The sequence below is a fragment of the Nocardia sp. NPDC047648 genome (assembly GCF_040642815.1).
GTDB classification, from domain to species: domain Bacteria; phylum Actinomycetota; class Actinomycetes; order Mycobacteriales; family Mycobacteriaceae; genus Nocardia; species Nocardia gamkensis.
In genome coordinates this window covers 337,231-422,379 of sequence record NZ_JBEYSX010000004.1, presented here as the reverse complement: position 1 = coordinate 422,379, position 85,149 = coordinate 337,231, and the positions used below count along the sequence as shown (strand labels likewise).

Annotated in this window: 87 protein-coding genes and 1 pseudogene; 39 read left to right on the top strand and 49 right to left on the bottom strand. The window is 68.3% G+C overall.

Annotated elements, in window-relative coordinates:
- From ABZ803_RS13040 to ABZ803_RS13010, 7 genes are all read left to right on the top strand, one after another.
- Positions 1-994: lytic murein transglycosylase (locus tag ABZ803_RS13040; RefSeq protein ID WP_357036312.1), on the top strand; the 994-nt coding region annotated here is incomplete at its 5' end.
- A 113-nt stretch (positions 995-1,107) separates the two neighbouring features.
- Complete coding sequence (locus ABZ803_RS13035; RefSeq protein ID WP_357036309.1) at positions 1,108-1,971, top strand: lytic murein transglycosylase; 864 nt, start codon at positions 1,108-1,110, stop codon at positions 1,969-1,971.
- A 19-nt stretch (positions 1,972-1,990) separates the two neighbouring features.
- Positions 1,991-3,127: an Mrp/NBP35 family ATP-binding protein gene (locus ABZ803_RS13030; RefSeq protein ID WP_062974595.1), complete on the top strand. Its 1,137-nt coding sequence runs from the start codon at positions 1,991-1,993 to the stop codon at positions 3,125-3,127.
- 51 nt (positions 3,128-3,178) lie between these two features.
- Entirely contained in the window at positions 3,179-3,499 is a 321-nt protein-coding gene (locus ABZ803_RS13025) for a DivIVA domain-containing protein (RefSeq protein ID WP_357036306.1), read from the top strand.
- Positions 3,496-4,089, top strand: a complete 594-nt coding sequence (locus tag ABZ803_RS13020) for a DNA-3-methyladenine glycosylase I (RefSeq protein ID WP_357036303.1) — start codon at positions 3,496-3,498, stop codon at positions 4,087-4,089. Before ABZ803_RS13025 ends, ABZ803_RS13020 begins: the two co-directional genes overlap by 4 nt.
- 141 nt (positions 4,090-4,230) lie before the next feature.
- Positions 4,231-4,398 (top strand): DUF3117 domain-containing protein, encoded by a 168-nt coding sequence (locus ABZ803_RS13015; protein ID WP_011211259.1) that lies wholly within the window; start codon positions 4,231-4,233, stop codon positions 4,396-4,398.
- Positions 4,399-5,274 carry a putative RNA methyltransferase gene (locus tag ABZ803_RS13010; protein WP_357036300.1) on the top strand — a complete coding sequence of 292 codons (876 nt, stop codon included), beginning with the start codon at positions 4,399-4,401 and terminating at the stop codon, positions 5,272-5,274.
- Between the two features lie 9 nt (positions 5,275-5,283).
- On the opposite strand, the gene glgA is transcribed toward ABZ803_RS13010, so the two are convergent.
- Positions 5,284-6,438 (bottom strand): glycogen synthase, encoded by a 1,155-nt coding sequence (gene glgA, locus ABZ803_RS13005; RefSeq protein ID WP_357036379.1) that lies wholly within the window; start codon positions 6,436-6,438, stop codon positions 5,284-5,286.
- Positions 6,439-6,575: 137 nt separating this feature from the next.
- Between glgA and glgC the strand changes: the two genes are divergently transcribed.
- Positions 6,576-7,790 (top strand): glucose-1-phosphate adenylyltransferase, encoded by a 1,215-nt coding sequence (glgC, locus tag ABZ803_RS13000; protein WP_357036297.1) that lies wholly within the window; start codon positions 6,576-6,578, stop codon positions 7,788-7,790.
- A 15-nt stretch (positions 7,791-7,805) separates the two neighbouring features.
- Here glgC and ABZ803_RS12995 read toward each other — a convergent pair whose 3' ends face one another.
- The 3 genes from ABZ803_RS12995 to ABZ803_RS12985 all read right to left on the bottom strand — a co-directional run bounded on the left by ABZ803_RS12995 (position 7,806) and on the right by ABZ803_RS12985 (position 9,220).
- Positions 7,806-8,030 (bottom strand): hypothetical protein, encoded by a 225-nt coding sequence (locus ABZ803_RS12995; RefSeq protein ID WP_357036294.1) that lies wholly within the window; start codon positions 8,028-8,030, stop codon positions 7,806-7,808.
- A 242-nt stretch (positions 8,031-8,272) separates the two neighbouring features.
- Positions 8,273-8,506: a hypothetical protein gene (locus tag ABZ803_RS12990; protein ID WP_157172873.1), complete on the bottom strand. Its 234-nt coding sequence runs from the start codon at positions 8,504-8,506 to the stop codon at positions 8,273-8,275.
- Between the two features lie 75 nt (positions 8,507-8,581).
- Positions 8,582-9,220: an O-methyltransferase gene (locus ABZ803_RS12985; protein ID WP_040869678.1), complete on the bottom strand. Its 639-nt coding sequence runs from the start codon at positions 9,218-9,220 to the stop codon at positions 8,582-8,584.
- A gap of 271 nt (positions 9,221-9,491) precedes the next feature.
- Here ABZ803_RS12985 and sigE point away from each other — a divergent pair, with 271 nt between their 5' ends.
- The 9 genes from sigE (at position 9,492) to ABZ803_RS12940 (ending at position 16,515) form a co-directional block, all read left to right on the top strand.
- Positions 9,492-10,151 carry an RNA polymerase sigma factor SigE gene (gene sigE, locus ABZ803_RS12980; RefSeq protein ID WP_357036291.1) on the top strand — a complete coding sequence of 220 codons (660 nt, stop codon included), beginning with the start codon at positions 9,492-9,494 and terminating at the stop codon, positions 10,149-10,151.
- Positions 10,152-10,212: 61 nt separating this feature from the next.
- Positions 10,213-10,605, top strand: coding sequence for a hypothetical protein (locus ABZ803_RS12975; RefSeq protein ID WP_357036288.1), 393 nt, complete (start codon positions 10,213-10,215; stop codon positions 10,603-10,605).
- 10 nt (positions 10,606-10,615) lie between these two features.
- Entirely contained in the window at positions 10,616-12,154 is a 1,539-nt protein-coding gene (locus ABZ803_RS12970; RefSeq protein WP_357036285.1) for a trypsin-like peptidase domain-containing protein, read from the top strand.
- A 33-nt stretch (positions 12,155-12,187) separates the two neighbouring features.
- Positions 12,188-12,604, top strand: a complete 417-nt coding sequence (gene tatB / locus ABZ803_RS12965) for a Sec-independent protein translocase protein TatB (protein WP_040869494.1) — start codon at positions 12,188-12,190, stop codon at positions 12,602-12,604.
- Between the two features lie 52 nt (positions 12,605-12,656).
- Positions 12,657-13,514, top strand: a complete 858-nt coding sequence (locus tag ABZ803_RS12960) for a hypothetical protein (protein WP_040869495.1) — start codon at positions 12,657-12,659, stop codon at positions 13,512-13,514.
- Positions 13,515-13,859: 345 nt separating this feature from the next.
- Positions 13,860-14,426, top strand: a complete 567-nt coding sequence (locus ABZ803_RS12955) for a hypothetical protein (RefSeq protein WP_357036281.1) — start codon at positions 13,860-13,862, stop codon at positions 14,424-14,426.
- Between the two features lie 21 nt (positions 14,427-14,447).
- The gene (locus ABZ803_RS12950) at positions 14,448-14,783 is read left to right on the top strand and encodes a hypothetical protein (RefSeq protein ID WP_357036278.1); all 336 of its coding nucleotides are present in this window, start codon (positions 14,448-14,450) and stop codon (positions 14,781-14,783) included.
- A 93-nt stretch (positions 14,784-14,876) separates the two neighbouring features.
- On the top strand, positions 14,877-15,953 hold the full coding sequence (locus ABZ803_RS12945; protein WP_357036275.1) for an XdhC/CoxI family protein: 1,077 nt from the start codon (positions 14,877-14,879) through the stop codon (positions 15,951-15,953).
- Positions 15,954-16,179: 226 nt separating this feature from the next.
- On the top strand, positions 16,180-16,515 hold the full coding sequence (locus tag ABZ803_RS12940; protein ID WP_357036272.1) for a hypothetical protein: 336 nt from the start codon (positions 16,180-16,182) through the stop codon (positions 16,513-16,515).
- Between the two features lie 34 nt (positions 16,516-16,549).
- Here ABZ803_RS12940 and ABZ803_RS12935 read toward each other — a convergent pair whose 3' ends face one another.
- The 7 genes from ABZ803_RS12935 to dapE all read right to left on the bottom strand — a co-directional run bounded on the left by ABZ803_RS12935 (position 16,550) and on the right by dapE (position 23,853).
- Positions 16,550-17,488 (bottom strand): glucosyl-3-phosphoglycerate synthase, encoded by a 939-nt coding sequence (locus ABZ803_RS12935; protein WP_357036269.1) that lies wholly within the window; start codon positions 17,486-17,488, stop codon positions 16,550-16,552.
- On the bottom strand, positions 17,485-18,369 hold the full coding sequence (folP, locus tag ABZ803_RS12930; RefSeq protein ID WP_357036266.1) for a dihydropteroate synthase: 885 nt from the start codon (positions 18,367-18,369) through the stop codon (positions 17,485-17,487). Before folP ends, ABZ803_RS12935 begins: the two co-directional genes overlap by 4 nt.
- Positions 18,370-18,427: 58 nt before the next feature.
- Complete coding sequence (locus ABZ803_RS12925; RefSeq protein ID WP_357036263.1) at positions 18,428-20,197, bottom strand: long-chain-acyl-CoA synthetase; 1,770 nt, start codon at positions 20,195-20,197, stop codon at positions 18,428-18,430.
- A 14-nt stretch (positions 20,198-20,211) separates the two neighbouring features.
- A complete protein-coding gene (locus tag ABZ803_RS12920; protein WP_357036260.1) occupies positions 20,212-20,775 on the bottom strand; it encodes a TIGR00730 family Rossman fold protein in 564 nt (187 codons plus the stop codon).
- Positions 20,769-21,578, bottom strand: a complete 810-nt coding sequence (locus tag ABZ803_RS12915; RefSeq protein WP_357036257.1) for a TIGR00730 family Rossman fold protein — start codon at positions 21,576-21,578, stop codon at positions 20,769-20,771. Before ABZ803_RS12915 ends, ABZ803_RS12920 begins: the two co-directional genes overlap by 7 nt.
- Positions 21,579-21,890: 312 nt before the next feature.
- The gene (locus ABZ803_RS12910; RefSeq protein ID WP_357036255.1) at positions 21,891-22,670 is read right to left on the bottom strand and encodes an enoyl-CoA hydratase-related protein; all 780 of its coding nucleotides are present in this window, start codon (positions 22,668-22,670) and stop codon (positions 21,891-21,893) included.
- Between the two features lie 79 nt (positions 22,671-22,749).
- Positions 22,750-23,853, bottom strand: coding sequence for a succinyl-diaminopimelate desuccinylase (dapE, locus tag ABZ803_RS12905; RefSeq protein WP_357036252.1), 1,104 nt, complete (start codon positions 23,851-23,853; stop codon positions 22,750-22,752).
- Between the two features lie 146 nt (positions 23,854-23,999).
- Here dapE and dapD point away from each other — a divergent pair, with 146 nt between their 5' ends.
- Positions 24,000-24,947, top strand: a complete 948-nt coding sequence (dapD, locus tag ABZ803_RS12900) for a 2,3,4,5-tetrahydropyridine-2,6-dicarboxylate N-succinyltransferase (protein ID WP_357036249.1) — start codon at positions 24,000-24,002, stop codon at positions 24,945-24,947.
- Positions 24,948-24,997: 50 nt separating this feature from the next.
- Here the strand turns inward: dapD and ABZ803_RS12895 are convergent, their stop codons facing one another.
- Both ABZ803_RS12895 and ABZ803_RS12890 read right to left on the bottom strand, forming a co-directional pair.
- Positions 24,998-25,390: a PPOX class F420-dependent oxidoreductase gene (locus tag ABZ803_RS12895; RefSeq protein WP_357036246.1), complete on the bottom strand. Its 393-nt coding sequence runs from the start codon at positions 25,388-25,390 to the stop codon at positions 24,998-25,000.
- 33 nt (positions 25,391-25,423) lie between these two features.
- Complete coding sequence (locus tag ABZ803_RS12890) at positions 25,424-26,842, bottom strand: acyl-CoA synthetase (RefSeq protein WP_357036243.1); 1,419 nt, start codon at positions 26,840-26,842, stop codon at positions 25,424-25,426.
- A gap of 126 nt (positions 26,843-26,968) precedes the next feature.
- Between ABZ803_RS12890 and ABZ803_RS12885 the strand changes: the two genes are divergently transcribed.
- Both ABZ803_RS12885 and ABZ803_RS12880 read left to right on the top strand, forming a co-directional pair.
- On the top strand, positions 26,969-27,820 hold the full coding sequence (locus ABZ803_RS12885; RefSeq protein WP_357036241.1) for an oxygenase MpaB family protein: 852 nt from the start codon (positions 26,969-26,971) through the stop codon (positions 27,818-27,820).
- 105 nt (positions 27,821-27,925) lie between these two features.
- Positions 27,926-28,645 carry a hypothetical protein gene (locus ABZ803_RS12880; protein ID WP_357036238.1) on the top strand — a complete coding sequence of 240 codons (720 nt, stop codon included), beginning with the start codon at positions 27,926-27,928 and terminating at the stop codon, positions 28,643-28,645.
- Between the two features lie 5 nt (positions 28,646-28,650).
- Here ABZ803_RS12880 and ABZ803_RS12875 read toward each other — a convergent pair whose 3' ends face one another.
- Entirely contained in the window at positions 28,651-29,283 is a 633-nt protein-coding gene (locus ABZ803_RS12875) for a TetR/AcrR family transcriptional regulator (RefSeq protein ID WP_062974559.1), read from the bottom strand.
- 169 nt (positions 29,284-29,452) lie between these two features.
- Between ABZ803_RS12875 and ABZ803_RS12870 the strand changes: the two genes are divergently transcribed.
- The gene (locus ABZ803_RS12870; protein ID WP_357036236.1) at positions 29,453-30,316 is read left to right on the top strand and encodes an oxygenase MpaB family protein; all 864 of its coding nucleotides are present in this window, start codon (positions 29,453-29,455) and stop codon (positions 30,314-30,316) included.
- Between the two features lie 7 nt (positions 30,317-30,323).
- On the opposite strand, the gene pruA is transcribed toward ABZ803_RS12870, so the two are convergent.
- The 4 genes from pruA to ABZ803_RS12850 all read right to left on the bottom strand — a co-directional run bounded on the left by pruA (position 30,324) and on the right by ABZ803_RS12850 (position 36,295).
- Entirely contained in the window at positions 30,324-31,958 is a 1,635-nt protein-coding gene (pruA, locus tag ABZ803_RS12865) for an L-glutamate gamma-semialdehyde dehydrogenase (RefSeq protein WP_357036234.1), read from the bottom strand.
- Positions 31,959-32,069: 111 nt separating this feature from the next.
- Positions 32,070-33,179, bottom strand: coding sequence for a succinyldiaminopimelate transaminase (gene dapC / locus ABZ803_RS12860; RefSeq protein WP_040869518.1), 1,110 nt, complete (start codon positions 33,177-33,179; stop codon positions 32,070-32,072).
- Positions 33,180-33,187: 8 nt separating this feature from the next.
- The gene (gene fdxA / locus ABZ803_RS12855) at positions 33,188-33,511 is read right to left on the bottom strand and encodes a ferredoxin (RefSeq protein ID WP_014987978.1); all 324 of its coding nucleotides are present in this window, start codon (positions 33,509-33,511) and stop codon (positions 33,188-33,190) included.
- A gap of 183 nt (positions 33,512-33,694) precedes the next feature.
- The gene (locus ABZ803_RS12850; RefSeq protein ID WP_357036231.1) at positions 33,695-36,295 is read right to left on the bottom strand and encodes a bifunctional FO biosynthesis protein CofGH; all 2,601 of its coding nucleotides are present in this window, start codon (positions 36,293-36,295) and stop codon (positions 33,695-33,697) included.
- Positions 36,296-36,802: 507 nt separating this feature from the next.
- Here ABZ803_RS12850 and ABZ803_RS12845 point away from each other — a divergent pair.
- Both ABZ803_RS12845 and ABZ803_RS12840 read left to right on the top strand, forming a co-directional pair.
- A complete protein-coding gene (locus ABZ803_RS12845; protein WP_357036228.1) occupies positions 36,803-37,300 on the top strand; it encodes a PH domain-containing protein in 498 nt (165 codons plus the stop codon).
- A complete protein-coding gene (locus tag ABZ803_RS12840; protein WP_357036225.1) occupies positions 37,297-38,904 on the top strand; it encodes a PH domain-containing protein in 1,608 nt (535 codons plus the stop codon). Before ABZ803_RS12845 ends, ABZ803_RS12840 begins: the two co-directional genes overlap by 4 nt.
- A gap of 99 nt (positions 38,905-39,003) precedes the next feature.
- Here ABZ803_RS12840 and ABZ803_RS12835 read toward each other — a convergent pair whose 3' ends face one another.
- The 6 genes from ABZ803_RS12835 to typA form a co-directional block, all read right to left on the bottom strand.
- Positions 39,004-39,441 carry a hypothetical protein gene (locus ABZ803_RS12835; RefSeq protein ID WP_062974548.1) on the bottom strand — a complete coding sequence of 146 codons (438 nt, stop codon included), beginning with the start codon at positions 39,439-39,441 and terminating at the stop codon, positions 39,004-39,006.
- Positions 39,438-39,596 (bottom strand): hypothetical protein, encoded by a 159-nt coding sequence (locus ABZ803_RS12830; RefSeq protein WP_168434053.1) that lies wholly within the window; start codon positions 39,594-39,596, stop codon positions 39,438-39,440. Before ABZ803_RS12830 ends, ABZ803_RS12835 begins: the two co-directional genes overlap by 4 nt.
- 36 nt (positions 39,597-39,632) lie before the next feature.
- A complete protein-coding gene (locus tag ABZ803_RS12825; RefSeq protein WP_357036221.1) occupies positions 39,633-41,102 on the bottom strand; it encodes an amino acid permease in 1,470 nt (489 codons plus the stop codon).
- Between the two features lie 108 nt (positions 41,103-41,210).
- Complete coding sequence (gene mshB, locus ABZ803_RS12820) at positions 41,211-42,095, bottom strand: N-acetyl-1-D-myo-inositol-2-amino-2-deoxy-alpha-D-glucopyranoside deacetylase (protein ID WP_357036218.1); 885 nt, start codon at positions 42,093-42,095, stop codon at positions 41,211-41,213.
- Positions 42,092-43,864 carry an ABC transporter family substrate-binding protein gene (locus ABZ803_RS12815; protein WP_357036375.1) on the bottom strand — a complete coding sequence of 591 codons (1,773 nt, stop codon included), beginning with the start codon at positions 43,862-43,864 and terminating at the stop codon, positions 42,092-42,094. Before ABZ803_RS12815 ends, mshB begins: the two co-directional genes overlap by 4 nt.
- Before the next feature lie 897 nt (positions 43,865-44,761).
- Positions 44,762-46,660, bottom strand: coding sequence for a translational GTPase TypA (gene typA, locus ABZ803_RS12810; RefSeq protein WP_357036216.1), 1,899 nt, complete (start codon positions 46,658-46,660; stop codon positions 44,762-44,764).
- 232 nt (positions 46,661-46,892) lie between these two features.
- On the opposite strand from typA, the gene ABZ803_RS12805 reads away from it, so the two are divergent.
- Positions 46,893-47,069 carry a hypothetical protein gene (locus ABZ803_RS12805; protein ID WP_085994939.1) on the top strand — a complete coding sequence of 59 codons (177 nt, stop codon included), beginning with the start codon at positions 46,893-46,895 and terminating at the stop codon, positions 47,067-47,069.
- A gap of 51 nt (positions 47,070-47,120) precedes the next feature.
- Positions 47,121-47,408, top strand: coding sequence for a 4a-hydroxytetrahydrobiopterin dehydratase (locus ABZ803_RS12800; protein WP_040869527.1), 288 nt, complete (start codon positions 47,121-47,123; stop codon positions 47,406-47,408).
- 256 nt (positions 47,409-47,664) lie between these two features.
- On the opposite strand, the gene ABZ803_RS12795 is transcribed toward ABZ803_RS12800, so the two are convergent.
- On the bottom strand, positions 47,665-48,936 hold the full coding sequence (locus ABZ803_RS12795) for a mannosyltransferase (RefSeq protein ID WP_357036212.1): 1,272 nt from the start codon (positions 48,934-48,936) through the stop codon (positions 47,665-47,667).
- 279 nt (positions 48,937-49,215) lie between these two features.
- Between ABZ803_RS12795 and ABZ803_RS12790 the strand changes: the two genes are divergently transcribed.
- Positions 49,216-50,016, top strand: a complete 801-nt coding sequence (locus ABZ803_RS12790) for a hypothetical protein (RefSeq protein WP_357036209.1) — start codon at positions 49,216-49,218, stop codon at positions 50,014-50,016.
- Positions 50,017-50,145: 129 nt separating this feature from the next.
- Positions 50,146-50,505 (top strand): hypothetical protein, encoded by a 360-nt coding sequence (locus ABZ803_RS12785; RefSeq protein WP_062974541.1) that lies wholly within the window; start codon positions 50,146-50,148, stop codon positions 50,503-50,505.
- A 15-nt stretch (positions 50,506-50,520) separates the two neighbouring features.
- Here the strand turns inward: ABZ803_RS12785 and ABZ803_RS12780 are convergent, their stop codons facing one another.
- The 3 genes from ABZ803_RS12780 to ABZ803_RS12770 form a co-directional block, all read right to left on the bottom strand.
- The gene (locus ABZ803_RS12780; protein WP_357036205.1) at positions 50,521-51,234 is read right to left on the bottom strand and encodes a DUF1906 domain-containing protein; all 714 of its coding nucleotides are present in this window, start codon (positions 51,232-51,234) and stop codon (positions 50,521-50,523) included.
- A 176-nt stretch (positions 51,235-51,410) separates the two neighbouring features.
- Complete coding sequence (locus tag ABZ803_RS12775) at positions 51,411-52,538, bottom strand: hypothetical protein (RefSeq protein WP_357036202.1); 1,128 nt, start codon at positions 52,536-52,538, stop codon at positions 51,411-51,413.
- Between the two features lie 230 nt (positions 52,539-52,768).
- Positions 52,769-53,386 carry a CHAP domain-containing protein gene (locus tag ABZ803_RS12770; protein ID WP_357036199.1) on the bottom strand — a complete coding sequence of 206 codons (618 nt, stop codon included), beginning with the start codon at positions 53,384-53,386 and terminating at the stop codon, positions 52,769-52,771.
- A gap of 182 nt (positions 53,387-53,568) precedes the next feature.
- Here ABZ803_RS12770 and ABZ803_RS12765 point away from each other — a divergent pair, with 182 nt between their 5' ends.
- Genes ABZ803_RS12765 through ABZ803_RS12750 form a run of 4 tightly spaced genes read left to right on the top strand, consistent with a single transcriptional unit; the run spans position 53,569 to position 57,143 of the window.
- On the top strand, positions 53,569-54,219 hold the full coding sequence (locus tag ABZ803_RS12765) for an ABC transporter permease subunit (protein ID WP_357036372.1): 651 nt from the start codon (positions 53,569-53,571) through the stop codon (positions 54,217-54,219).
- Positions 54,212-55,411 (top strand): ABC transporter ATP-binding protein, encoded by a 1,200-nt coding sequence (locus ABZ803_RS12760; RefSeq protein WP_357036196.1) that lies wholly within the window; start codon positions 54,212-54,214, stop codon positions 55,409-55,411. The genes ABZ803_RS12765 and ABZ803_RS12760 overlap by 8 nt, the downstream gene beginning before the upstream one ends.
- Positions 55,408-56,172: an ABC transporter permease subunit gene (locus tag ABZ803_RS12755; protein ID WP_357036193.1), complete on the top strand. Its 765-nt coding sequence runs from the start codon at positions 55,408-55,410 to the stop codon at positions 56,170-56,172. Before ABZ803_RS12760 ends, ABZ803_RS12755 begins: the two co-directional genes overlap by 4 nt.
- A complete protein-coding gene (locus ABZ803_RS12750; RefSeq protein WP_357036190.1) occupies positions 56,169-57,143 on the top strand; it encodes a glycine betaine ABC transporter substrate-binding protein in 975 nt (324 codons plus the stop codon). Before ABZ803_RS12755 ends, ABZ803_RS12750 begins: the two co-directional genes overlap by 4 nt.
- Positions 57,144-57,599: 456 nt before the next feature.
- On the opposite strand, the gene ABZ803_RS12745 is transcribed toward ABZ803_RS12750, so the two are convergent.
- Entirely contained in the window at positions 57,600-58,241 is a 642-nt protein-coding gene (locus ABZ803_RS12745) for a TIGR03086 family metal-binding protein (RefSeq protein WP_357036187.1), read from the bottom strand.
- A gap of 89 nt (positions 58,242-58,330) precedes the next feature.
- Here ABZ803_RS12745 and ABZ803_RS12740 point away from each other — a divergent pair, with 89 nt between their 5' ends.
- Positions 58,331-59,302: a WYL domain-containing protein gene (locus ABZ803_RS12740; protein ID WP_357036184.1), complete on the top strand. Its 972-nt coding sequence runs from the start codon at positions 58,331-58,333 to the stop codon at positions 59,300-59,302.
- A 281-nt stretch (positions 59,303-59,583) separates the two neighbouring features.
- Here ABZ803_RS12740 and ABZ803_RS12735 read toward each other — a convergent pair whose 3' ends face one another.
- On the bottom strand, positions 59,584-61,038 hold the full coding sequence (locus tag ABZ803_RS12735) for an MFS transporter (protein ID WP_357036181.1): 1,455 nt from the start codon (positions 61,036-61,038) through the stop codon (positions 59,584-59,586).
- Positions 61,039-61,109: 71 nt separating this feature from the next.
- Between ABZ803_RS12735 and ABZ803_RS12730 the strand changes: the two genes are divergently transcribed.
- Entirely contained in the window at positions 61,110-61,592 is a 483-nt protein-coding gene (locus ABZ803_RS12730; protein WP_062974522.1) for a MarR family winged helix-turn-helix transcriptional regulator, read from the top strand.
- 53 nt (positions 61,593-61,645) lie between these two features.
- Here the strand turns inward: ABZ803_RS12730 and ABZ803_RS12725 are convergent, their stop codons facing one another.
- The 10 genes from ABZ803_RS12725 to ABZ803_RS12680 all read right to left on the bottom strand — a co-directional run bounded on the left by ABZ803_RS12725 (position 61,646) and on the right by ABZ803_RS12680 (position 72,057).
- The gene (locus ABZ803_RS12725) at positions 61,646-62,230 is read right to left on the bottom strand and encodes an NAD(P)H-dependent oxidoreductase (protein ID WP_357036178.1); all 585 of its coding nucleotides are present in this window, start codon (positions 62,228-62,230) and stop codon (positions 61,646-61,648) included.
- 80 nt (positions 62,231-62,310) lie between these two features.
- The gene (locus ABZ803_RS12720) at positions 62,311-62,682 is read right to left on the bottom strand and encodes a hypothetical protein (protein ID WP_357036175.1); all 372 of its coding nucleotides are present in this window, start codon (positions 62,680-62,682) and stop codon (positions 62,311-62,313) included.
- Between the two features lie 11 nt (positions 62,683-62,693).
- Positions 62,694-63,170, bottom strand: a complete 477-nt coding sequence (locus ABZ803_RS12715; protein WP_245549078.1) for a roadblock/LC7 domain-containing protein — start codon at positions 63,168-63,170, stop codon at positions 62,694-62,696.
- Positions 63,167-63,997 carry a hypothetical protein gene (locus tag ABZ803_RS12710; protein ID WP_357036172.1) on the bottom strand — a complete coding sequence of 277 codons (831 nt, stop codon included), beginning with the start codon at positions 63,995-63,997 and terminating at the stop codon, positions 63,167-63,169. The genes ABZ803_RS12715 and ABZ803_RS12710 overlap by 4 nt, the downstream gene beginning before the upstream one ends.
- Positions 63,987-64,346: a hypothetical protein gene (locus ABZ803_RS12705; protein WP_357036169.1), complete on the bottom strand. Its 360-nt coding sequence runs from the start codon at positions 64,344-64,346 to the stop codon at positions 63,987-63,989. Before ABZ803_RS12705 ends, ABZ803_RS12710 begins: the two co-directional genes overlap by 11 nt.
- Before the next feature lie 518 nt (positions 64,347-64,864).
- A complete protein-coding gene (locus ABZ803_RS12700) occupies positions 64,865-66,814 on the bottom strand; it encodes a VWA domain-containing protein (protein ID WP_357036166.1) in 1,950 nt (649 codons plus the stop codon).
- A 25-nt stretch (positions 66,815-66,839) separates the two neighbouring features.
- On the bottom strand, positions 66,840-68,234 hold the full coding sequence (locus tag ABZ803_RS12695) for an ATP-binding protein (RefSeq protein ID WP_357036163.1): 1,395 nt from the start codon (positions 68,232-68,234) through the stop codon (positions 66,840-66,842).
- Positions 68,235-68,296: 62 nt separating this feature from the next.
- Positions 68,297-69,910: a hypothetical protein gene (locus ABZ803_RS12690; RefSeq protein ID WP_357036160.1), complete on the bottom strand. Its 1,614-nt coding sequence runs from the start codon at positions 69,908-69,910 to the stop codon at positions 68,297-68,299.
- A gap of 243 nt (positions 69,911-70,153) precedes the next feature.
- Positions 70,154-71,197: a transglycosylase SLT domain-containing protein gene (locus ABZ803_RS12685; RefSeq protein WP_357036157.1), complete on the bottom strand. Its 1,044-nt coding sequence runs from the start codon at positions 71,195-71,197 to the stop codon at positions 70,154-70,156.
- Between the two features lie 221 nt (positions 71,198-71,418).
- A complete protein-coding gene (locus tag ABZ803_RS12680; protein WP_357036154.1) occupies positions 71,419-72,057 on the bottom strand; it encodes a TetR/AcrR family transcriptional regulator in 639 nt (212 codons plus the stop codon).
- Positions 72,058-72,170: 113 nt separating this feature from the next.
- Here ABZ803_RS12680 and ABZ803_RS12675 point away from each other — a divergent pair, with 113 nt between their 5' ends.
- Complete coding sequence (locus ABZ803_RS12675; RefSeq protein WP_357036151.1) at positions 72,171-73,610, top strand: cytochrome P450; 1,440 nt, start codon at positions 72,171-72,173, stop codon at positions 73,608-73,610.
- A gap of 168 nt (positions 73,611-73,778) precedes the next feature.
- Positions 73,779-74,396, top strand: a complete 618-nt coding sequence (locus ABZ803_RS12670; RefSeq protein ID WP_357036148.1) for a hypothetical protein — start codon at positions 73,779-73,781, stop codon at positions 74,394-74,396.
- On the opposite strand, the gene ABZ803_RS12665 is transcribed toward ABZ803_RS12670, so the two are convergent.
- Complete coding sequence (locus ABZ803_RS12665; RefSeq protein WP_357036145.1) at positions 74,393-75,049, bottom strand: HAD family hydrolase; 657 nt, start codon at positions 75,047-75,049, stop codon at positions 74,393-74,395. The genes ABZ803_RS12670 and ABZ803_RS12665 overlap by 4 nt on opposite strands.
- Positions 75,050-75,183: 134 nt before the next feature.
- Complete coding sequence (locus ABZ803_RS12660) at positions 75,184-75,840, bottom strand: AAA family ATPase (protein WP_357036142.1); 657 nt, start codon at positions 75,838-75,840, stop codon at positions 75,184-75,186.
- Between the two features lie 123 nt (positions 75,841-75,963).
- Here ABZ803_RS12660 and ABZ803_RS12655 point away from each other — a divergent pair, with 123 nt between their 5' ends.
- On the top strand, positions 75,964-76,827 hold the full coding sequence (locus ABZ803_RS12655) for an alpha/beta hydrolase (RefSeq protein WP_357036139.1): 864 nt from the start codon (positions 75,964-75,966) through the stop codon (positions 76,825-76,827).
- 306 nt (positions 76,828-77,133) lie between these two features.
- Here the strand turns inward: ABZ803_RS12655 and ABZ803_RS12650 are convergent, their stop codons facing one another.
- Both ABZ803_RS12650 and ABZ803_RS12645 read right to left on the bottom strand, forming a co-directional pair.
- Positions 77,134-78,057 carry an NADP-dependent oxidoreductase gene (locus ABZ803_RS12650; RefSeq protein WP_357036136.1) on the bottom strand — a complete coding sequence of 308 codons (924 nt, stop codon included), beginning with the start codon at positions 78,055-78,057 and terminating at the stop codon, positions 77,134-77,136.
- 73 nt (positions 78,058-78,130) lie between these two features.
- Entirely contained in the window at positions 78,131-78,868 is a 738-nt protein-coding gene (locus tag ABZ803_RS12645) for an SDR family oxidoreductase (protein WP_357036133.1), read from the bottom strand.
- 151 nt (positions 78,869-79,019) lie between these two features.
- Here ABZ803_RS12645 and ABZ803_RS12640 point away from each other — a divergent pair.
- Together ABZ803_RS12640 and ABZ803_RS12635 are read left to right on the top strand one after the other, a co-directional pair.
- Positions 79,020-79,169: pseudogene (locus ABZ803_RS12640) on the top strand (LysR family transcriptional regulator); the annotation flags it as partial.
- A 97-nt stretch (positions 79,170-79,266) separates the two neighbouring features.
- Positions 79,267-80,040, top strand: coding sequence for a DUF5984 family protein (locus tag ABZ803_RS12635; protein ID WP_357036130.1), 774 nt, complete (start codon positions 79,267-79,269; stop codon positions 80,038-80,040).
- A 173-nt stretch (positions 80,041-80,213) separates the two neighbouring features.
- On the opposite strand, the gene ABZ803_RS12630 is transcribed toward ABZ803_RS12635, so the two are convergent.
- Positions 80,214-80,711 carry a hypothetical protein gene (locus ABZ803_RS12630; protein ID WP_357036127.1) on the bottom strand — a complete coding sequence of 166 codons (498 nt, stop codon included), beginning with the start codon at positions 80,709-80,711 and terminating at the stop codon, positions 80,214-80,216.
- A gap of 15 nt (positions 80,712-80,726) precedes the next feature.
- Positions 80,727-81,125 carry a VOC family protein gene (locus ABZ803_RS12625; protein WP_357036369.1) on the bottom strand — a complete coding sequence of 133 codons (399 nt, stop codon included), beginning with the start codon at positions 81,123-81,125 and terminating at the stop codon, positions 80,727-80,729.
- A gap of 103 nt (positions 81,126-81,228) precedes the next feature.
- Between ABZ803_RS12625 and ABZ803_RS12620 the strand changes: the two genes are divergently transcribed.
- Positions 81,229-82,242 carry a YafY family protein gene (locus ABZ803_RS12620; protein WP_357036124.1) on the top strand — a complete coding sequence of 338 codons (1,014 nt, stop codon included), beginning with the start codon at positions 81,229-81,231 and terminating at the stop codon, positions 82,240-82,242.
- A gap of 180 nt (positions 82,243-82,422) precedes the next feature.
- Here ABZ803_RS12620 and ABZ803_RS12615 read toward each other — a convergent pair whose 3' ends face one another.
- From ABZ803_RS12615 to ABZ803_RS12605, 3 genes are all read right to left on the bottom strand, one after another.
- Entirely contained in the window at positions 82,423-82,821 is a 399-nt protein-coding gene (locus tag ABZ803_RS12615; RefSeq protein WP_357036121.1) for a hypothetical protein, read from the bottom strand.
- Positions 82,821-83,663, bottom strand: a complete 843-nt coding sequence (locus ABZ803_RS12610; RefSeq protein ID WP_357036118.1) for a MerR family transcriptional regulator — start codon at positions 83,661-83,663, stop codon at positions 82,821-82,823. The genes ABZ803_RS12615 and ABZ803_RS12610 overlap by 1 nt, the downstream gene beginning before the upstream one ends.
- A gap of 339 nt (positions 83,664-84,002) precedes the next feature.
- Positions 84,003-84,773 carry a GIY-YIG nuclease family protein gene (locus ABZ803_RS12605; protein ID WP_357036115.1) on the bottom strand — a complete coding sequence of 257 codons (771 nt, stop codon included), beginning with the start codon at positions 84,771-84,773 and terminating at the stop codon, positions 84,003-84,005.
- Positions 84,774-85,149 lie beyond the last annotated feature (376 nt).

Below are 85,149 nucleotides of genomic sequence, written 5' to 3'. Positions count from 1 at the left end.
TTTGCCGGGTAATGAGGTGATCAAGGCCGCGGATGGGGGGTTTGTGCGGGCGTTGGGTCCGATGCAGTTCTTGCCGGGGACGTGGGGGGCGTATGCCGCGGACGGTAATGGGGACGGGGTGGCCGATCCGCATAATGTGTTCGACGCGGCGTTGGCGGCGGGGAAGTATTTGTGTTCGGGGGGTTTGGATCTGCGTGATCCGTCGCAGGAGTTGCGCGCGGTGTTGCGGTACAACAACTCGATGGCGTATGCGGCGAATGTGCTGAGTTGGGCGGCGGCGTATCGGACCGGGGGTTCGCCTACGCAGGTGCGTATCTCGCCGGACCTGATACCGCCGGGAGCATTGTCGCCGGGTTCGGAGATGTCCGCGGTGCGCACGACCACTCCGACCACCGATCCGGCCGAACAGGCCCGGGCGGCGGGCCAGGCGCCCGCCCCGCGGCCGCGACAGCAGCCGACCCAGGTGATGATCACGATCCCGGGTCTGCCGCCTATTCCCTGCGGGATCTTCTGCCCGCCGCCGCCGGTGAATCCGTGTGCGGGACAATCAGTGCCCGCCCCGATGCCGTTCCCGGACCTACCCGGGACCGCACGCGTACCGCTCGCGCCGCAGCAGCCCTACGGCGGCGCGGCGACCGCACCCCACGACCCCGCCGCCCCCGCCGGCCCGGCCGATCCCGCCGTGGCGGGCAGGCCCGCCGACGCCGGAGCCCTCGGGCAGCCCGGCGCCACGGACCGGGCAGCCGCCGGGTGCGTTCAGCCCGATACCACGCTGGCCACCACCGAATCCGCGCCCATCCCCGGTGACCTGCCCGTCCCCGGCAACGCACCGCACGGCGACACCGAACCCGCTACCACCACCCCGCCCGCCCCGGCGCCCGAAGCCGAAGCGGCGCCCAGCGCCGAATCCGCACCTACGCCGCCGCCGGGAATCACCCTGCCGTTCGGCATCGTCATCCCCCTGCCCGCGCCATTGGTCGCGCCCCCGCAGTGATTCAAACTTCGTCTCAGATCACGAAGCAGTAACAAAAAGATCTCGGATGCGGTAGCCTCTCCCTCGGTCCGTAACAAAGGGCTCACAGCGAGTCATGGGAGGGTCACCACACCGTGGGGCGTCATCGAAAACAACCGCCTGCCACCGTCAGACGCGGTTCCGTCATCGCGTTGACCGGATTGGTTCCCGCTGGGCTCGTCTCCGTCACCGCCGCCTCCGAGGTCGGCGACGCCGTCCCGCTCGCGACCGCGGTGCAGACGCCGGATGATCAGGACGTGCAGGGCGCCCGGCCGCAGTCGGCCGTCGAGCCCGTCGCGGGCACCGAATTCCTCGCGCACGCAATGGCCAAGGCCGCGCCCACCGCGACGCCCGTGGTGAAAACCGTTGCGCTGCCGAGTGGGCGGCAACCAGCCGCGATGCCCGCCGGGCCGCTGGGCGTCCCCGGCGTGGCCGTGGCGGCATATCAGAACGCGGAACGAGTGCTGGCCGCCGAGAACCCCGTGTGCGGCATGCCGTGGTCGCTGCTGGCCGGCATCGGCCGGGTCGAGTCCACCCACGCCTTCGGCGGCAAGGCCGATGCCGACGGCAACCCGCTCAGCCCCGTCTACGGCCCCGTGCTGGACGGCTCGCTCACCGGCAACCACGTCGTTCGCGACTCCGACAACGGCGCACTGGACGGCCTGGACGGCTACGACCGGGCGATCGGTCCGATGCAGTTCCTGCCCGACACCTGGAAGCGTTACGCGGGCGACGGCAACGGCGACGGCATCGCCGATCCGCAGAATTTGTTCGACGCCGCCCTGACCGCCGGGAAGTACCTGTGCGAAGGCGGCCTGAACATGCGTGACCTGGCACAACAGTCCAAAGCGATCCTGCGCTACAACCACTCCATGGCCTATGTCGCGAACGTCATGGCCTGGGAGACCTCCTACAGCACGGGGGTCGCACCCCGGCCCGCGGATCTGCCGAAAATTTGACACGCCTAAAATTCCTGCCATGCCAGTAGTTACGGAATCGGACGTGCGGGGTGCCCTCGCAAAGGTCGACGACCCGGAGATCCGCAAGCCGATCACCGAACTGGGCATGGTGAAAAGCGTCGTCATCGGCGCCGGCAGCGATGTCCACGTGGAGATCTACCTGACGACGGCGGGCTGCCCCCTGCGTACGGAGATCCAGCAGCGGGTGACCAAGGCCATCGCCGACGTGCCCGGTGTGGGCGCCATCTCCGTCGAGCTCGACGTGATGGACGACGAGCAGCGCACCGCACTGCGCAAACAGTTGCGCGGCGACTCGGCCGATCCGGTCATCCCGTTCGCCCAGCCCGGCTCGATGACCCGCGTCTACGCGGTCGCCTCCGGGAAGGGCGGCGTCGGTAAGTCCAGCGTCACGGTGAACCTGGCCGCCGCCATGGCCGCGCGCGGTCTGTCGGTCGGCGTGCTGGACGCGGACATCTACGGTCATTCCGTCCCGCGCATGCTCGGCACCGATGCCAGGCCCACTCAGGTCGAGCGGATGATCATGCCGCCGGTCGCGCACGACGTGAAAATGATCTCGATCGCCCAGTTCACGCAGGGCAACACGCCCGTGGTGTGGCGCGGCCCGATGCTGCACCGGGCGTTGCAGCAGTTCCTCGCCGACGTGTTCTGGGGTGACCTCGACATCCTGCTGCTCGACCTGCCGCCCGGCACGGGCGACGTCGCCATCTCCATCGCGCAGCTGATCCCGGGGGCCGAGATCCTGGTCGTCACCACTCCGCAGCCTGCCGCCGCCGAGGTGGCCGAGCGGGCGGGCGCGATCGCGCTGCAAACACGCCAGCGCATCGCGGGCGTGGTGGAGAACATGTCCTGGCTGGACCTGCCGGACGGCACCCGGATGGACCTGTACGGTTCCGGCGGCGGCCAGGCCGTCGCCGACCGGCTCACCCGCGCGGTGGGCGCGACCGTGCCGCTGCTCGGTCAGATCCCCATCGAACAGGCGCTGCGGGAAGCGGGCGACGAAGGCACCCCGATCGTGCTGCGCGATCCGGAGAACCCCGCCGCCAAGGCTCTGCTGGAGGTTGCGGACAAGCTCGCCGTCCGCCGCCGCGGCCTCGCGGGCATGTCCCTCGGCATCGACACCACCCGGCATCTGTAGCGAGCACGACGCGCGAGACCGCCTGTCGGTGTGCCCTAATAAGCTCACCTCATGCTCACCATGCTGTTGTACGTGCTGATCGTCGGCTTGGTCGCCGCGGTGCTGTTCTTACTTGCCAGTGCGGTGTTCGGGCGGTCGGAGGAGCTGGGGCCGCTGCCGGAGGGGACGACGGCCACCGTGCTGCCGGTGGAAGGGATCACCGGGGCGGACGTGCGCGCGTTGCGCTTCCAGCAGGTGGTGCGCGGCTACAAAGCCGGCGAGGTGGATTGGGCGCTGACCCGGCTGGCCGCGCGGATCGATGAGCTCCAGCACCAGCTGGCCGAAGCGCAGGCCGCGCGGTGGCAGGCGCCGATCGCGCCGGAGTCGAAGTGAGCGCCCTGGCCGACGACGGCCTGGTTCGCTGTGCCTGGCCGCTGGAGTCCCAGCTCTATCGGGACTATCACGACCACGAGTGGGGCAAGCCCCTGCACGGCGACGACGCCTTGTTCGAGCGGCTCTGCCTGGAGGCGTTTCAATCCGGCCTGTCCTGGCTGACCATCCTGCGCAAACGCCCGGCCTTTCGTGCGGCGTTCGCCGGGTTCGCCATCGAGCGCGTCGCGGAGTTCGGCGACGACGACGTCGCCCGGCTGATGGCCGACGCGGGCATCGTCCGCAACCGCAGCAAGATCGACGCGGCCGTCGCCAACGCCCGGGTGGCCCGCGACCTCGACATCGGCCTGGACGAGTTGCTCTGGTCGTTCGCCCCACCGCCGCGCCCGCGCCCGCGCCGCGGCGCCGACGTGCCCGCGACCACACCCGAATCCATCGCGCTGGCAAAAGAATTGAAACGGCGCGGATTCCGGTTCGTCGGACCGACCACGGCGTACGCCCTGATGCAGGCGACCGGGATGGTGGATGACCACCTGGCCGATTGCTGGGTGGGCAACGACCGGTCCGGCACGGGCCGACCGGTCACTTTTTGAACTCAGCTATCCGTCCACATCCGCGATAGGGAAGAATGGGACGGGTGTAGCTCGCCAAACGCCGGCGAGCTCACTGGTTGGTGACAACTGGAGTTCCAAGAAAGTGCGCAGCAGACCGCGCAGATCTGGAGGGAGCAGAGGATGGCGGCCATGAAGCCCCGCACCGGGGACGGTCCCCTCGAGGCAACCAAAGAAGGGCGTGGAATCGTTATGCGGGTTCCACTCGAGGGTGGCGGGCGTCTGGTCGTCGAACTCACGCCGGACGAGGCAGCGGCGCTCGGTGACGAACTGAAGAGCGTCACGAGCTGAGTGGGCCCGGCTGAGCACTCGGCCCTCGCCGACGCGGCCGGCGTCCTGGCCTGCCCGGAATGCATTCGGGCGTACCAGGACGCCGCGCCGCTCGCATTCGAACCGCGGGATCGAGCACTGCGCTGCGGTCGTGGCCACAGCTTCGACGTCGCCAGACAGGGCTACGTCAGTTTGCTGACCGGTGCGTCGACCAAGATGACCGGGGACACCGCGGCCATGCTCGACGCTCGTGCCGCTTTCCAGAGCGGAGGGCACTTCGCGCCGATCGCCGACGCGGTGACGCACGCCGTCACGACGCGCCGGACAAACGGCCCGGTACTGGAGATCGGCGCGGGCACCGGCTACTACCTCGCCCGGGCGCTCGACGCCGCTCCCCCGGCCGTCGGCATCGGACTGGACGTGGCGAAACCCGCCGTCCGGCGCTGCGCCCGCGCCCACCCACGCGCCGCGGCGGTGCTGGCCGACGCCTGGCGTGGGTTGCCGATCCGCGACGGTGCGCTGGCCTGCGTACTCTCCGTCTTCGCCCCGCGCAATCCCGGCGAGATCGCCCGGGTGCTCGCCGAGGACGGCCGCTTCGTCGTCGCCACACCCACCGAGCGTCATCTTCGCGAGCTGATCGAGCCACTGGACATGGTCCGGGTCGACCCCGACAAGGACCGCAGGCTCGACGCCGCCATGGCGGGACATTTCGAACCGGTCGACCGGACGCTGGTGGAGTACCCGATGACGCTCGCCAGAGCCGATGTCGCGCACGTGGTGGGAATGGGTCCATCCGCGCACCACGCCGCCGCGGCAGCGGCGGATCCGGCGCGGCTGCCGGAGTCCGTCGAGGTGACCGCTTCGGTCGTCGTGGGCACCTACCGCCCGGCGGCCTGACCGCCCGGCTCAGCCCTTCCTGATCTCGTCGTACACCGCCACCGTGCGCGCCGCGATGCGCGACCAGTCGAATTCGGAGATCGCCCGCTCCCGCCCGGCGGCCCCCAGCCGGACAGCCAGCTCTCGATCGCCCGCCACCTCGTTCACGGCGGCGGCGAGCCCGTGCTCGTAGTCCGCGGCCGCACCCGCGTCGTAGTGCACCAGCCGTCCGTTGCGGCTGTCGACCACCTCGGGGATGCCGCCGACGTCCGAGGCGACCACCGCGGTCGCGCAGGCCATCGCCTCCAGGTTGACGATGCCGAGCGGCTCGTACACCGACGGGCACACGAACAGCGACGCGGCGGCGAGAATCTGCCGGATCTGCTCGGTCGGCAACATCTCGCGAACCCAGAACACGTTGCCGCGGCGCTGCCGCAGCTCGTGTACCGCCGCGGTGACCTCTTGCGCCAGCTCGGGGGTGTCCGGCGCGCCCGCGCACAGCACGAGCTGGATGTCGGGATCGAAGTCGCGGGCGGCGGCCAGCAGGTGGCCGACACCCTTCTGGCGCGTGATGCGGCCGACGAAGGCGACGATGGGAAGGTCGGTACGCACGCCGAGTTCGGCGAGCACCGACGGCTCGTCACCGGTCGCCGGACCGGGATGCCAGACGGTCCCGTCGATGCCGTTGTGCACCACGTGGACCCGGGCCGGGTCGACGGCGGGGTAGGCGTCGAGCACGTCGCGGCGCATGCCCTCGCTCACCGCGATGACGGCGTCGGCGTGCTCGACGGCGTTGCGCTCCGACCAGGAGGACAGTCGGTAGCCGCCACCGAGCTGCTCGGCCTTCCACGGCCTGCGCGGCTCCAGCGAATGCGCGGTCAGCACGTGCGGGATGCCGTAGAGGGTCGCGGCCAGATGCCCGGCCAAGCCGCTGTACCAGGTGTGCGAGTGCACCACGTCCACCTCGCCCACGGCGTCGGCCATCCGCAGCTGGGCGGACATCATCCGCAGCGCGGCGTTGGCGGCGTGTAGCGACGGATCCGGTTGATGGACCACGGCATCCGGGCGCTCGACGCCCATACAGTGCACGGTCACCTCGCACAGGTGACGCAAATGCGCCGTCAGCTGGGTGACGTGCACCCCCGCCCCGCCGTACACCTCGGGTGGATATTCGCGGGTCAGCATCGCGACGCGAAGCCGGTCCCGCTCGTCGGAATCCACCGCCGAACGTCCGCCATCCGTGCCGAAACTCACCGATCCAAAGTAGACGTTCGGGTCCGCGGCGGCCACTCACGGGCGTTCCACCCGGTAGTTTGGCAGGTGTGAGGAGCCAGCCGCACGTACTCGGGATCGTGCTCGCCGGTGGCGAGGGCAAGCGACTCTTTCCACTCACGGCCGACCGCGCCAAGCCAGCCGTCCCGTTCGGCGGCGCCTACCGACTCATCGACTTCGTCCTCAGCAATCTGGTCAACGCGGGTTTCCTGCGGCTGTGCGTACTCACCCAGTACAAGTCGCACTCGCTCGACCGGCACATCTCGCAGACCTGGCGGCTGTCCGGTTTCGCGGGCGAGTACATCACCCCGGTGCCCGCGCAGCAGCGGCTGGGACCACGCTGGTACACCGGCAGCGCGGACGCGATCCTCCAGTCGCTGAACCTGATCTACGACGAGGACCCGGAATACATCGCGGTTTTCGGCGCCGATCACGTCTACCGGATGGATCCGGAGCAGATGGTGCGCCACCACATCGATTCCGGCGCCGGCGTGACCGTGGCGGGTATCCGGGTGCCGCGCAGCGAGGCGAGCGCGTTCGGCTGCATCGACAGTGACGACGCAGGCCGCATCACGCAGTTCCTGGAGAAACCCGCGCATCCGCCCGGTACCCCGGACGATCCGAACGTCACGTTCGCGTCCATGGGCAACTACGTCTTCACCACCAAGGTGCTGGTCGACTCGATCCGGGCGGACGCGGACAACGCCGACTCCGACCACGACATGGGCGGCGACATCATTCCCGCCCTCGTCGCGGCCGGACAGGCGAGCGTCTACGACTTCGCCGACAACGACGTGCCCGGCGCCACCGACCGGGACCGCGGCTACTGGCGGGATGTAGGCACCATCGACGCGTTCTACGACGCGCACATGGACCTGGTGTCGGTGCACCCGGTGTTCAACCTCTACAACCGCCACTGGCCCATTCGCGGGGCGGCCGAGAACCTGCCGCCGGCCAAGTTCGCCCAGGGCGGCCTGGCGCAGGAATGCATCGTTGGCGCGGGCAGCATCCTGTCCGCCGCCACCGTGCGCAACTCGGTGCTCAGCGCCAATGTCATGGTCGACGACGGCGCCACCGTCGAAGGGTGTGTGCTCATGCCCGGCGTGCGGATCGGACGCGGTGCGGTGGTGCGGCACGCCATTCTGGACAAGAACGTGGTCGTCGGCGAGGGCGAGATCATCGGAGTGGACCTGGCGCGCGATCGCAGCCGTTTCGCCGTGAGCAACGGCGGGGTGGTCACGGTCGGCAAAGGCGTGTGGGTGTAGCCGCGGCGAGCGGTCCTAGGGTCCGCCCGGCTCGGGCGCCTGCGGGCCGAGACAGAACGGCGCGCACGGTCCCGGTGTGCGCGGCACGGTCGATTTCGAGGCGTCACCGAAATCGGCGGTGCACACCAAATAGACCATCAGCACGGCGAACAAAAGCACCGCGCCGAAAGCGATCATGGTCCGGCCCCAATGGATCGATTTGGGACGACGCTCGTCTTCGTCCCAAAGGAACATCATCATCACCACGGCGCACCTCTTCCGGATCCGTTCGGAACCTGACCTCCACCAGTATCGGTCGGTCAGTGGCGTCGCGCTGCGGCTCGAGCCGAATCGTGGCGATGCGGTCGCTTTTTCGCGAGTTCCGCCGATCACCTGTGGGTGGCGCGTTCGCCAGGAGAAGAGGGCGCGTCGGCCCGAAATTCCGGAAAAACTTCGGCGGCAAGCCTATTCGGCCGGAGCGAGAGCCGCCGTCGACGGAGGTATTACTGTGCGGGCGGGGCGACGTTCTGGGTGCAGAACGGCTCGCAGGGTCCCGGGGGCGGAGTGGTTTTCTCGGGGCCGGTGTCGAAATCGGTGTTGCTCACCACCACCATCACGAGCACGGCTCCCAGAATCACGAACAGCAGGGCCAACAGAGTCGGCCGCAGCCAACTCGTTCGCCGTTCGGTCACGACATCCCCCATGACCGCTACTTCGATGGGAGTTAGTTCACGCATAACTGTTTTCCTCACTGGGTTCTTTCTCAGCGCATACCCCGGATTCCGGGAAGGAATCAGACCGCGCGCGAATCACTAACCCCGTGAGGCACAGAGCAATCCGTCTCCGACCGGAATCAGTACACAGGTGAGTTCCGGGTTCTCCGCGATGGCGCGGGTGGCGGCGCGCACCGCCTGAGTGGCCGGATCTCGTTGCGCCGGATCGGGTACGCGCCCGCCCAGCAGCGCGTTGTGCAGCAGGATGGCGCCGCCCTCGCGCAGCAGACGCACCGCTTGGGCGACGTACTCCGGGTGCTCGAGCGGCGCCGCGTCGATGAAGACCAGGTCGTAGGCGCCGTCGGCCAGCCGGGGCAGCACATCCAGCGCCCGTCCGTTGATCAGCCGGGTGCGCGCCGGGGGGATGTCGGCGGCGCGGAACGCCTCCTTGGCCGCGCGCTGATGTTCCGGCTCCGAATCGATGGTGGTCAGCGTGCCGTCCTCGCGCATGCCGTCGAGCAGCCACAATCCGCTGATGCCCGCGCCGGTACCGACCTCGACCACCGCGCGCGCTCCGAGCAGCTGCGCGTACATGCTCAGCAGCGCCCCCACCGAGGGCGGCACGGGGACAGCGCCGAGTTCGGTGGCCCGTTCGCGCGCGCTGATGAGGATTTCGTCCTCTACGACGGATTCCTCCACGTAGGCGAGATTCCGCTCCAGATTCGATGCCACGGGTATGAGGCTAACGCCGGGCGGGTGATCTCGGCGTTCCGGACAACACGCGCCGCCCGCCATTTCCGCCGCCGGTTTTCTCAGGTGACCCTCAGGATCTCCATATCCCGGCCATATCAGGACCAGAAAGAGTATGAGCAACCGACCGTGTATTAACACGGGACGCGGGAACAACGACATACCGGTTGTCTGTTGTATCCGTACGTGACGGTCCGAAGACCCGGACCGTGGCGAGTCCCCACGTTTGCGGTCCCTAGTAGGAGGTAGCCCCATCCACATGGTCGATGCGGCGCGCGAATACGCCACCCTGCCCGAGCAGATCCTGCCGGTCGAAGCCGACTCCGTCGAGGACGCGGTCGAGCTGAGCGGGACTGCTGCCTTCGATGCCACCGGTGACCGGTCGGCGATGCCGACATGGGACGAACTGGTCCGGGAGCACGCCGACCGGGTCTACCGGTTGGCGTATCGCCTCTCCGGCGACGCCCAAGACGCGGAGGACCTCACCCAGGAGACGTTCATCCGGGTGTTCCGTTCGCTGTCGAACTACCAGCCGGGCACCTTCGAGGGGTGGCTACACCGCATCACCACCAACCTGTTCCTGGACATGGTGCGCCGCCGCAACCGGATCAGGATGGAAGCGCTGCCCGAGGACTACGACCGGGTGCCCGCCGAGGGCCCGGGGCCGGAGCAGGCATATCACGACGCCCGGCTGGATCCCGACCTGCAATCGGCCCTGGATTCGCTCGCGCCGGAGTTCCGCGCGGCCGTGGTGCTGTGTGACATCGAGGGGCTGTCCTACGAGGAGATCGGCGCTACGCTCGGCGTGAAACTGGGCACTGTGCGCAGTCGGATCCATCGTGGACGTCAAGCCCTGCGCGACTACCTTGCGCATAATGGAAGTGAGCAGCGGTTCGCCGCTGAAGCGAACATAGGGTGATTCGTCGGACGCCGGCATCGCCCGAACCTCGGTCGATGTCGGTTGAAAGGGTGAGCACCGAATGAGTGGCGACTCCAGCACGTCCGGTCCGCCCCGTTTCCGCCCCACCGAGCATCTGGCGAGTGAGGCGGTCGCGGCGTACGTGGACGGGGAGCTACGGATGAACGCCTACCTGCGTGCCGCTCAACACCTGTCGCTGTGTCCCGAGTGCGCGGCGGAGGTCGATGCCCAGCAGCAGGCGCGCATCGCGTTGCGGCACGCGGGCCAGGTCGCGATTCCGACCGGCCTGCACGACAGCTTGACCAGGATTCCGCTCGCGGAGCTGCCGGGCGGCGCGTCCAGCGGCCGGACGCCCTCGTCGGCTTCCGGCCAGTCCGGGCGCAACGAGGCGGTTTTCGGCTTTCTGGCCGATTCGTTCACCGCGACCCGGTGGACCACGTGGTGGCGCAAGTAGAGTTTCCCGAGTGACCACCGAATCGACGAATTCCGGATCGGCCGACACCTCGGATTCGGCGGCCGACCGCGGGAATCTCCGTCCGCCGGACGCACCCGTTCTCGGTCCGCGCCCGGTCTACCGGCCCCATGTCGACACGCACACCGCACGTGCCTTCCGCAGGCCGTCCGGCCTATCCGGTTCGTTCGCCGACCCCCTGCCGCTGCGCAAGGCGGGTTCGGCGCCGCAATCCGGTCCCGAACTGCAGAACCGTCCGCCCGACGCGGTGCTGGCCGAGGCGTTCGGGCGCCCGGAAGGCTCCACCGAGATCCTGCAGCGCGACCCCGACGCCGCCGACGGCCCGTCGGCCGTGGCCGGACCGGCCGATCCGTGGCGTGATCCCGAAGCGGTCGCACGCCTGGGCGCCCCCGCGGTGCCCACCCCCAAGCCGCAGACGCTGCCGCAGGCCGAGAAGCTCAGCGCCCGCGAAGTCCTGTTCGGTTCCCGGGTCGCGCCCAAGGCGCTGGCCGTGCTCGCGCTCGTCGCGGTCGTCATCGGCCTGGTCGGTGGGCTGGTCGGACGGCTGACCGCGGAGACCGCCTCCACGCTCACCTCACGGAAGGTGACCCTCGAACAGACCGGTGACGGCACCCGCCCGCACGGCATGATCGCCCAGGTCGCCAACGCCGTGCTGCCCTCGGTCGTCTCCATCCGGGTGACCGTCGGCGACAACGGCGCCACCGGCTCCGGCGTGGTGATCGACGGCGGCGGCTACGTGGTCACCAACAACCACGTCGTCTCGATGGCCGCGCAGGACAAGTCCAACCGGTCCGCGATCCAGGTGCAGTTCTCCGACGGCACCCGGGTGCCCGCCCAGATCGTCGGCCGCGACCCCAAGACCGACCTGGCCGTGCTGAAGGTCGATGTGAAGAATCTCACCGTCGCCCAGCTCGGCAAATCCGGCAACGTCCAGGTCGGTGACGATGTGCTGGCCATCGGTTCGCCGCTCGGCCTGAGCAAGACGGTGACCTCCGGCATCGTCAGCGCCCTGCACCGCCCGGTGAAGCTGGAGGGCGAGGGCAGCGACACGAAGGCCGTGATCGACGCCGTGCAGACCGACGCCTCGATCAACCCGGGTAACTCCGGCGGCGCGCTGGTGGACATGGACGGCCGGGTGATCGGCATCAACACCGCCATCCGCAGCGAGACCGGCGGCTCGGTCGGCCTCGGCTTCGCGATCCCGGTGGACAAGGTGATCGAGGTCGCCCAGACCTTGATCCGCGACGGCGTCGTGCACCACCCGACGATCGGCTTGAGCGCGCGCACCAAGCAGGTGGCCAACGAGGTCATGAGCGGTGCGGCGGTGGCGGACGTCGTGGCGGGCGGTCCCGCGGCGAAGGCCGGGATCGTGGAGGGTGACGTGATCGTGAAGGTCGGCGATCGCGAGGTCACCGGTCCGGACGAACTGGTCGTCGCGGTGCAGTCGCGCAAGATCGGCGAAACGGTGAACGTGCAGTTGATCCGCGACGGCAGGCAGGTGGACGTGCCGGTGACGCTGGAATCCGACTGACCCGGCGGCCGGATCGCCGGGTAGCCTGGTTACGTGTTCAGCAACATCGGCTGGAGCGAGATGGTCATCCTGCTCGTCGCCGCCCTCGTCATCCTCGGCCCGGAGCGCTTGCCCGGTGCCGTGCGCTGGACCACGCGCAGCCTGCGGCAGGTGCGCGATTACGCGAGCGGCGCCACGTCCCAGTTGCGACAGGAACTCGGGCCGGAGTTCGACGATTTACGCAAGCCGCTGGCCGACCTGAACGAACTGCGCGGTATGACTCCGCGGGCGATGGTGACCAAACACCTTCTCAACGGCGACGATTCGCTGTTCAAGGATTTCGACAGCGCGCTGCCCGATCCGAAGGACCTGTACAGCACGAACAGCGGGATGCCGGACTACCCGATGCCCAAGTTGGCTAAGCCGTTGGAGCGCAACGAACGTCCGCCGATCGACACCGACGCCACCTGATTCGTCAAGCAGACTAGACGCATAGCGCTGTTCAGCTGTCTAGACTTCGCACATGTCGGCCGATGACGTGGCGCGCGTGTTCGCGATCGAGGACAAGGTCGAGCGACTGAAAGCGGCCACCGACGGGGTGGCGGCAGCCCAGCAGACCATCAACGAACTGACCAGGATTCGGCGTGCCGTGATCCGGGAGCTCCATGCCGAAGGCTGGACCTTCGCCAGAATCGGTGCGGCGGCGGGCCTTTCCCGGGCCCGCATCCACCAGGTGAGTACCCAGGGCCCCGCGCCGGAAGGGCTGTTCTTCGGGCACGGTTCGCTCACCGTCCTCGTCCCCGAGGTGCGCGCCGGGCGCGTGATCGGCGCGCCCGATCCCGCCGCACCGCAGCGACTCGCCGAGCTCCTGCGCGAACTCGGCTTCAGCGTAGCGGTCGAGCATTTCCTACCGGGCCGCCCGATCGACCTGCGGCGTGACGGCCTGATCGTGTTGGGCGGTCCGGAACTGTCCCCGAGCCTGCGCCAGTTGGTGGCCGCCGATCCGCGTTTGCGCCGCGCGGTGGCGAGAGTGGGGGACGCGCGCCGGGGGATCGAGGACCGGGCGGCTCGGCGGGTGTACCGGCCGGGCGGGCCGGAACCGCACGACATCGCCTACCTGGGTAGGCTTCCCCGGCCCGACGGGCGGGGCAGTGTATTGATGATCGACGGCATGCATCCCCCCGGCTCGCTCGGCGCCATCCGGTTGCTCGCCACCCGGCTGGCCACGCTGCACGAACGAGCGAGCAATCACCTGTTCTCGGTGCTGATCGCCTGTCGCTTCGACCGTGCCACGGGTGAACCCCTGGAAGCCGACCTGCTCACTCCGGTCTACCGCCACGACCCCGAAAACAGGTCGCCCGCAACGGGTGTGCGCCGCTGACTCACCTGCCTCGCTCGACCTCCGTTGCCGGAGACCGGCGTCGGACCCGCCCTACCGGCGGTGGTGATCACCCTCGCGTCGGCTCCACGCGCCCAACGACATTCAGCAAATATGTGGACATCGTGGTTGAGCGCATCCACGGCTGGAAATCCGGACAGTGGACATCGAGCGGACGCTCCAGCATGCCGCGAACCATTCCACCTATCACCTGGTCGTAACGACTCAGGAGCATCACGCCGGCCACCCTTCTCTCGTGTGGCACACGTCACCGGCCCTCGTCGGAGCGCATTCATACAGAGATGATTGAATAGCTGGACGATAACCGCATGTGATAGGTGAACTCTGATGCGTGATCGAAAGTCGATGTCTGCGAGTTCGGTGTCCCTCCTCTCCGTGCTGCGGCGCCCGCGGCACGGCGCCGCGGCCCCCGCCCGGACGGGCGATCCGGCGGTGACCACCCACCGGGTGACCTACAGCGACCGGTTGCGAGTCTTCCTCCGCCCGGATGAGCCCATCGACAGCTTTCTGCGCCCGCTGGACAGACTGGACGGCTTCCACCGCTACTCGGTGAACATGACCCGGCTCGCCGAGCCGATGCGGCCCGCGGATATCGACCCGGCGATCAGTTCCGCTCCCGGCCGGGAGTACCTGCAATGCACCGGCTCGGCGGACGCGCTCACCCTCGAGGTGCGTACCACCGTCGAGGGCACGCCGCATCGCTTCACCGTGGGCTTACCCGGTCAGCGGCTCGGACTGCCTCGGCTGGACGTGCCGGTCCCGGCCTGCGTGCCCACGCCGCGGGTCTATCCGGACGAGTTGTTCACCGCCGAGCAGGCGGCCGAGATCTTCACGGCGTATTTCGAGACCGGCGCCGTCCCGTCCCAGCTACAGCTCCGCGAAACGGACGCCTGAGGTGTCCGGCAAGGAGGAATCGTGAATCCGTTACTGCTGATCGGCGGCGCCGTCCTGGCGGTGGGCCTGCTCGGCCTGATCCTCAGTGTCCTGCTGCGGCCCGCGGGGGCGAAGGCCCACGTGACCGTCGCCGACCTTCAGGCCAGGCTGGCGAACGAGTCGGCCACCTCGCCCGAAGCGGACGGCCCCGCGGGCGAGGAACCGCGAGCCGATCGGCCCGACACCGAGCGCACGGAACAAGAGCGACCCCGCCCCGACGACGATTCCCGGAACGGGGCCGCGGATCAGGACCAGGACCGCCCCGAAGCACGCGCGGACCACGTGCTGCTACCGCATCGTCGTCGCCGCGACGGATAGGTCTCCGGTAACTAGGCTTACGGTACGGCGGATATTCGCCGGCTGTCTCGGGCCCGATGCGCTGGACCCGCTCGCCGAAAGGACCGGATTCCGGTGCGCGCGATACTCGGGCACTTGCTCACCCTGCTGCCGCTCGGGCCGGTCGCGCTGGCCCGTGTGGTGGACACGACCGGCGCCGGGCCTCGCGAACTCGGAGCGGCGATGATCGTCACCGGCTCCGGCGACGTACACGGCTCGCTGTCCGGTGGCTGCGTCGAGGCCGCCGTCCTCGCGTCGGCGCAGGAGGTCCTGACCAGCGGCCATGCGGTGACCGACCGGTTCGGCTATGCCGACTCCGACGGACCGGCGGTGGGCTTGAGCTGCGGCGGCGAGATCGAGGTGTTCGTCGAGCGCGTGGCACCCGAACGGCTCCCGCTGCTCACCGCGTTACGACAGCGGATCGAGAACGGCTCCCCCGTCGCCGTGGCGACCACCATGGACGCCGCACCGGAATGGAAGCTGCTGACGGCCGCCGATACCGAACCGTGGCACGACGTCGACCGCGACGCGCGGGCGCTGCTGGCCGCGGGCCGCTGCGGGGTGGTGGGCGCCGACGAGTGCGCGGCACACGGCGCACCACGGCCCCGGACGTTCGTCCAGGTCTTCGCGGCTCCGGCGCGGATGATCCTGGCGGGCGCCAACGACTTCGTGCGCGCGCTCAGCCGCACCGGCCGTCAACTCGGCTACCGCGTGACGGTGGTGGACGCCCGCGAGACCTTCGCCACCGCCGCCAGGTTTCCCGCCGCCCACGAGGTCGTCGTGGATTGGCCGCACCGGTATCTGGGCGAGGAACAGGAGGCGGGGCGGATCGACCAGCGCACCGTCGTCTGCGTGCTCACCCACGACGCCAAATTCGATGTCCCGATGCTGGTGACGGCGCTGTCGTGCCCGCGCATCGGCTTCGTCGGCGCACTCGGATCCCGCCGCACGCACGCCGAGCGCGTCGAGCGCCTGCGGGCCGCGGGCGTCACCGATGACCAGCTCGGCCGGCTGCGCAGTCCGGTCGGGCTCGACCTCGGCGCGCGAACACCGGACGAGACGGCCGTCTCGATCGCCGCCCAGATCCTGGCCGAACGTGGTGGGGCCTCCGCTCTGCCGCTGGACCGCATCGACGGGCCCATCCACCGCTGATTGCTCAAAGTTGTCTCCAGGGCGGTTGGACAACTGGCCAGCGGGCATACCCGACCATAAAGCCGCACACCACGTCGGTTGCGCGTCCTACTTTCCCTCTTGCACGGCGCGCCGCCTCGGCTCACACTTAATTTGCTAAAAGTTAACTACGAGTAGGTGACGGTGCGTTAGCGCTTCGGCCCCGCCACGCTCTGCCCGGCCCGCCCCACCGAGAGGAGAAAGCGCCGTGACCGCCACCCAGATCGCCGTCCTCTGCTCGCTCGCCGGCGCCGCCGGCCTGGTCGCCACCATCGGACTGATGTACGGACCGGCGAACCGGCGGCGCCGGGTCGGCGTCGCCCAGCATGTGATCGCGGAACAACTGCCCGCGCGCCTGCTACCGACCTGCCCGATCGGCAGGCCGCAGCAGATGCCCGTCGAGCCGTTGACCGTGGCGGAGGCGCACGAACTCATGCAACGCCACCGGATCTGTGAACCGGCCGAGTGCGTCTACAAACTCGCGGCCTTCCGCACCCTGATCGAGGCGGGATACATGCGGGACCCACACGCCGAAGGGGCCTGACCGCATCCCGGCGCCGCCACGGTGGTGGAGCGGTTCAGGCCGCCGCCCACGCGGGCCGCAGGGTGTTCATCGGCGGGCGGTCCACCAGGGAGACCTCGGTGCGGTGCGCCGTGAACTCGTCGCCGATCAGCGGGAACTGGGTCAGCGCCGCACCCGAGTCCTGGATGCCGCTGCGCCCGAGCACGGTGCCGAGAATCTGGCGGCTCATCACCCCCAGGTCGGCCAGCGGCCGGTTGCGGTGCGTGCGCACACCCAAATTGACCTGGCCGATCGCGGACATGCCGAGCCGGTCGTAGGTGTCCAGCAGCAGCCCGATCTCGACGCCGTAGCCCGGCGCGAACGGCACCGAGGTGAGCAGTTCGCGGGTGCCCGCGTATTCACCGCCGAGCGGCTGCAGAACCTGGGAGAGTTCCGGTCGCAGGGCGGCCAGCAGCGGCCGGGCTACCAGTTCGGTGACACGGCCACCGCCGGCCGCGTCCACCGCGCCGCCTTGCCGCAGCGGCCTGCGGTAATAGGCCTTGGCCAGATGCATGTCGTCGACCGTGAGCAACGGACCGAGCAACTTCGGGACGAAGGCGGGATCCGGGTCGATCAGGTCGGAGTCGACGAAAGCGATGAGATCACCGCTGGTCACCGCCAGGGAGCGCCACAGCACCTCGCCCTTGCCCGGGACCGGCTCGAGCTCCGGCACCGCCTGCTCGCGGCTGATCACCTCGGCGCCCGCCGCACGGGCGCGCTCCGCGGTGGCGTCGGTCGACCCGGAGTCCAGCACGATCAGCTCGTCGACCAGCCTGCCGAGCAGCGGCCGGATGCTGGCCACCACGTCGGCCACGGTCCGTTCTTCGTTCAGCGCGGGCAGCACCACCGACACGGTGCGCCCGGCTTTGGCGCGGACGAGTTCGTCCACTCGCCAGTTCGGGGTGTCCCAGGTATGGGTCGTCGCCCAGGCGGGCTCACGGTGTTGAAATGTCATGCCAGACCTCGCAAGGTTCGTGCGGGGGGCCGGATGCCCTGGATCGCGGCGATCATGTCCACGACCCGCCGGGTCGCGGCGACTTCGTGGACACGGAAGACTCGGGCGCCGGCCGCCGCCGACCATGCTGTTGCCGCCAATGTGCCCTCCAGCCGTTCGGAAAGACCGACACCTAAAGTCTCCCCGATGAAATCCTTGTTGCTCAGCGCCATCAAGACTGGCCATCCGGTTTTTACAAGAACGTCGACTCGGCGCAACAGTTCGAGCCCGTGATAGGTGTTCTTGCCGAAATCGTGCGTCGGATCGATCAGAATCGAATCCCGGCGCACCCCGGCCGCGAGCGCGTTCTCCGCGGCCCGCACCACGGTTTCGGTGACCTCACCCACCACGTCGGCGTAGCGGACCCGATGCGGCCGGGTGCGCGGCACCGCGCCACCGGTGTGGCTACACACCACACCGGCGCCGTGCGCGGCGGCCACCGGAACGAGATCGGGATCGGCGCCGGCCCAGGTGTCGTTGATCAGATCCGCCCCCTCGCCCACCGCCGCCAGCGCCACCTCGGACCGCCAGGTGTCGACGCTGATCAGTAGCCGCGGGTACTTCGCGCGGATGGCCGCGACGAACGGCACCACCCGGCGCGTCTCCTCGGCCGCGTCCACCGAATCGCCCGGCCCGGCTTTCACCCCGCCGATGTCGACGAGGTCGGCGCCCTCGTCCACCGCGCGCGCCACGGCCTCCATCGCCGCCGCGTCGGTGAACGTGGCGCCGCGGTCGTAGAACGAGTCCGGCGTGCGATTCACGATCGCCATCACCAGCGCTCGATCCGTCGCCACCGGCCTGCCGCACAGCGTGGGAAGCGGCGCCGCGGTCGAGCTGAACATGTCAACGACTGTAGCCAGTCCGTCACTCCGGGTCTTCAGGCCGTGCTGATCTTGCCCGTCAGCTCTTGGGCGCCCGTCCCGCCGCTACCTCGGCGGCGTAGTCGTCGTAGGCGGGGACATAGCCCTCGGTGCGGCCCGCGAGGACGTACAGGGTGCTGTCGGGGTCCGGGGTGTACCCCTGCTTGCGCAGTTCGACCTTGCGGCTTTTGAACGTGGAGGTCTGCTCCAGTTCGTGGACGATACGAATGAACAAGGGCACCGCATACCCCGGCAATTGCTGGTAGACCAGCTTCGCCACCGCCGCCCCGTCGAATTCCGCACCGGGACGCAGCGTGACCGCGGCCATGCCCGCCTTGCCGTCCGTCCCGGGGATGTCCACGCCGTAGACCACCGCTTGGGCGATCGGCTCCGCCTTGCTCAGCGCGCCCTCCACCTCGGTGGTCGCCACGTTCTCGCCCTTCCAGCGGAACGTGTCGCCGAGCCGGTCGACGAACGCGATGTGATGCCAGCCCTGCTCCCGGACCAGGTCGCCGGTGTCGAACCAGACGTCCCCGGACTGGAAGCCGTCGCGCACCAGCTTGGCCTCGGTGGCGTCCTTGTCGGTGTAACCGTCGAACGGCGAGCGGTCGGTCACCTTGGCCAGCAGCAGCCCGACCTCGCCCGTGCCGACCCGGCGCAAACGGCCCTTGTTGTCGCGCTTCGCTTTTCCGGTCTCCTCGTCGTACGCCACGACGGCGTACGGCAGCGGGCCGAAACCGGCCGTGCGATCCACGCCGAAGGCGTTGACGAACGCGATGTTCGCCTCGCTCGCGCCGTAGAACTCCACGATCCGCTCGATGCCGAACCGGGATTTGAACTCGTCCCACAGTTCCGGACGCAGCCCGTTGCCGACCGCGAGCCGGACCAAGTGCTGCCGATCGGTCGGCTTGGCGGGCTGGTTGACCAGGTAGCGGCACAGCTCGCCGATGTAGATGAACGCCGTGGCCTGCTCGCGGATGACCTCGTCCCAGAACCGGGACGCGGAGAAACCACGGCCGAGCGCGAGTGTGCCGCCCGAAGCCAGCACCGCGGACAACGCGACGGTGAGCGCGTTGTTGTGGTAGAGCGGCAGGCAGCAGTACAGCGTGTCGTTGCCGCGCAGGCGAATTCCCAGTCCGCCCAGTCCCGCCATGCTCTTGGTCCAGCGCAGATGGGTCATCACGCTGGCCTTCGGCAGTCCGGTGGTGCCGGAGGTGAAGATGAGGAACGCCCGTTCCCGCGCGGTGATCTCCGCACAGCTCGGTGGATCGGCGTCGTCGGCGTCGCGGGCCGCCTCGTGGAGTTCGTCGGCGGCGAGGATGTCGGCGGGCGGCTCGGGCAGCGAGTCGATCGCGTCGGCGCATTCCGCGCCCACCACGTTCAGCACGCTGTCGAGCAGGCCGAAGCTGTGCGCCAGCACGTTGTCGCGCTGATGGTGGTTGAGCAACCCCACGGTGGCACCGAGCTTGACCGTGGCCAGCGCGACGAACAGTGTCTCCGGCCGGTTGGTCATCAGCACGCCGACCACGTCGCCCCGCCGCACCCCCCGGTCCGCGAGCACGCTGGCATATCGGTTCACCTGTGCGTTGGCCTGACCGTAGGTGAAGGTCGCCCCCTCGAACCGCAGGAACAATCGATCCGGATGCCGGTGGGCATTGCGCTGGAAATACAGCCCCACCGAGGACTTGGAATCCGCCGTCACCAGCATGCTCAGCGCGTTGCGGAGCATGCCCGGCGCGTCGAGGGCCATTCCCGGAAGATTGCGGGCGAGGTCGAACAAACTCACCGTCGAGCGGGTGTCGGTGCTCACGTCTTCAGCTCTCCTCACTGGGTCCGCGCCGCCGCCTCCAGTGCCGCGAACGCGGACGGGAGATCGGTCACCACGGTAATCCGGTCCAATGCCGTCTGGGGCACGAACTTCCGCTCGTACAACTCGTCCAGCCAGGAGAACAACCCGCGGAAGAAGCCATTGGGATCCAGCACAACAACGGGCTTCTCGTGCTGTCCCAGATACCCGCCGGTCCAGGCCTCGAAGAACTCCTCCAGCGTGCCGATGCCGCCGGGCAGGGTGAGGAAGGCGTCGGCGCGGTCCTCCATCACCTGCTTGCGCTGGCGCATGGTGTCGGTGACCACCAGCTCGTCGGCGTCGACGTCGGCGACCTCCCGGTGCACCAGGTGTTTCGGGATCACGCCGATGGTGTTCGCGCCGCCCGCGCGCGCCGCGGTGGCGACCGCGCCCATCATCGAGACGTGCCCGCCGCCGGACACCAGTTGCCAACCGTGCCGGGCGATCTCGGTGCCCACCCGGGCGGCCAGCGTGAGGTAGTCCTGGTCGGTGGTGCTCGCCGAGCAGTAGACACAGACGGCGAAAGCCCGATCGCTCACCACTGATCCTCCGTCCCGATCGCGTCCTCGGCGCCACCCGCCTCCGCGGCGGCCTGGATGATGTGCACGACCTCCTCGACGCTGTCGGTCACGTGCAGCAGACCGAGGTCGCCGGGAGAGATCTTGCCCGAACCGCCGAGCGAATCGCGCAGCCAATCGACCAGCCCCGCCCAGTACCTGGTGCCGAACAGGATGATGGGAAACCGGGTGATCTTGTGCGTCTGCACCAGCGTCAGCGCCTCGAACAACTCGTCGAGCGTGCCGAAACCGCCGGGCAGGCAGATGAACGCCTGCGAGTACTTCACGAACATCGTCTTGCGGACGAAGAAGTACCGGAAATTGATGCCCAGGTCGACCCAGTCGTTGAGGCTCTGCTCGAACGGCAGCTCGATGCCGAGGCCGATCGAGTAGCCGCCCGCCTCGCAGGCGCCCCGGTTCGCCGCCTCCATCGCGCCCGGGCCGCCGCCGGTGATCACCGCGAAACCGGCCCGCGCCAGCGCGGCGCCGATGGCCCGCCCGGCCTGGTATTCCGGGTGGTCTGCGGACGTGCGCGCGGAACCGAAGACGGTCACCGCCCGCGGCACCTCGGCGAGCGCGCCGAAGCCCTCGACGAACTCGGCTTGAATGCGCAGCACGCGCCATGGATCGGTATGTACCCAGTCCGTGTCGCCACGCTTGTCCAGCAGGTGCCGGTCGGCGGTGCCCACGCCGTCGGCCCGCTCGCGGCGAAACATGATCGGGCCGCGGAATTTCGGTGTCGACTTGGGTTTGGGAGCGACCTCACGGTCCGCGGCGTCGGTGGACATGCGTTCCACGCTACCGCCCGGCAAGGCGGACCCAGGGGCTGGACGGGAGAAGTCGTCCGGCGTTCAGCCGGGCGAAGGCCGGCCGAGACGCGGCCGCGATCTCGGCGCTCGGCGCGCACGTCACGGTACGGATCACGCCGGGTCGGGCAATGACGATCGCGGCGTTCGACGCGGACGCGACCCCGGAGGAGTCGGCCACTCCATGAACCGTCGCCGCCCCGCCTCGCCCGAGTCACTCTCCGTCCGGCCTCGGTGGCTACATGATGACGGCGGCGCCCGCGATTCCGCCCCCGGGGAAAGGGCCTCCCTGCGCTAATCGGGCCAGGCGGGCGGGCGCTTCGCCAGGAAGGCCGCCATTCCCTCACGGGCGCCGGGAAGTTGAGCGGCGGCGGCCATGACTTCCAGGGCGAGGGCGTAGGCGTCTGCTTCGGGACGGTCGAGCTGGCTGTAGAGAGTGCGTTTGCCGAGTGCCTTGCTGGCCCGGCTGCCCCGGGTGGCGCGGGCTTGCAACGCAGCCACGGCAGTGTCCAGCTCGGCGTCCGGCACCGCTCGGTTGATCAGGCCCCACTGTTCGGCGGTGCGGGCCTCGATCGGGTCGCCGGTGAGGGCCATTTCCATCAGGCGTTTACGTCCGACGGCGCGGGCCACCGGCACCGCCGGGGTGTGGCAGAACCAGCCACCCTTGCCGCCGGGGAGCGCGAAACCGGCGGATTCGGCGGCGACGGCCAGATCGCAGGAGGCCACCAGCTGGCAGCCCGCGGCCGTGGCCAGACCGTGCACCCGGGCGATCACCACCTGCGGCACCGACTGGATGGTCGACATGAGCTCGGTGCAGAGCGTGAGCAGTTCCCGCACGCCGAGCAAGTCGCGCGCGGCGACGTCGGCGAAATCGTGGCCCGCGCAGAACACCGGGCCGCGCGCCCCGAGCACTATCCCGGTGGCGTCGGTCTCCCCTGCGGCCCGGAACGAGGCGAGCAGTTCGGCCAGATGCTCACCCGACAGCGCGTTGCGCCGCTCCGGCCGGTTCATGGTGATGCGCACCGTGTCGCCGTCCCGCACGACCAGCAGATGCCGATACTCCAAGGCGGTCATATCTCCACCGTAGATCTCTGCGGACAGCGACACGACAGGTCCGAAAACCCGATTTCAGCGAACGACCCGCGCGCAGCGTTCAGTCCGGTGCGCTGCTCAGGTAGCTGCGCAACATGGCGGTGACGGCGGTGATCTGGTCGACGGGGACGTGCTCGTCGCGCTTGTGCGCGAGGTTGGGATCGCCGGGACCGAAGTTGACCGCGGGGATGCCGCGGGCCGCGAAACGCGAGACGTCGGTCCAGCCGTACTTCGCGCGGACACCGCCGCCGCCGTGGCGCTGCACCGAGTCGATCAGGTCCTTGGCCGCCGGCGCCGTCAGGCCGGGCAGCGCGCCCGGAGCCGCGTCGATCACCTCGAAGGACAGCTCGAGTCCGGCGAAGACCTCGCGCACGTGCTCGACGGCTTGGTCGATCGTACGGTCGGGAGCGAAACGGAAGTTGACCTCCAGCTCGGCGGCGTCCGGCACGACATTGCCCGCCACTCCGGCCTCGACCTGCACGGCGGACAGGCCCTCGCGATAGACGCAGCCGTCGATGTCCACTTCCCGCGCGCGATAGTCGGCCAGCCGCTGCAGTATCGGGGCCAGCCGGTGAATCGCGTTGTCGCCCAGCCACGCCCGCGCCGCGTGCGCGCGCACGCCGGAGGTGCGCAGCCGAGCGCGCAGCGCGCCCTGGCAACCGGCCTCGATCCAGCCGCCGGACGGTTCGCCGAGGACGGCGAGGTCGCCGGTGAGCCAGTCGGGCAGATCGCGCTCGATGTGCCCGAGCCCGTTGAACTCGGCGGCGATCTCCTCCCCGTCGTAGAAGATCAGGGTCAGGTCGTGCACCAGGTCGGCGACGGTCGCGGCGAGGTGCAGAAAGACCGCGTCGCCCGACTTCATGTCCACCGAGCCGCAGCCGTAGAGGACCCGCTCACCCACCGGGCTCACCTCGAACCGCCCGGGCACGTTGTCGGCGATCGGCACGGTGTCCAGGTGCCCGGCCAGGATCACCCGGGTGGGCAGTCCGCGCTGGGTGCGGGCCAGCACCACGTTTCCGTGCCGGAGGATCTCGAACCCCGTCGTCTGCTCACGCAACGCCCGCTCCACCACGTCGGTGATGGCCGCCTCGTCGCGCGAGACGCTCGGGATGTCGACGAGTGCGGCGGTCAGTGCGATCGGGTCGGCATGCAGGTCGATGGTCACGCGCTTCACCCTACGACCCGCCCATCCGCCACGGCCCGCACGCCGCCTCGGGTCGCGGCCGTCTCTTCCGGGAGCGGTCGCGGCGGGAATGGCGGTCGCCGGAGCAGCCGCACCGTTGTCCGGCGCGGGTCGGTAACCTCTAGGCCGTGAGCATCCAGGGAGCAGCAGCAGTCGGTATCGCCAATGTGACCGCGGACGGGACCGTACTGGACACGTGGTACCCGGCCCCGCAGCTGGGCGAGTTCGCCGAGACCGGCACCAAGCGGCTGGACGAGGCGCCCGCGGAGTACGCGGCGCTGCTCGGCTTCGACGACGCGCGCGGGGTCGACGTGATCGCGGTGCGCAGCACGATCGCCGACCTGTCCGCCGCCCCGGTCGACGCGCACGACGTCTACCTGCGCTTGCACCTGCTCTCGCACCGCTTGGTCAAGCCGCACGAGGTGAGTCTGGACGGCCAGTTCGGCCTGCTGACCAACGTGGTGTGGACCAACCACGGCCCCGCCGCGGTGGAGGGCTTCGAGGCCACCCGCGCCAAGCTGCGCGCCCGCGGTCCGGTCACCGTGTACAGCGTGGACAAGTTCCCGCGCATGGTCGACTACGTGCTGCCCTCCGGCGTCCGCATCGGCGACGCCGACCGCGTCCGCCTCGGCGCGCACCTGGCCTCCGGCACCACCGTCATGCACGAAGGCTTCGTGAACTTCAACGCGGGCACCCTCGGCGCGTCGATGATCGAGGGCCGCATCTCCGCGGGCGTCGTGGTCGGCGACGGCTCCGACATCGGCGGCGGCGCGTCCACCATGGGCACGCTCTCCGGCGGTGGCACCACGGTCATCTCCATCGGCGAGCGCTCGCTGCTCGGCGCGAACTCCGGCCTCGGTATCCCGCTCGGCAACGACTGCGTGGTCGAGGCGGGCCTCTATCTGACCGCGGGCACCAAGGTCAGCACCCCCGACGGCACCCTCGTCAAGGCGGCCGACCTGGCCGGCCGCGACAACCTGCTGTTCCGCCGCAACTCCACCACCGGCGCCGTCGAGGTAGTCCCCCGCAAGGGCACCGGCATCGAACTCAACGCCGACCTCCACGCCAACGACTAGAACTGCCACGAGTGGCGCAACCATGTGCCACTCGTGCAGCCTCGGCCGGATCAGGCGAGGTCGGGAGACTCGCCCGAGAGCCCGAATGCGATGACGCGTCGGGGATGGATGCGAATCATCTCGCGGGAGACCCCGGAGATGTACGGGTCGACGTCGGTGAGCGCTTCGGCGGTGCCGCGGATTTCGAGGCAGCGCACCCGCCACGGCTGGACCGACGCGACGTCGTCGACGACGAATGCGACGTGGTCGTTGGTGGCGAGGTTGCGGAATTTCCACGAGGCGCCCATGTTCCAGCCCGCGATGTCGATGGTGCCCAGGTCGGCGTTGTAGCGGAAGCCGACGGGATTGTTCTGGGGTGTGCCGTCGGGCCGGACGGTGGCCAGCCGGCCCAAGCGCTGGGTGTGCAGGTAGTCGATCTGTTCGGGGGTCAGGGTCGAAGTCATGGGCCGACCGTAGAACCTCTACCGGACTCGAGGTCAACCCAGCTTGTTCTTCTGCACCTTGCCCATCGCGTTGCGCGGCAGTGCGTCGACCACGCGGATCTCGCGCGGACGCTTGTGCACCGAGAGTTCACCGGCGACATGGTCGATCAGTTCGCGTTCGGTCGCGGCATCGCGCAGCACGACGAAGGCGGTGATGCGCTGACCGAGGTCGTCGTCGGGCAGGCCGACCACCGCGGCCTCCGCGACCGCCGGATGGCCGAGCAGCACCGTCTCGACCTCCCCGGCGCCGACCCGGTAGCCACCGGATTTGATGAGGTCCACCGATTCCCGGCCGACGATGCGGTGGAAACCTTCCGCGTCGATCGCGGCGACGTCGCCGGTCCGGAACCATCCGTCCTCGGTCCAGCTCTGCGCGGTCGCCTCCGGTCGGTTCAGATAACCGTCGAAGAGCATGGGCCCGGAGACCTGGAGGCCGCCGATGCTCTCGCCGTCGTGCGGAACCGAGGAGCCGGACTCGTCCCGCAGCCGGGTGCGCACGCCGCGCACCGGCGTACCGACCCAGCCCGGCCTGCGCTCGCCGTCGGCCCGGGTGGACAGCGTGATCATGGTCTCGCTCATGCCGTAGCGTTCGACCGGCGCGTGCCCGGTCAGCTCGCGCAGTCGCTCGAACACCGGCACGGGCAGTGGCGCACTACCGGAGACCAGCAGCCGGGCGCCGGACAATCGCTTCGCCGAGTCGGGGTCCTCGACCACCCGCGACCACACGGTCGGCACGCCGAAGTACAGCGAACCTCCGGCCTCCGCGTACGCCTGCGGCGTCGGCTTGCCGGTGTGGATCAGCGGACTGCCCACGCGCAGCGGGCCGAGCAGGCCGAGAATCAGCCCGTGCACGTGGAACAGCGGAAGCCCGTGCACCAGCGTGTCGCTCGCGGTCCAGGCCCACGCGTCGGCGAGGGCGTCCAGACCGGCGGCGATCGCGCCCCTGCTGAGCATCACGCCTTTGGGCAACCCGGTGGTTCCCGAGGTGTACAGCACGAATGCCGTAGCGGCCGGGTCGGGTTCGGAATAGGTGTGCCATGACCTGGCGTGCCGCCGAACCGGCACCACGGGCAGTTCCGCGTCCTGCGGCGCTTTCCCCAGCCACGCCTGAGCACCCGAATCGGCCAGGATGTGCGCGCGCTCCGCGGTTCCGGAGTCCGGTGGCACGGGCACCACGGTGACACCCGCGATGAGGCAGCCGACCACCGCGAGCACGGTCTCCACCGTGGGGCCTGCCAGCACCGCCACCCGCTCGGCGCGCGCGACGCGTTCGGCCACCGAAGTAGCCGCGCCCAGCAGGTCACTGCGGGACAGGGTGGTTCCGTCGATGGTGACGGCGTCGGGGATGTCCGCTCCGCCTGCGACGGCGAGCGGGTTCAGCGAACTGAGCAGCAGCGGCGGACCGAACGACATCCGCCCACGCTACTTCGCCGGGTCCACCACGGCGCGTGGCGACCGGTGCGGGCTGTGACGGTTGACACTCCCACTGACGTGGTGAGAACGTTATTGCATAGCTTTCTCAGCACTGCGAGGTCGACGATGACCAGGCCACTTCCCGCCACGCGTTCCCCCGAATCGGCGGATTCCTTCGACGTCGGGCGATACATCGACGGCGTAGCCGGCTTGTTCGGCGGCGTCGCGAACGTCATCATGCAGCTGAGCACTCCGCCGGTCGGCTACGGCGTGCTGGAGAGCACCGTGCACAGCGGCAACGTGATGTTGCATCCGATCAAACGGCTGCGCACCACCCTGACCTACCTCTCGGTGGCGATGCTCGGCACCGACGAGGAACGCACCGCCTATCGCGAGGCGGTGGACGTCTCACACCGCCCGGTCCACTCGACCGCCTCGAGCCCGGTGCGCTACAACGCCTTCGACCCCGCGCTGCAACTCTGGGTCGCGGCCTGCCTGCATTGGGGAGCGCAGGATCTGTACGAGCGCATGCACGGCCCGATGGACGAGGCGACGGCCGACGCGTTCTACCATCTGGCCGCCCGGCTCGGCACCACCCTTCAGATGCCCGAATCGATGTGGCCGGCCGACCGGCGCGCCTTCGCGGAGTACTGGGCCACGAATCTCGCGAAGACCAGCATCGACCCGGTCATCCGCGCCTATTTCGACGACCTCGTCGACCTGCGCATGCTGCCCCGGCCCGCGCAGCTGGCGTTCGGCCGCCTGCATCGCTTCTTCGTGACCGGCCTGCTGCCCGAGCGGCTGCGCGCCGAGATGGGCATGACCTGGACCGACCGCGACGAGCGCGCACTCGCCCACATCTTGCGCGCGGTCGGGGCCACGCAATCCCGGCTCCCGCGACCGATCCGCCTGTTTCCCCTGAACGCCTATCTCCTCGATATGCGCGTCCGGCGTCGGCTCGGCCTGCGCCTGGTCTGACGGCGAACTCCGTTTCGTGTAGCTACTTCTGGGCAATCGCAATGCGTACGTCCCGATCGCGTTGTCCCCGATCGGCGGTCCGATGCCGCGAGCCAGGAGGAGAAGATGGGCTACCGATTGACCGCGACCGCGCTCGTCGCCGGCGCGCTCCTAGCGCTGTCCGCCCCGGTAGCCTGCGCCGACGAGACCGCGGAGACCGAGGTGGTCGCGGTACCGCCGCGCACAGCGATTTCCGTGCGCACCTCGGTGGGCATCGGCTGGGGCACGGCGAACGAACACGAGTCGCGCTCCAGCCTGTCGCTGTCCAAACTCTTCTTGGCCGACTACGCCCTGCGCCACGGCGACGGCTCGGCCGAGGATCGCTTCCTAGGCGAGCAAATGATCCGCTATTCAGATGACGGCGCGGCGAGCGTGATGGAGGCCAAGTATCCCCAGGCCATCGCCGCCGTCGCCGCCGAATACGGGCTCGCCGAGACGACGCCCGGACCCAATTGGGGCGCGGGGACGACCAGCGCCGCCGACGTCTCCGACTTCCTGGCCACGAAACTGCGCACCGATCCCGGATCACCGATCTTCGAATGGATGGCGGCGGCGGGATCGACGGCCCAAGACGGCACCGAACAGGACTGGGGCACCGCACGATGGCCGTTCGTGCTCGGCACCAAATGGGGCTGGTCGGATCTCGGCGAGCCGGAGGTCGCCTCGGCCTCCTACGGCCCCGGTTTCGCGGTGACCGCGCACACTCGCGGTACCTCGGCCGAGCAGACCGCGGACGTGACGGCCGCGCTCTGGGCGATGATCACCGGGGTTCCGCTGCACCGCTGAGCCGGTCAGCGCACCCGGAACGACACCACCACGTGGTCGCGCGCGAACTGCCGGATCGACGCGTCGTCACCGAGCGGGATGACAGTCTGCGGCGTCAGCGCCAGTGACAGCGCGGTACGGGCGATCATCTCAGCCAACGGCTCCGGATCGTATTCCGGCAGCTTGCCTTCGCGCTGCAAGCGGGTGATGAATTCGGCCAGGTAATCCCGCCCGAGTTCGATGACCGGAGCGCCCTGGGTGGTCAGGTAGGGCAGCACGAGTTCGGGTTCGGTGGCCAGCAGCCGGTGGATCAGCTGATTTCCGCGCAGGCCGTTGATGAACGCGGCGAACAGTTCGACGATCTGATCTTCCGCGCTCGCGTTCCGGTCCACCTGGCGCTGGAGCGCGGCGTCGACCTCCTCGATGAAATCGCGCGTCTGCCGCAGCCCGACGGCCCTGATCAGATCGGTTTTGCTCGCGAAGCGACGATAGAGCGTGGCCAGCGACAGTCCGCCGCGGCGCGCGACTTCGACCATGCTGGTCCGCTTGATACCGAAGTCGAGGAACGCCAGCAGCGCCGCGTCCAGCACTCGCGCCTGGTTGCGATCCTCGGGGGCAGCGCTGCGCACCAGCGGCAGCAGCCTGGTCAACCTGGCCATACCTCAACCCTATCCGCGAGACCGAAACGATGACACTTTCAGCATCGCACACCGTCACCGCCTTCCCGCATGATTGACACCAGCCGCGAGTCGATGAGAAAGTTGGGGCATAATCTTCTCATCGACCGATGCTTCCTGGATCGGGCCGACACGAAAGACGAGGTCGACGATGACCGCGCCGCTGCGCACCGCCGAGCACGAGCCCGATCCCAGCCGAGTCCTCACGCCGGAGACGGTCGAAGAGTATGTGGACGGCATCGCCGCCTTTCTCGGCGGCGCGGCCAATGTCATCATGCAGCTGAGTTTGCGCCCGGTCGGCCGCGGCGTCCTGGAGAGCACCGTCGACAGCGGCAAGGTCACGCTGCATCCGATCAAGCGGCTGCGCACCACACTCACCTATATCGCCGTCGCGCTGCTCGGGTCGGATGCCGAGCGCGAGGCGTACCGCGAGGCCGTCAACGTGTCGCACCGGTCGGTGCGCTCCACCGCGGCGAGCCCGGTGAAGTACAACGCATTCGATCCGAACCTGCAGCTGTGGGTCGCGGCCTGCCTGTACTGGGGCATCGATGACCTCTACACCCGGATGCACGGCCCCATGGACGATGCCACCGCCGACGCCTTCTACGACTACGCCGCGCGCCTGGGCACCACGTTGCAGATGCGGCCGGAGATGTGGCCGGTGAATCGCGCGGCATTCCAGCGGTACTGGGACGAGAACTTGAAGAAACACGGCATCGAGCCCGAGCTGCGGGACTACTTCGACGGCCTGATCGACCTGAAGATGATGCCGCGACCGGTGCAGGTGGTCTTCGCCGGGCTGCAACGCTTCATCGTCACCGGCCTGCTCCCGCAGCACCTGCGCGACGAGATGGGCATGACCTGGACCCACCGCGACCAGCGCCGCCTGGACCGGCTGCTGCGGGCCATCGGGGCCGTGCACCGGCGACTGCCGAAATCCGCACGGATGTTCCCGCTCAACGCCTACCACTACGACCTGCGCAGGCGGCTGCGGCAGGGGAAGCCGCTGGTGTGACCGCGCGTCAGCTTCCCATGTGCGGATAGCGGTAATCCACGGCGGGCACGAACGTCTCCTTGATCGTCCGTGGCGCGACCCAGCGCAGCAGGTTCAACGGCGAGCCCGCCTTGTCGTCGGTGCCGGAGGCGCGCGCCCCGCCGAACGGCTGCTGACCCACCACCGCGCCGGTGGGCTTGTCGTTGACGTAGAAGTTGCCCGCCGCGAAGCGCAGCGCGGCGTCGGCCTCTTCGATCGCGTACCGGTCCTGCGCGAACACCGCGCCGGTGAGCGCGTAGGGCGCCGCCGACTCCACTTCGGCCAGTATCGCGCTGTAGGCGCCGGGTTCGGTGTCGTCGTAGACGTACACCGACAGGATCGGTCCGAAGTACTCGGTGGCGAACGATTCGTCGTGCGGGTTGTCCGCCAGGAACACGGTGGGCCGGACGAACCAGCCTTCGCTGTCGTCGTAGGTTCCGCCGACCGGGATGGCGACGCCCGCTTCCGCGGCGCGGCGGATGGCCGTCACGTTCTTGTCGTAGGCTCGCCGATCGATCAACGCCCCACCGAAATTCGACAGATCCGTGACGTCGCCGTAGCTCAGCTCGCCGGTCTCGTGCAGGAATTCGTCGCCCATCGCGCGCCAGACCGACCGCGCGATGTAGGCGCGCGATGCCGCCGAGCACTTCTGGCCCTGATACTCGAACGCTCCGCGAATGAGGGCGGTGCGCAGCGCGTCCGGGTCGGCCGAGGAGTGCGCGACGATGAAGTCCTTGCCACCCGTCTCCCCCACCAGGCGCGGATAGCCGTGGTAGCGGTCGACATTCGCGCCCACCTGCTGCCACAGATACCGAAATGTCTTGGTGGAACCGGTGAAGTGGATTCCCGCCAGCCGCGGATCGGCCAGCGCCACCTCCGAGAGTTGCACGCCGTTTCCGGTGACCATGTTGATCACGCCGGGCGGCAGGCCCGCCGCCTCCAGCAGCCGCATCGTGTGGAACGCCGCCAGCGTCTGCGTCGGCGAGGGCTTCCACACCACCGTGTTGCCCATCAGCGCGGGCGCGGTCGGCAGGTTCCCGGCGATCGCGGTGAAGTTGAACGGCGTGATGGCGTAGACGAACCCTTCCAGCGGCCGATAGTCCATCCGGTTCCACACCCCGGCACTGGACCCGGGCTGTTGCGCCAGGATGTCGCGCGCGAACGCGACGTTGAAACGCCAGAAGTCGACCAGCTCGCACGGCGCGTCGATTTCGGCCTGCTGAGCCGATTTCGACTGCCCGAGCATGGTGGCCGCCGCGAGGGTCTCCCGCCACGGCCCGGCCAGCAGGTCGGCGGCGCGCAGTAGCACCGCGGCGCGGTCCTCGAAGGGCAGTGCCCGCCACCCCGGGGCGGCCGCCATCGCGGCATCGATGGCTCCGTGCGCTTCCGACTGGGTGATGGCGGTGTAGGTCCCCAGCACTTGCCGGTGCCGGTGCGGTGCGACGATGTCGTGCCGTTCACCGATACCGGGGCGGTGCTTGCCGCCGATCACCAGCGGCACGTCGACGGGCGCGGCGGACAGCTCGGCGAGTTTGCCGAGCAATAGCTCACGTTCGGGGCTACCGGGCGCGTAGGAGTGCACCGGCTCGTTTGCGGGCGTGGGGACAACCGTGACAGCGTCCATACCTCAGGCTAGCTCGCCTTGCCCCGCGCGCGTGGACGCCGACACACCGGGATTGACACGGCCCCTATCGACATTGCTGCGCTCGCACGGAGCAGGAAAACGCTTCCGGCGTCAGCCCGCGGCCAGTCGTTCGGCCGCCGCGGCGATCCGCTCGTCGGTCGCGGTCAGCGCGATCCGCACGTGCTCACTCGCGCCGGGCCCGTAGAAGTCGCCGGGCGCGGCGAGGATGCCGCGATCGGCGAGCCAGTCCAAGGTGGTCCGGCATGGCTCGCCGCGCGTGGACCACAGATACAGGCCCGCCTCGGAGTGATCGATCCGGAAACCCGCTGCTTCCAGCGCTTTTCGCAGCACGTCACGGCGGGCGCGGTACCGCTCGCGCTGACGCGCCTCGTGCGCGTCGTCGCTGAGCGCGGCCGTCATCGCGGCCTGGATCGGGAACGGCACCATCATGCCCGCGTGCTTGCGCACTTCGAGCAGCTCCGCGACCAGCGCCGGATCGCCCGCCACGAACCCGGCGCGGTAACTGGCCAGGTTGGAGGTCTTCGACAGCGAATGCACGGCCAGCAGGTTGGTGTGGTCGCCGTCGCACACCTCGGGGTCGAGCAAGGAGAGGGCGCGGCCCTCCCAGGTCAGTCCCAGGTAGCACTCGTCGGAGGCGACGATCGCGCCGCGTTCCCTGGCGAAAGCGACCACCTTGCGCAGATGCTCGACGCCGAGTACCCGGCCGGTCGGGTTGGACGGCGAGTTCACGTAGATCAGCGCGGGCGTCTGCGGACCGAGCCGGGTGAGTCCGTCGGCGCGCAGCACCTGCGCGCCCGCCAGCAGCGCGCCCACCTCGTAGGTGGGATACGCGACCTCCGGGATGACGACCAGGTCGCCCGCGCCGAGGCCGAGCAGCCGGGGCAGCCCCGCGATCAGCTCTTTGGTGCCGATGGCGGGCAGCACGGCCGCCGGCTCGAGTCCGGTGATCCCGTAGCGCCGCTTCAGCGCGTCGACCGCGGCCGCACGGAGTTCGGGGGTGCCGTGCGTGGTCGGGTAGCCGGGCACCGCGGCGACGGAGTTCAGCGCGGTCCGGATCAGCGGGTCGACCGGGTCGACCGGAGTGCCGACGGACAGGTCGACGATTCCGCCTGGATGGGCGGCCGCCCGCACCTTCACCGAAGCGATGGTGTCCCAGGGAAAATCGGGCAGCAGACTGCTGACCCGGCCACGCGGCGACACGTCAGCTCTCACTCACTCGCCATCGGGGGCAGTTCCTTGATGAACGGCGGGTCGTAGTCGACCTTGCCGACCTTGGTGGCGCCGCCGGGCGAGCCCAGCTCATCGAAGAAATCGACGTTGGCGTTCACGTATCCGCTCCACTGGTCCGGGGTGTCGTCTTCGTAGAAGATCGCCTCCACCGGGCACACCGGCTCACATGCACCACAGTCCACGCACTCGTCGGGATGGATGTACAGCATGCGGCCACCCTCGTAGATGCAGTCCACGGGGCATTCCTCGATGCATGCCTTGTCCTTCACGTCAACGCACGGTTCAGCGATGATGTACGGCACTGCCGCTCTCCTAGTCTGTCCTCGCCTGCGGGATAGTCCGCCCGGCGAAACCCTATCCCGGCACCCCACGTTACTACTGGTCAGCCTGCCCTAACTTCGGGTGGTATGTCCCGCCCACGCGGCCCTCGGTGACCGGGAGACCTTCTCACCGAAGACCGATTACCGCGAGGTGCGGCCGATTCCCTACCCCACCGTCAGCGGCAACGCCGAGACCTTGCGTTCCGGCACACCGTAGGTGGTCGTCCGCTCCCTGGCCGGTCGCCCGATGCCCGCGGCGATCTCCACGAGCTCGGCGACGGTCTTCGCCGAGCCGTGCTGCGAGCCCGCCATCCGGGAGATGGTCTCCTCCATCAACGTGCCGCCGAGATCGTTGGCGCCGCTGTTGAGCATCACCCGGGTGCCGGTGGTGCCGAGTTTGACCCAGCTGGTCTGGATGTTGTGGATCCGGCCGTGCAGCATGATCCTGGCCAGCGCGTGCGCGGCGCGGTTGTCCCGGTTGGTCGGCCCCGGTCGCGCGGCGCCCGCGAGGTACAGCGGCGCGCTCTGGTGTACGAACGGCAGCAGCACGAATTCGGTGAAACCGCCGGTCTCGTCCTGGATACCGCGCAGCACGCGCAGATGCCCGACCCAGTGCTTCGGATTGTCCACGTGGCCGTACATCATGGTCGAGCTGGACCGGATGCCCACCTGATGGGCCGTGGTGATCACCTCGATCCACGCCGAGGTGGGCAGTTTGCCCTTGGTGAGCACCCAGCGCACCTCGTCGTCCAGGATCTCCGCGGCGGTCCCCGGAATGGTGTCCAGGCCCGCTTCCTTGAGCGCGACCAGCCAGTCCCGGATGCTCTGTCCGCCGCGCGAGGCGCCGTTCACGATCTCCATCGGGCTGAACGCGTGCACGTGCAGCGACGGCACCCGCCGCTTGACCGCCCGCACCAGGTCGGCGTACCCGGTGACCGGCAGGTCGGGGTCGATGCCGCCCTGCATGCACACCTCGGTGGCGCCGTCGACATGCGCCTCCCAGGCCCGGTCTGCGACCTCGTCCATGCTCAGCGTGAACGCGTCCGCGTCCCCCTTGCGCTGGGCGAACGCGCAGAAGCGGCACCCGGTGTAGCAGATATTGGTGAAGTTGATGTTCCGGTTCACGACGTAGGTGACGTCGTCGCCGACGGTGTCGCGGCGCAACTGATCGGCCAGCGCGGCGACCGCCTCCAGGTCCGCGCCGTCCGCCGTGGCCAGCGCGAGATACTCGGCGTCGCTGAGCCCGGCCGGATCGCGCTCGGCGGCGCGCAGCGCGGCGAGCACGTCGGCATCCAGCCGCTGCGGCGTGCTGACGGCGAGGTCGCGCGCCTGTTCACGAATGGTTTCCCAGTCGCCGAAAGCGCCGACGAGATCCTGCCCGAGCGCGGCGTCGCTGCGGGCCTCGGTGTTGCGGCCCTCGGTGTCGATGGCGGTGTTGAGGTCGACGCGCCCGGCCGATTCCCACGACTCCTCGGGTTCCTGCCAGGGCAGGCCGACCGGGATCGCGTCCGGCTCGGCCAGCCCCGTGGCCGGGTCGGTGAGCGCCGCGACGTGCGCGCCGATGCGCGGATCGACCCACGGATTGCCCGCGCGCACGTACTTCGGGTGCGCGGAGGTCCGCTCGACCAACTGGTAGCCCGCCGCCTCGGTGATCTCCCGCAAGGTGTCCAGGTTCGGCCACGGCCGCTCCGGGTTCACGTGGTCGGGCGTCACGGGCGAGACGCCGCCCCAGTCATCGATGCCCGCCTCGATCAGCGCGCGGCACTCCTCGTGCGACACCAGGTTCGGCGGCGCTTGCACCGGCACGTCGGGCCCGAGCAGCACGCGGGTGACGGCGATGGTGGCGAGGAATTCCTCCAGGCCCGCGTCCGGCACGTCCCGCATCGCGGTGTCGTCCTTGGCGCGAAAATTCTGGATGATGACTTCCTGGATATGCCCGAAAGCCTTGTGCTGCTTGCGAATCGCCATGATCGACTCGGCGCGCTCCGCCATCGTCTCGCCGATGCCGACCAGGATGCCGGTGGTGTAGGGCACCGAGAGCCGGCCCGCGTCGGTGATGGCCCGCAGCCGCACGGCCGGGTCCTTGTCCGGACTGCCGTAATGGCAGTTCCCCTTTTCGGTGAACAGCCGGGTGGAGGTGGTCTCCAACATCATGCCCATGGACTGCGCCACCGGCTTGAGCCGCGCGATCTCCGCCCAGGACATCACGCCGGGGTTCAGGTGCGGCAGCAGCCCGGTCTCCTCCAGCACCATGATCGACACGGCGCGCAGGTAGTCCAGCGTGGAGTCGTAGCCGCGTTCGTCCAGCCACTGCGCGGCTTCGGGCCAGCGATCCTCGGGCCGGTCGCCCAGCGTGAACAGCGCCTCCTTGCAGCCCAGCGCCGCACCTCGACGGGCGATGTCGAGCACTTCGTCGGGTTCGAGGAACATGCCCTCGCCCTCGGCGCGCAGCTTGCCGGGCACCGTGACGAAGGTGCAGTAATGGCACTTGTCCCGGCACAGGCGGGTCAGCGGGATGAAGACGTTGCGGGAATAACTGATCGTCTTCGGCCGCCCGGCCGATGCCAGCCCGGCGTCGCGCACCCGCGCGGCGCTGCGACACAGGTCGGCGAGGTCGTCACCGGTCGCGTGCAGCAGCACCGCGGCCTCGTCCACGTTCAACGTGACGCCGTCACGGGCCCTGCGCAACGCCCGGCGCATGGCCGATGGACTGGGCGGCGCGGACGGGACGCTCGGGTTCGGTAGGTCGGTCACGCCCTCGATCATGCGCTACACATCCGGAACTGTCTCCCTCCAGTGCTGGTTGCGGCGGAGCGGACAAGCCACCCGGGGCTACGGCTCCACCCGCCACAGCGCCCACGCGGGAACGTGGAGCGCCGTCGAGCGTTGACAACTGTGGGGTGCCCGAGGCTATTCCAGGGCACTGCCCAGCACCGGACTCGCGTTCACCCTTCGACGGTGGCCTTCGGGTCGTTCCGCCGGACGAGGCCTTCGCAGTGCGGGCCGTGCGCGCGCGAACTCCTCGGAGAGCGCCCACGTCGGCGCCGCGCCGGGAACGATCACCGCTGTCGCGGCTACGCCGGGGCCGAGCCCGTGACGACACACGAGGCCGACCGCCGGTCGCGTATCTGATCCGCGTCCGAATTGTCTGCGGCACAGATGAATTCGTGCACCCATCGACATTGCGCAGGCCCGCGCCCACCCGCCTGCCCGATCGGCACCGCCGACGCTCGCCGACGACAGCGCGCACCTGGTCGTGCAAACATTGGCAGCATGTCGCAGCCGCGCACGATCATGGCCGATCCGGCCTGGCGCCCCAGTCCCAAGGCGAGGCTCCTGTGGACCGCGCAGGCAGCGCTGGGCTGGGTGATTCCGTTCGCGGCTCTGCTGGTGTGGTCGCTGCTCGACTCCGCGCATCGTGGATGGCAGCTCGGCTTCTTCCTGGTCGCGCTGGTGCCCGCCGCGCTGAACATCGCGGTGGCCCCGTGGTGGCGCTACGCCGTGCACCGCTGGGAGGTCACCGACGAGGCGGTCTACACCCGGGTCGGCTGGCTCACCCAGGAGAGCCGGGTCGCGCCGATCTCGCGCGTACAGACCGTCGACACCGAACGCGGGCCGCTGGAGCGCCTGCTCGGACTGGCCACGGTCACCGTGACCACCGCGTCCTCCGCGGGGGCGGTCCAGATCAGCGCGCTCGATCTGCCGGTCGCCGAGGAAACCGTGACGCGGCTGACCAGCATCGCCGCCCAGCATCGCGGCGACGCGACATGAGTGGCGCACCGGCGGTGGACGCCGCGCGGGCCGAACAGCCGTGGCAGCGGCTGGACAAGCGGATGCTGCTGGTCCACCCCATCACAGAGGTGGTGAAGTTCATCCCGGTGCTGATCGGTTCGGTGATCCTCGGCACCAGCAGCGGCAACCACGTGTGGAGCATCATTCCGCTCGCGCTGATCGTGGGCTTCGCGCTGACCCGCTGGTTCACCACGACGTATCGGGTCGGGCCGACGCACGTCGAGTTGCGCACCGGCCTGCTGCAACGCAAGAAGCTGTCGGTGCCGCGCTCACGCATCCGCTCGGTGGACATCGAAGCCGACCTGCTGCACCGGGCTCTCGGACTCGCGGTGCTGGCGATCGGCACCGGCCAGCAGGCCGATTCGGGTGAGCAGTTCAAGCTCGACGCCCTGGACACGCGGGTCGTGCCGCCGTTACGGGCCGCGCTGCTCGCCCACACGGCCACGCGGGCTGAGCAGTCCGAAGACCGGAAAGAGCCGGGGCAGAACGAATCCGGTGGCTTCGCCGCGCCGCGCACGCGGGCACGCGAGATCGGGCACTGGAGTCCGGCGTGGGTGCGTTACGCCCCGCTGTCGCTGACCGGGTTCGCGATCATCGCCCCGATCGTCGGCTTCGCGCTGCAATACGGGCTCGGCGAGATCGTGTTCCGGTCGGACGCGGTACACGACGTGGAAGACGGCGGCGTGCTCGTTCTCGCGCTCGCCGCGGGGGCGCTGCTGTGCGCCATCGTCCTCGTGGTCAGCGCTGCCGCGTGCGCGCACTATCTGACCACTTATTTCGGACTGCGCGTGCGCGACGACGGCAAAACCTTGCAGCTGCGCCACGGCCTGTTCACCACCCGTCAGATCACGCTCGACCGGGCGCGGCTGCGCGGGGCGACGGTCAACGAACCCTTGCTGCTGCGCCTTGCCGGCGGCGCCGAACTCGAAGCGATCATGACCGGGGAGAACCCGCGCCAGAAGATCCTGCCGCAGGCCCCGCGCGAGGCCGTCGAACACACCCTCGGCCATCTCCTGGCCCCGCAGGAGGTGCACGACAACGATATTGCGCTCCGTCCGGACGCGAGGCCCACCGGCGCGGGGGCGTCGGACTCGCACACCGTGCCGGAGCCGGGAAGCGCTCCGCTTATCGCACATGGGCCCGCCGCGCGGCGCCGCAGGCATACCCGTGCGCTCGCGCCGGTCGTCCTGATCGCCGCGGTACCGGTCTTCTTCTCCCTTGCCGGAGAGCACTATTCACCGTGGTGGTGGCTGGTGCCCGGCCTCGCGCTACCGATCGCGCTCGCGCTCGCGGAGGACCGCTATCGCGGCCTCGGCCACGCGGTACTGCCCCGCACGCCCACCGGCCCGGCCTGGCTGATCACCCGGTCCGGGTCGCTGGACCGGGACCGCGACTGCCTGGAGGCCCCCGGCGTGATCGGCTGGACGGTGCGCCGGACCTTCTTCCAGCGGCGTGCGGGAGTCGCCACGGTGGTCGCGGCCACCGCGGCGGGCAAGAAGCGCTACGCGGTGGTCGACCTGCCCGCGGGCGAGGCGTGGGGTCTCATCGAAGCGGTCACACCGGGGCTACCGGGTGCGCGCTGACCCACCGGGCGGATGTCGCTGATCGGTTGCCGAGCAACGGCATCGGACGTCCGCGGCACGTACACCCGCAACGCGACCTCGGCGGTCCGGCCGCCGAGATCAGTGATGGCGGAAGAGGCTCGCGTTCGCCTGGATGTAGAGGTACCCCAACGGCGGCAGCAGCCCGCCGAACAACAACAGCGCCGTCCGCCAATCGCTGCCCAGCAGAATGTCACCGCCCGGACCGGCGCTCGCGCAGACCAGGAAGCCGAACGCCCAGGCCACCACCGGCAGACCCAGCACGGCGGGACGCCGGGTCACCGATCGCGCCCCCGCGACGAGCAGGACGTTCACCACCCCCGCCACCACGGCGGACGCCGGGAAGGCGACGGAGCCCAGGTAGGTCGGCAAGTACAGCGCCTCGAGCGCCAGGGTGAGCAGGGCGTTCAGGACCAGGAGCACCAGGATCACCGAGCCGACGACGCCCATGGGACGGCGGGCATCCGCTGCTGCCACAGGAGCCCGATCGCCCGCGTGGTCATCGAGCTTCGTCGTCACGGCACCGGCGGGTAGCCGAGGAGGGTCAGCAGGTGGCTCTGCATATCGGCGAACGCGTACAGCACCGTCATATACATGTCGTGCTGTTCGGGCCAGTGCGGCCGCATGCTTTCGACGAACGCCGCGATCGCGTTCTGGAGCTCCCAGTTGTACATACTGCCGAGTCTATTCCGGCGCTACGAGATGCATGATCAGTTCTCCCGGTCGGCAGGCAGCGCCGCGACCGCCGGGAACTCGCCGGTTGGACCGCCACGCTCCGCCGCGATGGCCAGCACCCGCTTACGCGCGGCAAACCAGCCGACGATCAGCGCGGGGACGATCAGGGCCAGGGTCGCGACGGTCCAGGTTCCCACCGGATAGTCGAACCCGGTGAGCACGACGACGAAGAACAGGAACACCAGCGTGAGCAGGCCGGTGTAGGGCGCGCCGAACATGCGGAACGCGGGCCGCTCGATGCGTCCCCGAGTGGACCAGCGCCACAATTGCAGCTGGCACAGCACGATGGTGGCCCACGAGGCCACGATGCCCAGCGACGCCATGTTCAGCACGATCTCGAACGCCCGATTCGGGACGATGCCGTTGAGCGCGATACCGACCAGCGCGATCAGGCTGGTGAGCAGGATGCCGCCGTAGGGGACGCCGTTGCCGCCCATCACCCCGGTGAATTTCGGCGCGCTGCCGTTCATCGACATCGAGCGCAGGATGCGGCCGGTCGAGTACAGGCCGGCGTTCAAGCTGGAGAACGCCGCGGTGAGCACCACGAGATTCATCACGCTGCCGATCCCGGGGACGCCGAGCATGGTGAAGAACGTGACGAAGGGGCTCTCGTCGGCGGTGTACCGCGTGTACGGCAGCAACAACCCGAGCAGCACCAGCGAACCGACGTAGAAGACGGCGATCCGGGCGATCACCGAATTGATCGCCCGCGGCATGATCTTCTCCGGGTGCTCCGTCTCGCCCGCCGCGGTGCCGACCAATTCGACCGCGGCGTAGGCGAAGACGACACCGGATACCACCACGACCAGCGGCATGATGCCGGTCGGGAACAGGCCGCCGTGATCGGCGACCACGCTCGGGCCGGTCGCTTCACCGTGCACGGTGAAGCGACCGAGCAGGAAGATCGTGCCGACGATCAGGAACGCGCTGAGCGCGAACACCTTCACCAGCGCGGCCCAGAATTCCATCTCGCCGAACCATTTCACCGAGATCAGGTTGACGCTCAGCACGAGGACCAGCGCGACCAGCGCGAGAACCCACTGCGGGATGGCGGCGAACCCGGACCAGTAGTGGAAGTACTGCGCTATCGCGGTGGTGTCGGCGATACCGGTCATCGACCAGTTCAGGAAGTACATCCAGCCCGCGACGAAGGCGGCCTTCTCGCCGAAGAACTCGCGCGCGTAGGAGACGAACGACCCCGAGGAGGGCCGGTGCAGGACGAGTTCACCGAGCGCGCGCAGGATCAGGAACGCGAAGAACCCGCAGACTCCGTAGACCAGGAACAACCCGGGGCCTGCGCTGGCCAGCCGCCCGCCTGCGCCGAGGAACAGGCCGGTGCCGATGGCGCCGCCGATCGCGATCATCTGCAGCTGCCGCGGCTTCAGACTCTTGTGGTAACCGTGGTCCTCGATGCTGAGATGAGTTTCGTCGCCGCGCGCGGTCATGAAACGCCGGTTCCTCCATTTCGATGTCCCGAGATCACGCCGAACGGTACCCGCCGCGCGGGCACCGCCGGATGGCAACCCTCGGGCGACAACATCGGCGGCGCCCGGTCACTCCAGTCCGGCGAACAGATCGTGCTCCCGCCCGTCCGGCCCGAGCGGACCACGCCGCCCCCGCACCAGGATGAAGTGCTCTTCGGGCAGGACCGGCTGGGCGACTTTGTTCGACAGGGCGAATTCCCGGCCGGACGGCGCGACGGTGACCTGGGTGGCGTGTGCCCGCAGCGCGGCGCGCTTGGCCGTCAGAACGTCGGACACGTCGATCGTGGTGGTCACCGCGTCACTGGGCACGCTCGCGAGCTCGCCTTCGGCGGGCAGCCGCCAACCGGGTGGCAGGGCGCCGGGCAGGCCCGCGGCCGTGCGCCGGGCCAGCGCGGCGGTGTGCAGGCGCAGCATGTCGGCGTCGGTGACGGTCCAGTAGTACTTCGGGGTGTCCCAGCCCTCGCCCGCCGCCACCTGCACGGCAGCCGTGGTGATCTCGTGTGCTCGGATGTGGTCCGGGTGGCCGTAGCCGCCGTTCGGGTCGTAGCCGACCACGACGCGCGGCCGTAGCTCGAGCACCACGTCGGTGAGGGCCCGCACCGCTTCGTCCCCGGAGCGCACGAATACCCGGGGCTTGTGCGCGGCGGGCGTACCCGCCATTCCGGAGTCGCGCCAGCGTCCCGCGCCGCCGAGAAAGCGCGGCGGGCCCGCGTTCAACGCCGCCAGCGCACGGGTCAGCTCGAGGATGCGATAGCCGCCGAGCTGGTCGGCGTGCTGCGCGGCGAGCAGCGCCCACTCGTCGCCGATCACCTCGCCCTCCTCGCCGAGCGTGCAGGTGAGCACGGTGACCGGCACGCCGCGACGGCGGTAATGCGCGATCGTGCCTCCGGTGGTGATGGACTCGTCGTCCGGGTGGGCGTGCACCAGCAGCAGCCCGCCCGTCCCCGCGGTCACGGAATCCTGCGCCACATGGACGCGTCGCCGAAGATGCCGACCTGGATCGCGCCGCTGAGCGAGGCGCCGTCCAGCCGGGGACCGGACGCCGCGACGGCGTTGTCCTGCACGATCGGCAGTACGGTCGCCATGGCCCACAGTTTGGGCTCCGCTTCGGCGATCACCCGTCCCACGTCGCCGCCCCGCAGAGCCTCGTCGATCGCGGGTTGCAGCGTCGGATCGCATATCCCGGACAGGTTGCTCGGCGCGCGTTGCGCCGCCTCGGCGATGGCCTGCGCCGGGCCGGTGATCCCCGGCAGCGCGGGCGGCGGGCATCCGTAGCGGGACGCCAGCACGGTGGCTGGATCGGATCCGGCCACCTCCCAGCCGACGATCGCGTCGACCGTGCCATCGATCAGTTCCTTGCCGTAGAGCTCATCGGCGGCGACGCTGCGCACGGTGGCGTCGATGCCCGCGCTGCGCAGCTGGTCGGCAGCGGTATTGGCCACGGCCAAGGCGGTGGCGTCCCGATCCACCGCGCCGATGCGCACGGCCAGCGGCTTGCCGTCCTTGCCGAGGGTGCGCGGCTGCGGGGCGGGCGAGGTCGGGGAGACAGCGGGCGGCGGCTCCGGCGCCCGGCCGTAACCCGCGGCGGCGAGCAGCGCGAACGCCTCCTCCGCCGACGGACGCGGCGGAGCGGTCGGGGCGTAACCGGGATCGGACGGCGCGAGCACTTGCGCGCGAGCCGGTTCCACCCAATTGCCGGTCTGGGCGCCGACCGTCGCCAGCAGAGCGGGATCGAGCAGCGCCAGCACACCCGAACGGACCCTGGGATCGCTCAGTTCGCCTTTGCGCCCGTTGAGCGCCATTTGCAGCACCCGCGACTGCGGCATGATCGCGGTCCGCACGGAGGGAATCGCCCCCAACTGCGCCTGGGTCGCCACGCCACCGTGGACCAGCGCCATCTGGATGTCTCCGGTGCGCAGCGAGCCCGCCAGCTGCGCGGGCGTGCCGCCGCGGCGCAGCAGGATCTGGCCCGGCATCGCCGGTGTGCCCCAGAAACGGTCGTTGCGTTCCAGCAGCATCTCGTCACGGCCCGGGTCCGCCGAGCGGATCCCGAACGGGCCGCCGGACACCCGGACCCCGTTGACCTGGCCGTTCATCCCCCTGGCGAACCCGCCGGGCGCGTCCTTGAGTAGATGGGACGGCAGCAGATCGGTGAACAACTCGCGCCAGCCCGGGTAGGGCTGCGCCATCACGACGGTGACCGTCTTGCCACCCGCCGAGGAGTTCACATCCGAGATCATCCGGTATCCGGCCGGATCGACGACTCCCGGTTCGGAGATCATCTCCTGCCACAGGTAGCGGAAGTCCTCGGCCGCGATCGGCGCTCCGTCCGACCAGGACGCCTCGTTGCGCAGCTTGTAGGTGATCGTGAACGGTTCCTGCGCGGTCACTTCGGCGGAGACCAGCAACGACGAATCCGGCACCCATGCCGTCGCGCCCGGCCGCGCCGGATCGGGTACCGGCCGAAACGGGCTCGGCAGCACCAGGGAGGCGATCGCCGAGGTGGCGGCGGACTGGTCCGAGCGCAGGTGCGGATTGAAGGCGGTACCGATGGTGTCCAGGGCGACGACCACGGTCGTCTCCGCGGGCTTGACCGGTGTGGTCTTCGGACTGTCGGTGCTCTCGATGGGCGGCGGCGGATTCGCGGCACAGCTGCTGATCAAGGTCAGCACTGCCACGGCCGGCAACAACGTGCGCCACGCTGCGCGTTTTCCTGCGCCCACTTTCACGCTCGGGAACTCTACCGTACGGTCGAGGCCGTTCCCAGATTCCCGCTGCCGAGCGGGTAAACGACGCGGCCCATCGGATATCCGCGGACGCGCAAACATGAGTGCGTCGCAGCGCCGGTGAGACGACCCGTCCATACCGGGCCGAATCTCGGCAAATATTCGGCGTACCCGCTACGGAGCGATATCCGAGGTTGCACCGACGCACTGACTTCCGACAATTCTCCTGCCGATCGCCTACGTTCGCGAAAGCGCGATCTGATTTCACTCGTTCGCGTAAGTGAACAATCGCACCGAAACGCCGACCGGGAGAAGGAACCCGCCTACGCGAAGCAGCGATCCGGTGCCCCCACTCCAGGCGCATGCCTGCCATAGCTGCACGTCAAGCCCTCCGATCCCGACAACGGCATCTCCTCGACCGTCCGGGTGACCACAACCGTGAGATCGGAATGAATCGAACGCGCAGTAATTATGCGAATTCCATTGGATGACGCAAAACATTCTACATCCAAGTCCCGTACCGAATTCTCACCTGTTCCCCGCGAAGAACACGCGCACCGGTCAGCGATTCCCTACACGGAGAATATGAATACTTCGTTCCATGGTCCTACAGCGCAGGAGAAATGGCCGAGAATGCCATAGAAATACTCGATGTCGTTCGGAAGGCAGATGCGGCATCGGACCCGGTCCGCAAACCACATCACGAAGCCGTATCGAGGATATTCCGATTGCCGCGCTCGCCCCGAATTGCATCACGGATGAATTTCCGACGATCCTCAGGCGTACGCGAGTCGAATCCGCGGCCCTCCAGCGCGAACACCTTCCGGCTCGCGCACCGACCGGAACGGGATCCGGCGTCCCCGCGGACACCGAATCCCGTTCCATCCGAGCTGATTACAGCGCCGCGCGGTCACGCGCCTTGCGCCGGGACAGTTCCCGGGCACGTTCGTTCTGCCCGAGGACCACCTTGCGGATCCGAACCACTTCCGGGGTGACCTCCACGCACTCGTCGGCGGCGCAGAACTCCATGGCGCCTTCGAGATCCAGTTGCAGCGGCTTGGCCAGGGTCTCGATCACATCGGCGGTCGAGCTGCGCATGTTGGTCAGCTTCTTCTCGCGCGTGACGTTGATGTCGAGATCCTCCGCGCGCGGGTTGACTCCGACGACGTGCCCCTCGTAGGTGTCCGCGCCCGGCTCCACGAAGAACTGCCCGCGGTCGGCGAGCTGGATCATGGCGAACGGCGTCACCGTGCCCGACCGGTCGGAGACCAGCGAGCCGGTGTGCCTGGCGCGGATCTCGCCCGCCCACGGCGCGTAGCCGTGCGACACGGCGTTGGCGATGCCGGTGCCGCGGGTCTCGGTGAGGAAGTCGGTGCGGAAGCCGATCAGGCCACGCGAGGGAACGATGAACTCCATCCGCACCCAACCCGCGGCGTGGTTGCTCATCTGCACCATCTTGCCCTTGCGCGCGGCCAGCAGCTGGGTGATCGCGCCGAGGTACTCGTCGGGGCAGTCGATGGTCAGCTCTTCGTACGGCTCGTGCACCTTGCCGTCGACCTGCTTGGTGACCACCTGCGGCTTGCCGACGGTCAGCTCGAAGCCCTCGCGGCGCATGGTCTCGACCAGGATGGCCAGCGCCAGCTCACCACGGCCCTGTACCTCCCATGCGTCCGGGCGGCCGATGTCGAGCACGCGCAGCGACACGTTGCCGACCAGCTCCTGGTCCAGGCGCGCCTTCACCATGCGGGCGGTCAGCTTGTGGCCCTGCACCCGGCCGACCAGCGGCGAGGTGTTGGTGCCGATGGTGACCGAGATGGCGGGCTCGTCGACGGTGATGCGCGGCAGCGCGACCGGATCGTCGATGTCGGCGAGGGTGTCGCCGATCATGATCTCCGGGATGCCCGCGATGGCGACGATGTCGCCCGCCACGGCGACCTCACCCGGCTGACGCTCGACGCCGATGGTCTGCAGCAGCTCGGTGATCTTCACCTGCTTGACGCCGTCGGCGTGCATCCACGCGACGTTCTGCCCCTTGCGCAGTTCGCCGTTGTGGACGCGGACCAGCGCGAGACGGCCGAGGAAGGCCGAGGCGTCCAGGTTGGTGACGTGCGCCTGCAACGGCGCGGTCTGATCGCCCTTCGGCGCGGGAATGTATTCCAGCAGCACGTCGAACAGCGCGTCGAGGTTCTCCGCGGCCGGGGCGTTGCCGTTCTCCGGACGTTCCTTGGACGCCTTGCCCTCCCGCCCGGAGGCGTACAGCACCGGAAGGTCGAGCGCGAGCTCGGCGGCTTCGGCGGCGGCGTCGTCCAGATCGGAGGCCAAGTCGAGCAGCAGGTCGTGACTTTCCTCGACGACCTCCTCGATGCGGGCGTCGGGGCGGTCGGTCTTGTTCACGACCAGGATCACCGGCAACGACGCGGCCAGCGCCTTGCGCAGCACGAACCGGGTCTGCGGCAGCGGGCCCTCGGAGGCGTCCACCAGCAGCACGACACCGTCCACCATGGAGAGGCCGCGCTCGACCTCACCACCGAAGTCGGCGTGGCCCGGGGTATCGATGACATTGATGACGGTGACCGAGCCGTCCGGGTGGTGGCGGTGCACCGCCGTGTTCTTGGCGAGAATGGTGATGCCCTTCTCGCGCTCCAGGTCGCCGGAGTCCATCACTCGATCGACGGGCTCGGCCCGCTCGGCGAAGGCGCCGGACTGGCGCAGCATGGCGTCGACCAGGGTCGTCTTGCCGTGGTCGACGTGGGCCACGATGGCGACGTTGCGAAAATCGCGTGCAGACGACACGCCTGAATCCTCCTGCTGTTTCGGTGTGGGAGCCGATGGTGCTCGGTGTCCTGCGAGAGCGGGACCCCTGCGCGGTTACGCAGGTTGCCGCCTCCGGGTCCTGACGCTCACGCCGGGCTCCTTGCAGACAGGTGGAGAATCGAAACTCACCGGGCATAGCGGCCAGCTACACCCTACCGGCAGTCCGTTCGCGCAACGTTTCAGGCTTTGTACTTAGGGTACGCTAACCCCCGTGGGCAAGGTCAAAGCAAAGAAGGTTTCGAGCCTGAAACCCAAGAAGAAGTGCTGTCGGAAGAAGACGCGCTGCCTGAAGTGCCCCGTGGTCATCATGCGGATGAAGAAGTGCGAAGCGGCCGGAGTCACCGGCAAGGATCTGAAGAAGGCACTCAAGCAGGCACGCGCGGCCTGACCATCGCCGCCACCTTTCCGGGGCGGCCCGAGGCGAGTAGCAAGGAGTGTTATGGCCCAGCAGACACTGCTCTCCGATATCGAGATCGCCGAGGCCCTCACCGAACTGCCGGACTGGACCAGATCAGGGGACGCACTGGTCCGCACGGTCGAGGCGCCCACCTTTCCCGCGGGCATCGACCTCGTGCGCCGGGTCGCCGAAGTCGCCGAGGAAGCCGACCACCATCCGGACATCGATATCCGCTGGCGCAACGTCACCTTCAGCCTGTCCACCCACTCCGCGGGCGGGCTCACCGCGCTGGACGTCGCCCTGGCGCACCAGATAGATCGGCTGTGCTGAATTCGCAGCGCCTGCGGCGCTGCGTGTTCGCTGTGTTGGTTCGGCCGCGACTCCGTCGCGGCGTGTTCGCGGCCCCTTGATGGCTCGTGTCCGAGCGACCGCCGCTTGCTCCTTCGTCGCCTACGCGACGGCCACTCGGACACGAGCCGGGCCGCGAATAGAACATGCTCGGTCTCGCTTCGCTCGAAACCGGGAGTCTCGGCCCATCGTCGCGTCGAGGATGGGTCTTGCCCGAGCCGCTACCGCGCGGTGGCGCCTACGTAGTCCGCGCGGGGCCCTCGGTTGTCGCGCGCGTTTCCTCATCCGCGGCCGATTCGGCGTACCGGGGCCCGAAGCGGATGACCCAGAGGTAGAACACCACCACGCCGAGCACGTCGACGGCGCCGAGCCAGGCGAGCACCCCCGGGCGCGAGATGGTCCAGATCGAGTCCTGGAAGAAGGACAACACCCACGGCACGCCGACCAACATGGTCACCAGCCAGTACCCGGCGATGATCCGCGCGCCGGGCGCTCGGCGCAGCGGCCCGTAGACCAGCCAGAGCACGGTCGGCAGCAACCACACCCAGTGATGCGACCACGAGATCGGCGAGACCATCAGCCCGAACAGTTGCACCATGATGAGCGTGCCGAGCCGGTCGTCCGAGCCGAGTGCGCGCCAGGCCAGCAACGCCAGCACCGCGACCACGAGCACGGCCGCGATCCACCACGGGCCGGACTCCACGTCGTAGCCGAGGATCCGGCTGAGTGTGCCGCGCAACGACTGATTCCACACCGACCCCACCGGGCCGATCCGGTCGGCGTCCCCGAGCAGTGTGCCGAAGTACCGGCGCGCCTCGGCGGGTGCGATCAAGAAGCTCAGCCCCACCGTCGCGCCGAAGACCACCGCCGACCACACCACGGTTGCCCAGCGCCCGCGCGCGACGAAGTAGAGGCCGGTGATCGCGGGCGTCAACTTGATGCCCGCGACGATGCCGACCAGTCCGCCGGAGATCCACCACCGCGAACTGCGCACCGCGAGCATCCCGCCCAGCACCAGGAAGACATTGACCTGGCCGTAGTCCATCGTGGTTCGCACCGGTTCCAGCCACAACCCCAGCGCGGTCCAGCCGACGGTCGCGGCCTGCCACTGCGGCGTCCGCAGCCGCTGCGCACCGAAGATCAGCTCGAGACTGATGTGCACCACCGCGTACAGCGCCGCGGCTATGGCCAGCAGCCAGGCCACCGCGACCACGGTGAACGGCAGATAGTGCAGCGGGAAGAACACCAGCGCCGCGAACGGTGGATAGGTGAATGGCAACGGGAAGTCCGGGGTCTTCTCCGCGTAGGTGAAGTCGTAGAGCTGATCGGTCAGCAGCGCGGCCGACCCACCGACGTAGACGTGCAGGTCGACGAGGTTCATCCCGTTCGGAGACAGCAGCATCCAGAGCAACCGGGCCAGCACGGACAGGCCCAGCACCGACAAAGCCCATCGGAGGTGACGATTCAAATCGCTGGCTTTCGGCTCGAGTGCGGTGCGTCGGTTCGGCACGCCCGGACTTGGATGTTCTGGCGACAGCGCGGACGGCACCGATTAGATTAACCGCAGCGCGCTTCCGGTCGGTTCCACCCTCGAACCACCGGTAACATTTGCATCAACTTTCACACCAGTAACATCAGGGCGCGGTATGTTCTGCTAACACTGATCGTCCACGGCGCCTTTCGGACGCCGCGGCTGTACACATAGCCGCAATGTCCCTAGAGTGACCCCCGAAACGATGGCTTTTAGCAATCGAACCCAGATGTACCCGAGGTAAGGACGGCCAGACCAGTGCTTCGCACCCGAGGATCGCGGATCGCATTGTCCGCGCTCGCCATCGCGGCGAGCGCCACGCTCGCCGCGCCGACGACAGCAATCGCGGCCCCCGCGACCGCCCCGGCGGCGCTCACGAACAGCGTTCCCATGGTTCCCGAAGGTGTTCCGGTGGATGCGCTGGCCGCGCTCGCCCCAGCAATCGTCGGCGCCGTCGCGGGCCCGGCGGATATCGCCGCCCCCGGCGGGATCGCAGGCCCGCAGTCGGCCATCCTGGATCAGGCGCGCAAGCTGCTGGCCACCCTGAACCTGCCGCCGCAGATCAAGTCGACACTGGAACGGATCATCACCTTCCTCGACGGCAGCGGCGGCGGTGGTCCCGAGGTGCCGCAGGACGGCCCGGCGATCGCGCAGTTCCTGTACCCGACCATCGGCAAGGGCTGCATCGGCCCTGGCGCCGACTCGGTGGGCACCGCCCTGGCCGTCCCCGGCCCGGCCACGCTGCCGCCGCCCGGCCCGAGCGCCGGTCAGACCGGGTTCGTCTTCACCGCGCTCGGCACCAAGTCGCCGACGCCGGTGCAGAATCCGCCGATGACGGTGCAGTGGCTGAACCTGGACACCCGTCAGTCCGGCGTCCTGCCGCTGACCGACGAGGCCAAGATCAACCCGGACGGCCCCGCGACGCTGTCGGCGATCGCCGACACGGGCTTCGGCCGCGTCGTCGCGGTCGTCTCCGGCTCGCTGACCACGAAGTCCGGTGACGCCGAGGCGCGGACCTGCTCGTTCCTGCCGACGCTCGGATTCTTCACCGTAGGCTGAGCTTTCGATCGAGGGCGGCGACTCCATCGGGGTCGCCGCCCGCGGTCGTTCCGGGGAAGCCCGCGACAACCTCGAACGGATCCGCCGCGCCGCCCCACGAGCCGTCCGGACTGTGGTAGACCGCTAAGTATGGCGACCATCGATCATTCGATACGCACGGCACATTCGATCCGCAGCAGACGCTCGCATCGCTCGATCCTGTCTTTCCGCTCCGAGGGGTCGATCCTGTCCATTGGGTCGGCCTACTCGGTCCTGTCCATCGGCAGCGTGGGTTCGGTGTTGTCGATCGGGTCCGTTGGCTCGGTCGGGTCGGCGATCTCCTCGTTCTCGTTCGCCAGCCTCGGTTCCGCGTTCTCCGGCCTGTCCCGGTGGTCGCTGTTCTCCTGGCTCGGCAACCACGAAGCCCCGGACAGCCGCCCCACCCTGCGCGTCGTCCCGGACGACGAACCCGACCTGCGCGTCACCCCGATAAGCCACTGCCAGACATAGCGGCGCTCGGTCGCTTCACCACTGCCCGTACTCGGGTGTGAGCACGTTGTTCACATCGATTCCCACCCCGTCGATGGACTGCTTGTCGATCTCGAACTGGTGCAGGTGGGCGGCCGGGTGCACGAACCCTTTGGGTGTGCCCCAGTTGTGCTGCCAGTACCAGGCGCCCAATCCCGCGGTGCGGGCCAGTTCGATGGTCGGGGTGTTCGCGTAGACGCCGGTGTTCCCCTGACCGAGCACGGCCTGCCAGCCCAGCAGGTACGGCGCGATCATGGTGGCGAAGTCGACCGCGGAGGGGTTGTCGTCGATGGACGCGTAGATGGGCACGTTGTCCGGACCGCCGGCGGCGCGGTGCAACGCGAGCCCGCGCTCGGCGTGCCGTTTGCCCGCTTCCAGCCCGCCGCGCCAGTCCGCGGTCGGGCCCTTGCCGAACTGGTAGCACGAGACGATCTGCAGACCGGCCGCTTTGAGATCGTCGACTTCGGCGGATCGCAGCGGTTTTCCCGCCATCCACTCCGCGCCCGGCCTGCGGTCGGACACGTAACGGATCACGCCGATATGTCCGGCGTCGCGGATCGCCGCAGCCGAGGGGACGCCACCCGCGTAATCGATCAGAGTGCCGAGCGAGGGCCGCGCGGCGGCGGGAGCTGCCCCCGCGGTGACGCCGACCACGGCCGCCGCGGCCGCGTAGGCGAACAGATCACGCCGGGACACCGGAATGGAACGCATCGTCGACTCCTTCGCGCAACCCCGACATGGAAGAGCAGCGTGCCCGGCGCACCTTCCCCAAATCACCGCGCGCCGGGAGCCTCGAACGTGAACTCATTTCACCACATTCACATTAGAACCGCTAGACCCAGGAGAAACAGGTTTCACATTCGCCACACCGGCCGCAGGTGATCGGGTCAGGCGACGCCATCGATTCGCGCGGCGACGTCGATGGTGCGCATCGCGGGATCGGCCAGTTCTCTGCGGATCACCGCCGCCACCTGTGCGACGACCTGTTTCTTTATCCCGGCGAGCGCACCGAGGGCGGCGGCCCGCGCACCTTGCGCGGCGAACTCCATCCGGATGTCGGCAGGGTCCGGCGGCGGCACGTCGATCACCACGCGCAAGGGGTCGGCGGCGCGGGCGGTGAGCGCCAACGGCACCTCGACGTCGGCGCGATAGCGATTGGCTTTCAACACGTCCACCGTGATGTCCAGGCTTACCGGCAGCGTCAGGTCGAACGCGACCGGATCCGCCGACCGGTCCGCCAGCCGCGGCATGCGGACCGCTCCGCGGACGGTCACGACGGCACTGGCTCGCGGCCCCGTCCGCAGCGGCCCGACTTCGATCGGCCTGCCCGCCAACCGTTCGACCACGTCGGAGACCCGTTCGCGCGTCACGATGCGGGAGAAGAACCGATGCCCGAACTCGTCGTAACCGATCCAGTCGAACGCGATGCGGTCCCGGTGCGGCGAGCGTTTGCCGGCCACCATGGCCTCCACGTCGAACACCAGGTTCCGGCGGGTCTGCGGATCGGCCAGCATGGCGTTCACCCGGGACGCGACCTCCCGCTGCACCACCCCCGCGATGGGGTCGAGCAGCCATTCCCACGCCGAGTCCACCGCTTGGGCGCGCAGGACGAAGCTGATGTCACGCTGGGTGATCCGCGGTATGTCGATGACGATGAGCACGGGCTCGGCGGTGCGGGCGTGCAGCGTCAGATCGATCTCGACCCTGGCCTCCAGCCGCATTTTCCGGCCACCGAGCAGCACTTTGAGGGTGAGCGACACCGGGACGGTCACGGCGAAGGTCACCGGGGGCCCGCTGTGCAGGACGCGCGGGGCCCCGACCTTGCCCTCGGCGACGAAACCCGCGAGTCCGGCCGGGCCGATCGAGACCGGGCCGATGGTCAAGCCGCGGCCCGTCATACCGGAGATGGCGGATTCGATGCGAGCGGCGTTCACGGCGTGCGCCACGAAACGCTCGCCGAACTCGGCGTAGTCGATCCAGGCTGGCGCACTACTCGATTCGTCGGTCGGATGCATCAGTAGTTCCGGAACCCTCACCTCTCGATGGACACCCGACACGGTACGCGACCGATCTTGCCCCGCCCCGGAACGCGCTCAGCAGCCCGGGATCCCCGTCCTGCCGATGAGGGGGAAGCAGGGCGGGGACCGGCGGCGGCGCTGCCGGGCGCCGCCGTCTCCATCGTAGGACCATCCGGCGCGCCGTTTCACCCGCATATCGGACAGATTCCGCTCCGCGGGAGTGATCTTCACAATCGCCCGAGACCGACCACTCCCGTCACGTCGTCCAGCGTGAAGCGGTGGATCCGGATCCCGCCGTACTCGTTGCCACCGATCGTGGTCACCTGTCCGCCGTCGGCCCGCAGGACGATGTTCGTGTGCTGCCCGAACGGACTGGACTCCCGGTACAGCAGCACATCACCGGTCCGCGGTCGATAGCCCGAGCCGATCGGTTCGAACCGGCCGACGCTCTCGTAGTACTCCTGCAACGTGTAGACACCCGGAATTCGCCAGGAGCCCGAATTGGGGTTGGCCAGAGCCACACCCGCCGCGCGCAGCACCCAGCTGACGAAATCGGCGCACCACGCCTCCTCGACGCCTTCCGCGTATTTCGTGCCCTCGCCCGGATCGGCGAACTCGCGCTCGGCGATCGCGACGATCCCGGCCTGGGTGGCGTCCAGCGCCGAACGGTCCAGCGCGGGGAACTCGGTGAGACGCTCGCCGACGACCGCTCGGCGGTCGGCGCGGTCCTGCCACCAGAGGGCCCCGGTGATCCCGGCGCCGACCACACCGAGCACCACCAATGCGAGCGCGATCCACCGCCCTGATCGCCATCCTGGCCGCTGCGCCATCGCTCCCCCGTTCATTTGTGTGATGCTGTTGTCGAGCCTATGGAATTCGACGCGCGAAGGGGCGCGACGGTTCCCGGCGCCATCCGTCCGGTTCTCGGTGACCGAGCCGGAGGCAACCCGTACGAGCCGAAATCGCGTACGGCACCGGCGAAACCGCGCTAGTCTCCCGAGAGGCCGGCCGATGGGGAGGTACCGCCCTGGACACGCTGTGGACATTCATCGTGCACCGGCGGCATCAGTTGCTGGTCGACTCCTACCTGCACGTCTCGGCAGTGGTGCAATCGGTGCTGCTGGCCACGGTGGTCTCGGTGCTGATCGGGGTGCTGGTCTATCGCAGCCCGTTCGGCTCCTCGATCGCCTCCGCGCTGGCGGGCGCGGTGCTCACCGTTCCGTCGTTCGCGCTGCTGGGCCTGCTGATCCCGATCCTGGGCCTGGGTGTCGCGCCGACGATCACCGCGCTCGTGGTGTACGCACTGCTGCCGATTCTGCGCAACACCATCATCGGGCTCGCCTCGGTGGACCCGGCCGTGACCGATGCGGCCCGCGGGGTCGGGATGAACCGGCTCCTGGTGCTCGCCAGGATCGAATTGCCGCTGGCCTGGCCGGCAATCCTGACCGGAATGCGGGTGAGCACGCAACTGATCATGGGAATTCTCGCCCTCGCCGCATACGCCAAGGGCCCCGGGCTCGGCAACCTGATCTTCTCCGGTCTCGCGCGGCTGGGCAGCCCGAACGCGGTGCCGCAGGCCTTGGTCGGCACGCTCCTCGTCGTCGTGCTCGCTCTCGCACTCGACGCGATCTACGTCCTGATCGGACGGCTCACCACCTCGAGGGGAATCCGTGACTGAGACCGAAACCCGCGACGGCTCCGCGAGATCCGTCGTCTCCGGCGTCGAGATCGTGCTGCATTCGGTGACCAAACACTATCCGGGGCAGCGTGATCCGGCCGTGGACAGCGTCTCGCTCACCATCCCGGCCGGTGAGATCGTGGTCCTGGTGGGACCGTCCGGTTGCGGCAAGACCACCACCATGCGGATGATCAACCGGTTGATCGAGCCCACCTCGGGCACCATCACGATCGATGGGCGCGACGCGGCCACGATCCATCCCGACCGCTTGCGCCGCGGCATCGGATATTCGATCCAGCAGGCGGGATTGTTCCCGCATCTGACCGTCGCGAAGAACGTCGCGACCGTGCCGGGCCTGATCGGCTGGGACCGGCGGCGCATCGCGGCACGGGTCGACGAGATGCTGGAACTGGTCGGCCTCGACCCGGACACCTTCCGCGACCGCTATCCCCGCCGGTTGTCCGGCGGCCAGCAGCAGCGCGTCGGTGTGGCCAGGGCGCTGGCGGCCGACCCGCCCGTGCTGCTGATGGACGAGCCGTTCGGCGCGGTCGATCCGATCACCCGCGGCTCGTTGCAGAACGAGCTGCTGCGCCTGCAAGGCGAACTCGGCAAGACGATCGTCTTCGTCACCCACGATTTCACCGAGGCGGTCAAGCTCGGCGATCGCATCGCCGTGCTCGGCGACAAGTCCCGGATCCTGCAATACGACACGCCTGCGGCGATCCTGGCCGACCCCGCCGACGAGACGGTGGCCGGCTTCGTCGGCGCGGACGCCTCGCTGAAACAACTCACATTGACCCGGGTCGGGGACGTCGAACTCGGCGACTGCCCCACCGCCACGGAGGAGGACCCGGCCGGCACGCTACGTACCGCCGTCACGGACCGGCACCGGCCGTGGGCGCTGGTGCTGGACGGTCAGGGCCGTCCACTCCGCTGGGTCTCGGCCGAGCACCTGGCGCACGCCGACTCGCTGCGCGGCCTCGGATCACCGGTGCCGGGAACATTGTCGCTGAAATCGACGCTGCAGGACGCGCTGGAAGCCCTGCTGACGCAGCAGAACGCGACCGCGGTGGTGACCGGACCGCGCGGCGAGTACGTCGGCCTGATCACCATCGACACGCTGATCGGCCATCTGTCGGCCCTGCGCGCCGAACACGGAGCGGACGGCGCCGCGCGGGACGGGGCGCCATGACCACCGCCATCGCGTCACCCGCCGCCCAGCGCAGGGCCGAGCGCATCCGTTTGCTGGTGCAGCCCGTGCTCGTGCTCGTGCTCACCGCCGGTGTGCTGGTGTGGGCGTTCGCCCGCGAGCTCACCGTCACGCAGCGAGCGAGCCTGAACGCGGGCAACGTCGCGACCGTCACCTGGCAGCACGTGCTGATCACCGGGACCGTGGTGCTGATCGTGCTCGCGGTGGCCGTCCCGCTGGGCACCCTGCTCACGAGACCGGGATTCCGGCGCCTCACACCGATCTTCGTTGGCATCGCGAACATCGGCGCGGCCGCTCCCGCCATCGGGCTGATCGTGCTGTTCTATCTGGCCACCCGGACCACCGGCTTCTGGATCGGCGTGGCGCCGATCGCGTTCTACTCGCTGCTTCCGGTGCTGCGCAACACCATCCTGGGCTACCAGCAGGTGGACCGGACGCTCATCGATGCGGGCCGCGGGCAGGGGATGTCGGCCGTGACGGTGCTGCGCCGCATCGAGTTCCCGCTCGCGGTGCCCTACATCCTGGCCGGGTTGCGCACCTCGCTGGTGCTCGCAGTCGGCACCGCGACGCTGTCGTTCCTGGTGAGCGCGGGCGGGCTCGGCATTCTGATCGACACCGGCTACAAACTGCGCGACAACGTCACCCTGGTGGTCGGCGCGGTGCTCGCGGTGGCGCTGGCCCTGCTGGTGGATTGGCTCGGCGCGCTCGCCGAAGAATTCCTCGGGCCCAGGGGGCTGAAATGACGCGGGTGTGGCGCGCGCTCGCTCTGGGGCTCGGATTGGCGCTGGTGGCCGCCTGCGGGCTGCAATCCGGCGGCGCGGTGCCGCTGCGGGTGGGGCCGGGCAGCATCCGCCCGAGTCCCGCACTAGACGGGGTGCCGGTCACGGTGGGCTCCAAAGATTTCACCGAACAGAACATCCTCGGGTATCTCATCGAGTTCGCCCTGACCGCGGCCGGCGCCGAGGTCCGCGACCTGACCAACATCCAGGGCTCCAACAGCGTGCGCGACGCCCAGCTGCACGGGCAGATCGACATCGCCTACGAATACACCGGCACCGGCTGGATCAACTACCTCGGCAACGAGAAGCCGGTGCCCGACGAGATCGGCCAGTTCGAGGCGGTGCGGGACGCCGACCTGGCCGCGCACGGCATGGTGTGGACCGCGATGGCGCCGATGAACAACACCTACGCGCTGGTGATGAGCGCGCGGACCGCGCAGGAGACCGGCGTGCGCACGCTGTCGGACTACGCCGCGCTGGCCGCCGCCGATCCGGCCGCCGCGGCCATCTGCGTCGGCACCGAATTCAACGTCCGCCAGGACGGATTCCCCGGCCTCGTCCGCAAGTACGAGATCGACGCGGGCAAGGTGCGCAAGCAGATCGTGCAGGACGCGGTGGTCTACCAGGCGACCGCAGACGGCAGACAGTGCCGTTTCGGCTCGGTCGCCGCCACCGACGGGCGCATCCCGGCATTGAATCTGGTCCTGCTACAGGACGATCGCGGATTCTTCCCGAAGTACAACGCCGCGCTGGTGATGCGCGAGAGTTTCGCCGACGCGCATCCAGAGGTGGCCGAGATCATGACGCCGATCTCGCAGCGCCTCACCAACGAGACCATCACCGAACTCAACCGTCAGGTCGACGTGGACGGGCGCGAACCCGCGGAGGTGGCCCGGGACTGGATGGTCGCCCAGGGGTTCGTCACCGCGCGTTGAAGCGAGAACCAGCCACTGCAAAGGCGTTTGGGCAGGACCGCGTAGAACACGCGTGCAGACGCTGTCATACACGTTCGCGGCTCACAGGCGACATGCGCCGCTTCCAGGCAGCCGGGCCAACGCCTCGAGGCGATTCGATCGAAATGGACCACCTCGGACCGAACGGGTGCCGGTCGCCGTCCACTCCGGCCCCTCGTCCGCGGAGTTCGTCCAAACGCTCGCCGCGAGCGGCGCGGTCGGCGCTACAGCTGTCGGTTCCCCCAGCCGCCCCACCGAACAGCCTGTAGGTCGCGGGCCCGCCACCGATGCGCCTGAACCGGCCCACCGCGGCCGACCCCGAACACTCCGGCCCCGACTACCCGTTCTCGAGCGCGATACGAATTCGAAGGGCCGAGCCTGGTTGCCCGCACGTAGTCGGCGTGTGAGCATCAGGCCCGGCCGGAGCCGCCGCGACGCTCAGCGCGGCTCGCGCCCCAGGTACCGCAGCAGATCACCGACGGCGTCGCCGGACGAACCGTCGACGATCGCGGCATAGGCCCCCCACTGGCGCAGCGGTTCGACGATCTCCGCCGTCTCGCCGCTGCCGGGCGCCGGGTGGCCGGCCCGGGCGGCGGCGAGCAGGTGGGTGGCGAGCTCGTCGGTCAACGGCGACGCCTGGCCGGTCGCGATCGCGATGTCCCAGGCGTGGACCGCGGCGTCCAGCGCGCACATCACCGCGGCCACCGGAGTGGCGAGCGCGCCGTGCGGCAGCGGCGTCGGCACCGTCTCGGTGGCGTCGTCCACGGTGCTCCAGGCGAGGGCGGTCTGCTCGATCGCCCCGCGCACCAACTCCGCGGGAGCACCGTCGACCGCGCCGGACGGCTCGAACGGGTTGTAGGCCGGACCGTCGCCGATGCCGAGGAACTTGGCGAACGCCAGCTGGTCACCGGCTGCGTGCTGGACGACCTGCGTCACATCCCATTCCGAGCACGGGGTCGGCAGATGCCACTGATCCGCCCGCACACCGGCGACGACGCTCTCCAGTGCGCGGTAGGAATCGGCGAGCACGCCGCGCCAGACGGGGCGCAGAGTCGTGGCGGCGGTGGTGGTGGCGTTCATGTCGGAGCCCTTCGGTCGTTTTTCGGTGCTGACATAAGCCTATGCGGGCATTAGGCTATTTTTGTTCCTAATTGATCCCGGAGGAAAATGTGGCCTCGACCACTCCGCGACTGCTGCGGTTGCTCGCGTTGCTTCAGGACCGCGCGCACACCGGACGCGAACTGGCCGAGCGTCTCGGCGTCACTGATCGCACCCTGCGGCACGACATCCAGCGCCTGCGCGAGCTGGGCTACCCGGTGCACGCCGAACGCGGCGCCATCGGCGGCTACCGGCTCGGCCGCGGCGCGACCATGCCGCCTCTGCTGCTGGACGACGACGAAGCGGTGGCCGTCGCCGTCGCGGTCGGACTCGCCGAGGACGGCTCCACCGGCATCGCGGACATCGCCGCGCACGTCACCAAAGCACTGGGCAAACTGGATCAGATCCTGCCGAAACGCTTGCAGCGCAAAGTTTCCGCGTTGCGTGACGCGACGGCGATCGGCCCGGCCACGACCGGATCGCGCGAGCCGGACGCGCCGGTACCCGCCGCCGTGCTCACCACCCTGGCCGGGGCCATCCGCGACGGCGCGACGGTCCGGATCGCCGAAGCCGGGACCGAAGCGTCTATCGAGGTGGAGCCGTACCGGCTGATCAACTGGCAGCGCCGCTGGTATCTGGTCGCCTACAGCCTGGAAGACCACACGTGGCGCGCGATTCCGGTGGCCCGGATCAGCCGCGCCGAGGGCGGTTCCCGCCGCTTCGCCGCACGCTCGCTTCCGGATGACGATCTGGTTGCCTTCGTCATGCGGCACGTCGCGACCACCGGATGGAAAGTGCAGGCACGGGTCACCGTGCTCGCGCCCGCCGAGACGGTCATCGCTCGCATCAATCCCGCCGTCGGCGTGGTCGAGGCCGTGGACGCGGACACCTGTGTGCTCTACACCGGCGCGGACGCGCTGGAGACCATCGCGATCTACCTGTCCATGCTGATGATGGATTTCCGCGTCGACGGGCCGCCGGAGCTGGTCGCCCACATCCGTACCCTCGGTCGCCGGTATACCGAGGCCGTCGCCGACTCCTGATGTGAACTGATCGGCACTCGACCGACAAGCGCTGCCACGGCACAGGAGGATTCGCGCGCCAACCCAACACCCTCGCTCACCGAGGAAGTGGGAGAACCCCTCACAAGCACGAACGAAGCCGTCGGCAGGTGAGCCGGGGGCCGCACCGGTGCCCCGCTAGCAGCCCGCAGGATTACTGCCGGAGTCGCCACTCGCGCGCAGCCGCTCCCGCTGGGCCCGTGGTCACGAACCCGGGTACCGACCCCGCCGAACCCGGGACCGGTACACCGGAACCACAGTCGTCAGGAATGCCCGATGGTGGTAGCCGCGTCGGCGGTCTTCCGCATCGGGATCAATGCGGTCAGGCCGATCGCGACCAGGGCCGCCACCATCGCGATGAGGAAGGTGGTGTGGAACCCGTCGCGCGAGGGCAGCACGTGCGGGCCCAGCTGCATGGTCATGTGCGCCAGCACCACGCTCATCACCGCCGCGGACGTCGAGGTGCCGATCGAGCGCATCAGCGAGTTGAGGCCGTTGGCCGCCGCGGTCTCGGTGATCGGCACCGCGCCCATGATCAGCGCGGGCATCGCCGCGTAGGCCAGGCCGACGCCGCCCGCGACGATCACCGCGGCGAGCATGATCTCCCAGACGCTGTTCATCAACACCACCGCGCACAGGTACCCGACCGCGATCACCGCCGATCCGAGCGCGAGAGTGACCTTGGGGCCGCGGCTCGCCGACAGCCGCGCCGACACCGGCGACAGCAGCATCATCACGAAACCGGTGGGCGCCAGCGCCAACCCGGCGCTGATCATGGACAGCCCGAAGCCGTATCCGGTCCGCTCCGGCGCCATCAGCAGCTGCGGGAAGGTCAGCGACATGCCGTAGAGCGCGAAGCCGACGGCGATCGAGGCCGCGTTGGTGAACAGCACTCGCGGCCGCGCCGAGACCCGCAGGTCCACCAGTGGTGAACGCTGCCGCAGTTCGAAAGCGCCCCAGCCGAGGAACACCACCAGAGATACCGCGAACAGGATCAGGATCGGGGCGCTGGCCCAACCCCAGTCCGCGCCCTTGGTAATCGCGATCAGCAGCGCGAGCAGCGCCGCCGACAACCCGATCGCACCGCCGAAGTCGAATCGGGCGGGTGTGCGCACCGGCGACTCCGGCACCAACACGAAAACCACTACGGCGCAGACGACGCCGAGCGCCGCGGAAGTCCAGAACAGCACGTGCCAGTTCGCGTTCTGCGCGATGGCCGCCGCGACCGGCAGCCCGATCGCGCCGCCGACACCGAGCGTGGCGCTCATGATCGCCATCGCGGAACCCACCCGCTCGGCGGGCAATTCGTCCCGCATGATGCTGATGCCCAGCGGAATGGCGCCGACCGCCGCACCTTGCAGCGAGCGGCCGACGATCTCGGGCAGCAGCGTGGAGAACGAGGCGCAGACCACCGAACCGGCAACCAGCAGAAGCAGATTGGCGAACAGGATGCGGCGCTTGCCGAACATGTCGCCGAGACGGCCGCTGATCGGCGTCGCCACCGCGCCCGCGAGCAGCGTGGCGGTGACGACCCAGGAGGCGTTGGACGCGGAGGTGTTCAGCAGCGTGGGCAGTGCCGGAATGATCGGGATGACCAGCGTCTGCATGAGCGAGACGACAACACCGACCATGCCGAGCGTCGCGATGAGCAAGGCCGGCGCGGGACGCCGGCCGCTGGAATCAGAGACGGTCGAAGACGCGTCGGCGGTTACTGTCACGTATGTACGGTACATATGGTGTGTATGCTGCACAATTTGGTATCGACGTGATCCTCGCGACATAGTGGGGCATGTCCGATTCCGGTCCCGGCGACGACGCAGCGCTGAGCCGCCTCGCCTTCGAGCTCTCGCTACTGTCCAGGCACTTTCCCGCCGCACTGCTACGGCGCCCCGGCTTCCAGCTCGACCGCTCGGCGTATCTGATCTTGACCAGGCTGGAACTGGACCATCCGCTGAGTCTGCGCGAGCTGGCCGAAGCGTTCCGGTTGGATATCTCCACGATCAACCGGCAGGTCGCGGCGATGCTCAGGCAAGGGTTGGTCGACCGGGTGCCAGACCCCGACGGGGGCATCGCCCGCAAGATCCGCGCCAGCCCGAAAGGGCTGGAGTCATTGGCCTCCGACCGCGTGCAGAGCCGCCAAGGTATCGGCGCCGTGGTGGCCGACTGGACCGAGGCCGACATCGATCAACTCAGCAAGCTCATCGCGCGCTTCAACCAGTCGGTCGAGGACAAAGAGCACAATCCGTGGCCACGCCCGTCCGACCTCGCGTGACGAACGGTCACTTACCGAGCACAGCCCGGCGGAGCGAACCGAAGTGTCGAACGTCAAGCGATATAGGGATGTTCGGCTCGGGCCGACCGCAGCGCACGCCCCCACCAGACCAGCTGGCCGAGCAGTTGATCGGCGGCTGACACCGGCATCTCCGGATCGGCCGGCTGCCCCGCGGAGTCGAACCGCCTGCCCGCATCGTGGAAGCTCACCGTGTCGCGCACGGTGACCGCGTGCAGTTCGGCGAACACATGCCTGAGGTGCTCGACCGCGCGCAAGCCGCCGGAGATCCCGCCGTAGGAGACGAATCCCACCGGCTTGGCCCGCCATTCGGTGTAGTGCCAATCGATGGCGTTCTTGACCGACGCCGGATAGCTGTGGTTGTACTCGGGTGTCACCACGACGAAAGCGTCCGCCGCGGCCAGCCGGGGCCCCACCGCTGCCAGCGCCCGCGCCGCCTCGGGGCCGGGATGGTGGGAAAGCTGTTGCGGCAAGGGTGTTTCGGCCAGATCGACAACGTCGACGGCGACGTCGTCGCGCCGGTCGGCGTGTTCGGCGAACCAGGTGGCGACGGTCGGGCCGAAGCGGCCCGTACGGGTGCTGCCGACGATCACGGCGAGCTGAATCGGGTGGTCGGACATGGTGGTTCCCTTCGACGCGTGCGTTGCACAGAACAGCGTCGGACCTGAACCACGCTTCAGGTCAAATCGGCGAGCGCCGATCAGACTTCCAGGTCCTCCTCGATGCCCCTCAGGCGGTGCCTGGCCAACGCCAGATTCGCCCGGCCCCGGTCCAGCGCCAGGTAGAGGAACAGGCCCTTGGACTTGCGGCCGGTCATCGGCCGGATGATGTGGTACTGCCCGGACAGCGTGATGAGGATGTCCTCGATGTCCTCCTTGAGCCCCAGCTGGTCCATGGTCCGCAACTTGGCGCGCACCACCTCGGTGTTGCCCGCGCCCGCGACCTGGAGATCCAGGGACTTGGAACTGCCGAGCATGCCCAGCGCCATACCGCTGTTGTAGTCGACCACGGCGGCGCCGATCGCGCCGTCGATCACCATCATGTCTTTGAGGGCCAGATCCATAGTGGACATAAGAATTCCTTTCAGTGGGTTTTCGTTGTCTGTTCGCTTCGTGCGTCGGTCGCCACCGGCGTCAGCAAGTCGGCGATCGCCCGTGCCGCAGGGCGGGACTCCAGATGCAGCCTGCCGATGTTCACCTCGGGCGCGGCCAGGACGGTCAGCGACGTCCAGCCCGCCGCGTAGATGACCACGTGCCCGCTCGTGCCGTGCACCACCACCTCGCTGAACCCGCCGCCGTGCGCGGTGGTGGCCAGCCGGTGCGACAGCGACAGCTGCGAGGCCGCCATCGCCGCCATCCCGTTCGGCTCGATCTGCGCGGGTAGATCGTGGGCGACGAGCAGCCCGTCGTTGGACGCCACGAGCGCGCCGGTCAGCCGAGGGACGCGATCGCGCAGGGCCTTCAGCTCCAGCAGCACCGCCGCGTTCGGTTCGGGTCCGGACATCGCCACCTTGGTCAACCTTCCCATCACATTGCCGAGCAGTTTCTTCCGCGCGGTCACGCGAGCTCCTCCAAAGCCGCTTGCAGGCGGACGAGCAGGTCCCGGTCCGGCGGTTCCGAACGCTCCGCGACGGGGACCGGCGCCGAGTGCCGCCCACGGCGTCTCGGAAGCCGGCCCGGCTCGGCGCTCACGGCTGCGACCGCCACGGGCTCGTCGGTCACCGGTTCGGGTGCGACCCGCCGGGCCGCCACCGGGACGGACGTTCCGGCGGGCGGCTCGATCAGCCCCGCCGCGGTCAGATCCCGCACCGCGACCAGACATCCATAGGTGGTGCGGCCCAGTTCGCGGCCGATCCCCGCGACACTGCGCCGCGCGTCCGCGGCGGCCAGCACCTCGGCCTGCCCCCCGGTGAGCACCAGACGGCGCCGCCGCACCCGGCGCACCGGCACGACCGGGACCCGATCGACCAGGTCCGCGGGCCACGGCCCGGACCCCGGATCGCCGCGCCGCGCGCACTCCTGCACGAGAGCCCGTGGCGCGATGTGGCAGACCGGGGCCAGCCAGTGCGGTGGGGCCGGACGGAACTCCGGGACGGCGGGCGAGGCCAGCAAGAAGTAGGCGGCATCGAAAACCGACAGCATGGCGAGGGTTTCCAGCCGCGGCCGCCCCAGCACACGGCCGGGATCACCCGCCCCCGCGCGCCGCCAGTCCTCGGCGGTCGCCACGCCCGCCTCGACGACCAGCCGGTCCAGCCCCGTGGTGCGGCGGCAATCGGCGGAAACGATCGCGCCTTCGGCGAGATGAAACGCACCGTCGCCCGCGCGCAACACGCCCGTACGTCCTTCCTGCTCCAACCGCCGTAATTCGACCGCGAGTTCAGGACTCATCGGTGCCCTCGGCCAATTCATCGAGAATTCCGCGCAGCTGATATCGCGCCATCGCGAGATTCCCGGTGTCCTCGTCGAACAGCACGTGGACGAAAAGCCGTCCGTCGAAGTCGCCGTTCACCAGGTTCAGCAGGTGGTATCCGCGGGTTGCGCAGACGATGATCTCGGTGACGTCGTCGCCGTCGCCGCCGCTCGACAATGCCGGGCAGGCGAGCACCGCGCGCACCACATCCGTTGTGGCAGCGGCATCTTCGTGCTCGTCCAGCACCTCGTGCCTGCCGTCCGCGGCGATCGCCAGACCGCTCGCGCCGTCCACCAATGTCACACTGCGCGCACCGGGAATATCCATGATGCGTTTCAGACAACCGTCGATACCGATCACGCGCCACCACTTGTCATGTGAGGGGTTTACGGTTTCCAGACGCTACACACGCACACCGCACGATGTACAGCAAATCGGGGAGAAATTTCCGGTAAAAAACATTTTCCCTGGCAGCCGGAATAAATACCTTTCGGTATTCAATACCTATTGGTATTCAATACCCGTCGGTTTTCGATCTCGACACGCCGACCCGGCCACAATAAATCCTCGATACGGCCGCTCGACTGCTCCGGTGCCACATACGCGACACGCCTGCGACTGTGCACGCACACGCAGGCATCACCGAAACCGCACGCCTCCGCCGCCGTGGGGCGCGCACGGAGGCATGCCATGCCGGGAAGACCGGCGCAGCAAGCAGTCATCTCGCAGCAATTACAAGATCGGCGATACACCCGCTCGAAGCACCGGGCGGGCTACACCGGACGAAATCAGCCTGCGGTGAGGTAGGGCCGGTCACCCTCCCTGTCCGCAGCGTTGGTCGCGCCTTACGCCTTGCCGCGCAGGTAATCGCTCACCACGGCGGCGCCGAGACCGTCCAGATCCGGCATCACCACGCGCCCACCGCTGCGGCGGGCCATCAGGTCGACGAACGCGGCAAGGCGCGGGTCCTCCCCGAGCATGAACACCGTCACCGACGCACCCAGCTTGGCCAAGGCGTCGACCTGAGCCATCGTCACGGCCAGCGTGCGCTGCGCGGGTGGCCAATTGAAGTACGTCTGGCCGTCCGGCTCCAGATGAGCGGTCGGCTCGCCGTCGGTGACGACGAGCACGATCGGCACCGCGTCCGGATGCCTGCGCAGGTGCCCCGCGGCGAGCAGCAGCGCGTGGTGCAGATTGGTGCCCTGCTCCCAGACGCCTTCCAGCGCGGTCAGTTCGCCGATGTCCACGGTCGTCGCGTGCCTGCCGAAGGTGATCACGCTCAGTGCGTCGGAGCGGAACCTGGTGGCGATCAAGTGGTGCAGCGCCAAGGCGGTGCGCTTCATCGGCACCCATCTCCCGTCCTGCACCATCGACCAGGACGTGTCCACGCACAGCGCGACGGCGGCCCTGGACCGCTGCTCGGTCTCCATGATCTCGACATCGGAGACGTCCAGCCGCACGCCGCGTTTGCCGGTCGACGCCGAGCGCAGCACGGCATTGCGGATGGTTCGCGACACGTCCCACGGCTCGGTGTCGCCGAACCGCCAGGCCCGGGAACCTCCGGTCGGCTCACCCGCGGCGCCCGCCAGGGCCGTGTCCCGCTCACCGCGACGGGATCGCAAGCGTCCGATGACGTCACGCAGCGCCACCTCGCCGAGCCGGCGCAAAGCCTTGGGCGTCAGTCGCAGTGAGCCGTCCTGCGTTCGCTCGAAGATGCCTTGCCCGCGCAATTCGCGCTCCAGGTCGGCCAGCCGGGCGGCATCCACGCTCGCGTCCGCACCGAGGTGGCGGGCCAGCGCGTCCAGGTCGATGTCCTCCAAGCGCGCACCGGCATAGGACTGGCCGAGTTGCTCGGCGAGCGCGTCGAGTTCGGCGAGATCTTGCAGGGCCTGCGCGCCTTCGCCGAGGCCGAGCGGGTCGTCGCCGCGGAACCTCCGACCGGAGTTCCAGTCCTCTCCGGGACGCAACGCCCGCAGATGCGCGTCCAGCGCGGAGACCTGCTGGGCGATCCCCGGGTCGCCGAACGCCTGGCCGATCAGCTCGGACAGCTCCGCGCGCTGCTGCTCGGACATCGAGTTCATCATGCGCTGCGCGGCGGCGGCGCGGGCGGCGAGCGCGTCGATCAGTTCCTCGGTGTCGCGCGGATTCTCCGGGAAGAATTCGCCGTGCTCGGCCATGAACTCGGCGAACCGCTGCTCGGTGTCCTCACCCCTGGCGTGGGCGGCGAGCAGGTCGTTCAGGTCGGCCATCATCCGCCGGACCCGCTCCACGTCCTGTGGAGTGGTGTTCCGCAAAGCCTGTTTCATGCCCTGGAAGCGCGATTCCAGCAGCTCGCGGCCGAGCAGGTCACGGATCTTCTGATAGTTGTCGCGGCCGGTCTCCGACCGCCAGGGATACTCGGCGAGTTCGGTGACGGCGGCGGCCGTGCTCGACGGCAGTGCGTCCAGCTGCGCTTCGGCGAACCTGGCGTCGTCGGACGGGTCGGGGAACAGGGCGCCGCGCTCGGCTTCCAACGCCTCTTCCAGCAGTTCCCGGACCTGTTGCAGCGTGCCGTCCAGCCGGTGGCTCCTGGCGATCTCCGCGCGGCGCTGCCACAACCGGCGCGTCAGCTCCTCCAGCCCCGGCATGGTGCGGGTGCCGCGCCGCAACAACTCTTGCAGGGCGTTGCGCGGGGAACTGCCCTCCATGACGTCGCGACCGATCCGGTCCAGCGCCTCCCGCAGGTCCAGCGGGGGCGCCAACGGATCGGGCCCCTCGTGATAGGGGCCGTAGGAGTAGCGATCGGGGGTCGTCACGACGCCCCGCCGGGAACGACGGCGGTCATCGGCCGTACACCGCCAAGCCGTCGTCGGAGTCTTTCGCGATCTGACGGGCCAGGTACAGCGCCTCCAGGGCGAACTCGACGGCCGAGGCGATCCGCGGCGGCGGATCGGCCGCGTCGACGCCGAGCCGCTCGGCGACTTCGTGCAGCACGGGCAGTTCGGGCAGGGCCGAGAGCACTTCCTCCCCGGGGACGCGTTCGCCGGTGGTGACCAGATGTCCGTCGCCGACCGCCTCGGCCAGTGGCCGCAGGTTCAGGCCGCCCAGCAACGCCCGCGCCGTCTCGGAGAACGAGCGGCGCAGCAGGTGGGTGAGATGTTCCTGCTCACGCCCCTCCTCACCGGATTCGAACTCGAGCTTGCCGCGCAACACCGCGGGGACGGACTCGAGGTCGACGGGCCGCGCCACCGCGGGACTCTCCCCCGTCACCGCCGACCTGCGCAGCGCCGCCGCCGCCACCGTCTCGGCCGCGGCCACGGCGAAGCGCGCGGACACCCCCGAGCGCTGGTCGATCGCGGACGACTCGCGCAGCTGCCGCACGAACCGGGCGAGCACCTCGATCAGCGGATCGCCCACCTCGGCCACCAGTTCGGCCTCCTGGCGCACCAGCGCCACCTCGGCCTCGACGCTGAGCGGATAGTGGGTGCGGATCTCCGCACCGAAACGGTCCTTCAGCGGTGTGATGATGCGTCCGCGGTTCGTGTAGTCCTCCGGGTTGGCGGTGGCCACGAGCAATACGTCCAGCGGCAGGCGCAGCGTATAGCCGCGGACCTGGATATCGCGTTCCTCCATCACGTTCAGCAGCGCGACCTGGATGCGTTCGGCGAGATCGGGCAGCTCGTTGATCGCCACGATGCCGCGATGCGCGCGCGGGACGAGACCGAAGTGAATCGTCTCGGGATCACCGAGACTGCGCCCCTCGGCCACCTTGACCGGGTCGACATCACCGATCAGGTCGCCGACGGAGGTGTCGGGCGTGGCGAGCTTCTCGGCGTACCGCTCCGAGCGATGCCGCCACGCGACGGGCAGGTCGTCGCCGAGTTCCGCGGCCAGCCGCCGACCGACTGGGCTGATCGGGTCGAGCGGGTGTTCGCCCAGCTCGGCCCCTGCGATCACGGGCGTCCATTCGTCCAGCAAGCCGACCAGGGACCGCAGCAGCCGAGTCTTGCCCTGGCCGCGCTCACCGAGCAGCACGACGTCGTGCCCCGCCAGCAGCGCGCGTTCCAGCTGCGGCACCACCGTCCGGTCGAACCCGACGATGCCGGGCCATGGATCGCCGCCGGAACTCAGCAGCGCGAGCAGGTTCTCGCGGATCTCGGTCTTCACGCCACGCGGCAGGTAGCCGGCCGAACGCAGGTCGCCCGCGGTTGTGGGCAGGTGTGCGGGAACTTTCACGAATTCGACGCTACGTCCATTTCGCCCTCGGGTCGACCGGGAAACAAGCGCGGGACGCCGGACTACCGGGTAGTCAGCTGAGGTTCGCTGATCGCGCGCGGCGCTGTCGCGGCGGACATGTCGTCGGCGTCGTGCGCGATCGGTGATCCGTTCGCCGCCACGACCGAGGTGACCGGTTCCATCCGCGCCGGGCGATCCATGTCGTCCGCACCGGGTGCGTAGTGCTGGACCACGCCCGCGTCGAGCGGCTCCAGCGCACGGACATTCGATTCGGGGTGCGTCTCGGCAGTCTCCGAGTCGTGCTCCCCATCGGCCCCGCGCGCCGTAACCGCCTCCGCCACATCGTCGGCGAACGACGCCTCCGCGGTCTCCCCTGGCACGCCGTGCTCGTCGGCCGTCTCCGCGGTTTCCGCGGCGTTCGGTTCGGGTGCGGCAGCGGCGGGATCCTCCACCGGTTGCTCGCCGGGCTTGCTGAATCGAATCCGGTTGAGCGTCTGACGCACCGCCGCTGCCAATCGCGCGTCCAGCACGGCTTCGTCCGCGGTGGCCTCGACAGGCGCTTCCGAACCGCCCTCCGCGACGGGAGACCGTTCGATCGCGGGAAACGGCGTCGTGGCCAGCCACAGCTCCGTGAGTTCCGGAGCGGGAGCGGGCGGTGAACTCTCGGCGGGCTGCCCCGCTGCGACCGGAGAGCCTTGTTCCTGCTGCGTAGCGTCGGGGCACGGTCCCGCGACAACCGCGCCCTCTGGAGCCGACACCGGCTGTGGTGCAGCGGCGGGTTGCTGAACAGTCGCCGCGGGCTCCATGAGAATGCTGGGCAGGATCTGGTTTCCGGCTCCGCCGACCTGGGTGAGCGCCGCCAGTCGTTCCTGGAGATCTTCGTGATCGGGCACGGCGGCGGTCGCTTGCTCGATCGCGCGGCCGTATCGCTCTGCGACGAGCCGGTGGGTGACGAGCGCGACACCGATCATGATCGGTGCGATCGCGTGGATACCGATCCCGGCCATGTCGCCCGTCCGGAAGTACGGGAACGTGTTCAGCGCGATACTCGCCGTCAGCAAGACGCCCTCGACGGTGTAGACCTGCCACAGCCGATCGATCACCCCCCACTCGGCGGTATCCCCGGTGGACAGCATCAGCGCGACGAGTACCGCGCTGATCAAGGCTTCCAGGCCGTACGACAGCCAGAACATCGGATTCGTCGCGCCGCCGGTCGGCGCGATGTTCTGCTGCACGGTGACCGCGGAGAACAGCATCGAGAACGCGACCACACCGGCGAGCAGTCCCAGCACCCGCGGCTTGCGCTGGTGCAGGCGAGCGACTTTCGCGTGCGGGCTGCTGCTGTGGCGCTGTTCACCGATCGCCTGCGCGGCCCGCAGCAGATCGGCGGCCTCGCGTTCGGCCAACTCGGCGGCCGTGCGCCGCACGCGCTCCGCGGCATCGGCGGCCGCCTGGATACGCGCCCGCTTCTCGTGGCGTTCGTAGTCGCGCACGAGCTCGGCCAACTCGCGGGAGGCGGCGAGCTCACGCTCCGACAATGCTTCCAGCAGCGCCGGATCGTCCTGGTGGGCCAACCGCTCATGCGCGATCTGCACCCGGTCCGGCAGCGCACCGGCCACCAGGTCATCCACCGGCGGCGCACCCGTGGGCGCGTTGGTCGTGAAACGACGGAACATCAGCAAAGAACCTTTCCGACGATCGAGTGTTCCAGACGCAGCGCGCCATAGCTGCCTCGGCCGTCGACCACTACCGCCGAACCGGACGATCGACCCGGCCCAGACGGAAAAGATAACCCGTCATCGAAATCCGTTCGACCCGACGAGCAAACAGGACCGAATGGAGTACACCGCCGGGCAGCGGGACGAACCGCCCAGCACAGAACTCGGGCCACAACGCGGACCCGCACTCGGAGTCCGTACTCAGTAGCCTTTCGGCGAACGGTTCGGATCTGCCTGCTGAACCTTCGCTTGCAGGTCGTGGCCGTCCCGTGAGACACCGTACCGTTCCATGACATAGTTCATGCTGGCGGCGACATTGGCCACCGGGTCGTGAATGTTGCTGGAGGTTCCGGCCACGTGATAGGCCTGGAAGGTGCCGGGGATGGTCTGCGTAAGTCCCCTGGACGCCCGTCCGGCGGCGGCGTTGCTGTCCCAGTTGTTGACCGCGTTGGGGTTTCCGTTCGATTCCCGTTCGATCAGGACCTGGTAGCCGCGCTTCCAGTACTCGCGGGCCGCCGGATCGGTGATGCCGAGCGCGTCGAGCGCGCCCTCGATGGCGGCGTCGACCGAGACATTGCCTTGATATCTGGCGTAATCGGCGGTCGTCGCGGCGGGCACGAAGCCAGGGCCGGGCGAGTAGCTGCGCTGCATGTAGTTGCTCGGCACGTAGTTGCTCGGCATGGGGCTGCTGCCCGCGGACGTCGGGGTGTACGTCGGGGCGGAGCCTGTGATGTCGTTCGCGTGGGTCTGGACTTTGTCGTTGGCTTTCTCGATCTCGTCGTTCACCTTGTCGACCGTCTTCAGTACGGCGTTCTCCACCCTCTTTTGGAGATCAGGGTCTACGAACTCCTTGCCCGGACTCGGCTTCGGAACGTCGCGCAGGACTGCTTGCAGATCTTCGACGTGTTGCTTGACCGCCGCGAAAGCGCCGCTGGAGATGTCGTAGGTGCCGTAAGCGGAGAGGTCGACACTCTCGTCCTGCTTGTGGATCTCGCTTTTGATGGTGTCGAATTCACGCACCCGGCTGGAGTAGCCCTCGGCCATGACGGACTTGTCCTCGTCGCCGGTGACGAGCTTCTCGTCGCGCAGCATCTTCAACAGATCCGGGGCCTGCGAGGGCGTACCGGTCGCCAGCAGATCCGCGGAGGTCTGAATACCCTCCTGCACCGCCGCGAGGAACTCCTTGAATCCGGGGCGCATGCCGGCGGGCGGGTCGAGCTTCACCACCCAGCGCTCAGGACTCATCGCAGCACCCGATCCCGGGCCGGCCGCCGATCTGCGAACAACATCATCACCTCACGCCTGACAACCCTCATCAGGCCACACGCGGCCTGGCACTGCGACACTGCCGAGTATCGCGCAGCGCGGAAACGCCCATTCCCGACTCTGGGAGTAGCCGCCACGAGTCTTCGCCTCTCGGTTCGCATCGACGTGCAGACAGCCACCATCGACGGCGGAGCGAGTGCTCACGGGCGTACATGGTCCCCGAGGTAGTGCCCGGCGAGGATGTCGCCGAGACGGGTGGTCTGCTCGATGAGACCCGGAATGTCTATCGCGACGGCGCCCGCCCGCCAGGCGCTGGTCAGTTCCACGAATCCGCCGACGGCCATCAGCGCCGTGCGATGGAACTCCTCGCGGTCCACACCGGCGCGGAGATACGGTTCCAGGCCCGTCGCGAGCAAGTCCGCGGCGAGGAGTACCAGATCGTGGCGGCGGCGTTCCAGTATCGCGCTGCCCGCGTGATCACCGAAGAGAACCTGGCTGCGACGGGGATCCTCCGCGAAGCCGAGGACCACCGCCTCGACCGCGCGATGCAGCACCTCCAGCGGCGGCGATTCGCGCCGGTCACCGATCGCGGCGACCAGAGTGGCAGTCGTCTCGTCCCGCACGTGGTCCCAGGCAGCGGCGAGCAGTTCTTCCCGATCGGCGAAACTCTCGCGAAAATACCGATCGTTCAAGCCGGCTCGTGCGCAGACGCTACGCAGGCTGACCGCCGCCCAGCCGCTGTCCGCCCAGACATCGATCGCGGCGTCGATCAACCGTTCACGGCGGGCGGCGCGGCGCGCCTCGACGGTCCGGCCGCCCCAGGTCGATGGGCTGGTCATGACTCCATCTTGACAAGCACACACCCAGTGCGAGTCAATTGGTGACGGACCGTCACCAATTTGTGGCGAGCCGGATCGCTTCGAACCTTCGCAGCGCCGCGAAAGGACGCCACATGCACGCAGGAATTCTCCGCAGGCTCCAGGAGTACGCCGCCGACCTGGCGGATCACTATCCCGCCCCCACGACTGCGCTCGCCCAACCGCCGGCCGGGAGCAACCTGCTGCCGGTGCTGGGAGATGCGGGGCCGCCGTTGATCGGACATTCACTGCGCGTTTACAGCGATCCGATCACGTGGGGACGCAACGCCTTCGAGAAGTACGGCGAAGTGTCGTGGACGAACCTCTTCGGCCGCCGAGCGGTCAACGTACTCGGCCCCGCAGCGCTGGAAGTCGTCTGGAGCAACAAGGACAAGGTCTTCTCCAGCGAGAAGGGGTGGGAGTACTGGATCGGGCCGTTCTTCCGGCGCGGCATCATGCTGCTGGACTTCGATGAGCACCTGCACCACAGGCGCATCATGCAGCAGGCCTTCACTCGGCCGCGGCTGATCAGCTACCTCGACCTGATGCGGCCGGGCATCGAGCGGGAACTCGGGTCCTGGCGCCCGGAGCCGGGATTCCTGTTGTACGACAACGTGAAACAGATGCTGCTCAACCTCGCGACCGAGGTCTTCGTGGGTGCGAAGCTCGGGCCGGAGGCCAAGCGGCTCGAGCACGCCTTCGAGCACACCGTGGTCGGCGGGCAGGCGTTGATCCGGGCATCTATACCCGGCGGCACCTGGTCGCGCGGACTACACGGCCGAGCGCTGCTCGAGCAGTACTTCCGCGCCCAACTGTCCGCCAAACGCGCCGGCGACGGCTCCGACTTGTTCAGCGTGCTGTGCCACGCCACGAGCGACACCGGGGAGACCTTCACCGACGACGACGTCGTCAACCACATGATCTTCGTTTTGATGGCGGCACACGACACCAGCGCCGTCACGTTGTCCATGCTCACCTACCTGCTCGGTAAGAATCCGCACTGGCAGGAGCGGCTGCGCGCGGAAGCGATCGCGCTGGGCAAGGAGCATCTCGACTACGACGACTTGGAGCGGCTGCCGTCGCTGGACCTGGCATTCAAGGAAACACTGCGGATGTACGCGCCCGCGGGTGTGTTGATGCGTCAGGCGATCGCGGACACCGAGATCCTGGGTCGCTACGTTCCGGCCGGCACCGACATCATCATCGGCGCGTACCCCTCCATGCGATTGGCCCGGTGGTGGCCCCGCCCGGACGAATTCGATCCGGAGCGCTTCGCCGAGCACCGCCGCGAGGACCGGATTCATCGATATGCCTGGTCGCCGTTCGGCGGCGGCACGCACAAGTGCATCGGTCTGCATTTCGGTGGCATGACCGTGAAGTCGATCATGCACCGAATGCTGCTGCGGTACGAGTGGAGCGTCCCTGTCGACTACCAGGTGCCACTCACCTGGGGCACCGGCCCCACCCCCGACGATGGCCTCCCGATCAACCTGCGGCATCGACACGCACACAGCTCGGCGTTCTCAGCGGCGTGACGAACCGGCTCTGCGTCGACCGGAACCGCTGTGCGGGTGACGCGATGCGTGCCGCGTTGCTGCCCCGGTCATGGACGCGGTGGAGATTCCGAGCCGAGTCTCGTACTCGCACTTCAAGCTGCGCACGAAGCTGGAGATTCACTTCTCGGCGCGGCTGCGCTCGCGCACATGGCATTCGCACCAGCGTTCTCGGGAGACCCATCTCGCGCCGAGGAAGCTCGTGAAAGACTGCGTGCCGCACGCGCTTTCGCGAGCAGAGGCAACGCCAACGCCGAGACGATGGCTTGGCTGGACGCTGTCGAGGCTGAGGTCGAAACTCGGTTCGGTGATCCACGTCGGGCGCTTGCCCTCATCCATCACGCCGAGAAAATCTATAACGAACACGATAGCGACTCACATCCGTCGCCGGAGTGGTTCGACTGGTTTTCCCCAGTCCGGCTCGCAGGCTTCAAGGGAAACACGCTCATCCTTGCCGGCAGAGGCCGCGAAGCTCACGAGACTTTGGAGCAAGTACTCAGCGTCCTGCCTGATGCGGACGCGAAACAGAGGTCGATCTATCTTGCCGACGCGGCCGCCGCAGCCGTGCTGGAGAAGAACCCCGAGCTGGCGTGCCGCTACCTCGAGGAAGCCCTTGATCTACTTGCACACAACTGGTATGCGACTGCGCTGGATCGAATCAAGTCTGTGCGTCAAACTCTCACACAGTGGGATTCCATACCCCCGGTTCGAGAACTCGATGCCCGGTTGTACGACTGGCATACAACCGTCAGTTCATTGGTCGGCTAACCGGCGGAATTCTCTGTCGCGACGATGTTCGCCAGTTCGTTGAGATCGCTGATCTGCCAATCGGACAGATCAGCGACTTCCTTTTTGTTGCGGTGGATCCACCCCCAAGGACCCCTCACCAGATAGGCCGTTCGCATACCGGCCTGTTTCGCAGGAGCCACATCGTTATCGATGCGGTCGCCGACGTAGATGATCTCTTCCGCTGGTCGGCCCGCCGCCGCAATAACCTTGTCGAAAAACTCGAGCGAAGGCTTTTGCACACCCCAGTCGTCAGAGGTAGCGATGAAGTCAGCGGGCAGGTCCAGCCCCCGAAGCAGTGCTCCCGCGCGGACCGTTTGATTCCCGGCGATCCCAACCCGAACCCCCATCTCACGCAGCTTCGACAACGCGGGCCGCGCATCGGGATAGAGATCGTCCTCGCCGAACCACTCAGCCTGTCCCGCGTCAGCTCGTGCTTGCCGTTCCTTGTCCAGCTCGAACCCGGGACGGAAGATTTGGAACGTCTCGCGGTAGTCGAGACCGGTTGCGATGACTGCTCCGAACGCCGCCGCGAACGTATGCCTGGGCACGCCGAGCCAGTCCGCCCACGTTCCATACTCTCGAGTCTCGTCGACTAGCGTCTCTCCGACGTCGAAGACAACCGCGGCAATCACGAGCCAACTGTACCTTGCCGCATCGAACCGAATTTCGGAAACATTCAACTCACGTATTTCAGCTCGCCGCTACAACTGCCACTGGCCAACGCCCTGTAATGCCGTGTTCCGAATGCGCCTTGGGCACTTGCGGCTCAGAGCCCGAGTACCTGGCCGACCCTATTGGTCAGCTCCTCCTCGGACACGGTGTCGACGTCGATGACGGGAAGTCCGAGGCGGGTGCTCTCCGCGCGGAGACGGTTGGTGAACAACCGATCACGTTCGAGCAGATTTCGTGCAGCACGCTCCGGATCACGGGTCTTGCCCGGGATCTCCCAGCCGCGCTTATCGAACGCTGCCCGGCGGAACGCCGGTGAGGGAAGCAACCACACACCGCGGCTGCGCTCGGTGAGCAGCGGAGCGACCAGATGCGGCAACAGGCGGAATCCCTCGGCGATGACACCGGTTTCGGAGAATGAACACAACAGGTCGTCCACGATGAAATGGAATCCTTCCCCCCGGTACCAGTGGAAGGTGTCGAGCATCGTCTCCGGTGACCGGTCCACCCAGCGTTCATCCATACTCATCGCCGCGAATCTGCTCAGCCAGGGTGAGTTCTCCCGTGTGCTGCGCGCAGCGTGCTCGCGCATGGCGTCGTCGGTCGAGTACACGCGCAAGCCGTGCCGGGCGGCGAGATTGCCCGCGATTGTCGATTTGCCTGCACCGCTGCCCCCACCGATCCAATAGATATGGCGCAGTCGTGCGCGCAGCGCGGCTGCGGTACGAGGCTGTTCGTGTTCGTCGGCACCCATTCGACCAAGCTATCCATCGACGCCGGCGATGCGCACACGGTGGACATAATCCGGCTACACCGATGACTTTCGGGTGAATCTGTCGTCAATTCCGGTGGGTATACCGACAGACAGGAGTCAGGGATGACGAGACCGTTTCGATCGGGCATGGCCTCGGTGCGGGCGAACGGTGTGGATCTGGGCATCGAGAGCTTCGGCCGCGCGGACGATCCGCTGATCCTGCTGGTCGGCGGCACAACGATGTTGTCCTGGCCCGACGCGCTGTGCGAGCGGCTCGCGTCGGGCGGGCGGCGCGTGGTCCGCTACGACCTGCGCGACTCCGGTGCGTCGACGACTCTCGACCCGGAAAATCCGGCCTACGACCTGCGAGACCTCGCCGCCGACGCGGCCGCGCTGGTCGAGGTGTTCGGTGCCGGGACCGCCCATCTCGGTGGCGTCGGCGTCGGCGGGATGGTCGCTCAGATCGCCGCACTGGACCACCCGGACATGTTCGCCGCACTGACCCTCGTCGGCACCCGGCCGGTGGCGCCGGGCCCGGTCGACGAGGACCTGCCCGACCACGACCCCGCGGTCATGGCCGCGCTGTTCTCCCGCCCGCTGCCGGACTGGACCGACCGGGACGCTGTCGCGGCGTTCGCCGCCGAGGGGGGCGAGCCGATGGGCAACGATCGGGAGGAAGCGCGGGCGACGGCGGCGCGAATCTGGGACCGGACGCCGTCGAGCGATCCCGCGGTGCACCAGGCGAATCAGCTCGGGATGGTGTTCTCCCGGATCGATTGCGCGCCGCGCTGGCGGGGCCGGCTCGGTGAACTCGAGGTGCCCACGCTCGTGGTGCACGGTCGCGCCGACCCGTTCTTCCCGGTCGGCAACGGCGAGGTCCTCGCCGCCGAAATCCCCGGGGCACGACTGCTCGTCCTCGACGACATGGGTACCGCTCTGCGACACACCGCCGCCGACCAGGTCGCTTCCGCCATGCTCGCCCTGTAACCGCCAATTGGGAGGCATCCTGAGCCGACGGAACGCACGGCGCTCGACTCGCGTTCCGAAGCCCGAATAACCTCACCGCGCTACGCACCGATGCGACTCCCTCCCGTCGGCGCCGACTTCGGACCGACCCGCCGGCCGCATCACCCAGTTGGCTCCAGTGGACTCGAGTGCGCGCTCGTAGCCGGATATCGGATGTGTCGTCGGGTTGTAGCGGTCCCCAGGATGGCCGACTGGACAGCCCCGACGGGATTCATCCTGCGGTTGAGCATTGCCTCTCGGAGCAGTGCTGCATTGTGTTGGCGCGGGTTAGGGCTCGAGCACGATTTTGCCATGGGTGTGTCGACGTTCGAGTTCGGTGTAGGCCTGGCGGACATGTGTCAACGGGTAGACATTGGCGATCGGGACTTCGAGGTGTCCCTCAGCGATCAGGGCGGCCAATTCGGCGAGTACCTCGGCACCCGGCCTGGCAGTGGTTCCGGGTTCGGTCATGACTCCGTACTTCGCGGCCGCAGCGAAATCGGCGATGGTGTCGATCCGCTCGACCGCGACGCCGAGAGCAAGGGCCAGTTCGACGTAGCCGCCGCCGTGGGTGTCGATAAAGGCATTGATGCCGCCCGGTGCGGCGGCCTTGATCCGGTCGATGACGCCGTCACCATATACGACCGGTATCACGCCGTGGCTTTGCAGCCACTCGTGGTTGTGCTGGCTCGCCAGGCCGATGACCCTGGCTCCGGCACGGCGCGCGAGCTGAACAGCGAGCGAGCCGACTCCTCCGGCTGCTGCGGAGACGACAACGGTCTCCCCCTTGTCGAGTCGCACGGAATGTACTGCACCCCAGGCAGTCACCCCGGCGACGTACAGGCCGCCAGCCACCTCCCATGAGACGTTGCGCGGTTTGGGTGTGAGGTTGTCGACGTCGACCACGACCAACTCGGCTTGGGCGGCCCGCTTCTCGGAGAACCCGATAACCTCGTCGCCGACCGAGAATCGGTCGACTCCCACGCCGACTTCCGCGACAACCCCGGCGAGATCGCTGCCCTGCCCGGACGGAAAGGTCGAGGGAAAGATGCCAGCCATCGCGCCGGTTCGGATGGCGGCCTCACCGGGGTTGATACCTGCCGCTTCGACCCGCACGAGGACCTGCTCGTCTCCGGGCACAGGACAGTCGATCTCGTCGACCCGCAAGACCTCGATTCCGCCGAACTCGTCGTATCTGACTGCCTTTGTCATTGTCGTGCTTCTCCTCCGACGCGCGACGCGCGGCTGACTTCGAGAACGGGAATCGTGGCCACCGGTGTACCCGTCACCAGGGCACCGTCCCGGCGTCGTCGAAGAATCCGCCGGTCGGGCCGTCGTCGGGCAGGGTCGCTAGATGAATCGCGATGGCCGCACCCTGTTGCGGTGTACGGACGCCGCGAAAACCGTTGAGGTCGGTAGCGGTGAAACCGGGGCAACCGCTGTTGATCAAAATTTTGGTGTCGCTCAGCTCTTTGACGTATTGGATCGTAACGGCGTTGAGAAACGTCTTCGATGCCATGTATGCGGTGATGGCAAAAGAACCGATCTCGGTACCGGGCAAACCGGGCGTGGTTTGCAGGGTGAGAGAACCGACGCTACTGGACATGTTTACGATGCGCGGAGATGCGGAATCGCGCAGCATCGGCAGCATCGCGTTGGTGACCCGGATGACGCCGATCACGTTGGTTTCCACGACGCTCCGCAGGGTCGCGGGATCTACCGTGGCGGGTGTCTGTGGATGATCGCCGACGATCGCCGCGTTATTGACCAGAACGTCCAGACCTCCAGCGTGGTCGGCGATAAAATCGGCCGCCTCGGTCACACTGGTATCGTCGGTCACGTCGAGCGGCACACCGAATGCATCGGTCCCGGCCGCGCGCAGCTTCTCCACCGCGGTGTCGCGGCGTTGCCGATCGCGCGCGCCCACACCGATTCGCCAGCCGAGCGCGCCCAGGCCAGCGGCGATCTCGTATCCGATTCCCTTGTTCGCGCCGGTCACCAGCGCAGTCATCTGTTCACTCACACCGCCGATCCTGCTGCGGTTCCGGGTGCAGCGTCCAAGACCGATCGGGTGGGCGTCGATACCGCACGGGTATTGGTCGTGGTCATCGCCGTCCACCACGACTCGGTGCAGACGCGCAAGATTGCGATAATTCGTCGCCGTCGCCGAGGAGTTGCACTTCGTGCGGGCGGCACAACGGCTCGCGATCGCGCAACCGCCACTATCGCGAGCCATCCAGCAGCTCGAGCGGCGGCTCGGAGTCGTCCTGCTGCACTGCACCGCTCGCGCCATCGCCCTGACCGAGGCCGGGGCGGCGCTGCTGCGGGGGAAGTGGTCAGTGAACGTACATCCCCACGGTGATCGACCCCGCCGATCTACGAGATGTGGTCGACAGCACGCGGGGTGTGTTGAATCGGGGCATGATGCGTGTCCGGTTCGAGTTGGCGCCCCTCGAGAAGGTCGTTCCGTGGGGAGAGCATCACCGTCTGCATTGGTTCGGGCTCACCCAGGGGTGGTACTGCCTGGAGGTTGGTGGTGTCGAGCTGCTGAGATACGCGGCGCCGACTACGAACTCGATAAGTGATGGCAGCGCTACCGTGGCGTCGTGGGTGGACTATTACGTGGTGCGGCTGTGGGAGGATCTGCTCGCTGTTCTGCCCTCGGCCCTCGAGCCGGTACCGGATGATTTGGCGGAGTTCTTCGCCGCCGGCGCCGAGGAGTGGGTCGACACCGGCGATCCGGATCTCCTCGAAAATTCAGCGGTCTACGCCGCCTCCGAGGCGTACGGCGTGCGCTGGACCGACACCTCGTATCTGCGATTCGGGCCCGCGTTTCGGTGGTGGCGCACCCTCGGCCCCGCCGACACGGTCACTGTGGCGTGGCAGTTCACACCAGATCCCGATGGTGAGATCACGTTCTCCGCGCCGCTGTCGGGCCAGAGGACGATCCGTACGGAGGAATTCGTCTCCGCTGTAACCGATTTCGACCACGAACTGCTGCAAGCCATGCAAGAGCGTGTGGACCGCCTGACTGTAGCCGGTGCCCTCCCGGGGATCGACCTCGATATCCCTGCGCTGATTTGGGAACAGGAGCAGCGCCGCACGTGGTTGCCGCAGGCGTTGACGCGGCAGGAGGACACCGACTGGGCCGCTGTACGTGCAGGCGCGGCGATCCTGGCTCCGCATCTGTCGTGAACACACGGGAGCCCCCCACCGGGTACCTGGGATGATCCTGGCCGGGATCAAGCCGCACCGCCAGTCTTAAATAGCCGCATACCGCGCTGACCGAACCGGCCGGCGCGGTATTACCGAACATCGACTGATCTCAGGGATTCACTCGGCGAACGGCAGCGTGTGGCCACCACCTTTCACGCGGCGTGCAGAGCCGCGGCAACCTTGCGGGTCATCTCGTTGACGACGGGGCCCGGCTGACCGTTGCGGCTCGTTGCCGCAGCGGCTTCGAGGGCGATCAGCACGGTGGTGCGGAAGTTGTCGGCCTCGGCGCGATCATGCTGGTCGAGCAGAGCCACCGCGGCGGCCAGAGCCGGCAGCACCTTGTCGGCGAGTTCGGCGACGGTCTTGCCGGTCAGGTGGATGTCCTTGGACTTCGCGTTCAGCACGTGCCCGACCCGGCCGGTCGCCGACGTCAACGCGATAGTGCCTGCGGTGGCGGCCTTGTGGGGCCTATCGGAGGCGGCGGCGAGCAAGGAGACCGCGCCGTAGGCGGCAGAGCGGACAGTGGCCTTGTCCTGGTCGGTCAGGGTGAGCCACGTATCGCGCCGACCGAACCGGCCGGAGAGACGACCGAGCCTCCACCCGGACACCGGTTGGGGGCTCGATGAAGTCGCTACCAGCTGCGCGCTCATGCCGATGAGCGGATGTCAACCGGCGAACTTCGCGGCGGCCTGCGCGGTGACCGGGGTGAAGAGGTTGATCAGGTTGCCGTCGGGATCGCGAAACAGCAACGACCGGTTCCCCCACGGCATCGTCGTGGGCTCGTTGACGAAATCCTCGACCGTATCTCGCAACCGCCGGTAATCGGCATCGACGTCGGGGACCAGGAATTCGATGATCGCGGTGTGATTGTCGCCTGGGTGCGCACCGCCCGCAGCGAACAGCGCCACGGTGCGGGTGCTTCCGATCGCGAGGGTGCCGGCCGGTGTCACGATCTCGGCGAAATCCGGTGTAGCCCAGTTTGCTTCGACGCCGGTCACATGCTGATAGAAACTGACCAGCCGCTGGATGTCGTCAGTGATCAGACGGATCGAGACGAGCTTCATTGTGTGCTCCTGCTGTCGGATGAGGCGGAGGTTCCACCGCCGCACGCCACGGTAGAGCCGATACCGGACAGTTTCCGCCCGGTATGGATGCGAGAATTTCCCGATGACGCGCCCCACCGCCCGAGTGCTGGCCCTGCTCGAGCTGTTGCAGACCGGCGGTACCCATACCGTCGGCGAACTCGCCGGACGGCTCGGCGTCGATGAACGCACCGTCAGGCGATACGTCACCCATCTCACTGACCTGGATATCCCGGTCCGATCGGTGCGGGGCCGCTACGGGGGATACCGGCTCGCTCCCGGATACCGAATGCCACCGCTGATGCTGACCGACGACGAGGCGGTGGCCGTGTTACTCGGGCTCCTCACCAGCCGCGGCGCCGACCGGCCGACAGCGGCCGCCCGCGCAGCCGACAGCGCGACGGCCAAACTCCGCCGCGTCCTACCCCCACGTCTGACGGCCCGGCTGGACGCACTGATCAAGACCGTCGAATTCACCGCCGACGCGCGCCCGGAAGTGGCTGTCGAGACCGCCGTCCTGCTCCGGCTCGCCGAGGCCACCCGCGAGCACCGACCGGTCGCAATCGGGTACACCGACCGAAACGGGCGGTCCAGCCAACGGACCGTGCACCCCTACGGGCTCATCGACCACTCCGGCCGGTGGTATCTGACAGGGATGGACAGCAACAGCGACGAACTACGCCATTTCCGGCTGGACCGCATCACCGCAGTGAGCACACAGCCCGGAACATTCGCTCCACCCACCGGATTCGAGCCAGCCGCTCATCTGCTGTCCGCATTGGCCAACGCGCCATATCGGCACGAGGTATCGATCCGAGTCCAGGGCACATTCACCCAGGTCCGCCCGCTGCTCCCTGCGACGATCGCGACTGTGCATGAGATCGACTCGCAGCCCGCCGACACCAACCCGTGGGTCCGGATCCGAATCCGCGCCGAACAGCTCGACTGGATTCCCGCCCTCCTCGTCGGCCTGAACCGCCCGTTCATCATCGAGCACCCCGACACGCTCAACGACGCCGTACGCGCCCTGGCCCGCCGACTCACCGCGGCCGCCGACGGCCGCTACCAACCCATAGGTAGCAGCCCGGACGCTCGGTAATGCCGCGTACCACGCCGACCGAACCGGTCAGCGTACGGTGACGGCGAAACGACTGAGCCCCCACTACGCCGTGCACTGGCCGCTACGCCCTCTCGGCTCGACGGTACCGGCCCGGTTGTGACAGTTTCGGGATCCCTGCTTGTCTTTGCGGTCGTTGCTGATCTGCTGTGACAAGCAGAATCAGCCGATGAAGGGATTACCCCAGCCGTCGCCGAATGCGGCGATGATCATCGCTGCGCCGATGGAGCAGGGAATGATCCCGAACCCGGCCAGGAATCGCATCGTGGCGGAGTTCCAGCCTCGAAAGTGCATGCGTACGGTGCTGACGATCGCGGTCACTGCCCAGATGGCGAGCGCGAGAATCGATCCCACCGGTAGGGCCCAGAAGTACAGGACGCCGACCAACGCCAGGGTGAAGAAGAACACCAATGCGAAACCCGACACGACACCGAGGATCACGCCCCAGCAGTACCCGATCCAGGTCAAGACGGTTCCTCGCGCACCCGCCTGATTCTGTAGTGCTCGTTTGCCCCAATCCAGGTCAGTGTTCGTGACAGGGGAGTCGAAGTGTGCGTTCATCACAACTCCTGGGTGCGATCGGCAGCCAGGAATCGGTCTACCGCTTCGATGTCGTCGTCGCCGGTTTCGAGCAGGCGCTCGTTGAGGATAGGTATCGAGCCGTCCAGCCAGACAGGGCGTTCGCCGTTCGCGGGCAGCAGTTCGTGTCGTTCGACGAATTGTTCGGCTAGGTGACGGACCGATTCTCGCAAGGCGCTGACGACTACTCCTTCGGCCAGGCCGGTCAATTCCTGCAGGAGTGCCCGGATCCGGTCGAGTTGGTCGGTCTCGGAGCTGGCGGCCTGGATGCGAGGCCACAGCGTGCGCTCGAAGATGTCGCCGAAGTCGGCTGCGATCTGGTCGGTGTGTGTACGTAACTGGACGATCTGGTCGAGCACCTCACTCGGCGGTAAATCTAGTTCGGCGACCCGCAGGCCGCTGGTGAGCGCCCAGCGTCGCGTCTGCGGCCGTCCGCGCCTCCACCGGATCAATCCGAGCTGAGTTGCCTTGCGCAGCAAGCTGGGTCGCAGACCTTTGGGCTTGATCATCAGTCGGATATCGCCCAAGCTGAGCGGTACCCAATCTTCGGGCCCGCCAGGCAACGCGAGCAGATCGGCGACTGTCGCCCCCTGCTCGCGTGCGGTCAACAGTTCGGCGATCGAGGTGAGTGAGAAGCCGCGGTCCTGCAGGCGCTGCACTAATTCGAGACGTTGGAGGTGTGAGCTGTCGTAGCGCGCGGTGCGGCCGACTCGGCGTGGTGCATGCAGCAACCCCTTCGACTGATACATGCGCACGGTGCTGGTCGGCACTCCAGCCCGCGCGGCGACCTGCTCGACGGTGAGGTCTGTATCGGTCGTTCGCATGAGTCGAGCATCGCGGGACATACTTCGCTAGTCAATACTGTTCTAGTAAATGCTCGAATAGTCTCAAGTGAGGACGGCCGCAGGGGGACTGATCCGCATACCTGTGCACAGCCAGTAGTTCGACCAGGATCGAACGTCCTGACCTTCCGCATACCGCGCTGACCGAACCCGCCAGCGGACGGTGCCGACGGAGCGAGTGAGCCCCCGCCCGGATACCGGACGGAGGCTCAGCAGAGTCTCCACCAGCAGCGATACGTGCGCTGCCCTACTTCTTCGCAGACGCTGATCCGCTACACGTTGAAGCGGAACTCGACCACGATGGCGTCGAATATCTGCACGTCAAACGCCCTGCTCAGAGTTCGACTCGCGTTCCGAAACCAAATAACCTCTGCGTTGCATCCATGGGCCAGACTGGGCCGCCTCCTCGCCTTCCGCCCATAGGATCAGGTCGATGAGTTCGTCTGGAGACGTCGAAAACCACTCCGCCCCAGGTGCATCGACCTTGCGACCACGCATCACGAACACACCATGAATCATGGCCTCAACCGAAACCGAGTGCTCGGTCCTGTAGACCAGCGCAATGATCGGAATCTCAGGAAGGGCCGTACCGACCTGCGAAAGCACTCGAGAGGCCACATCGCCAGATGTTCTGCCGACCTTGATCGGCCAGATCGATTCGCCGGTCGCTTCCGCGAGCTTCCGGTACGTCGGGAAGTAGTACGCGTAGATGGATTCTGACCCGGTTCCCAGCACAGCCTCGTACGGAAGCTCATCAAGGAATGTCTCCTCGATCTCCTCTGCAAGATCGTCATCCGTGACGGCTGGTCTCGCATCATCAGCGGCGCTCCCGAGAATCCGCCAAAGACCGTAACCGCCGGTTCTTTCGATCTTCCGCTGAGACTCCAGCGTGACCAGAGCCTTCTTGCCCTGCGCCTTTAGGTTGGACTGTGAATTCGAACCGCCATGTTCGATGTGATAGCGCATGGCCGATTGGACGAGGTCCCTGGTCCGTATAACGGCCCCTGGCTCGTGGGTGCGAAGGATGTTCTCAGCGAGGATGTTCGGCGTCAGCGGAAGGCCGCGGTACTGGTAAGGCTCCTCCGAGGTCATCGGACTACTTCTTCGCAGAGGCTAATCCGCTTCAATATTCGACCCCGTTGACATCCCATACCTGCACGTCAAACCCCCTGCTCACACATCGCGTCACGTTCCGAAGCAGAATAACCTCTGCGCCTCTCCTCAACCCAACCAGCGCCGGCGCCTCGTGAGATCCGACGCTCCGGCCGCACCGTCCGGCTAACTCTAGCGAACTCAAGTGCGCGCTCATGCCGATGTGCGCGCATCGCACAAGGCAAGCCGAGGTCCTTCGGCCCAAGCGAAAGTCTGCCGTTGGATCGACATTGTGTGCGTCGAAGCCGGGCGGGTTCGCCGGGTCCGCTTCGTAGGTGCTGCCGACCCAGCAGTGATCTTCCAGTCCGACCACGGC

Excerpts from the sequence above, each read along its gene's own strand:
- ABZ803_RS12890 (WP_357036243.1), bottom strand. The coding sequence starts at position 26,842 with ATGTCGTTCGGTCCGCCGCTGCTGCTCAGTTCGCTGAACCCGCTCGCC.
- ABZ803_RS12650 (WP_357036136.1), bottom strand. The coding sequence starts at position 78,057 with ATGACAAAGGCAGTCAGATACGACGAGTTCGGCGGAATCGAGGTCTTG.
- ABZ803_RS12690 (WP_357036160.1), bottom strand. The coding sequence starts at position 69,910 with ATGTTCCGTCGTTTCACGACCAACGCGCCCACGGGTGCGCCGCCGGTG.
- ABZ803_RS12675 (WP_357036151.1), top strand. The coding sequence starts at position 72,171 with ATGCACGCAGGAATTCTCCGCAGGCTCCAGGAGTACGCCGCCGACCTG.
- ABZ803_RS12620 (WP_357036124.1), top strand. The coding sequence starts at position 81,229 with ATGACGCGCCCCACCGCCCGAGTGCTGGCCCTGCTCGAGCTGTTGCAG.
- glgA (WP_357036379.1), bottom strand. The coding sequence starts at position 6,438 with ATGCTGACCCGCGAATATCCACCCGAGGTGTACGGCGGGGCGGGGGTG.
- ABZ803_RS12995 (WP_357036294.1), bottom strand. The coding sequence starts at position 8,030 with ATGATGATGTTCCTTTGGGACGAAGACGAGCGTCGTCCCAAATCGATC.
- ABZ803_RS12990 (WP_157172873.1), bottom strand. The coding sequence starts at position 8,506 with ATGCGTGAACTAACTCCCATCGAAGTAGCGGTCATGGGGGATGTCGTG.
- ABZ803_RS12685 (WP_357036157.1), bottom strand. The coding sequence starts at position 71,197 with ATGAGTCCTGAGCGCTGGGTGGTGAAGCTCGACCCGCCCGCCGGCATG.
- ABZ803_RS12870 (WP_357036236.1), top strand. The coding sequence starts at position 29,453 with ATGACCGCGCCGCTGCGCACCGCCGAGCACGAGCCCGATCCCAGCCGA.
- ABZ803_RS12885 (WP_357036241.1), top strand. The coding sequence starts at position 26,969 with ATGACCAGGCCACTTCCCGCCACGCGTTCCCCCGAATCGGCGGATTCC.
- ABZ803_RS13030 (WP_062974595.1), top strand. The coding sequence starts at position 1,991 with ATGCCAGTAGTTACGGAATCGGACGTGCGGGGTGCCCTCGCAAAGGTC.
- ABZ803_RS12725 (WP_357036178.1), bottom strand. The coding sequence starts at position 62,230 with ATGTCCGACCACCCGATTCAGCTCGCCGTGATCGTCGGCAGCACCCGT.
- ABZ803_RS12775 (WP_357036202.1), bottom strand. The coding sequence starts at position 52,538 with ATGCATCCGACCGACGAATCGAGTAGTGCGCCAGCCTGGATCGACTAC.
- ABZ803_RS12605 (WP_357036115.1), bottom strand. The coding sequence starts at position 84,773 with ATGACCTCGGAGGAGCCTTACCAGTACCGCGGCCTTCCGCTGACGCCG.
- ABZ803_RS12825 (WP_357036221.1), bottom strand. The coding sequence starts at position 41,102 with ATGACCGCGCGCGGCGACGAAACTCATCTCAGCATCGAGGACCACGGT.
- ABZ803_RS12780 (WP_357036205.1), bottom strand. The coding sequence starts at position 51,234 with ATGCGTTCCATTCCGGTGTCCCGGCGTGATCTGTTCGCCTACGCGGCC.
- ABZ803_RS12635 (WP_357036130.1), top strand. The coding sequence starts at position 79,267 with ATGATGCGTGTCCGGTTCGAGTTGGCGCCCCTCGAGAAGGTCGTTCCG.
- sigE (WP_357036291.1), top strand. The coding sequence starts at position 9,492 with ATGGTCGATGCGGCGCGCGAATACGCCACCCTGCCCGAGCAGATCCTG.
- ABZ803_RS12655 (WP_357036139.1), top strand. The coding sequence starts at position 75,964 with ATGACGAGACCGTTTCGATCGGGCATGGCCTCGGTGCGGGCGAACGGT.
- ABZ803_RS12680 (WP_357036154.1), bottom strand. The coding sequence starts at position 72,057 with ATGACCAGCCCATCGACCTGGGGCGGCCGGACCGTCGAGGCGCGCCGC.
- ABZ803_RS12840 (WP_357036225.1), top strand. The coding sequence starts at position 37,297 with ATGAGTGGCGCACCGGCGGTGGACGCCGCGCGGGCCGAACAGCCGTGG.
- ABZ803_RS12830 (WP_168434053.1), bottom strand. The coding sequence starts at position 39,596 with ATGTACAACTGGGAGCTCCAGAACGCGATCGCGGCGTTCGTCGAAAGC.
- ABZ803_RS12625 (WP_357036369.1), bottom strand. The coding sequence starts at position 81,125 with ATGAAGCTCGTCTCGATCCGTCTGATCACTGACGACATCCAGCGGCTG.
- ABZ803_RS12750 (WP_357036190.1), top strand. The coding sequence starts at position 56,169 with ATGACGCGGGTGTGGCGCGCGCTCGCTCTGGGGCTCGGATTGGCGCTG.
- folP (WP_357036266.1), bottom strand. The coding sequence starts at position 18,369 with ATGTTCAGCTCGACCGCGGCGCCGCTTCCCACGCTGTGCGGCAGGCCG.
- ABZ803_RS12720 (WP_357036175.1), bottom strand. The coding sequence starts at position 62,682 with ATGTCCACTATGGATCTGGCCCTCAAAGACATGATGGTGATCGACGGC.
- ABZ803_RS12935 (WP_357036269.1), bottom strand. The coding sequence starts at position 17,488 with ATGACATTTCAACACCGTGAGCCCGCCTGGGCGACGACCCATACCTGG.
- ABZ803_RS12610 (WP_357036118.1), bottom strand. The coding sequence starts at position 83,663 with ATGCGAACGACCGATACAGACCTCACCGTCGAGCAGGTCGCCGCGCGG.
- ABZ803_RS12755 (WP_357036193.1), top strand. The coding sequence starts at position 55,408 with ATGACCACCGCCATCGCGTCACCCGCCGCCCAGCGCAGGGCCGAGCGC.
- ABZ803_RS12895 (WP_357036246.1), bottom strand. The coding sequence starts at position 25,390 with ATGACTTCGACCCTGACCCCCGAACAGATCGACTACCTGCACACCCAG.
- ABZ803_RS12770 (WP_357036199.1), bottom strand. The coding sequence starts at position 53,386 with ATGAACGGGGGAGCGATGGCGCAGCGGCCAGGATGGCGATCAGGGCGG.
- ABZ803_RS12910 (WP_357036255.1), bottom strand. The coding sequence starts at position 22,670 with ATGACCGCCTTGGAGTATCGGCATCTGCTGGTCGTGCGGGACGGCGAC.
- ABZ803_RS12845 (WP_357036228.1), top strand. The coding sequence starts at position 36,803 with ATGTCGCAGCCGCGCACGATCATGGCCGATCCGGCCTGGCGCCCCAGT.
- pruA (WP_357036234.1), bottom strand. The coding sequence starts at position 31,958 with ATGGACGCTGTCACGGTTGTCCCCACGCCCGCAAACGAGCCGGTGCAC.
- ABZ803_RS12630 (WP_357036127.1), bottom strand. The coding sequence starts at position 80,711 with ATGAGCGCGCAGCTGGTAGCGACTTCATCGAGCCCCCAACCGGTGTCC.
- ABZ803_RS12615 (WP_357036121.1), bottom strand. The coding sequence starts at position 82,821 with ATGAACGCACACTTCGACTCCCCTGTCACGAACACTGACCTGGATTGG.
- ABZ803_RS12960 (WP_040869495.1), top strand. The coding sequence starts at position 12,657 with ATGTCGGCCGATGACGTGGCGCGCGTGTTCGCGATCGAGGACAAGGTC.
- ABZ803_RS12660 (WP_357036142.1), bottom strand. The coding sequence starts at position 75,840 with ATGGGTGCCGACGAACACGAACAGCCTCGTACCGCAGCCGCGCTGCGC.
- ABZ803_RS12880 (WP_357036238.1), top strand. The coding sequence starts at position 27,926 with ATGGGCTACCGATTGACCGCGACCGCGCTCGTCGCCGGCGCGCTCCTA.
- ABZ803_RS12710 (WP_357036172.1), bottom strand. The coding sequence starts at position 63,997 with ATGAGTCCTGAACTCGCGGTCGAATTACGGCGGTTGGAGCAGGAAGGA.
- ABZ803_RS13025 (WP_357036306.1), top strand. The coding sequence starts at position 3,179 with ATGCTCACCATGCTGTTGTACGTGCTGATCGTCGGCTTGGTCGCCGCG.
- ABZ803_RS12785 (WP_062974541.1), top strand. The coding sequence starts at position 50,146 with ATGGCGACCATCGATCATTCGATACGCACGGCACATTCGATCCGCAGC.
- ABZ803_RS12745 (WP_357036187.1), bottom strand. The coding sequence starts at position 58,241 with ATGAACGCCACCACCACCGCCGCCACGACTCTGCGCCCCGTCTGGCGC.
- ABZ803_RS12730 (WP_062974522.1), top strand. The coding sequence starts at position 61,110 with ATGTCCGATTCCGGTCCCGGCGACGACGCAGCGCTGAGCCGCCTCGCC.
- ABZ803_RS12875 (WP_062974559.1), bottom strand. The coding sequence starts at position 29,283 with ATGGCCAGGTTGACCAGGCTGCTGCCGCTGGTGCGCAGCGCTGCCCCC.
- ABZ803_RS12955 (WP_357036281.1), top strand. The coding sequence starts at position 13,860 with ATGCGTGATCGAAAGTCGATGTCTGCGAGTTCGGTGTCCCTCCTCTCC.
- ABZ803_RS12975 (WP_357036288.1), top strand. The coding sequence starts at position 10,213 with ATGAGTGGCGACTCCAGCACGTCCGGTCCGCCCCGTTTCCGCCCCACC.
- ABZ803_RS12850 (WP_357036231.1), bottom strand. The coding sequence starts at position 36,295 with ATGATCGAGGGCGTGACCGACCTACCGAACCCGAGCGTCCCGTCCGCG.
- ABZ803_RS12670 (WP_357036148.1), top strand. The coding sequence starts at position 73,779 with ATGGCATTCGCACCAGCGTTCTCGGGAGACCCATCTCGCGCCGAGGAA.
- ABZ803_RS12800 (WP_040869527.1), top strand. The coding sequence starts at position 47,121 with ATGGCCCAGCAGACACTGCTCTCCGATATCGAGATCGCCGAGGCCCTC.
- ABZ803_RS12705 (WP_357036169.1), bottom strand. The coding sequence starts at position 64,346 with ATGGATATTCCCGGTGCGCGCAGTGTGACATTGGTGGACGGCGCGAGC.
- ABZ803_RS13015 (WP_011211259.1), top strand. The coding sequence starts at position 4,231 with ATGGCGGCCATGAAGCCCCGCACCGGGGACGGTCCCCTCGAGGCAACC.
- ABZ803_RS12915 (WP_357036257.1), bottom strand. The coding sequence starts at position 21,578 with ATGTCCACCGACGCCGCGGACCGTGAGGTCGCTCCCAAACCCAAGTCG.